Source organism: Afipia felis ATCC 53690 (genome assembly GCF_000314735.2).
In the GTDB taxonomy this organism is placed as follows: Bacteria; Pseudomonadota; Alphaproteobacteria; order Rhizobiales; family Xanthobacteraceae; genus Afipia; species Afipia felis.
Map to the genome: position 1 here is coordinate 381,400 of NZ_KB375270.1, position 111,928 is coordinate 493,327.

113 protein-coding genes and 1 tRNA gene (1 of these 114 cut by a window edge) are annotated in these 111,928 nt (G+C 61.8%); 74 read left to right on the forward strand and 40 right to left on the reverse strand.

From position 1 onward, the window contains the following. Positions 1-387: 387 nt before the first annotated feature. Both clpS and clpA read left to right on the forward strand, forming a co-directional pair. The gene (gene clpS, locus HMPREF9697_RS01990; RefSeq protein WP_040308082.1) at positions 388-717 is read left to right on the forward strand and encodes an ATP-dependent Clp protease adapter ClpS; all 330 of its coding nucleotides are present in this window, start codon (positions 388-390) and stop codon (positions 715-717) included. Between the two features lie 211 nt (positions 718-928). Then, positions 929-3,298, forward strand: a complete 2,370-nt coding sequence (gene clpA, locus HMPREF9697_RS01995) for an ATP-dependent Clp protease ATP-binding subunit ClpA (RefSeq protein WP_002715471.1) — start codon at positions 929-931, stop codon at positions 3,296-3,298. 66 nt (positions 3,299-3,364) lie between these two features. Here the strand turns inward: clpA and HMPREF9697_RS02000 are convergent, their stop codons facing one another. Continuing rightward, entirely contained in the window at positions 3,365-3,679 is a 315-nt protein-coding gene (locus HMPREF9697_RS02000) for a hypothetical protein (RefSeq protein WP_002715472.1), read from the reverse strand. A 106-nt stretch (positions 3,680-3,785) separates the two neighbouring features. Between HMPREF9697_RS02000 and HMPREF9697_RS02005 the strand changes: the two genes are divergently transcribed. Next, positions 3,786-4,685, forward strand: coding sequence for a transglycosylase SLT domain-containing protein (locus HMPREF9697_RS02005; RefSeq protein WP_051053898.1), 900 nt, complete (start codon positions 3,786-3,788; stop codon positions 4,683-4,685). An 18-nt stretch (positions 4,686-4,703) separates the two neighbouring features. Here the strand turns inward: HMPREF9697_RS02005 and HMPREF9697_RS02010 are convergent, their stop codons facing one another. From HMPREF9697_RS02010 to HMPREF9697_RS02020, 3 genes are all read right to left on the reverse strand, one after another. Beyond that, positions 4,704-5,870: a GNAT family N-acetyltransferase gene (locus HMPREF9697_RS02010; protein WP_002715474.1), complete on the reverse strand. Its 1,167-nt coding sequence runs from the start codon at positions 5,868-5,870 to the stop codon at positions 4,704-4,706. Between the two features lie 67 nt (positions 5,871-5,937). Then, positions 5,938-6,705, reverse strand: coding sequence for a glycerophosphodiester phosphodiesterase (locus tag HMPREF9697_RS02015; RefSeq protein ID WP_002715475.1), 768 nt, complete (start codon positions 6,703-6,705; stop codon positions 5,938-5,940). After that, a complete protein-coding gene (locus tag HMPREF9697_RS02020; RefSeq protein WP_002715476.1) occupies positions 6,705-7,172 on the reverse strand; it encodes a RidA family protein in 468 nt (155 codons plus the stop codon). The genes HMPREF9697_RS02015 and HMPREF9697_RS02020 overlap by 1 nt, the downstream gene beginning before the upstream one ends. Positions 7,173-7,438: 266 nt before the next feature. On the opposite strand from HMPREF9697_RS02020, the gene HMPREF9697_RS02025 reads away from it, so the two are divergent. Beyond that, on the forward strand, positions 7,439-8,299 hold the full coding sequence (locus HMPREF9697_RS02025; RefSeq protein ID WP_002715477.1) for a cell envelope integrity EipB family protein: 861 nt from the start codon (positions 7,439-7,441) through the stop codon (positions 8,297-8,299). Between the two features lie 6 nt (positions 8,300-8,305). On the opposite strand, the gene HMPREF9697_RS02030 is transcribed toward HMPREF9697_RS02025, so the two are convergent. Together HMPREF9697_RS02030 and HMPREF9697_RS02035 are read right to left on the reverse strand one after the other, a co-directional pair. Further along, complete coding sequence (locus tag HMPREF9697_RS02030) at positions 8,306-9,610, reverse strand: DNA polymerase IV (RefSeq protein ID WP_002715478.1); 1,305 nt, start codon at positions 9,608-9,610, stop codon at positions 8,306-8,308. Between the two features lie 178 nt (positions 9,611-9,788). Next, positions 9,789-10,079, reverse strand: coding sequence for a DUF3572 domain-containing protein (locus tag HMPREF9697_RS02035; RefSeq protein WP_040307773.1), 291 nt, complete (start codon positions 10,077-10,079; stop codon positions 9,789-9,791). Between the two features lie 127 nt (positions 10,080-10,206). Between HMPREF9697_RS02035 and HMPREF9697_RS02040 the strand changes: the two genes are divergently transcribed. Genes HMPREF9697_RS02040 through pncB form a run of 3 tightly spaced genes read left to right on the forward strand, consistent with a single transcriptional unit; the run spans position 10,207 to position 13,302 of the window. After that, positions 10,207-10,572: a response regulator gene (locus HMPREF9697_RS02040; protein WP_002715480.1), complete on the forward strand. Its 366-nt coding sequence runs from the start codon at positions 10,207-10,209 to the stop codon at positions 10,570-10,572. A gap of 10 nt (positions 10,573-10,582) precedes the next feature. Next, positions 10,583-11,956 carry a PleD family two-component system response regulator gene (locus tag HMPREF9697_RS02045; protein ID WP_002715481.1) on the forward strand — a complete coding sequence of 458 codons (1,374 nt, stop codon included), beginning with the start codon at positions 10,583-10,585 and terminating at the stop codon, positions 11,954-11,956. Positions 11,957-11,997: 41 nt separating this feature from the next. After that, a complete protein-coding gene (gene pncB, locus HMPREF9697_RS02050) occupies positions 11,998-13,302 on the forward strand; it encodes a nicotinate phosphoribosyltransferase (RefSeq protein WP_002715482.1) in 1,305 nt (434 codons plus the stop codon). 65 nt (positions 13,303-13,367) lie between these two features. On the opposite strand, the gene rpmG is transcribed toward pncB, so the two are convergent. The 10 genes from rpmG to HMPREF9697_RS02105 form a co-directional block, all read right to left on the reverse strand. Beyond that, the gene (rpmG, locus tag HMPREF9697_RS02055) at positions 13,368-13,535 is read right to left on the reverse strand and encodes a 50S ribosomal protein L33 (protein WP_002712167.1); all 168 of its coding nucleotides are present in this window, start codon (positions 13,533-13,535) and stop codon (positions 13,368-13,370) included. Between the two features lie 176 nt (positions 13,536-13,711). Continuing rightward, positions 13,712-14,512 carry a hypothetical protein gene (locus tag HMPREF9697_RS02060; protein WP_002715483.1) on the reverse strand — a complete coding sequence of 267 codons (801 nt, stop codon included), beginning with the start codon at positions 14,510-14,512 and terminating at the stop codon, positions 13,712-13,714. Positions 14,513-14,570: 58 nt separating this feature from the next. After that, positions 14,571-15,311 carry an NUDIX hydrolase gene (locus tag HMPREF9697_RS02065; RefSeq protein ID WP_002715484.1) on the reverse strand — a complete coding sequence of 247 codons (741 nt, stop codon included), beginning with the start codon at positions 15,309-15,311 and terminating at the stop codon, positions 14,571-14,573. Positions 15,312-15,328: 17 nt separating this feature from the next. Beyond that, on the reverse strand, positions 15,329-15,784 hold the full coding sequence (locus tag HMPREF9697_RS02070) for a DUF983 domain-containing protein (RefSeq protein WP_002715485.1): 456 nt from the start codon (positions 15,782-15,784) through the stop codon (positions 15,329-15,331). Further along, entirely contained in the window at positions 15,784-18,132 is a 2,349-nt protein-coding gene (gene rnr, locus HMPREF9697_RS02075) for a ribonuclease R (RefSeq protein WP_002715486.1), read from the reverse strand. The genes HMPREF9697_RS02070 and rnr overlap by 1 nt, the downstream gene beginning before the upstream one ends. Continuing rightward, entirely contained in the window at positions 18,132-20,885 is a 2,754-nt protein-coding gene (gene topA, locus HMPREF9697_RS02080; protein ID WP_002715487.1) for a type I DNA topoisomerase, read from the reverse strand. Before topA ends, rnr begins: the two co-directional genes overlap by 1 nt. Before the next feature lie 469 nt (positions 20,886-21,354). Then, on the reverse strand, positions 21,355-22,476 hold the full coding sequence (gene dprA / locus HMPREF9697_RS02090) for a DNA-processing protein DprA (protein ID WP_002715488.1): 1,122 nt from the start codon (positions 22,474-22,476) through the stop codon (positions 21,355-21,357). A 71-nt stretch (positions 22,477-22,547) separates the two neighbouring features. Further along, positions 22,548-23,150 (reverse strand): glycerol-3-phosphate 1-O-acyltransferase PlsY, encoded by a 603-nt coding sequence (plsY, locus tag HMPREF9697_RS02095; protein WP_002715489.1) that lies wholly within the window; start codon positions 23,148-23,150, stop codon positions 22,548-22,550. Between the two features lie 4 nt (positions 23,151-23,154). Beyond that, entirely contained in the window at positions 23,155-24,456 is a 1,302-nt protein-coding gene (locus HMPREF9697_RS02100) for a dihydroorotase (protein WP_002715490.1), read from the reverse strand. 3 nt (positions 24,457-24,459) lie between these two features. Continuing rightward, positions 24,460-25,413 carry an aspartate carbamoyltransferase catalytic subunit gene (locus HMPREF9697_RS02105; protein ID WP_002715491.1) on the reverse strand — a complete coding sequence of 318 codons (954 nt, stop codon included), beginning with the start codon at positions 25,411-25,413 and terminating at the stop codon, positions 24,460-24,462. A 203-nt stretch (positions 25,414-25,616) separates the two neighbouring features. Between HMPREF9697_RS02105 and HMPREF9697_RS02110 the strand changes: the two genes are divergently transcribed. Then, positions 25,617-27,263 (forward strand): acyl-CoA dehydrogenase family protein, encoded by a 1,647-nt coding sequence (locus HMPREF9697_RS02110; RefSeq protein WP_002715492.1) that lies wholly within the window; start codon positions 25,617-25,619, stop codon positions 27,261-27,263. A gap of 27 nt (positions 27,264-27,290) precedes the next feature. Next, entirely contained in the window at positions 27,291-28,079 is a 789-nt protein-coding gene (locus tag HMPREF9697_RS02115; RefSeq protein ID WP_002715493.1) for a CPBP family intramembrane glutamic endopeptidase, read from the forward strand. Between the two features lie 3 nt (positions 28,080-28,082). On the opposite strand, the gene ruvX is transcribed toward HMPREF9697_RS02115, so the two are convergent. Continuing rightward, positions 28,083-28,571, reverse strand: coding sequence for a Holliday junction resolvase RuvX (ruvX, locus tag HMPREF9697_RS02120; RefSeq protein ID WP_040308084.1), 489 nt, complete (start codon positions 28,569-28,571; stop codon positions 28,083-28,085). Positions 28,572-28,733: 162 nt separating this feature from the next. Between ruvX and gatC the strand changes: the two genes are divergently transcribed. The 7 genes from gatC to HMPREF9697_RS02155 all read left to right on the forward strand — a co-directional run bounded on the left by gatC (position 28,734) and on the right by HMPREF9697_RS02155 (position 35,562). Beyond that, positions 28,734-29,021, forward strand: a complete 288-nt coding sequence (gene gatC, locus HMPREF9697_RS02125; RefSeq protein ID WP_002715495.1) for an Asp-tRNA(Asn)/Glu-tRNA(Gln) amidotransferase subunit GatC — start codon at positions 28,734-28,736, stop codon at positions 29,019-29,021. Positions 29,022-29,038: 17 nt separating this feature from the next. Then, positions 29,039-29,218: a hypothetical protein gene (locus tag HMPREF9697_RS02130; RefSeq protein ID WP_002715496.1), complete on the forward strand. Its 180-nt coding sequence runs from the start codon at positions 29,039-29,041 to the stop codon at positions 29,216-29,218. After that, complete coding sequence (gene gatA / locus HMPREF9697_RS02135; RefSeq protein ID WP_002715497.1) at positions 29,215-30,693, forward strand: Asp-tRNA(Asn)/Glu-tRNA(Gln) amidotransferase subunit GatA; 1,479 nt, start codon at positions 29,215-29,217, stop codon at positions 30,691-30,693. The genes HMPREF9697_RS02130 and gatA overlap by 4 nt, the downstream gene beginning before the upstream one ends. Next, entirely contained in the window at positions 30,693-30,992 is a 300-nt protein-coding gene (locus HMPREF9697_RS02140) for a chorismate mutase (protein WP_002715498.1), read from the forward strand. Before gatA ends, HMPREF9697_RS02140 begins: the two co-directional genes overlap by 1 nt. 96 nt (positions 30,993-31,088) lie before the next feature. Further along, positions 31,089-32,480, forward strand: coding sequence for a patatin-like phospholipase family protein (locus HMPREF9697_RS02145; RefSeq protein WP_002715499.1), 1,392 nt, complete (start codon positions 31,089-31,091; stop codon positions 32,478-32,480). 52 nt (positions 32,481-32,532) lie between these two features. After that, entirely contained in the window at positions 32,533-34,017 is a 1,485-nt protein-coding gene (gene gatB / locus HMPREF9697_RS02150; protein ID WP_002715500.1) for an Asp-tRNA(Asn)/Glu-tRNA(Gln) amidotransferase subunit GatB, read from the forward strand. 1,278 nt (positions 34,018-35,295) lie between these two features. Further along, positions 35,296-35,562, forward strand: a complete 267-nt coding sequence (locus HMPREF9697_RS02155; protein ID WP_002715502.1) for a hypothetical protein — start codon at positions 35,296-35,298, stop codon at positions 35,560-35,562. A gap of 132 nt (positions 35,563-35,694) precedes the next feature. Here the strand turns inward: HMPREF9697_RS02155 and HMPREF9697_RS02160 are convergent, their stop codons facing one another. Further along, the gene (locus tag HMPREF9697_RS02160; protein ID WP_002715503.1) at positions 35,695-36,618 is read right to left on the reverse strand and encodes a LysR substrate-binding domain-containing protein; all 924 of its coding nucleotides are present in this window, start codon (positions 36,616-36,618) and stop codon (positions 35,695-35,697) included. Between the two features lie 120 nt (positions 36,619-36,738). On the opposite strand from HMPREF9697_RS02160, the gene HMPREF9697_RS02165 reads away from it, so the two are divergent. The 12 genes from HMPREF9697_RS02165 (at position 36,739) to HMPREF9697_RS02220 (ending at position 48,024) form a co-directional block, all read left to right on the forward strand. Next, entirely contained in the window at positions 36,739-37,608 is an 870-nt protein-coding gene (locus tag HMPREF9697_RS02165) for a pirin family protein (protein ID WP_002715504.1), read from the forward strand. A gap of 151 nt (positions 37,609-37,759) precedes the next feature. Then, positions 37,760-38,392 (forward strand): hydrolase, encoded by a 633-nt coding sequence (locus HMPREF9697_RS02170; RefSeq protein ID WP_002715506.1) that lies wholly within the window; start codon positions 37,760-37,762, stop codon positions 38,390-38,392. Positions 38,393-38,718: 326 nt separating this feature from the next. Continuing rightward, entirely contained in the window at positions 38,719-39,702 is a 984-nt protein-coding gene (locus HMPREF9697_RS02175) for a Bug family tripartite tricarboxylate transporter substrate binding protein (RefSeq protein WP_002715507.1), read from the forward strand. Between the two features lie 75 nt (positions 39,703-39,777). Next, positions 39,778-40,290 carry a tripartite tricarboxylate transporter TctB family protein gene (locus HMPREF9697_RS02180; protein ID WP_002715508.1) on the forward strand — a complete coding sequence of 171 codons (513 nt, stop codon included), beginning with the start codon at positions 39,778-39,780 and terminating at the stop codon, positions 40,288-40,290. A gap of 9 nt (positions 40,291-40,299) precedes the next feature. Beyond that, positions 40,300-41,826 carry a tripartite tricarboxylate transporter permease gene (locus tag HMPREF9697_RS02185; RefSeq protein ID WP_002715509.1) on the forward strand — a complete coding sequence of 509 codons (1,527 nt, stop codon included), beginning with the start codon at positions 40,300-40,302 and terminating at the stop codon, positions 41,824-41,826. A gap of 157 nt (positions 41,827-41,983) precedes the next feature. Next, positions 41,984-43,639, forward strand: a complete 1,656-nt coding sequence (gene mdcA, locus HMPREF9697_RS02190) for a malonate decarboxylase subunit alpha (RefSeq protein ID WP_210161934.1) — start codon at positions 41,984-41,986, stop codon at positions 43,637-43,639. Between the two features lie 4 nt (positions 43,640-43,643). After that, the gene (mdcC, locus tag HMPREF9697_RS02195) at positions 43,644-43,964 is read left to right on the forward strand and encodes a malonate decarboxylase acyl carrier protein (RefSeq protein WP_002715511.1); all 321 of its coding nucleotides are present in this window, start codon (positions 43,644-43,646) and stop codon (positions 43,962-43,964) included. Beyond that, positions 43,961-44,848: a biotin-independent malonate decarboxylase subunit beta gene (locus HMPREF9697_RS02200; protein WP_002715512.1), complete on the forward strand. Its 888-nt coding sequence runs from the start codon at positions 43,961-43,963 to the stop codon at positions 44,846-44,848. Before mdcC ends, HMPREF9697_RS02200 begins: the two co-directional genes overlap by 4 nt. Next, the gene (locus tag HMPREF9697_RS02205) at positions 44,845-45,573 is read left to right on the forward strand and encodes a biotin-independent malonate decarboxylase subunit gamma (protein ID WP_002715513.1); all 729 of its coding nucleotides are present in this window, start codon (positions 44,845-44,847) and stop codon (positions 45,571-45,573) included. Before HMPREF9697_RS02200 ends, HMPREF9697_RS02205 begins: the two co-directional genes overlap by 4 nt. Next, entirely contained in the window at positions 45,570-46,238 is a 669-nt protein-coding gene (gene mdcG, locus HMPREF9697_RS02210) for a malonate decarboxylase holo-[acyl-carrier-protein] synthase (protein ID WP_002715514.1), read from the forward strand. The genes HMPREF9697_RS02205 and mdcG overlap by 4 nt, the downstream gene beginning before the upstream one ends. Further along, positions 46,235-47,098, forward strand: a complete 864-nt coding sequence (gene mdcB, locus HMPREF9697_RS02215; protein WP_002715515.1) for a triphosphoribosyl-dephospho-CoA synthase MdcB — start codon at positions 46,235-46,237, stop codon at positions 47,096-47,098. The genes mdcG and mdcB overlap by 4 nt, the downstream gene beginning before the upstream one ends. Positions 47,099-47,103: 5 nt before the next feature. Then, positions 47,104-48,024 (forward strand): ACP S-malonyltransferase, encoded by a 921-nt coding sequence (locus HMPREF9697_RS02220; protein ID WP_002715516.1) that lies wholly within the window; start codon positions 47,104-47,106, stop codon positions 48,022-48,024. Positions 48,025-48,096: 72 nt separating this feature from the next. Here the strand turns inward: HMPREF9697_RS02220 and HMPREF9697_RS02225 are convergent, their stop codons facing one another. The 3 genes from HMPREF9697_RS02225 to HMPREF9697_RS02235 are packed head-to-tail and all read right to left on the reverse strand — an operon-like array spanning position 48,097 to position 49,538. After that, positions 48,097-48,300 (reverse strand): hypothetical protein, encoded by a 204-nt coding sequence (locus HMPREF9697_RS02225; protein WP_002715517.1) that lies wholly within the window; start codon positions 48,298-48,300, stop codon positions 48,097-48,099. Positions 48,301-48,315: 15 nt separating this feature from the next. Continuing rightward, the gene (locus tag HMPREF9697_RS02230) at positions 48,316-48,714 is read right to left on the reverse strand and encodes a hypothetical protein (protein WP_002715518.1); all 399 of its coding nucleotides are present in this window, start codon (positions 48,712-48,714) and stop codon (positions 48,316-48,318) included. Positions 48,715-48,740: 26 nt separating this feature from the next. After that, on the reverse strand, positions 48,741-49,538 hold the full coding sequence (locus HMPREF9697_RS02235) for a sterol desaturase family protein (RefSeq protein ID WP_002715519.1): 798 nt from the start codon (positions 49,536-49,538) through the stop codon (positions 48,741-48,743). Positions 49,539-49,766: 228 nt separating this feature from the next. Between HMPREF9697_RS02235 and HMPREF9697_RS02240 the strand changes: the two genes are divergently transcribed. The 7 genes from HMPREF9697_RS02240 to HMPREF9697_RS02270 are packed head-to-tail and all read left to right on the forward strand — an operon-like array spanning position 49,767 to position 55,925. Further along, positions 49,767-51,041, forward strand: a complete 1,275-nt coding sequence (locus tag HMPREF9697_RS02240; RefSeq protein ID WP_002715520.1) for an ABC transporter substrate-binding protein — start codon at positions 49,767-49,769, stop codon at positions 51,039-51,041. A 2-nt stretch (positions 51,042-51,043) separates the two neighbouring features. Beyond that, the gene (locus HMPREF9697_RS02245) at positions 51,044-51,925 is read left to right on the forward strand and encodes a branched-chain amino acid ABC transporter permease (RefSeq protein ID WP_002715521.1); all 882 of its coding nucleotides are present in this window, start codon (positions 51,044-51,046) and stop codon (positions 51,923-51,925) included. After that, entirely contained in the window at positions 51,922-52,935 is a 1,014-nt protein-coding gene (locus HMPREF9697_RS02250; protein WP_002715522.1) for a branched-chain amino acid ABC transporter permease, read from the forward strand. The genes HMPREF9697_RS02245 and HMPREF9697_RS02250 overlap by 4 nt, the downstream gene beginning before the upstream one ends. Further along, positions 52,935-53,741, forward strand: coding sequence for an ABC transporter ATP-binding protein (locus HMPREF9697_RS02255; protein WP_002715523.1), 807 nt, complete (start codon positions 52,935-52,937; stop codon positions 53,739-53,741). Before HMPREF9697_RS02250 ends, HMPREF9697_RS02255 begins: the two co-directional genes overlap by 1 nt. Beyond that, positions 53,741-54,460: an ABC transporter ATP-binding protein gene (locus HMPREF9697_RS02260; RefSeq protein ID WP_002715524.1), complete on the forward strand. Its 720-nt coding sequence runs from the start codon at positions 53,741-53,743 to the stop codon at positions 54,458-54,460. Before HMPREF9697_RS02255 ends, HMPREF9697_RS02260 begins: the two co-directional genes overlap by 1 nt. Positions 54,461-54,501: 41 nt before the next feature. Next, positions 54,502-54,813, forward strand: a complete 312-nt coding sequence (locus HMPREF9697_RS02265) for a DUF6166 domain-containing protein (protein ID WP_002715525.1) — start codon at positions 54,502-54,504, stop codon at positions 54,811-54,813. After that, complete coding sequence (locus HMPREF9697_RS02270; RefSeq protein WP_002715526.1) at positions 54,813-55,925, forward strand: Zn-dependent alcohol dehydrogenase; 1,113 nt, start codon at positions 54,813-54,815, stop codon at positions 55,923-55,925. Before HMPREF9697_RS02265 ends, HMPREF9697_RS02270 begins: the two co-directional genes overlap by 1 nt. 35 nt (positions 55,926-55,960) lie before the next feature. On the opposite strand, the gene HMPREF9697_RS02275 is transcribed toward HMPREF9697_RS02270, so the two are convergent. From HMPREF9697_RS02275 to HMPREF9697_RS02310, 8 genes are all read right to left on the reverse strand, one after another. After that, positions 55,961-56,647, reverse strand: a complete 687-nt coding sequence (locus HMPREF9697_RS02275) for a GntR family transcriptional regulator (protein ID WP_002715527.1) — start codon at positions 56,645-56,647, stop codon at positions 55,961-55,963. Positions 56,648-57,062: 415 nt separating this feature from the next. Beyond that, on the reverse strand, positions 57,063-57,758 hold the full coding sequence (locus HMPREF9697_RS02280) for a response regulator (protein ID WP_002715528.1): 696 nt from the start codon (positions 57,756-57,758) through the stop codon (positions 57,063-57,065). Then, positions 57,755-60,427: a sensor histidine kinase gene (locus HMPREF9697_RS02285; RefSeq protein ID WP_002715529.1), complete on the reverse strand. Its 2,673-nt coding sequence runs from the start codon at positions 60,425-60,427 to the stop codon at positions 57,755-57,757. Before HMPREF9697_RS02285 ends, HMPREF9697_RS02280 begins: the two co-directional genes overlap by 4 nt. Before the next feature lie 21 nt (positions 60,428-60,448). After that, positions 60,449-61,051 carry a K(+)-transporting ATPase subunit C gene (locus HMPREF9697_RS02290; protein ID WP_002715530.1) on the reverse strand — a complete coding sequence of 201 codons (603 nt, stop codon included), beginning with the start codon at positions 61,049-61,051 and terminating at the stop codon, positions 60,449-60,451. A gap of 12 nt (positions 61,052-61,063) precedes the next feature. Further along, a complete protein-coding gene (gene kdpB / locus HMPREF9697_RS02295) occupies positions 61,064-63,136 on the reverse strand; it encodes a potassium-transporting ATPase subunit KdpB (RefSeq protein WP_002715531.1) in 2,073 nt (690 codons plus the stop codon). An 11-nt stretch (positions 63,137-63,147) separates the two neighbouring features. Next, positions 63,148-64,851, reverse strand: coding sequence for a potassium-transporting ATPase subunit KdpA (kdpA, locus tag HMPREF9697_RS02300; RefSeq protein WP_002715532.1), 1,704 nt, complete (start codon positions 64,849-64,851; stop codon positions 63,148-63,150). 10 nt (positions 64,852-64,861) lie between these two features. Then, positions 64,862-64,951, reverse strand: a complete 90-nt coding sequence (locus HMPREF9697_RS02305; protein WP_002715533.1) for a K(+)-transporting ATPase subunit F — start codon at positions 64,949-64,951, stop codon at positions 64,862-64,864. A 336-nt stretch (positions 64,952-65,287) separates the two neighbouring features. Continuing rightward, a tRNA-Ser gene (locus tag HMPREF9697_RS02310) sits at positions 65,288-65,379 on the reverse strand. Between the two features lie 607 nt (positions 65,380-65,986). Here HMPREF9697_RS02310 and HMPREF9697_RS02315 point away from each other — a divergent pair. Beyond that, the gene (locus HMPREF9697_RS02315) at positions 65,987-67,429 is read left to right on the forward strand and encodes a porin (protein ID WP_002715535.1); all 1,443 of its coding nucleotides are present in this window, start codon (positions 65,987-65,989) and stop codon (positions 67,427-67,429) included. A gap of 283 nt (positions 67,430-67,712) precedes the next feature. On the opposite strand, the gene HMPREF9697_RS02320 is transcribed toward HMPREF9697_RS02315, so the two are convergent. Beyond that, positions 67,713-68,597 carry an alpha/beta fold hydrolase gene (locus tag HMPREF9697_RS02320; protein WP_002715536.1) on the reverse strand — a complete coding sequence of 295 codons (885 nt, stop codon included), beginning with the start codon at positions 68,595-68,597 and terminating at the stop codon, positions 67,713-67,715. A 93-nt stretch (positions 68,598-68,690) separates the two neighbouring features. Further along, a complete protein-coding gene (locus tag HMPREF9697_RS02325; RefSeq protein WP_002715537.1) occupies positions 68,691-70,880 on the reverse strand; it encodes a lytic transglycosylase domain-containing protein in 2,190 nt (729 codons plus the stop codon). 350 nt (positions 70,881-71,230) lie between these two features. Here HMPREF9697_RS02325 and dapA point away from each other — a divergent pair, with 350 nt between their 5' ends. From dapA to HMPREF9697_RS02345, 4 genes are all read left to right on the forward strand, one after another. After that, a complete protein-coding gene (gene dapA / locus HMPREF9697_RS02330; protein ID WP_002715538.1) occupies positions 71,231-72,124 on the forward strand; it encodes a 4-hydroxy-tetrahydrodipicolinate synthase in 894 nt (297 codons plus the stop codon). A 51-nt stretch (positions 72,125-72,175) separates the two neighbouring features. Next, positions 72,176-72,592, forward strand: coding sequence for a large conductance mechanosensitive channel protein MscL (gene mscL / locus HMPREF9697_RS02335; protein ID WP_002715539.1), 417 nt, complete (start codon positions 72,176-72,178; stop codon positions 72,590-72,592). 24 nt (positions 72,593-72,616) lie between these two features. Then, positions 72,617-73,090: an SsrA-binding protein SmpB gene (gene smpB, locus HMPREF9697_RS02340; RefSeq protein ID WP_002715540.1), complete on the forward strand. Its 474-nt coding sequence runs from the start codon at positions 72,617-72,619 to the stop codon at positions 73,088-73,090. A gap of 61 nt (positions 73,091-73,151) precedes the next feature. Next, positions 73,152-73,727 carry a peroxiredoxin gene (locus HMPREF9697_RS02345; protein WP_002715541.1) on the forward strand — a complete coding sequence of 192 codons (576 nt, stop codon included), beginning with the start codon at positions 73,152-73,154 and terminating at the stop codon, positions 73,725-73,727. Here the strand turns inward: HMPREF9697_RS02345 and HMPREF9697_RS02350 are convergent. Both HMPREF9697_RS02350 and HMPREF9697_RS02355 read right to left on the reverse strand, forming a co-directional pair. Beyond that, positions 73,724-74,446 carry a uracil-DNA glycosylase gene (locus HMPREF9697_RS02350; RefSeq protein WP_002715542.1) on the reverse strand — a complete coding sequence of 241 codons (723 nt, stop codon included), beginning with the start codon at positions 74,444-74,446 and terminating at the stop codon, positions 73,724-73,726. The genes HMPREF9697_RS02345 and HMPREF9697_RS02350 overlap by 4 nt on opposite strands. After that, positions 74,424-75,062, reverse strand: coding sequence for a LabA-like NYN domain-containing protein (locus HMPREF9697_RS02355; protein WP_002715543.1), 639 nt, complete (start codon positions 75,060-75,062; stop codon positions 74,424-74,426). The genes HMPREF9697_RS02350 and HMPREF9697_RS02355 overlap by 23 nt, the downstream gene beginning before the upstream one ends. 304 nt (positions 75,063-75,366) lie before the next feature. On the opposite strand from HMPREF9697_RS02355, the gene rpoZ reads away from it, so the two are divergent. The 10 genes from rpoZ to recO all read left to right on the forward strand — a co-directional run bounded on the left by rpoZ (position 75,367) and on the right by recO (position 83,967). Then, positions 75,367-75,759 (forward strand): DNA-directed RNA polymerase subunit omega, encoded by a 393-nt coding sequence (gene rpoZ / locus HMPREF9697_RS02360; protein WP_002715544.1) that lies wholly within the window; start codon positions 75,367-75,369, stop codon positions 75,757-75,759. Positions 75,760-75,963: 204 nt separating this feature from the next. Next, a complete protein-coding gene (locus tag HMPREF9697_RS02365) occupies positions 75,964-78,231 on the forward strand; it encodes a RelA/SpoT family protein (protein WP_040307776.1) in 2,268 nt (755 codons plus the stop codon). Between the two features lie 17 nt (positions 78,232-78,248). Beyond that, positions 78,249-79,007 carry a pyridoxine 5'-phosphate synthase gene (locus HMPREF9697_RS02370; RefSeq protein ID WP_002715546.1) on the forward strand — a complete coding sequence of 253 codons (759 nt, stop codon included), beginning with the start codon at positions 78,249-78,251 and terminating at the stop codon, positions 79,005-79,007. Continuing rightward, the gene (acpS, locus tag HMPREF9697_RS02375) at positions 79,004-79,426 is read left to right on the forward strand and encodes a holo-ACP synthase (protein WP_002715547.1); all 423 of its coding nucleotides are present in this window, start codon (positions 79,004-79,006) and stop codon (positions 79,424-79,426) included. The genes HMPREF9697_RS02370 and acpS overlap by 4 nt, the downstream gene beginning before the upstream one ends. Positions 79,427-79,591: 165 nt before the next feature. Continuing rightward, positions 79,592-80,353 carry a signal peptidase I gene (gene lepB, locus HMPREF9697_RS02380; protein ID WP_002715548.1) on the forward strand — a complete coding sequence of 254 codons (762 nt, stop codon included), beginning with the start codon at positions 79,592-79,594 and terminating at the stop codon, positions 80,351-80,353. Beyond that, positions 80,350-81,222, forward strand: coding sequence for a ribonuclease III (gene rnc, locus HMPREF9697_RS02385; protein WP_002715549.1), 873 nt, complete (start codon positions 80,350-80,352; stop codon positions 81,220-81,222). Before lepB ends, rnc begins: the two co-directional genes overlap by 4 nt. Next, complete coding sequence (era, locus tag HMPREF9697_RS02390; protein ID WP_002715550.1) at positions 81,215-82,135, forward strand: GTPase Era; 921 nt, start codon at positions 81,215-81,217, stop codon at positions 82,133-82,135. Before rnc ends, era begins: the two co-directional genes overlap by 8 nt. Then, positions 82,132-82,521: a hypothetical protein gene (locus HMPREF9697_RS02395; protein ID WP_002715551.1), complete on the forward strand. Its 390-nt coding sequence runs from the start codon at positions 82,132-82,134 to the stop codon at positions 82,519-82,521. The genes era and HMPREF9697_RS02395 overlap by 4 nt, the downstream gene beginning before the upstream one ends. 182 nt (positions 82,522-82,703) lie before the next feature. Further along, complete coding sequence (locus HMPREF9697_RS02400; RefSeq protein ID WP_002715552.1) at positions 82,704-83,168, forward strand: hypothetical protein; 465 nt, start codon at positions 82,704-82,706, stop codon at positions 83,166-83,168. Between the two features lie 49 nt (positions 83,169-83,217). After that, positions 83,218-83,967 carry a DNA repair protein RecO gene (gene recO, locus HMPREF9697_RS02405; RefSeq protein WP_002715553.1) on the forward strand — a complete coding sequence of 250 codons (750 nt, stop codon included), beginning with the start codon at positions 83,218-83,220 and terminating at the stop codon, positions 83,965-83,967. A 65-nt stretch (positions 83,968-84,032) separates the two neighbouring features. Here recO and HMPREF9697_RS02410 read toward each other — a convergent pair whose 3' ends face one another. Further along, positions 84,033-84,305 (reverse strand): hypothetical protein, encoded by a 273-nt coding sequence (locus HMPREF9697_RS02410; RefSeq protein ID WP_002715554.1) that lies wholly within the window; start codon positions 84,303-84,305, stop codon positions 84,033-84,035. A gap of 208 nt (positions 84,306-84,513) precedes the next feature. Between HMPREF9697_RS02410 and parC the strand changes: the two genes are divergently transcribed. From parC to HMPREF9697_RS02425, 3 genes are all read left to right on the forward strand, one after another. After that, entirely contained in the window at positions 84,514-86,769 is a 2,256-nt protein-coding gene (gene parC, locus HMPREF9697_RS02415; protein ID WP_002715555.1) for a DNA topoisomerase IV subunit A, read from the forward strand. 75 nt (positions 86,770-86,844) lie between these two features. Then, complete coding sequence (tsaA, locus tag HMPREF9697_RS02420; RefSeq protein ID WP_002715556.1) at positions 86,845-87,339, forward strand: tRNA (N6-threonylcarbamoyladenosine(37)-N6)-methyltransferase TrmO; 495 nt, start codon at positions 86,845-86,847, stop codon at positions 87,337-87,339. 51 nt (positions 87,340-87,390) lie between these two features. Next, complete coding sequence (locus HMPREF9697_RS02425) at positions 87,391-88,755, forward strand: Nramp family divalent metal transporter (RefSeq protein WP_040308087.1); 1,365 nt, start codon at positions 87,391-87,393, stop codon at positions 88,753-88,755. A 38-nt stretch (positions 88,756-88,793) separates the two neighbouring features. Here the strand turns inward: HMPREF9697_RS02425 and HMPREF9697_RS02430 are convergent, their stop codons facing one another. Next, a complete protein-coding gene (locus HMPREF9697_RS02430; RefSeq protein ID WP_002715558.1) occupies positions 88,794-89,786 on the reverse strand; it encodes a hypothetical protein in 993 nt (330 codons plus the stop codon). 172 nt (positions 89,787-89,958) lie between these two features. Beyond that, positions 89,959-90,357 carry a winged helix-turn-helix transcriptional regulator gene (locus HMPREF9697_RS02435; RefSeq protein ID WP_002715559.1) on the reverse strand — a complete coding sequence of 133 codons (399 nt, stop codon included), beginning with the start codon at positions 90,355-90,357 and terminating at the stop codon, positions 89,959-89,961. Positions 90,358-90,460: 103 nt separating this feature from the next. Between HMPREF9697_RS02435 and HMPREF9697_RS02440 the strand changes: the two genes are divergently transcribed. Continuing rightward, complete coding sequence (locus HMPREF9697_RS02440; RefSeq protein WP_002715560.1) at positions 90,461-91,072, forward strand: FMN-dependent NADH-azoreductase; 612 nt, start codon at positions 90,461-90,463, stop codon at positions 91,070-91,072. 38 nt (positions 91,073-91,110) lie between these two features. On the opposite strand, the gene HMPREF9697_RS02445 is transcribed toward HMPREF9697_RS02440, so the two are convergent. The 3 genes from HMPREF9697_RS02445 to hemB all read right to left on the reverse strand — a co-directional run bounded on the left by HMPREF9697_RS02445 (position 91,111) and on the right by hemB (position 93,711). After that, entirely contained in the window at positions 91,111-91,887 is a 777-nt protein-coding gene (locus HMPREF9697_RS02445) for an arginyltransferase (RefSeq protein WP_002715561.1), read from the reverse strand. 93 nt (positions 91,888-91,980) lie between these two features. Further along, positions 91,981-92,538, reverse strand: coding sequence for an RDD family protein (locus HMPREF9697_RS02450; RefSeq protein ID WP_002715562.1), 558 nt, complete (start codon positions 92,536-92,538; stop codon positions 91,981-91,983). Between the two features lie 105 nt (positions 92,539-92,643). Further along, a complete protein-coding gene (gene hemB, locus HMPREF9697_RS02455) occupies positions 92,644-93,711 on the reverse strand; it encodes a porphobilinogen synthase (RefSeq protein WP_002715563.1) in 1,068 nt (355 codons plus the stop codon). A 109-nt stretch (positions 93,712-93,820) separates the two neighbouring features. Here hemB and HMPREF9697_RS02460 point away from each other — a divergent pair, with 109 nt between their 5' ends. From HMPREF9697_RS02460 to HMPREF9697_RS21175, 13 genes are all read left to right on the forward strand, one after another. Then, on the forward strand, positions 93,821-94,312 hold the full coding sequence (locus HMPREF9697_RS02460) for a DUF6163 family protein (RefSeq protein WP_040308088.1): 492 nt from the start codon (positions 93,821-93,823) through the stop codon (positions 94,310-94,312). Between the two features lie 301 nt (positions 94,313-94,613). Continuing rightward, the gene (gene ldtR, locus HMPREF9697_RS02465; RefSeq protein ID WP_002715565.1) at positions 94,614-95,126 is read left to right on the forward strand and encodes a transcriptional regulator LdtR; all 513 of its coding nucleotides are present in this window, start codon (positions 94,614-94,616) and stop codon (positions 95,124-95,126) included. 197 nt (positions 95,127-95,323) lie between these two features. After that, a complete protein-coding gene (locus HMPREF9697_RS02470; RefSeq protein ID WP_002715566.1) occupies positions 95,324-95,815 on the forward strand; it encodes a hypothetical protein in 492 nt (163 codons plus the stop codon). Between the two features lie 47 nt (positions 95,816-95,862). Next, a complete protein-coding gene (locus HMPREF9697_RS02475; protein ID WP_002715567.1) occupies positions 95,863-96,066 on the forward strand; it encodes a hypothetical protein in 204 nt (67 codons plus the stop codon). A gap of 487 nt (positions 96,067-96,553) precedes the next feature. After that, positions 96,554-97,855, forward strand: coding sequence for a serine hydroxymethyltransferase (gene glyA / locus HMPREF9697_RS02480; protein ID WP_002715568.1), 1,302 nt, complete (start codon positions 96,554-96,556; stop codon positions 97,853-97,855). A 57-nt stretch (positions 97,856-97,912) separates the two neighbouring features. After that, positions 97,913-98,389 (forward strand): transcriptional regulator NrdR, encoded by a 477-nt coding sequence (gene nrdR / locus HMPREF9697_RS02485; protein WP_002715569.1) that lies wholly within the window; start codon positions 97,913-97,915, stop codon positions 98,387-98,389. Next, a complete protein-coding gene (ribD, locus tag HMPREF9697_RS02490; protein WP_002715570.1) occupies positions 98,386-99,522 on the forward strand; it encodes a bifunctional diaminohydroxyphosphoribosylaminopyrimidine deaminase/5-amino-6-(5-phosphoribosylamino)uracil reductase RibD in 1,137 nt (378 codons plus the stop codon). Before nrdR ends, ribD begins: the two co-directional genes overlap by 4 nt. 11 nt (positions 99,523-99,533) lie before the next feature. After that, positions 99,534-100,142: a riboflavin synthase gene (locus HMPREF9697_RS02495; protein ID WP_002715571.1), complete on the forward strand. Its 609-nt coding sequence runs from the start codon at positions 99,534-99,536 to the stop codon at positions 100,140-100,142. Positions 100,143-100,207: 65 nt separating this feature from the next. Then, the gene (gene ribH / locus HMPREF9697_RS02500) at positions 100,208-100,699 is read left to right on the forward strand and encodes a 6,7-dimethyl-8-ribityllumazine synthase (RefSeq protein WP_002715572.1); all 492 of its coding nucleotides are present in this window, start codon (positions 100,208-100,210) and stop codon (positions 100,697-100,699) included. Beyond that, entirely contained in the window at positions 100,699-101,199 is a 501-nt protein-coding gene (gene nusB / locus HMPREF9697_RS02505) for a transcription antitermination factor NusB (protein WP_002715573.1), read from the forward strand. The genes ribH and nusB overlap by 1 nt, the downstream gene beginning before the upstream one ends. A gap of 3 nt (positions 101,200-101,202) precedes the next feature. Next, positions 101,203-102,174, forward strand: a complete 972-nt coding sequence (gene thiL / locus HMPREF9697_RS02510; protein WP_002715574.1) for a thiamine-phosphate kinase — start codon at positions 101,203-101,205, stop codon at positions 102,172-102,174. A gap of 206 nt (positions 102,175-102,380) precedes the next feature. Then, positions 102,381-104,501 carry a sodium-translocating pyrophosphatase gene (locus HMPREF9697_RS02515; RefSeq protein WP_002715575.1) on the forward strand — a complete coding sequence of 707 codons (2,121 nt, stop codon included), beginning with the start codon at positions 102,381-102,383 and terminating at the stop codon, positions 104,499-104,501. Positions 104,502-104,703: 202 nt separating this feature from the next. Continuing rightward, positions 104,704-104,856 carry a hypothetical protein gene (locus tag HMPREF9697_RS21175; RefSeq protein WP_002715576.1) on the forward strand — a complete coding sequence of 51 codons (153 nt, stop codon included), beginning with the start codon at positions 104,704-104,706 and terminating at the stop codon, positions 104,854-104,856. A gap of 24 nt (positions 104,857-104,880) precedes the next feature. On the opposite strand, the gene HMPREF9697_RS02520 is transcribed toward HMPREF9697_RS21175, so the two are convergent. Next, positions 104,881-105,354 carry an outer membrane protein assembly factor BamE gene (locus HMPREF9697_RS02520; protein ID WP_002715577.1) on the reverse strand — a complete coding sequence of 158 codons (474 nt, stop codon included), beginning with the start codon at positions 105,352-105,354 and terminating at the stop codon, positions 104,881-104,883. Positions 105,355-105,485: 131 nt separating this feature from the next. Between HMPREF9697_RS02520 and HMPREF9697_RS02525 the strand changes: the two genes are divergently transcribed. From HMPREF9697_RS02525 to HMPREF9697_RS02555, 7 genes are all read left to right on the forward strand, one after another. Continuing rightward, positions 105,486-106,016: a ubiquinol-cytochrome C chaperone family protein gene (locus tag HMPREF9697_RS02525; protein WP_002715578.1), complete on the forward strand. Its 531-nt coding sequence runs from the start codon at positions 105,486-105,488 to the stop codon at positions 106,014-106,016. 49 nt (positions 106,017-106,065) lie between these two features. Continuing rightward, positions 106,066-106,587 carry a YceD family protein gene (locus HMPREF9697_RS02530; protein ID WP_002715579.1) on the forward strand — a complete coding sequence of 174 codons (522 nt, stop codon included), beginning with the start codon at positions 106,066-106,068 and terminating at the stop codon, positions 106,585-106,587. Between the two features lie 184 nt (positions 106,588-106,771). Then, complete coding sequence (plsX, locus tag HMPREF9697_RS02535) at positions 106,772-107,833, forward strand: phosphate acyltransferase PlsX (RefSeq protein ID WP_002715580.1); 1,062 nt, start codon at positions 106,772-106,774, stop codon at positions 107,831-107,833. After that, on the forward strand, positions 107,830-108,807 hold the full coding sequence (locus tag HMPREF9697_RS02540; RefSeq protein WP_002715581.1) for a beta-ketoacyl-ACP synthase III: 978 nt from the start codon (positions 107,830-107,832) through the stop codon (positions 108,805-108,807). The genes plsX and HMPREF9697_RS02540 overlap by 4 nt, the downstream gene beginning before the upstream one ends. A gap of 128 nt (positions 108,808-108,935) precedes the next feature. Next, a complete protein-coding gene (locus HMPREF9697_RS02545; RefSeq protein WP_002715582.1) occupies positions 108,936-109,283 on the forward strand; it encodes an integration host factor subunit alpha in 348 nt (115 codons plus the stop codon). A 129-nt stretch (positions 109,284-109,412) separates the two neighbouring features. Next, positions 109,413-110,183, forward strand: a complete 771-nt coding sequence (locus HMPREF9697_RS02550; RefSeq protein ID WP_002715583.1) for a MerR family transcriptional regulator — start codon at positions 109,413-109,415, stop codon at positions 110,181-110,183. A gap of 42 nt (positions 110,184-110,225) precedes the next feature. Next, positions 110,226-111,928 carry the 5' portion of an acyltransferase family protein gene (locus tag HMPREF9697_RS02555; protein WP_002715584.1) on the forward strand. Its footprint extends 235 nt past the window's final position, so only the first 1,703 of its 1,938 coding nucleotides appear in the window; its start codon is at positions 110,226-110,228; the stop codon falls past the right edge of the window.

Genomic DNA, 111,928 nt, shown 5'->3' on the forward strand with positions numbered 1-111,928 from the left:
GACATTCCTAAAATGCCGTCTTTTTCAGAGGAGTGACGCACCTCTATCCTCAACGAAGTGTTGCGGATCGGGTCTTGTTTTCCTGTCAGCCGTTAACGAAATGGCAGAAAGCGGAACGGGACACCTTGTGGAAGCTGTCTGAAAGCCCTCCGAACGGCGCTAATTTCCTCAGCATTCCGAGGAAGGTAGGGTTTTCCGGTCGGCTTGCGGCGCAGCCGGACCGGGGCCATATTGGACAGGACGCCAGCGCGGACGGGTTCGTGCCGCCGCAGGCCGGGGATCATCGAACGCAAAGCCATGCTGCACAAGCCTTTCACCGTCATGACCGGAAAGACCGGACAATCCGGCGGCCGCCGTCCGCGCTCCGAAGCCATGTCCAGGGTCGTCATGTCAAAGGATGACGGCCGTCCCGAGGGGACAGGTCCGGGCACATCCGTCATTACCAGGACCAAGCCGCGCGCGAAGCGTCCGAGCCTGTATCGCGTCCTGATCCTGAATGACGACTACACGCCCATGGAATTCGTCGTCCACGTTCTGGAGAGGTTCTTTCAGAAGGATGTTGAAGCTGCGACCAAGATCATGTTGCATGTTCATCATCACGGGATCGGCGAGTGTGGAATCTTCACATATGAAATCGCCGAGACCAAAGTGACGCAGGTGATGGATTTTGCACGCAAGCACCAACATCCTTTGCAATGCGTGATGGAAAAGAAGTAGCCTGTCGACAGGAGTCGATTTGCAAGATCTGACGGCGGAAATGTTTTGGTGGGGAACCTGAGTTCGAAGAGTGGCGTTCATCTCACGATGCACTAGATTCGAGAACGACAAGACAACCGCACAAGAGAATGCCGGACGAAAGAAACAACGGCGGAAACGGCTGAGAGGAATACTCGAACGGCCAGAATGGCGGGGGCCATAAAGGAAGCGAATGCCGACTTTTTCTCAGAGCCTTGAACAATCCCTGCATCGCGCACTCGCGATCGCAAACGAACGCCACCATCAATACGCGACGCTCGAACATCTTTTGCTTTCGCTGATTGACGATGCCGATGCGGCCGCTGTGATGCGTGCCTGCAGCGTCGATCTCGACAAGCTGCGCGGCAGCCTCGTCGGTTATCTCGAAACTGAATTCGAGAACCTGATCGGCGATGGCGCCGAAGACGCCAAGCCGACCGCCGGATTCCAGCGCGTCGTGCAGCGCGCGGTGATCCATGTCCAGTCATCCGGTCGCGAGGAAGTGACCGGCGCCAACGTGCTGATCGCGATCTTCGCGGAGCGCGAAAGCCATGCCGCGTATTTCCTGCAGGAGCAGGACATGACGCGCTACGACGCGGTCAATTACATCAGCCATGGTATCGCCAAACGCCCCGGCGTCTCGGAAGCGCGGCCGGCGCGCGGCGTCGACGACGACACCGACACCAAGGGCGGCGAGGACACCAAGAAGAAGGGCGAGGCGCTCGAAACTTACTGCGTCAATCTCAACAAGAAGGCGCGCGACGGCAAGATTGATCCGGTGATCGGCCGCAACGCCGAGATTAACCGCGCGATCCAGGTGCTGTGCCGCCGCCAGAAGAATAATCCGCTGTTCGTCGGCGAAGCCGGCGTCGGCAAGACCGCGATCGCGGAGGGCCTCGCCAAGCGCATCGTCGACAGCGATGTGCCGGAGGTGCTGTCGGCCGCGACTGTGTTTTCGCTCGACATGGGCACGCTGCTCGCGGGCACGCGCTATCGTGGCGACTTCGAGGAACGCCTCAAGCAGGTCATCAAGGAGCTTGAGGCGCATCCCAACGCGATCCTGTTCATCGATGAGATCCACACCGTGATCGGTGCGGGCGCGACGTCGGGCGGGGCGATGGATGCCTCGAATCTCCTCAAGCCTGCGCTCGCCTCGGGCGGGATCCGCTGCATGGGCTCGACCACATACAAAGAGTATCGTCAGCACTTCGAGAAGGACCGCGCGCTGGTGCGGCGCTTCCAGAAGATCGACGTCAACGAGCCGTCGGTGGAAGATGCGATCGGTATCCTGAAGGGGCTGAAGCCTTATTTCGAGGACTACCACAAGCTGAAATACACCAACGACGCCATCGAGGCGGCGGTGAACCTTTCTGCACGCTACATCCACGACCGCAAATTGCCGGACAAGGCGATCGACGTGATCGACGAATCCGGTGCGGCGCAGATGCTGGTGCCGGAAGGCAAGCGCAAGAAGACTATCGGCATCAAGGAAATCGAGACGACCATCGCGACGATGGCGCGGATTCCCCCGAAGAGCGTGTCGAAGGACGACGCCGAGGTGCTGCGGCATCTCGAGGCGACGCTCAAGCGCACCGTTTTCGGTCAGGACAAGGCGATCGAGGCGCTGGCTGCGTCGATCAAGCTCGCCCGTGCGGGCCTGCGCGAACCGGAGAAGCCGATCGGCTGCTACCTGTTCTCGGGTCCGACCGGCGTCGGCAAGACCGAGGTCGCGAAGCAACTGGCGTCTTCGCTCGGCGTCGAACTCCTGCGCTTCGACATGTCGGAGTACATGGAGCGGCATACGGTGTCCCGTTTGATCGGTGCGCCTCCGGGCTATGTCGGCTTCGATCAGGGCGGCTTGCTCACCGACGGCGTTGACCAGCATCCGCATTGCGTGGTGCTGCTGGACGAGATCGAGAAGGCGCATCCCGACCTTTACAACGTGCTGCTGCAGATCATGGATCATGGCAAGCTCACCGACCACAACGGCAAGCAGGTGAACTTCCGCAACATCATCCTGATCATGACGACCAACGCGGGCGCGGCCGATATGGCCAAGGCGGCATTCGGCTTCACGCGCAGCAAACGTGAAGGCGAGGACCACGAGGCGATCAACCGGCAGTTTGCGCCGGAATTCCGCAACCGTCTCGATGCCATCGTTTCCTTCGCGCACCTCGATGCCGATGTGATCGGCATGGTGGTGGAGAAGTTCGTGATGCAGCTCGAAGCCCAGCTTGGCGACCGCAACGTCACCATCGAGCTGTCCGACCCGGCCAAGACCTGGCTGGTGAAGGAGGGCTACGACGAGCAGATGGGCGCGCGGCCGATGGCACGCGTTATCCAGGAGCACATCAAGAAGCCGCTGGCCGACGAGGTGCTGTTCGGCAAGCTCAAGAACGGTGGCCATGTCCGCGTTGTGCTCGTCAAGGACGAAGCGGCGGGTGAGGGCAAGGAGAAGATCGGCTTCGAGTTCGTCGAAGGCCCGGTCACGCCGAAGCCGGAAAAGCTGCCGGGCGCGCGCAAGCGCAAACCCAAGGCGAGCAAGGAGCCCGCCAAGGCGTGATGTATCTGCGATAATGAAAAAAGCCCGGCGCGAAATCGCCGGGCTTTTTTGTTGGTCGAAATCCGCTCAGAAATGCCTGATCGCCCGCGCGATGGCGTCGAATTTCGCGGTCAGCACATCGGAAGCGATCTTCGAGAGCGTCACCGCTGCAACTGCGATCAGAACCGTGACGACGACATATTGCGAGAAGACGAACGCAAGCAGCACACGCGCCGCGCCACGCAGCATGTTGGCGATGCGGGAAGGGGCAGGTGGGCTGGCCGGAACGGCAAGGTCATCAGCGGATGGAACAGGCTCGCTCTCCGCCTCATTGTCTTGCTCGACGGCGGGCGCAACCTCATCTTCTGGCAGCATTTCGTCGTCAGGCTGGCGTTGTTCCATGCATCAGCTTTAAGCGGGAGAGCAGGACGAGACCATGTGGTTATCGGGATTAAGGTAAATGCACCGGGTCATGAAATTGGTGAGCTTGATTACTGCCGCCATACTCATGCCGGCACTGCAGGTTGCGCTTGCCCAGCAGGATGCACCGGCACCTTCCGACGCCAAGCCCAAAAGCGAGACTGCAACGGCCGCTGAAAAAAACACCGACACCGGCGAATCCATGTGCCTGATGATCGAATCCGCGGCGAAGGCAAACGGTCTGCCGCTGGAATTCTTCGCGCGCGTGATCTGGCAGGAAAGTCGTTTCCAGCCCGATGCGATCGGACCCGTTACGCGCAACGGTCAGCGCGCGCAGGGCGTGGCGCAGTTTATGCCGGGGACGGCGAACGAGCGGCGGCTGCTCGATCCGTTCGATCCGGTACAGGCGTTGCCGAAGGCCGCCGAATTTCTGAGCGAACTGCGCCAGCAGTTCGGCAATCTCGGGCTTGCCGCGGCTGCCTACAATGCCGGGCCACGGCGTGTGAGTGAATGGCGCGCGGGAACGGGGCCGATGCCTGAGGAGACCCGCAACTATGTCTACGCCATCACCGGCGCGAGCGTGGAGGACTGGAATAAAGCGGGCGTGGGCAACGACATCGCTGATCGCAAGAAGCCGGCAGGTTGCCGTGAATTGATGGCGCTGCTGCGCCACGCACCGAATCCGTTTGTCGCTCATCTCGAGGAGCGTGTCCGCATCGGCGCAGAAAGCCCGTGGGGCGTGCAGCTTGCCGCGGGATTCTCGCGTGATAAGGCGCTTGCGATGTATGCACGCGCGATGGCCCGGGTGAGCGGCGTGATCGGCGATCACGATCCGAATCTGCTCAGCAGCACGTTCCGCAGTCGCGGCACTCGCGCATTCTATCAGGTGCGGATCGGCGCGGAGACGCGAGAGGCGGCGAACGATTTGTGCGCGAAGATCCACAAGGCGGGGCAGGCCTGTATGGTGCTGCGTAACAACAGGGGGTGATCGCTCAGGTCGCCTTGTTCAAGTTGCTTTGCGGAAGGGGCCGCCTTCCGTCAGTTCGCGGCCGACTTCCGCGACATAATCGCGTTCATGAACGAGATAGTCGCGCACCGCGTGGCGCAGGCTCGGGTCGGCGATGTAATGGGCGGAGTGGGTCATCTGCGGCAGGTAGCCGCGCGCGATCTTGTGTTCGCCCTGTGCGCCGGCCTCGACGGATTTAAGCCCGTGCCGGATCGCATAATCGATGGCCTGATAGTAGCAGACCTCGAAATGCAGGAACGGGTGATGCTCGATCGCGCCCCAATGGCGGCCGTAGAGCGTATCGGACCCCTTGAAGTTGATCGCGCCCGCGATCCAGCATCCTTCGCGCTTTGCCATGATGAGCACGACGTCGTCGGCCATGGTTTCGGCGATCTGTGTATAGAAGGGGCGGTTGAGATAGGGGCGCCCCCATTTGCGCGATCCCGTCTCCATGTAGAACCCGTAGAACGCGTCCCATGCATCGTCGGTGATGTCCACGCCGGTCAGTACATGAATCTCGATGCCGTTTGTGAGGGCGTCGCGGCGTTCGCGCTTGATCGCCTTGCGATGGCGCGAGGCCAGTGTGGCGAGGAAATCGTCGAAGCTTGCGTAGCCTTCATTGCGCCAGTGATATTGCTGGTCGGTGCGTTGAAGGAATCCGTGCTGCGCAAGAAGCCTCCATTCGTCCTGGGCGGCGAAGGTGACATGTACGGACGAGACATTGAGCTGGCTGCACAGGCCGATCATTCCCGCGATCAGTGCTTCGCGAATCTGCTCCTGATCGGCATCAGAGCGAACCAGCAGGCGCGGGCCGGTGACCGGCGTGAACGGCACGGACACCTGCAGCTTCGGATAATACGCGCCGCCCGCGCGCATGAAGGCATCCGCCCAGTTATGGTCGAATACATATTCTCCCTGCGAGTGGTTCTTGAGATAGCAGGGGACTATTCCGAGGATGTGTTCTTCGCACCGCGCGACGAGGTGGCGCGCGGCCCAGCCGGTGCGCGCAATGGCGGAGCCGGAGTTCTCCAGTGCGGCAAAGAACGCATAGGAAAGAAACGGATTATAGGCGCTGCCTTCGGGGTGCGCGCAGGCGTTCCAGTCATCTGCCGCGATCTGGCGTACGGACGATACGGCTTCGAGCGTGATGTCGGTGGGTGTCGTCAAATGCGGGCAATCCGGCCAGCGGTATGCGGTTCGATCTCAGCCATAGATCGTGATTTTCCGAGCATCTTCAAGGGCGCTTTGCCCCCGGCACGAAGCCCTCGAAAATCACCTGGTCGGCGTAGCGCGCGGCACGGGCGCGCTGTTCCAGCGTGCGAACGGTCCACGTCAACAGTGCGCAACCGAAGATGTGGCGAGCGATCCATGGGGCGGGCGCGGGCAACTCATTGATCCAGTAGGCGACAAAATGCGGACGGGTCCGGAAGGCGTGGCGCAGATGGAGCATGCCGCGCACTTTCTCTGGTGGCAGTTGCTGCCACTCGTCCTCATGATAATAGCGCTCCGCGACGATGCCGCGCGGCACCTCCGGAATGTGGTCGCGGATCGCCAGCACCTGATCGGGATCGAACGACATCAGCGCGAGCGGGCCAGAGTAGGCACGCACGACCTCGGCAACGCGCCGGATCAGGCGGCGGTCGCCGTCGAACCGGCTCTTGATCTCGACCACCAGCGGCACGCGGCCGGCGGTCATCTCGCACAATTCGCTGAGCGTGATTATGCGGTCGGCCGTTTCCTTGAAGCGCACGGTTTTCAGCTCGGCGGCGCTCAAAGTGCGGATGTCGTCCGTGCGCTCGGTGAGGCGCGCCAGCGTGTCGTCGTGAAACACCATCGCCTCGCCGTCAGCCGACAGTTGCAGGTCGGTCTCGATGGCGAAACCGCCTGTCATCGCGGCGACGAAAGCCGAGGGCGTGCTTTCCACGATGCCCTTGGCGCGATCATGCAACCCGCGATGTGCGACCGGCGCAGCAGTCAGCCAGCCCGGTGCGCGATAGGCCATCACATCACCTCGAACTGGCCTTCGACCTCGACGGCGGCATCCGCCGGCAGCGCGGCGACACCGACGGTCGAGCGCGCGTGGCGTCCCTTGTCGCCGAACACCTCGACCATCAGGTCGGAGGCGCCGTTCATCACCTTCGGGCCATCGAGAAAGTCGGGCGCGGAGTTGATGAAGCCGCCGAGCCGGATCACCCGCACCACGCGGTCGAGGTCGCCGACGGCGGCCTTCACCTGGATCAGGAGATTGATGGCGCAGCCGCGCGCGGCCGCGATGCCCTGGTCCATGCTGACGCCCGCGCCGAGCTTGCCCTTGGCGATCAGTTGCCGGTTGGCGTCATTGCAGACCTGACCGGAGACGGTGAGGATGTTGCCGGTCCGCACAAACGGCACGTAGTTGGCGATGGGGACCAGCGGCGTGTGCAGCACGATCCCAAGCTCAGCCAGCTTCCGTTCGATCTCGCCTGCCATCTCATTCTCCATGATTGGACCGTCTTTGACGCCGGTTATGCCCAAGTTGCGGCATAATCCCAGCGCCAATATGCTCCGATTCCTAGTGTGGTGGTTCAGAAGTTCGCTTCATTTTCTCCGCGAGTTCTTCAAGCGAACTTCTGAACCTAAACCACACTAGTATCATAGATTTTCTAGTGTCCCTTCGAATCCGAAGTTCGCTACGGAAGGCGCGGCCTAGTGAGGCGAACTTCGGATTCGGGACACTCGATTGGCAAGGAGAGAACATGGTCTCGTCGCGGTCGTTTTTGCGGACTTTTTGCGTGCTCGGCACTGTTGTGGCGTCGGGTTCGTTCGCGCATGCGCAGACGGCTGCCGGGGTGCCGTTCATGGCGCATGAGGCGGTTTACGACCTGAGCCTTGCGAAGGCGCGGGGTAACGCCGCGGTCAATTCCGCGAACGGGCGCATCGTCTACAAATTCGGCGGCAATGCCTGCGACGGCTATTCGACCGACTTCCGGCAGGTGTCGCGGATTGAATCGGGTGAAGACAGGACCACGACGAGCGACCTACGTTCGACCAACTGGGAGGATGCGAAGGGCAAAAGCTATCGCTTCAAGGTCGCGAGCCAGACCAACGACGCCGAGCCGTCCTATGTGGACGGCATGGCCGAGCGTGGGCCGGATGGCACCATCACCGTGAAGCTGAAGCAGCCGTCGGCGAAAACCTTCACGCTCGACAAGGACATCGTATTCCCGACCGAGCAGACCCGCCGTATCATCGAAGCCGCGAAGGACGGCAAGCGCATTCTCGAACTCGGCGTCTATGACGGCTCCGACAATGGCGAGAAGGTCTACAATACGTTCGTGGTGATCGGACAGCCGATCGCGGGAAACCGCGCCTCCGCATCGCCCGACGTCGCCAGCAAGAGCGATCAGTTGAAACATCAGACCCGCTGGCCGGTGACTGTGAGCTATTATGATCGTGGCGCCAAGCCGGACAAGGGCGAGCAGACGCCGCTCTACACGATGTCGTTCGAACTGTATGAGGATGGCGTCTCGCGCGCGCTGGTGCTCGACTACAATGATTTCGTCGTCAACGGGACAATGGACAAGTTCGAGGTCGGCGACAACAAGCCGTGTAAATAGGCAGCGTCACGGGTCCTTTCGCCGCAGGGACGAAGGGCTCGCGGGTTTCGGCGTATAGGCGATGCCGCGCACCACAGCGTTGTCGCCGAAGCGTTTGCGCACTTCGTCCATGGCGCGCTCGGCATGCGCGGAACGGCGGTTGAGCATGTCCTCTTCGTCGCTTCCGTTCGCGGGCTGCAGCGCGCTGACGCCGACGCCGATCAGCCGGAAGGCGGTGCCATCGGTTTCGCGTGCCAGCATTTCGCGTGCGATCGCGAATATCCGGTTGGCGAGCTGGGTCGGTGTGATGATCGACTGCGAGCGGGTGCGCTGGCGGAAATCAGCGGTTTTCAGTTTCAGGGTAACTGTCGAACCCGCGACAGTGCTGTTTTTCAGGCGTCGTGACACCTTTTCGCTAAGATCCCACAGGATACGCTCCAGCGTCGCGAAGTCGCGCAGATCGCTCTCGAAGGTGGTCTCGCTGGAAATCACCTTCGCTCCGCGGTCGGGCACCACCTTGCGGTCGTCGACGCCGCGCGCGAGTCGCCACAGCCTGCGGCCTTCCGCGCCGAATAAACGCATGAGTTCGATTTCATCCGCGCGCTGCAGCTCTCCGATCAGGCGGAAGCCGTGATCGCGTAGCTTGTCCTGCATCGCAGGGCCGACGCCGTAGATAAAGCCGACAGGTTTCTCCGCCATCAGTGTCCGTGCGTCGTCCTGATCGAGCACTGCAAAGCCGCGCGGTTTGTCGAGATCGGAAGCGATCTTGGCGAGGAACTTGTTGGCCGACAGCCCCACGGAAACGGTGATGCCGATGTCTCGCTCGACCTGCGCGGCGAAGCGCGCGAGAACCTTCGCCGGGATCATGCCGTGCAGGCGCTCGGTGCCTGACAGATCGAGGAACGCTTCGTCGATCGACAGTGGTTCGACGAGGGGTGTCAGCGCAAGCATCGCCTGCCGCACATCGCGGCCGACCTGAACGTAGCGCGCCATGTCGGGACGGATGACGACGGCGTCGGGACACAGGTCGAGTGCCTTGTACATCGGCATGGCCGAGCGCACGCCGTAGGTGCGCGCGATGTAGCAGGCGGCCGCGACGACGCCACGCTTGCCGCCGCCAATAATGACGGGTTTGTCTGCGATCTCGGGCCGGTCGCGTTTGGTGACGGTGGCGTAGAAGGCGTCGCAGTCGATATGGGCGAGGCTGAGATGCGGAAGCGCGCGGTGCCGCAACAGACGCGGAGAGCCGCAAGCGGCGCAGCGCTTGGCCTGTGGGGCTGCGTCGGTCAGGCAGTCCCGGCAGAAACCGGGAGGGGGAGAGGGCTCATCCATCGGGCGGCGCCAGTTCTAGTGTCCCGAATCCGAAGTTCGCCTCATCAGGCAGCACCTTCCGCAGCGAACTTCGGATTCGAAAGGACACTAGTAAATTTATAATTCTAGTGTGGTTCAGGTTCAGAAGTTCGCTTGAAGAACTCGCGGTAAAAATGAAGCGAATTTCTGAACCACCACACTAGTCATGAATGCCCCCGCCCAGCGCGTCGCGCGCGGCGGCGATGGTTGGCGGGGGAAACTGCGAGAAATCCGAGAATGCCTTCACCGTTTCGTCGTCCCGCACGATGAAATCCAGCACCCCGGCCAGGAAGCGGGGGGCGGACGCCGAGGCACGCAGCGTCTCGGGACCAATACCGCTCTCAGAGAGGAATTGCCCTAATCGTTCGGGGTCCCCGGCGAGGAAAGCGAGCGCGCGAATCGCCACGATTTCAGCAACTTCCGCGGGACTCCGGCTGGACTTTCCGGCCATTCTCATTTGCCTTTCCGTAACTTATCGCTTCTATTTTGAGGGCATCATGCCCGAGTCATTCCGGCGTGGCGACGCCTAATCGTAATGTGGCGGCGGAATTGACGTCGAGCGACAGTGGAGAAGTGGGGTGGCCAAAACCGTCCTGATCGTGGAGGACAACGAGCTCAACATGAAGCTCTTCCGCGATCTGTTGGAGGCCCATGGGTATCAGACGGTCGGCACCAGCAACGGCCGCGAGGCCCTGAGGCTGGCGCGCGAGCATCGCCCCGATCTTATTTTGATGGATATCCAGTTGCCTGAGGTGTCCGGCCTCGAAGTTACGCGATGGATCAAGGACGACGCCGAATTGCGGGCGACGCCTGTGGTCGCCGTGACCGCCTTCGCCATGAAAGGCGACGAGGAGCGCATCCGCGAGGGCGGTTGCGAAGCATATTTGTCCAAGCCGATTTCGGTCGGAAAATTTATTGAAACGGTCCGGCGGTTCGTCGGCTAAGGGGATTTTGATGTCCGCACGGGTTCTTGTCGTCGACGACGTGCCGGCAAACGTCAAACTGCTGGAAGCGCGGCTGTCGGCGGAATATTTTGACGTGGTCACCGCCAATTGCGGCGCGCAGGCGCTGGAGATTTGTCAGCGCGCGGAATGCGACATCATCCTGCTCGACGTGATGATGCCCGACATCGACGGTTTCGAGGTATGCCGGCGGCTGAAATCCGACCCGCGCACGCACTTCATCCCGGTGGTAATGGTGACCGCGCTCGACAGTCCGTCGGATCGCGTGCGCGGCCTCGACGCGGGAGCCGACGATTTTCTCACAAAACCAGTCTCGGACGTGGTGTTGATCGCCCGCGTGCGCTCGCTGACGCGGCTGAAGATGATGACCGATGAGCTGCGCATGCGCGCCATCACCTCGCACGAAATCGGCCTGCAGGCGCCCGAGCGGGAAGCCGTGGCCGATACCGGCAAGGGCGGCAGGATTCTTCTGGTGGACGATCGCCCGTCATCCTACGAGCGGCTCGCGCCGGTGCTCGCCGAGGAGCATGCCGTCGATGTTGAGCCCAATCCTTCGGAAGCTTTATTCCACGCGGCCGAGAACAATTACGATCTGCTGATCGTTTCGCTCAATCTCGAAGATTACGATGGTCTGCGGCTTTGCAGCCAGGTCCGCTCGCTGGAGCGCACGCGCAGCGTGCCGCTGCTCGCGCTTGCTGAAGCCGACAACCACGTGCAGCTTCTGCGCGGGTTGGAAATCGGCGTGAACGATTATCTGCTCCGCCCGGTGGACAAGAACGAATTGCTGGCGCGGGCGCGCACCCAGATCCGCCGCCATCGCTACACGCACTACCTGCGTGACAGCGTGCAGAACTCGCTCGAGATGGCGATCACCGATCCGCTCACGGGCCTGCACAACCGCCGCTATCTGGAAGGCCATGTCGGCACGCTCGCGGAGCAGGCCGCCTCACGCGGCAAGCCGCTCGCACTGATGATTCTGGATATCGATTATTTCAAGTCGATCAACGACACCTACGGTCATGACGCTGGCGACGACGTGCTGCGCGAATTCGCTACCCGTATCCGCAAGTCGATTCGCGGCATCGATCTCGCTGCGCGTTACGGCGGCGAGGAATTCGTCATCGTGATGCCGGAAACCGATCTGCATGTTGCGGGCATCATCGCCGAACGGCTGCGACGGTCGATCGCAAACGAGCGGTTTTCAATCGAGAAGGGATTGAAGCAGATCGAAGTGACGATCTCGGTCGGAATCTCGACGCTGGAAACCAAGAACGAGCCGGTTGCCGACGTTATCAAGCGCGCCGATCAGGCGCTGTATCGCGCCAAGCATGACGGCCGCAATCGCGTCGTCTCCGCGGCGGCATAGGGCAACTGGCGATGCGCCGGCGCGGCAGCTAAGATCGCGCCATGACAGTGACGGACATCGCATCGCGAACCTACAATCACGGCTGGCGGCTCGATCCGATCGTGCGCAGCCTGCTCGATACCGACTTCTACAAATTCCTGATGCTGCAGATGATCCGGAAACTGTATCCGGACGAGAGCGTCACCTTCTCGGTCATCAACCGGACCCGCCGCGTGCGGCTCGGCGATATCATCGACGAGAAGGAGTTGCGCGCCCAACTCGATCATGCGCGCAGTGTGCGCTTTTCTAAGAAGGAACTGATCTGGCTTGCCGGTAACACCTTCTACGGCAAGACCCAGATGTTCACGCCGGATTTCATAGGCTGGCTTGAGACCTTCCGGCTTCCGGACTACGAACTGCGCGCGGTGGATGGTCAGTACGAATTGCACTTCCACGGGTCGTGGACCCATACCACGATGTGGGAAATTCCTGCGCTCGCCATCATTAACGAGTTGCGCTCGCGTCAGGCGGTGAAGGGGCAGGGCCGCTTCGTGCTCGACGTGCTCTATGCGCGCGCCAAGGCAAAGCTGTGGACGAAGGTAGAGCGGCTGAAGAAGCTCGAAGGACTGCGTCTGTCCGATTTCGGCACCCGGCGTCGTCACGGCTTCCTGTGGCAGCGCTGGTGTGTGGAAGCGCTCAAGGAAGGGCTTGGTCCTGCTTTCACCGGCACCTCCAACGTGCTGCTGGCGATGGACAACGATCTCGAAGCTATCGGCACCAACGCCCACGAACTGCCGATGGTCGCGGCTGCTCTCGCCAACAGCGATGAGGAACTGCGCCGCGCGCCGTACCTCATTCTCGACCAATGGCGGCACGCCTATGACGGCAACCTTTTGATCGCGCTCCCCGATACGTTCGGCACCGCAGCGTTCCTGCGCGATGCGCCGGACTGGGTGGCCGACTGGACCGGCTTCCGGCCCGACAGCGCGCCGCCGATTCCGGCGGGCGAGGACATCATCCGGTGGTGGAAGGACAAGGGCCGCGATCCGAGGGAAAAGCTTCTGATCTTCTCCGACGGCATGGATGTCGATTCGATCGAGCAGACGCACCGGCATTTCGCCGGGCGCGTGCGTACCAGCTTCGGCTGGGGCACCAACCTCACCAACGATTTTGTCGGCTGTTCGCCCGATGGCACCGCCAACCTCGATCCGATCTCGCTGGTCTGTAAGGTGACCTCGGTCAACGGCCGGCCGGCGGTGAAGCTCTCCGACAATCCGGAAAAGGCGACAGGCAGTCCGGACGAAATCGCCCGCTATCTGCGTGTTTTCGGCGAGGCCGGGCGCGTGCGCGCGGCGGTGCGTGTGTAGAGGTCAACAAAAAACGGAGCCCGAAAGGCTCCGTCATCGTCATTCAGCCGTGCGGTAGGGCAGGCTTACTTGATCTTGGCTTCGCGGAATTCGACGTGCTTCTTCGCGACCGGGTCGTACTTCTTCTTGACCAGCTTGTCGGTCATGGTGCGCGAATTCTTCTTGGCGACGTAATAGAAGCCGGTATCCGCGCTGGAGACGAGCTTGACCTTGATCGTGACCGCTTTGGCCATGTTCGAAAACCTCGATGTCTGGAATCTGAAGCGGGCCGGACGAGGCCGACCCGCGTTTGGCCGCAAACTATCCTCGAATGTCCCAAAGTCAAGGATTTCGGCCGTTCAAGACCGCGATTTTCGTCGGTCTGGCCGGAAATAACACGATTTTCCGGGGATTTAGCAGGGATTCGGGCTCATCCCGGCCCGAATCCCGCCGGTGTGAATTCAAGGTCTAGTTCCCGCCATTCCTTGTACTTCTCGGCCGGCAGCATCGAATAGGGCTGACAGGCTTCGAGCGCGTGAATCGCGGCTTTCATGATGAGCGGCCCTGTCGGCGTGGCCTTTGCCGCCATCAGCGCGGGCGTGGCCGCGAGCCTGCCGTTGCGCTTGAGCGCTACCCGCAGAACGATGTGGGCATCGTCCGTTGGCGAAACGCCCGCGGGCAGTTTCATGCATGACTTCAGATGCGCGCGGAAGGCGGCGACGACGTCGGATTTCAGATCAGCGGCTTCCTTCTCGGGGGTGAAGCCGCCGGAGAGGAAAGGATCGCCGTATTGGCTCATCACGTCGGGTTGGACGACCGGCGCGCCGGTGATGACGGCTTGCGGCAGGGCAGGTGACTCGGGCGCAGGCGTTTGCGGTTCGGGGGTGGGCTTTGTTTCAGACTGTTCTACTTTTGGTTCGTCAATTTTCCGATCGTCGGCCTTTGGCTCGTCGAGCTTCGATTCGTCCGGTTTTGTTTCATCCGGTTTCGATTCTTCCGGCTTGGGCGTATCCAGGGACGGCAGCGACAGATCGCCTTGTTTTCCGGCAGGGACATCCTTGGGCGAAACGAGTTCGACATTGATTGCAGGTGGTGGCGCGGAGTCGAACAGTCTCACGCCCGAGCCGAATACGACCCAGGCCAGCAGCGCGATATGGGCAAGTATGGACGCCGCGCCGCCCAGGCGCCGCAGCCATTCCATTTCGAAGATATTGCGCCAAGCCCATGCCATGCGGCCGACAACCTAGCGTCCGCACGGACGCGCCGCCATGGCTTTCACGGATGCTGTCTTACAGCGTGTCGCGCTGGAGCACGCCGTTGCGATAGTGGAAGAATGGCACCTCGGTTCGGTTGGTCAGCGGCCCCCTCGCGAGCCGGGCAGCCAGTTCATCCAGCACGATTTGGGTCATGGAATGGATATCGGGATGCGGAGGTGCGCCGAGTTCGATCCAGAGCACCTCGACGAGTTCGGCATCGGCATGCACGACGCCGTTCACAGTGTGAGCGATCACGGAAATGTCGGCGGTGAAGAAGCGGGTGTCGAACCGGCGAACTCGCCCCGGAGGCGTAACGGCGCGCGCGATCAGATGGAGGTGCGAGGGATCCGGCAGCAGGCCGGCGTCTGCGAAAGGCCTCCATTCACCCGTGAGTGTCGCCGTCTGTGCGGGCGTGAGAAGATTGTGGGGCCTGCTGCCGAGGCACAGGCCGGTCTCCTCGCAGGCCTCGCGGATGGCGGCGGCGACAAGCGCACGGGCACGGGCAGGCGTCGTCTTTGGCCTGCCGGCGAGCAGCTTCGCTTCGAGACCTTCGGGAAGTTCGGCTGCAAGAGGAATACGGTGATCCGTCGCGTCGACGCTGCCGCCGGGGAAGACGAGCTTGTTCGGCATGAAGATGAGGTCGGCGCGCCGCCTGCCGAGCAGGACTTTCGGAACGGGACCGTTGCGGTCGATCAGGATCAGCGTCGCGGAATCTCGCGGCTTCCGATAGGGATGATGGATTTCTTCCGCAGCGTATGTCGGTAGCGAGTTCATCCGAAACGCACGAGCGTTCAGGCCGGACGATCCGACCCGCTTTCGGCTTCGCTCTCGCCGAAGCCGTGCATGCGCAGCGCCCATTGCAGGCCGACGACCGCGCCTTTCACTGGTTGCAGCAGCAGAAGTGAGGATACAAGCGTGAGCGGCAGATAGATCGCCAATTGCAGGATAACGGCTGGCGAATAGTTGGTCTCGACCCACAACATGATCGGCACCACGATATGTCCGACGATGACGATCACGAGATAGGCAGGAAGATCGTCGGCGCGGTGGTGGGTGAAGTCCTGCCCGCATTCGGAGCAGCAATCGGCTGTTCTCAGGAAGGCGCGAAATAGTTTGCCTTCGCCGCAATTCGGGCAGCGTCCGCGGCAACCGCGCAGCATGGCATCCCAGAGGTTGCGCTTTTCGGGGGCGGCCACGGACGGCGTCCAATTCTTCGTCATGGGGGTCTGCACCGCTGCGCTATCCATCATTTGCCTCGTTTGCCTTTGCCGGATTGGGCCTTGATCTGCGATTTGCTCTTGAGCTTGCGAGCCTTGCCCTTCGAACCTCGTCCTGTCTTCGACGCCGCACCATGCTTCGTGCCGGGATGCTTGCGTTTGCCGAAATCGCGCGTCCCGCGTGGTGCCTTTGTTCCCTCGGAGAGGAGTTCGAACCGCAGCGCGCCGGCAACTGGCGCTGCTTCTACCAGACGAACCTCGACCACGTCACCCAATCTGTGCATGGCACCACTGCGCGTTCCGATCAATGCATGCCGGGTTTCATCGAAATGATAGAACTCGCTGCCGAGTGTTCTGACCGGAATCAGGCCATCGGCACCCGTTTCATTCAGCTTGACGAACAAACCCGCCCTGGTGACGCCGGAAATACGGCCCTCGAAGATCGCGCCGACACGGTCAGCGAGGAAATGGGCGATCAGGCGGTCGGTGGTCTCGCGTTCGGCCTTCATGGCGCGCCGTTCGGTGAGCGAAATCGCGGCAGCGACTTCGCCCAGCGTTTCCAGCGTCTCGTGTTCGGGCAGTGCGCCGTCGCCGAGGCCAAGCGCGCGGATCAGGGCGCGATGCACGATCAGGTCCGCATATCGCCTGATTGGCGACGTGAAATGCGCATAGCGCCGCAAGTTGAGACCGAAATGTCCGTAATTCTCGGATGCGTATTCGGCCTGCGCCTGCGAGCGGAGCACGACCTCGTTGACGAGTGACTCTGTGTCGCGGCCCTTCACCTGTGCGAGGATGCGGTTGAATACCGCAGGCCGCAGCGCGCCGGACTTGGTGAAGGGCATATCCAGCGTCTTCAGGAATTCATGAAGATTGTGGACCTTCTCCTGCGTCGGCTCGTCGTGCACGCGATAGATTAGCGGCAGCGCCTTCTTCTCAAGTGTCTCGGCGGCGGCGACGTTGGCGAGGATCATGAATTCCTCGATCAGCCGATGCGCGTCGAGCCGCTCCGGCGTGGTCACGCGGTCCACGGTGCCGTCAGACTTCAGTAGTATCTTCCGCTCGGGCAACTCCAGTTCGAGCGGGTCGCGTTCGTCGCGCGCGCGCTTCACCAGCGCATACGCTGTGTAAAGCGGTGCGATGATAGTGTCGAGCAAGGGGCCGGTGACATCATCGGGGCGTCCGTCGCGCGCGGCCTGCGCCTGCGCGTAGGACAATTTCGCGGCCGAACGCATCAGGACGCGGTGGAAGGTGTGCGAACGCTTGCGCCCGTCCGCGCCAATCACCATTCGCACAGCGATGGCGCCGCGCGGCTCACCCGGCTTGAGTGAGCAAAGATCGTTCGAAATCCGCTCGGGCAGCATCGGCACGACACGGTCGGGGAAATATACCGAGTTGCCGCGCTTGAGCGCCTCGTGGTCAAGCGCCGAGTCCGGCAGCACGTAGAATGCGACGTCGGCGATCGCGACGTTGACGATGTAACCGCCTTTATTGGCAGGGTCCGTGTCCGGCGCTGCATGCACCGCGTCGTCGTGATCCTTGGCGTCCGGCGGATCGATGGTGATCAGCGGCACGTCACGCCAGTCCTCACGCCCCTTCAGCGCCGCGACTTTGGCGGCTTCCGCTTCCTCGATTGCGGCACGCGGAAATTCCTGCGGAATCTCGTGGGCGTGGATTGCTATCAGGCTGATGGCCTTTTCGGTCTTCATCGAGCCGAGCCGTTCGCGTACGCGTCCTGCCGGCAGGCCATAGCCGCGCGAGCGGATCAGTTCGACGCTGACGAGATCGCCGTCCTGTGCGTCGGCACTGTCTGCGGCGGCAATGCTGAGTTCGCGTCCGGCCTGTTTCTTGTCGACCGGGATCATCCGGCCGCCACCCTGCGGCTGGGCGCGGAAGATGCCGAGCACACGATGCCTGGTTTTCTCCAGCACCTTGATGACACGGCCGATATAGAGAGCTGCGCGTTCGCCGCGCTCACGCCTTTCCAGCCGCAGCAACACGCGCTCGCCGACGCCTGCGACAGTGCCGGGCTTGGCACGGCGTGGCGTGTGGATATGGATCACGGGCGCGGGGCCGTCGATGTCCTCGGCCCATTCGGCCGGCAGGGCGATCAATTCGCCGTCGCTGTCGGTCTTGACGACATCGGCGACGAGAGTGGGGGGCAGTTCGCGTGCGTCGTGCACGCGCTTGCCTTGCTTGGCAATCACGCCTTCGTCGGTGAGTTCGCGCAGGATGCGGCGCAGCGCCGCGCGGGAGTCGTTCTTGAGGCCGAAATGCCGCGCCAGTTCGCGCGTGCCGGCCTCGCGGGGATTGGTTCTGATGAACGCGACGATGCTTTCCTTGTCGGGAAAGCCATCGGTCGCGTCATGCTTCTTCTTCATTATCCGCGCGCTTTTCCGGCACTCTTTTTCGCTACGGCCTTGGCAGGTGTTTTCGCGGCCGTCTTTGCAGCAGCCTTCGTCGTCGCGCGGGGTTTGGCCTTTGCACTGGCTTTGGCGCGAGGCGCGGCCGCCTTCTTGGTGACGGTCTGCGGCTCGGCGTCCTCGCCATCGCTCTTGGTCGTGGCTTTTTTCGCAGCCTTCTTCTTCGGCGCGGCTTTCTTGGCCGCGCGCTTGGTCTTGCCACCGGTCTTCGCAGCGCGTGCTTCGATCAGTGCGATCGCTTCCTCGAGCGTGATCTGCTCCGGCTCCCTGTCGTCGGGAATCGTGGCGTTGATGCCGTCGATCGAGACATAGGCGCCGTAGCGACCCTTCTTGAGCATGATCTTGCCGCCACGTGCCGGATAGTCGCCGACCTCCTTGCCGGGATCAGCACCGAAGCGGCGGCTTGGCCCCTTGGCGATCTTCTCGGCGATCAGTGTCACCGCGCGGTTGAGGCCGATATTATAGACATCATCGCCCGCTTCGAGGCTCGCATAGGTCTTGCCGTGACGCACGAACGGGCCGAACCGGCCGATGCCCGCGGTGATGATCTCGCCATCCTCGGGATGGGGACCAACATCGCGTGGCAGCGACAACAACTTGATCGCGAGATCGAGTTCGACATCGGCGGGCGACATGTTTTTCGGGATGCCCGCGCGTCTCGGCTTCTCGTCCTCGGCATAATCCTTCGGCTCGCCGAGCTGGATGTAGGGACCGAAGCGTCCGGCCTTCACCGCAACGTCGAGACCGGTCTTCGGGTCCTTGCCGAGTACGCGGTCGCTCGATGCACTCGAGGAGGCGAGGGGACGTGTGTAGCGGCACTCGGGATAATTCGAACAGCCGACAAAAGCGCCGAACTTGCCGGCCTTGAGATTGAGCTTTCCGGTGCCGCAGCTCGGGCACTGGCGCGGATCGCCGCCGTCGGCGCGCGGCTCGTAGATGTGCTCGCCGAGCATCGCATCGAGCACGTCGAGCACTTCCGAGACGCGCACGTCTTTGATGTCGTCGACCGCGCCGATGAAATCTTTCCAGAAGTCCGTCAGCACCTGTTTCCAGGCGACTTCGTTGTTGGAAATCTTGTCGAGCTTCTCTTCGAGGTCGGCGGTGAAGTCGAACTCGACGTAGCGTGCGAAGAATTTCTCGAGAAAAGCTACGACAACGCGGCCCTTGTCCTCGGCGGAGAGGCGCTTCTTCTCAAGCTTCACATAGCCGCGATCTTTCAGCACCTGCAGGATCGAAGCGTAGGTCGAAGGCCGGCCGATGCCGAGTTCTTCCATGCGCTTGACGAGTGAAGCTTCCGAGAAACGCGGCGGCGGCTCGGTGAAATGCTGGGTGACGGCGAGGCTCTCGCGCTTGAGCGCTTCGCCCTCGCTCATCGCGGGCAGGCGGCGGCTTTCCTCATCCTCCGGATCGTCGTCGCGGCCTTCCTGATAGACTGCGAGAAAGCCGTCGAATTTCACCACCTGGCCGGACGCGCGCAGGTCGAGCGTGCGCGCGCCAGCCTTCGCAATGATATCGACGGTGGTGCGCTCCAGTTCGGCCGATTCCATCTGGCTCGCGACGGTGCGCATCCAGATCAACTCATAGAGGCGATACTGGTCGTTATCGAGGCGCGCCTTCAGCTTGGCAGGGCGGCGCGAGACATCCGTCGGGCGGATCGCTTCGTGCGCTTCCTGCGCGTTCTTCGCTTTCGATGTGTACTGGCGCGGCGCACTCGGTACATAGTCGTTGCCGTAGTCCTCGCCGATCACCTTGCGGACGGCCGGGATCGCCTCCGGCGCGATCGAAACGCCGTCGGTACGCATATAGGTGATGAGGCCGGTGGTCTCGCCGCCGATGTCGATGCCTTCATAAAGACGCTGCGCGATCCGCATGGTGTGCGCGGGTGCGAAGCCGAGCTTGCGGCTGGCTTCCTGCTGCAGCGTCGAGGTGGTGAAGGGCGCCTGCGGATTGCGGCGCGCGGGCTTCGCCTCCACCAGCGCGACAGTGTAGGTGCCGTTTTCCAGCGCCTTCTTGAAATCCTCGGCTTCCGCACCGCTGCCGATGTCGAGCCGCTGGATCTTCTTGCCGTCGGCGCCGACGAGCCGCGCCTCGAAGGTTTCGTTGCGCGGGGTCGCGAGCGTCGCGACCAGCGACCAGTACTCGCGCGGCACGAATTTCTCGATCTCAAGCTCGCGGTCGCAAACAAGGCGCAGCGCGACGGATTGCACTCGGCCGGCCGAGCGCGCGCCCGGCAATTTGCGCCACAGCACTGGGGAGAGCGTGAAGCCGACCAGATAATCCAGCGCGCGGCGCGCCATGTAGGCATCCACCAGCGCGCCGTCGATCTGGCGGGGGTGCTGCATCGCCTCGGTGACGGATTGCTTGGTGATGGCATTGAAGACGACGCGCTCGATCTTCTGGTCCTTCAGCGCGCGCTTCTGCTTCATGACCTCCAGGACGTGCCAGGAGATCGCCTCGCCCTCGCGATCAGGGTCGGTTGCGAGGATCAGCTTGTCAGCGCCCTTGAGCGCCTTGGCGATGTCGTTGAGCCGGCCCGCCGCCTTGGGGTCGGTCTCCCAGATCATCTGAAAATTTGCCTCCGGATCCACCGATCCGTTCTTCGCCGGGAGGTCGCGGACATGGCCGTAGGAGGCCAGAACCTCGTAGGAGGAGCCTAGGTACTTATTGATCGTCTTAGCCTTCGCAGGCGACTCCACAATGACGAGATTCATTTGAATCCAATGAGTTAGGATGAAAACAAGCCCCGGAATCACCGCGAGGGGACGAGGCTTTCGGAGCGATACATGGGTAAAGTGGGGGGTGCTGTCAAATGCCGGTCGCTTGAACGGGCAATGGAACGAACACTCAAGGTTGCAATTTTTAATAAAATTAAGCCGGAAGTTGCATAAATCCAGGCTTCAAGTATAAGAATATTATCCTGATTCCGGACTGGCCCACCGCAATGCCGCCTCGCCGAAACAGAGCGAAAGATCCTGAATCGGACCCCGACCCGGACCGACACAGCGATGACAATGGCGCGAAGGAGGCGGCAGCCTTTATCGCCGAGACGTTGGCCAATCTGACATCCATCTGTCACCGGCATCGCTTTGATACGCTCGGCTATCTTCTGGACATGGCGCATATGGAGGCTGACGGGCTGGCTCGCTCCAGCCGGAAGGCCGGGCCCTGACGTTCGGATATTTAGTTCAGCGATACCATGCCGCCGCCGTGACGCTCCAGCCGTCCGGCCATCTCGAGTTCGAGCAGCACCGTGCGGACGATCGCCGGTGAGGCTTCGGCCATCCGCACCAGATCATCGATCCCGATGGGGGAAGGGCCGAGCAGGTCGACAATCCGCGCCCTGTCGGTGTCGTGCGGCTCCCGGTGGTCATGGGGAGGCTCGTCTTCCTCCATCGGCAGTTCGATCGGACGCTCCATGATCGGGGCGACGGCATTTATAATGTCTGCCGCCGAAGTAGTGAGCGTCGCCCCCTGTTTGATGAGATCGTTGGTGCCAGTGGCGCGCGGGTCGAGCGGCGAGCCGGGAACGGCGAACACCTCGCGGCCCTGCTCGTTGGCGAAGCGCGCGGTGATCAGCGAGCCGGAGCGGTGCGCAGCCTCGACGATGAGGACGCCGAGCGCGGCGCCGGAGATCAGGCGGTTGCGACGGGGGAAGTCGCGGGCGCGGGGGCCGTGGCCGAGCGGCATTTCTGAAATCGCGCCGCCACCCGCATCGATGATCGCACCAAGTAGGCTTTCATGTTCCGGCGGATAGATGCGGTCGTGGCCGCCGGCGAGCATGGCAACCGTGCCGCTGCTGAGCGAAGCGCGGTGAGCGGCCTGATCGATGCCGCGGGCAAGACCCGAGGCGATCACGAAGCCGGCCGCTCCGAGATCGTGCGCGATGGTCTGGGCGAATTTCAAGCCCACGCCCGAGGCATTGCGCGAGCCGACGATGCCGATCATCGGACGCATTTCGATTTCTCGCGCCCCACGCACACCGAGCAGAGGTGGCGGATCGTCGATCAGCGCAAGGCGAGGCGGATAACCGTGTTCGCCCGGAGCGAGCAAGGCAACGCCGATCCTGTGGCTGCCTTCGATTTCACGTTCTGCGTCCTCGATTTGGCAGATCCGTCCGGGCCGGCTCGCGCCGCCGCGCCGCGCGAGATCGGGCAGGCGCTCAAGCGCGGCTTTGGCGCTGCCGCAATGATTGACGAGGGAGCGGAAGGTTCGCGGCCCGACATTCTCGCTACGGATCAGCCGCAGCCAGTCGATGCGCTGCGCATCGCTCAACCTGATGGGTGCTGATACGAGCCTGTCCACGACCGCCTCCCGTGATGGCAGTCTTGCCTAACTCGGCGCAGGGAACAATGCGGCTTGTCGCGGGGAGGTGGTTACCCCTTCGCGCCGATCTTGCCTTCGCTGCCGTCCATCAGGCGGCGGATGTTGGCGCGGTGCTTGAACCACAGGATCGCCGAGAGCACGGCGAACAAAGCGGCCAGCGGGATATGCTGCAGCCACAGCAGCAGCGGTGGGATCGAGGCGCTGGCAACCAGCGCGGCGAGCGAGGAATAGCGTGAGATGAAAGCCACCGCGAGCCAGATCGCGCAGAAGATCAGCGCCGCCGGCCACCACAGGCCCAGCAGCACGCCGATATAGGTCGCAACGCCTTTGCCGCCCTTGAATTTCAGCCAGACCGGAAAGATGTGGCCGAGAAACGCGCCGAGGCCCGCGGCGATCGCGGCGTCGTCACCGAACAGATAGCGGACAAGAAGCACCGCGAAAGTGCCTTTGAGCATGTCGCAGGCGAGCGTCGCGGCGGCGAGGCCCTTGCGGCCGGTGCGCAACACGTTGGTCGCGCCGATGTTGCCGGAGCCGATCGAGCGCAGATCGGCGGTGCCTGCGCGGCGGGTAATCAGCAAGCCGAACGGGATCGAGCCGAACAGGTAACCGATCGCGAGAGCGACAGCGTTGGCGGCGGTGGGCGAGATGTCCATGCGCTCACACCTGCTCGAACACAGTGCGGCCGCCGACGATGGTACGCACCGCGCGGCCGGTAAAGCGCGCTTCGTCGAACGGCGTATTCTTGCACTTCGACTTCAGATCGGCGGGGTCGAGTATCCACGGTGTGTCGAGATCGATCACGACGATGTCGGCGGGACGGCCCTTGCGGAGCGTGCCGCCGGGCAGGCCGAGCAGTTCGGCGGGCCGCGTCGACATCGCGCGGATGAGGTGGCTTAGTTCGATCTCACCGTTGTGGACGAGGCGCAGGCCAGCCGAGAGCATGGTTTCCAGCCCGATGGCGCCGGGGGCCGCTTCCGCGAAGGGCAGGCGCTTCACCTCAACGTCCTGCGGATTGTGGTCCGACATGATGACGTCGATGAGGCCGGAGGCGAGTGCTGCCACCAACTCCTTCCGGTCGTCCTCCGTGCGCAGCGGCGGCGACAGTTTCAGGAAGGTCTTGTAGGGGCCGATGTCGTTCTCGTTCAGCGCGAGATGATTGATCGAGGCGGATGCGCTGACCGCAAGGCCTGCCTCGCGCGCCCGCCGCAAAATATCGAGCGATTCGGTGCAACTCACGGAGGCTGCATGGTAGCGCCCGCCGGTCAGCGCGACGAGGCGCATGTCGCGCTCCAGCATCACGGCTTCGGCGGCGCTCGGTGCGCCCATCAGGCCGAGCCGGGAAGCGAGTTCGCCCTCGTTCATCACGCCTTCGCCCGCAAGGTCCGGATCTTCGGTGTGGTGGACGATCAGCACGTCGAAATCGCGTGCGTAGGTCAGTGCGCGGCGCATCACCTGTGCGTTCGTCACACTCTTGGCGCCATCGGTAAAGGCGACGGCGCCTGCAGCCTTGAGCAGGCCGAACTCGGTCATCTCCTCGCCGCCAAGGCCCTTGGTCAGCGCGGCCATCGGGTGGATGTTGACCACGGCGGTGTCTCGCGCACGGCGCAGCACGAAATCCACCGTCGCCGAATTGTCGGTGACAGGCTTGGTGTCCGGTTGGCAGATGATAGTGGTGATGCCGCCTGCGGCCGCTGCTTGGCTTGCGGAGGCGAAGGTCTCGCGGTGGCCTGCGCCGGGCTCGCCGACGAAGGCGCGCATATCGATCAGCCCGGGAGCAACGACCTTGCCCGCGCAATCGACAATTTCGGCGCCTTCGGGCGCGTGGCTCTTGCCGATGCCGGGGCCGACCTCGGCGATGACGCCGTCCTGGATCAGTACGCCGCCGTGGCCGTCCAGATCGCAGGAAGGATCGATCAGGCGGGCGTTGGTGAGGAGCGTGGGGCGGTTATCTTTCAGCATGGTTCACGCATTCGGCAGGTTGCGGGCGAGTGCTTCGAGCACCGCCATGCGCACCGCCACTCCCATTTCGACCTGCTCGCGGATCAGCGATTGCGCGCCGTCGGCAACGATGGAGTCGATCTCGACCCCGCGATTCATCGGGCCGGGATGCATCACCAGCGCGTCCGGTTTGGCATAGGACAGCTTCTTCTGATCGAGGCCGAAGAACTGGAAGTATTCCGAGCTCGACGGCACGAAGGAGCCGCTCATGCGCTCACGCTGCAGCCGCAGCATCATCACGATGTCGGCGCCGTTGAGGCCCGCGCGCATGTCGTGCGCGACCTCGACGCCCATCCGCTCGATGCCGGGCGGCAACAAAGTGGAGGGTCCGACGACGCGTACACGCGCGCCCATGATGTTGAGGAGAAGAATGTTTGAACGGGCGACGCGTGAATGCAGCACGTCGCCGCAGATCGCGACCAGCAGGCCTTCCAGCCGACCCTTGTTGCGGCGGATGGTGAGCGCGTCGAGCAGCGCCTGCGTCGGGTGCTCGTGCGCGCCGTCGCCCGCGTTGACGACAGAGCCGTCGACCTTACGCGCGAGCAGTTCGACCGCGCCGGAGGCGTGATGGCGCACCACCAGAATGTCGGGGTGCATTGCGTTCAGCGTCACCGCAGTGTCCATCAGCGTCTCGCCCTTGCGCATTGAGGACGAGGAGACGGACATGTTCATGACATCCGCCCCGAGCCGCTTGCCGGCGATTTCGAAGGAGGACTGGGTGCGGGTGGAGGATTCGAAGAACAGATTGACCTGGGTGCGGCCGCTCAGGACGCTGCTTTTCTTGTCGACCTGCCGGTTCAGTTCGACATATTCGCCGGCGAGGTCGAGAAGGCCGGTGATATCGGCCGCGGAAAGCCCTTCGATGCCCAGCAGATGCCGGTGCCCGAGGACGAAACTCGATTTTGGTGCAGGGGTCATTAAAGCCAAACCTATAGGCAGAGTTGCCATTTGGAGCAAGGCGGATTTGGCGGCTGTGGACGGTTCACGCCAGCCCGTGCCGGGCAGGGTAAATGGCGGCTGTGCTCGGGTTGCAACCGGGGGCCCGGAGGGCGGGCATTTTCGCCGATACGGAAAGGGCGAGGCGGCGTTAAGCTGGCGCGGAAGCGCAAAGGAATTAGCCCATGACCTTTGGCCGACACGATACCGGCGAACTGCTCAACCAGTCGCCGCCGTTTTGCGATATCGATCTGTTCGGCTGCGACGTTCCGCTGATGGAGGCGGTGGCGGCCTATGGTGGACGGGACCATGCGGCGGGACTGTCGACCTTCGGCAGGCTCTGGGGATCGGCGGCGATGGCGGAGCGCGGACGGCTCGCCAACGAGAATCCGCCGAAGCTCAAGACCTTCGATGCGCGCGGGTTTCGCCGCGACGAGGTGGAGTTTCACCCGGCCTATCACGAGTTGATGGCGCATAGCGCCCACGCCGGACTGCACAATTCGACATGGACGGAGGTGGGCGCGTCAGCGGGCGGCGCATCGGAAGTGTTGCGGGCGGCGAAGTTCTTCATTGCCGCGCAGGTCGAGACGGGACATCTGTGCCCGATCACGATGACGCGTGCTTCGGTCGCGGCGCTGGCGAGCGATGAAGCATTACGCGCGCAGATCATGCCGGTGCTGGGCACGCGCGCTTACGATCCTGCTTTTAGTCCGTGGTGGCAAAAGCGCGGCATGACCGTCGGCATGGGCATGACCGAAAAGCAAGGCGGCACCGACGTGCGCGCCAACATCACTCGGGCGGAAAGAGATGGTGATGCCTACCGCATCACAGGGCACAAATGGTTCATGTCGGCGCCGATGTCCGATGCCTTCCTTGTGCTGGCGCAAGCGGCAGGCGGGCTGACATGTTTTGTCATGCCGCGCTTCAAGCCCGATGGTCGGGTGAATGCGCTGCACTTTCTGCGGCTCAAGGACAAGCTGGGTAACCGCTCCAACGCGTCGTCTGAAGTCGAATTCGAGGGCGCCTATGCACTGCGGTTGGGCGAGGAGGGACGCGGCATCGCGACCATTATCCAAATGGTGTCGCTGACGCGGCAGGATTGCGCGATCGCGTCCGCTGCTCTGATGCGGTCGGGCCTTGCGCATGCGCTTCATCATGTGCGGAATCGCCGCGTTTTTCAGAAGCAACTTGTCGATCAACCGTTGATGCGCAACGTGCTCGCCGATATGGCGCTCCAGGTCGAGGCCACGACAGCACTGGTGATGCGGCTGTGCCACGCGTTCGATCGCATGCCCGGCGATCCGCTTGAAAGCGCCTACATGCGGCTGATGACGCCAGTGGTGAAATACTGGGTGTGCAAAAGCGCGCCCGCCTTTCTCTATGAGGCAATGGAGTGCCTCGGCGGCAATGGCTATGTCGAGGAGGGCATTCTGGCGCGGCATTACCGCGAGGCGCCGGTCAATGCGATCTGGGAAGGCTCCGGCAATGTGATGTGCCTCGACGTGTTGCGGGTACTTCTGTTCCGCCAGCGCGATGCGGCGGAGGCTGTCTTTGTTCATCTCGTGCAGGAGGGTGGGGATTTGCCGGGACTGAGGGAGGCGTTGTCCGCTGTCGCACAGGCGTTACGTCAGCCAGAAGCAGAGGGAGCCGCACGCAGTGCCGTGGAGTGGCTGGCGCTCGCCGCCGCGGCAGCCGCGCTCAAGGTGGTCGATCCGGATCACGCGGTGCTGTTCGCGCAAACGCGACTGGCGCAACGGCGCGGGCTGATGTATGGCGCGGTCGATCTGAACCCCGGCGACATTCAGGGCCTGCTTGCGCGGGCGCTGCCTTAAGCCTACCTCGCAAGCGAAAGCACCTCGATGAGTCTTCCCGAAACGCTCGCCGACGATCCTGTTGTGCCGACGCCCGTGCACGAACCGCGCGTCTGGAAATTCTGGGGCACCTCGCTCTGGGGCTTGCTGATTTTCGTTGCGTTGTTTCTGGGGCAAGCATCGACCATCGCGATTTTGCTAGTCCTGCAGAAGGAACCGCTCAACCTGTCAACCTTCGCGGATTCGCTGACGCATGTGGCAACGGGCGGCAAGGCGCTGTCGCTCTCCGTTATGACCGGGTTGCCCGCGGTGCTGTTCGCGATCTGGGTCGCAACCAAGCTGGCGCGTCAGCGCTTTGCGGATTACCTCGCCTTGAACCGGCCGTCATGGAAGGGGCTGCTGATTGGCGCGGTGAGCCTCGCGGTGCTGGTCGAGGGCTGGGATTTGTTATCCAAGGCGACCGGGCGCGAGGTTTCGCCCGGCTTTATGATGGATACGCTGAAGGCCGCACAGGCCGACAACTCCTTGTGGTTGCTGATTCTGGCCATCGTCGTGGCGGCGCCGATCACCGAGGAGTTTTTCGTGCGCGGTTTCCTTTATCGCGGCTGGTCGGAATCTTTTTTGCGGATTCCCGGCGCGATCATCCTGTCCTCGGCGGTGTGGACGCTGATGCACCTGCAATATGACTGGTTTTTCCTCGGCGAGGTGTTCTCGATCGGGCTATTGCTCGGCTATCTGCGCTATCGCAGTAATTCGACGTGGCTGACGATCGTGATCCACGGCCTGAACAATCTCGCCGCGACGATCCAGACGATCTGGCTCGCCTCGCATTCTTAAAGCTCAGGATTGGCTCTGCCGTCCGAGCGCCGCGAGGCGGTCCAGCGCACCCTGCAGGATGAAGATCGCGGCGTGTTCGTCGATCACCTCGGCGCGACGGGCGCGGCTGACATCGATGGAGATCAGTTCGCGCTCGACGGCGGCGGTCGACAGCCGCTCGTCCCACAAACCGATGGCAAGGTCGGTGAGTTTTGCGAAATTGCGGGCGAAGGCGCGGGTGGATTGCGCACGCGGCCCTTCGCTGCCGTCCATGTTGATCGGCAGACCGAGCACGAATCCGGCGCAGGCGCGCTCTGCTGATATTCTGAGCAATTCGGCGGCGTCCTTGGTGAAGTTGCGCCGCTGGATGGTCGTCACGCCGGTGGCGAGCCGCCGGTCCGGATCGGAGACGGCGACGCCGATGGTCTTGGTGCCGAGGTCGAGCCCGATCAACGCACCGCGTGGCGTCCAGTGCGTGGCGGCTTCGATCAGGGGAAGGATAAGCGCGGGCATGCCGTCGCTTACCATGCGGGTGAAACCCGATGCAAAGGCGGGATCGTCAACCGGGGCATTCCAGCCGCGGAACGGCTGCTTGCCCGGATTTCCCCTTGGGCAAAAAATGCTTTATAGGCAGGCCATTGGAACCGTTACGGCGGTATTTCCGGAGCCATATCAATGTCAGTCGATGCAGCCACCGTTCGCCGGATCGCGCAGCTTGCGCGGATCGCCGTCAAGGACGAGGAGGTGCCGCACCTCCAGGGCGAACTGAACGCGATGCTCGCTTTCGTCGAGCAGCTCTCCGAAGTCGATATCGAGGGCGTCGAGCCGATGACCTCGGTCATCCCGATGGAGATGAAAAAGCGTCACGATGTCGTCAATGATGGCGAGATTGCCGAACGCGTGCTTGCGAACGCGCCGGTCACCGAGGATCACTTCTTCCTCGTGCCCAAGGTGGTCGAATAGCGCCACGGGTGGATGCGATGTGCGAACTCTGCAGCGACGAAGACTTTTATCAGGCGTTCATGGACTACCTCGACGACATGGAACGGCAGGGCAAAACCCCTGATCCGGACGAGGGCCACACGATCGCGCTGAAGGCCTCCCAGGCCGCGAAACAGGCCAAACGGTCTCCCTTTATCTGCGACCCGATTGAGACATGACTGATCTGACAGCACTGACGCTCGCCGAAGCCAAGGAAGGCTTGGCTGCAAAATCCTTCACGGCGCTCGAACTGACCGACGCGCATCTGGCCGCAATGGAGAGCGCACGCGTTCTCAATGCCTATGTGCTGGAAACGCCGGAACAGGCGCGCGCGATGGCGAAGGAGGCGGACGCCAAGCTCGCGAAAGGCGAGCGAGGCAATCTTCTCGGTCTTCCGCTCGGTATCAAGGATCTGTTCGCGACCCGCGACGTGCGCCTCACCGCGTGTTCGAAGATTTTGGGTGACTTCAAACCGCCTTATGAATCGACCGTCACCTCGCAGCTCTGGCGCGATGGCGCCGTGCTGCTCGGCAAGCTCAACAATGATGAATTCGCGATGGGCTCATCGAACGAGACCTCCGCGTTCGGCAACGTCATCAATCCCTGGCGGCGCGAGGGTTCGGATGCTGCCTTGGTGCCCGGCGGCTCGTCGGGCGGTTCGGCATCGGCGGTGGCGGCGGGCCTTTGCCTCGGCGCGACCGGCACCGACACGGGCGGTTCGATCCGGCAGCCTGCCGCGTTCACCGGCATTGTCGGCATCAAGCCGACCTATGGGCGCTGCTCGCGCTGGGGCGTCGTCGCGTTTGCGTCTTCGCTCGATCAGGCGGGGCCGTTCGCGCGTACCGTGCGCGATACCGCGATCATGCTGCGTTCGATGGCTGGTTACGATCCGAAGGACACCACCTCGGTCGATCGCGAGGTGCCGGATTACGAGGCGGCCATCGGCAAGTCGGTCAAGGGCATGCGGATCGGCATCCCGAAGGAATATCGCATCGACGGCATGTCGCCGGAAATCGAGAAGCTGTGGGCGCAGGGTGCGGAGTGGCTGAAAGCAGCGGGTGCGGAGATCGTCGAAATCTCGCTGCCACACACCAAATACGCGCTGCCGACCTATTATGTGGTGGCACCGGCGGAGGCGTCGTCCAACCTCGCGCGCTATGACGGAGTCCGCTATGGCGCGCGCGTCGACGGCAAGACCATCTCCGAGATGTACGAGAATACCCGTGCCGCTGGGTTCGGACCGGAGGTGCGCCGTCGCATCATGATCGGCACCTATGTGCTCTCGGCCGGTTATTACGATGCCTATTATCTGCGCGCGCAGAAGGTTCGCACACTTATCAAGAAAGACTTTGAGGATGTGTTCGCGAAGGGCGTGGACGCGATCCTCACGCCAGCGACGCCTTCGGCGGCTTTCGGCATCGGCGAGAAGGGCAAGGCCGACCCGGTCGAGATGTATCTCAACGACATCTTCACGGTGACGGTGAATATGGCGGGTCTGCCGGGCATCGCGGTGCCGGCCGGAAAGGATGCGCAGGGCCTGCCGCTCGCGCTGCAATTGATCGGGCGTCCGTTCGATGAGGAGACGCTGTTCTCGCTGGGTGAAACCATCGAACAGGCGGCAGGGCGGTTCGAACCGAAGCATTGGTGGCGCTGATGGCAGACGGACAGCAGACAACACTTCCGCAATTGCGCGAAGTCATCGACCGGATCGACCGCGATCTCGTTACGTTGATTGCGGAGCGCGTGCGCTGCCTCGATCAGGTCATCGCAGTGAAAACTCGGGAAGGCATCCCTGCGGCGATTCCGGAGCGGGTCGAGGAGGTCGTCGCCCATGTCCGCGCCGAGGCGGAGGCGGCAGGCGTGCCGCCGGATCTTGCTGAGATGCTCTGGCGCAGCCTCATTGGCTGGTCGATCACTTACGAAGAGGGGCACCTCAAGAGCGCGAAATCTTAAAAATTGCGCGAGCTTGTTAACCTTGTTCCGCGTCGGTGTTTCCTATTAGGGAAATAGCGACGTCCAGTCTTCAAAACTCGCCTGCGGGGGAGTGACATGGCACGTGTGCGAGCAATTCTGGGGAGCCTATCGGTCTGCGCGCTGCTAATCGGCTGCGCCACGATTCGAAACGATCCGGTGAACGTCCCCGGTACGCCATCAGATCTGGCCAACACACTGGGGCCAGCTTTCCAGGAAAACACCAGCGCGGACGAGACGATTATCGGCCTGTCCTTTTCGGGGGGCGGTACACGCGCAGCTGCTTACGCGTACGGTGTGCTGTCAGAAATGGACCGGATTCCGGTGCGCGGCACGCATGGGCCGATGATTGACCGTGTCGAATTCATTTCCGGCGTCTCAGGTGGGTCCGTCACGGCGGCCTATTACGGCCTCAGGAAAAAAGCCGGTCTGGCCGATTTCCGTGAAAAGTTTTTGCTGCGCAATGCTGAAGAGGGCCTGCAAACCGATCTGAATCTGGCGACGATGGGCCGGGCTCTGGCGGGCGGTATCAATGATTCAACCGGCTTTCCACGCTGGCTCGATGCAAATCTGTTCAACGGGGTAACGTTCGGGGAATTCCGGGCGATAGGCAAGCCGCGCGTCTGGATCAACGCGTCCGACATTTACAACAGGACGCCGTTCGTGTTCGGTGCGGTAACGTTCAATGCCATTTGCAGCGACTTGTCGAAATATCCGCTGGCGGATGCCGTCGCCGCCTCGGCGGCGGTGCCGGTGGCGTTTGCACCGATCGTGATCCAGTCTTTCCCGAAGAAGTGCGATCAGCCGTTGCCCGCCTGGGTGGAGCGCGTGCGTCGTGACAGGAATGCGCCTCCGCTGCTGAGCGGTTTTGCCAATGCTCTCGCCAAGTATCATGACGGCGCGGTGCCTTACATCAAGCTGCTGGATGGTGGGCTTGTCGATAATTTCGGGTTGTCGGGCTTCACCATTGCGCGCTTGTCGTCGGACACGCCTTACGGCCCGCTCTCGCCAAAGCAGGCCGTGAAACTGCGACGTGCACTGTTCCTGGTGGTTGATGCCTCCGCTCCCGGACCGTCGCCTCAATGGATCAACACCGTCGAGGGTCCGAGAGGTGCGGAACTCGTCAGGGCCACCGCGGACACCGCCCTCGGCGCCAGCGTGGCGGGCAGCTTTACGGCCTTCAACAGCACCATGAACGACTGGCAGGGCGCCCTGGTTCGGTGGCGCTGCGGATTATCCGCGGCTGATCGTGCCAGATACGGTGCGGGTCCTCGCTGGAATTGCCGGGACATCAAATTCTTTATCGGACGGCTCGGATTCGACCAGCTCGATCCGGCTCGCGCGCGGCAACTCGACAACGTTCCGACCCGGTTTCACTTGCCGCGTGAGCAGGTGGATGACGTGATCGATGCGGGCCGCGACACGTTGCGGGCCAGTCCGGTATTCAAGAGCTTCGCGGCGAGCCTGTAACGCCGCCGCGCGGGGGTTTTCTCCGGCCTGCCGGCGGGGTAAAAGCCGCGTCATGAACGCAACTGTCGATCCCAAAAAGCTCATCAAGGGCGCCACCGGCGACTGGGAAGTCGTGATCGGGCTGGAAGTCCATGCCCAGGTGACCTCGAATTCCAAGCTGTTCTCCGGCGCCTCGACCGAATTCGGTGGCGCGCCGAACGAACACGTCTCGCTGGTGGACGCGGCGATGCCGGGCATGCTGCCGGTCATCAATGAGGAGTGTGTCGCGCAGGCGATCCGCACTGGCCTCGGCCTCAAGGCGCAGATCAATCTCAAATCGACCTTCGACCGGAAGAATTACTTCTATCCGGATCTGCCGCAGGGCTACCAGATCAGTCAGTTCAAGCAGCCGATCGTCGGTGAGGGAACGGTGATCATCGATACCCCCGACGGCGGCACGGCGTCAGTGGGCATCGAGCGGCTGCATCTCGAGCAGGATGCTGGCAAATCGCTGCACGACCAGCACCCGACCATGTCCTATGTCGATCTCAACCGCTCGGGCGTAGCCCTGATGGAGATCGTCTCCAGGCCCGACATGCGCTCGGCCGAGGAAGCCAAGGCCTACGTCGCCAAGCTGCGCAGCATCCTGCGCTATCTCGGCACCTGCGACGGCGATATGGAGAAGGGCAATCTGCGCGCGGATGTGAACGTCTCGGTCCGCCGGCCGGGCGAACCGTTCGGCACCCGCTGCGAGATCAAGAACGTCAATTCGATCCGTTTCATCGGTCAGGCGATTGATTTCGAGGCGCGCCGCCAGATCGAGATCATCGAGGACGGCGGTTCGATCGATCAGGAAACCCGGCTCTACGACCCCAACAAGGGCGAGACCCGTTCGATGCGTTCCAAGGAAGAGGCGCACGACTATCGCTACTTCCCGGACCCCGATCTGCTGCCGCTGGAATTCACTGCGGCCTATGTCGAGGAGCTAAAGTCAAAGCTTCCGGAATTGCCGGACGAGAAGCGCACGCGTTTCATCGAGACCTTCGGCCTGACACCTTATGACGCCGGCGTTCTGGTTGCCGAGCGGGAGAGTGCCGACTTCTATGAGGCAGTGCTGGCCGGTGTCGGCAATGCGTCGCGTGACGGCAAGCTCGCCGCGAACTGGGTCATCAATGAACTGTTTGGCCGCCTGAATAAGGAAGGCGGCGCCATCGCGGACGCGCCGGTGTCCTCCGTTCAGCTTGCCGCTATCGTCGACCTGATCGGCGAGGGGACGATTTCCGGTAAGATTGCCAAGGATTTGTTCGAGATCGTCTGGACCAAGGGCGGCGATCCGAAAGCGCTCGTCGAGAGTCTCGGACTGAAGCAGGTCACCGATCTCGGTGCGATCGAGAAGGTGGTCGACGAAATCATCGCCGCGAACCCTGACAAGGTAGAGCAGGCGCGCGCCAAGCCGCAACTGATCGGCTGGTTCGTCGGTCAGGTGATGAAATCGTCGGGCGGCAAGGTCAATCCGCAGGCTGTGAACGATCTGCTCAAGGGCAAACTCGGCATCTGAACGCGCGGGACACGATCCAAAACGGCGTCACGCGGCATCCGCGTGACGCCGTTTTCATGTCGGGCGGTGCGTGCGAAATGCAAATCGCGATTCGCGAATCGGCGGAGTGAAGTGACGAAACGGCGGCCGATGCGAGCGCGGAGCGCCTTAAAAGCAAAAATCCACGAAAATAATTTCGTTGCCAAAAATCCCGACTCGGAGTTCTCACGCCGCGTTTTTTTCGCGCCAGCGGCGCACGCAATTCGCCTTTTGCATCGCTCCTCTGTTTTTCGGGCGATGAAAGAAACATGCGCCTATCAAAGGCTTTTTGAATTTCGTGTCGCGAGGGGCGATTAAGAGCGTCGTGCGCTGCCCTTGCGCTCGCAAACCACGACGATGTTTTAAGAGTCAGCGCGGCTGTCGCATCGCGGACGTTGCGTCAACACTTCCTTAAGCGGGACACTGTTTTTTTTAACGCGTTGGTGTAATCCAAATGCAGTGCATTTCGATTCCCGAGTGCACGAGAGCGATACAGCCATCTCATATATGGAGGGCAACATGGCCAAGAAAGCGAAGAAGGCGAAGAAGGCAGTCAAGAAGGCGAAGTCGGCAGTGAAGAAGACTGCCAAGAAGACCCGCAAGGTTGCCAAGAAGAAGAAGTAAGGCTTCGCCTTACGGATTGCCGGCAGGTTGAAGCCGGCAACGTCATAAGGGTGGATATCGGCTTCGGCGGATATCTTCAGTCCGGATTGACGACAGAGGGTGTCGGCGAGACATCAGGAGAGACGGTCGGACGGGAAGCGGGCTTGGTCCTGCGATCATCCGGCAGAAGAGTGTCAGCGCTCTTCGTTCGTTGCGGATCATGATCCGCAGTTCACCGGAGCTTCCGGTTGAATCTCAATCCTGACGTGTTCACCGACGCCCTCGTTTCTATTTGAGGCCCCGGTTTCCGGGTGGCCTTCCGGTTGCAGATCAAGCGCTCCGGAATCCTTTGCCGCGATCATTCTCCGGCAAAAGCATCGCCGCTGTTGGTGCGATGGTTACCGCACTCCCAAACACCAGCCTGAATCGTCTCTGAACGCCGTGCGAAGCCTTTGAAAATTCATGCTTTCTGCGCGAGCGCTTTGAAACGAGCATTGCGCGTTGAGATTCGATTCATCTCGATACTTAAACCACCATTCAAATTTTAGCGGTCAGATCATGCCCATACGCCGGTCAACGGCGAGGGGATGTCAAAACGGAATTCGGACAGGAGCCGCGGCCGGCCAAGTGCCCGCCTGGCCCAAGAAGGAGGGTGCAATGTTTCAGATGGCCATCGACCAGATTGGTGCTTCGCCGGTGGAGACAGGCGCGAACGGCGACGTGCTGTTCGATCTCGGGCTGATGTTCTCGACCGGTCGCGACGGCATCGTCGATTTCGTCGCCGCACATAAATGGTTTAACCTGGCAGCGCTGAAGGGGCGGGTGGATGCGATCCGGCTCCGCCGCGAACTCGCCGAGCAGATGTCGGCGGAAGACATCGCGCTGGCCCAGCGCGAGGCCCGCGCCTGGATGACCGCTCACTAAGTCTCTTGCGTTGGATGGACGCGCGCTGGTCCGTCAGGTCGAGTGTCGCAGCTTGCGCACCGCCCCGGATGAGGCGAGCGTCGCATACCGGATCCCGCGCCAGCTCACGCGCGGGCCGGCCCCGTGCCGCCGTCAGTGCTTTTTGAGTTTCTCTGCCGCCTGCTGGCGCAGGGTGACGCACTCGCTCGCAAGAAAGTCGAGAAACGCCCGCACCGACGGCAGCAAACCTCTCCGCGATGGAAACACAGCGTGGATGATGCCCGCGCGCGGCCGCCACTCGGGCAGCACGTGCATGAGCCGGCCAGCCTCGATGTCCTGCCAGATCATCATGGTCGGCAGTTGCACGATGCCGACCCCGCTCAGTGCGGCTTCCCGCAGAACGGCCATGTCGTCCGTCACAAGGCGGGGATGATGCGGTACTGACGCGGTCTGTCCGTTCGCCGCTTCAAGCTGCCAGTGGTGACTCTCGTAAGGCGGGCCGAGGTCGAGGCTCGGCAGACCATGCAGGTCGGCGGGTGATTGCAGCTGAGTGGGTACCAGCCGTGTGCTTGCAACCAGGCACTGGGTGCTTTCGTCGAGCTTGCGCATCACAAGGTCGGTCGGGTTCAGCGGCGGAAAGCGAACCCGGATTGCGATGTCGAAGCCCTCGGCAATCACATCGACATGGCGATTGGTGCTTTCCAGATGCACTTCGATTGCCGGATGCGCTGCCATGAAGCGCGCAATCAGGTCCCCAAACTGAAAGGAGAGGAGCGCGACCGGGCAACTCACGCGGATCACGCCGCGTGGTTCGGCGCGAACTTCCGCCACGACATGCTCGGCGGCTTCCGCTTCGACCAGCATGGCGACACATCGGTTGTAGAATTCGCGGCCGATCTCGGTCACGGAAAAGCGGCGCGACGAGCGATTGAGCAGCCGCACGCCAAGCCGTTCCTCGAGCGCGAGAATCCGACGGCTGAGCCGTGACTTCTGCAAGCCGAGCGCGCGAGCGGCGGCGGCAAAACCTCCGTGATCGACGACTTGCACGAAATAATAGAGGTCGTTCAGATCCTGCATCGTCCCATCAATAGGACGCTGCGTCGAATATGGCAATCTTCTGAAATTAGCGTTGTAGCGTTATCTCCAAACACAACAGCGATCGTTAGGCACACAAACGGTCGCTTGAGGAGAAAGACCATGACCAAAAAGGTTCTCGGCCGTTACGGCAACAACCAGCGCCATTGGGTCGGCGATGGCTTCCCGGTTCGCTCGCTGTTTTCCTACAATACGCTCGGCCAGCACGTCAGCCCGTTCCTGCTGCTCGATTATGCCGGGCCGCATTATTTCGAGCCGACAGAAGCGCGCCGTGGCGTCGACCAGCATCCGCATCGCGGTTTTGAGACCGTCACCATCGTTTATGACGGTGAGGTCGAGCACAAGGATTCCGCCGGCAATGGCGGTGTCATCGGCCCCGGCGACGTGCAGTGGATGACGGCGGCGGGCGGCATTCTCCACGAGGAGTATCATTCGCCGGGCTTCGCCAGGAGTGGCGGCCCGTTCCGCATGGTGCAGCTCTGGGTGAACCTGCCGGCGAAGGACAAAAAGGCGCCCGGCGGCTATCAAAGCATCGCCTCGGCGGACATTCCGGTCGTGGAGTTGCCGGATGCGGCGGGCAGAGCGCGCGTCATCGCAGGCGAGCTTCTTGGCGCGAAGGGGCCTGCCAGGACCTTTACGCCGATCAACGTCTGGGATGTGCGTCTCAACAGCGGCGCGGACCTGACGCTCGACCTGCCGGAAGGCCACACGGCCATGCTCGTTGTCTTGAGCGGCCACGTGACCGTGAACGACAGCCAGCAGGCGGCCGAGGCGGAGGTCGTTCTGCTTGATCGTGAAGGCAGCGGTGCAGCCATCCACGCCGATGGTGACGCGACGCTGTTGGTGCTGACGGGCGAGCCGATCAATGAGCCGATCGCAGGCTACGGCCCGTTCGTGATGAACACGGAAGCCGAGATCAAGCAGGCGATCGACGACTTCAACAACGGCAGGTTTGTGCAGACGGCCGCCTGATCGGATGTCCCGGCTCCCTTATCGGGGGCCGGGGCATTTTTTTTGAACAGGGACGGCGGGAAGCCCGCGCCGCCGTCTGCCGCGTCCTCGTTTGCGCGGAAATGCCTGCGGGCCATTCATCGATAATCCCACCCACGACAAGGAGTGCACCATGTCCAGCGAGCCGATCCGCGACCCGAAGGCCGACCATTTGCTGACGCCGCAGAACGCCGCCTTCATCATCATCGACTATCAGCCGATCCAGATCAGTTCGATCCGCTCGATGAACCAACAGGAACTGGTGTTCAACATTGTCAGCACCGTGAAGGCCGCGGTGAACTACAAGCTGCCGATCATTCACTCGACCGTGAATGTCGCGACCGGTCGCAACAAGCCGCCGATCCAGCCGATCATGGACGTGCTCGGCAGCTATCCCACCTATGACCGCACCACGATCAATAGCTGGGAGGATGTTGAGTTCAAGAAAGCAGTCGAGGCGACCGGCCGCCGCAAGCTTGTGATGACCGCGTTGTGGACCGAGGCATGTCTTGCCTTTCCCGCGCTCGATGCTCTGAAGGAAGGCTATGAGGTCTACGTGCCGGTCGACGCCGTCGGTGGAACCTCAGTTGCCGCGCATGAAGCAGCGCTGCGCCGTATCGAACAGGCGGGCGGCAAGCTTATCAGCAAGACGCAGCTCTATTGCGAACTGCAACGCGACTGGGCGCGCGAGGAGACCGTTCCCGGATTCATGCATGTATTCCAGAATGCTGATGGCTCGAATCCGGAGAAAGATTTTAAGGGCTGAATGATTTCAGCAGCCATCTCGGCTGACAGGAATGAAGCGTCGCCCAGAGTGGATGGCAATTTCAAATTTGGAGGCTGTAGCTTGATCAAGCTGCAGCCTTCGAGTTCGAAAGAGTGGTTGCGGCATTGCGCCCGCTCCCTCCGGAGGAGGCGAGTTATCAGCGTATTATCAATGACATTATGTCGTGTGGGGGAACTGCCGTTGTCGGCGTCGCGGCGGCAGGGCTGGCGTTGAGTATATCTTGAATATTTCAATTGCATATCAGAGGCAGTTAAAATAAACGGTCTTCCAAGCGTAAAAAATACGCATTGAAATAGGGGGAGGCTATGAAGTCACTATCTCTCGCGGGAGTGGGATTGCTCCTGTCGACCTTGGGCGCTGCAGCCTGGGAACCGACCAAGTCCGTCGAAATCATCGTACCGTTCGGACCCGGTGGTGCGTCCGACCAGATGGCCCGCACCATGCAGGCGATCATTCAAAAATATAACCTTTCGAAGCAGCCCTTCATCGTCGTCAACAAGCCAGCCGCAACCGGCGGCGAGGCGATGATCGATATGAAGAAATCGCGCGGCGACGCGCACAAGCTGCTGACGACCTCGAGCACGATCTATATGACGCCGCTCGCCACCGGTATTCCGGTGACCTGGCACGATATGACGCCGGTCGGAATGGTGGCGCAGGACGAATTCCTCGTCTGGGTGAACAAGGACGCTCCTTACAAGACGCTCAAGGATATTTCCGAGGCTGCGAAGGCTGCGAAGCCCCCGCTGAAGATCGGCGGCGGCGGTTCCAAGCGTGAGGACGAGCTTGTTACCTTCGGTATGTGGAAGGAACTCGGCGCGCCGGTGTCGTACATTCCTTACAAGAGCGGTGGCGAAGCCTCGACACAGCTTGCCGGAAATCACATCGCAGCCGAAACTAACAATCCTTCGGAAGACGTGGCGAACTGGCGTGCCGGTATGACCCGTCCGCTGTGCGTGCTGTCGGAGAAGCGCATCTCCTACACCGAGAAGGTGACGGCAGATCTCGCATGGAGCGATGTGCCGACCTGTAAGGAGCAGGGGCTTTCCTTCACCTACAACATGCTCCGCGGCCTTTTCATGCCAGGTGATGTGAGCAAGGATCAGCAGGCCTACTTCGTCGATCTTCTCAAGAAGGTCGTCGCCACGCCGGAGTGGAAAGAATACCTCCAGCGCAATGCGCTTCTGCCGGACGTGAGGACAGGTAAAGAGTACGTCGACTTCCTCACGGCGGATGAAAACAAGCACAAGGCGTTGATGGGCGAAGCGGGTTTCCTTGCAAAGAAGTGACTCTGGCGACAGGCGGTTTGCTCTAGCGGGCCGCCTGTTGTCACAGCATGAAATGCCCCATTGAAAGGTCAAGCGATGTCGACCTCAGTGCAGTCAGATTCGCCGCAGGGCGAACCGGAACGTGGTTTGTCCTATCGCGCGGTGGAGTGCGGCTGGGCGTTGATCGTCGCCGCCTTCGCGGCACTCGCGCTCTGGGACAGCTATGAGCGCGGAGCCGGTTGGTCCGGCGGGCCGCAAAGCGGCTTCTTTCCAGCTCAGATGGGCGCTCTTCTTCTGGTCGCATCCATCATTGTCTTCTTTCAGGGACTGCGTCGTCCGGACAAGGTTTTCGTGACCTGGGAGCAGCTGCGCCGCGTCTGTCAGGTGCTGATCCCTTTGTTCTTCTATGTGCTCGCGATTGGATATGTCGGTGTCTATGTCGCCTCGGCGGTTTTCATCGCGGGCTTCATGCTCGCATTCGGCTCGTTCCGCTGGTGGGCGGTTTTGCTGGCGGGATTTCTGATCCCGGTGATCACGTTCTGGGTTTTCGAACTGCAGTTCAAGGTTCCTCTGCCCAAGGGTCCGCTTGAGGCCTGGTTCGGATACTGAGGCGCGGCGATGGAAAATTTTGAGTCTCTGTTTCACGGGTTTAATGTTGCGCTGACCTGGCACAACGTTGCCTTCATGTTTATCGGCGTGCTTCTCGGAATCGTCGTCGGCGTGTTGCCAGGCCTTGGCGGTCCCAACGGCGTGGCGATCCTGCTGCCGTTGACGTTCGGCATGAATCCGACAACCGCGATCATCCTGCTGACCGCGATCTATTGGGGTGCGCTGTTCGGCGGTGCCATCACGGCCGTTCTCTTCAACATCCCGGGCGAGCCGTGGTCCGTTGCGACAACGTTCGACGGCTATCCGATGGCGCAGCAGGGACGCGCCGGTGAAGCGCTGGCGGCTGCTTTCACGGCGTCGTTTATCGGCGCGATTTCGGGCGTCATCCTGATCACGTTTCTGGCGCCGCTGGTTGCGAAATTCGCGCTGCGCTTCGGGCCGGCCGAATTCTTCGCCGTGTTCCTGCTGACGTTCTGCAGCTTCGTCGGCATGGGGAAGGAGAACAAAGCCAAGATCGTGGTCTCGCTCGCGGGCGGTTTCGTTCTGGCGGCGGTCGGCATCGACACGATCTCGGGCGATATGCGCATGACGTTCGGCGTGTCCGAACTCATGAACGGATTTGACTTCCTTGTTCTTGTCATCGGCATGTTCGGCATTTCCGAAATTCTGGTCACCCTTGAAGAGGGACTGGAATTCAAGGGCAAACGTGCGCGCATCGATCTTGCTGTGGTGTTCAATGTCTGGCGTCAGATACCGCGTCATCTAAAGACGCTGGTCCGCTCATGCATCACCGGCATGTGGATGGGTGTGACGCCCGGCGGCGCGGTGGCGGCTTCGTTCATGGGCTATGGTTTGGCGAAACGGTTCTCGAAGGACAGCGACAGCTTCGGCAAGGGCAATATCGCGGGCGTTCTGGCGCCTGAATCGGCCGCGCACGCGGCTGGTACGTCGGCGTTGTTGCCGATGCTTGCGCTCGGCATTCCCGGCTCCGCAACCGCGGCTGTGCTGCTCGGCGGCCTGATGATCTGGGGACTGCAGCCAGGGCCACTGTTGTTCGTCGAGCAGAAGGACTTCGTCTGGGGCCTGATCGCCTCGATGTATCTCGGCAACGTCGCCGGTCTGCTGGTTGTTCTTGCGACGGTGCCGCTGTTCGCCGCGATCATGCGTGTGCCGTTTGCGCTGATCGCGCCCGTGATCCTGATGGTCTGCGCCATCGGTGCCTTCACGGTTGCGAACTCCAATTTCGATATCTGGCTGATGTTGATTTTCGGCATCGTCGGTTACGTGATGAAGAAGCTCGACTATCCGCTTGCTCCGATGGTGCTTGCGCTTGTTCTGGGCGACCGGGCCGAGGATGCGTTCCGTCAGGCGCTGATCGGTTCGGCGGGTGATCTGTCGGTTTTCTTCGACAACCCGCTCGTCGCATCGCTGATGGCGCTGTCGCTCGCGCTGCTCCTGTGGGGGCCGATCTCGAACGGCCTTGCGCATCTCTTCAAGCGCTCCCCCGTTGCGGCAAAGGCGGAGCAGTCGCTCTGACGGTGCGTCTTTCACTGGTGGAACGCTGCAATCCAGATATAGCGAATTGCAGCGTTTCGTCGTTTTCTCCTGGCGTTTTCGAGCGAAGTGGATATCGGTTCGCGTGAAGAAAGCGCGTCAAAGAATCTAGAGGCAGGAAATCGTGTATCAGCCTCCTATGTCAGGAACGCCCGTCCGCGACTGGACCAAGCTCGAGCAGAGCTATCGCGCCCGTATCGCGCGCGGCAATGCCATTTCCGGCAGCAAGATCGTCCCGCGGCAGGATACGGTTGCTCTCATGGAGGCCGTGATCGAGCCGGGCGATCGCGTTTGCATCGAAGGCAACAATCAGAAACATGCCGATTTTCTGGCCGGCGAGCTTGCGCGCTGTTCGCCTGAAAAAATCAACGGGCTGCATATCGTGCAATCGAACATCGCGCTGCCCGCGCATCTCGATGTCTTCGAGAACGGTCTCGCTGAAAAACTGGACTTCTGCTATTCGGGTCCGCAAGGCGTGCGGATTTCCCGCCTTGTGAAAGAAGGGCGGGTCAAGGTCGGGGCGATCCATACCTACCTTGAGCTTTACAGCCGTTATTTCTGCGATCTCACGCCGCATGTGAGCTTCATCGCAGCCGACGCAGCCGACGCCGACGGCAATCTCTATACGGGCGTCAACACCGAGGATACGCCGGCTATCGTCGAGGCCACGGCATTCAAGTCCGGCATCCTGATTGCGCAAGTCGACCGGATCGTCGATCATGTGCCGCGCGTCGACGTGCCGGGCGACTGGGTCAGTTATGTGATCGAGTCGCCGAAGCCTTATTACATCGAGCCGATTTTCACGCGCGATCCGGCTGTCATCACGGAAATCCAGATCCTGATGGCGATGATGGTAATCCGCGGCATCTACGAGAAGTATGGCGTCACGCGACTCAACCACGGTATTGGGTTCGATACGGCTGCGATTGAATTGATCCTGCCGACTTATGCCGCCGATCTCGGCCTCAAGGGCAAGATTTGCCAGTACATGTCGGTCAATCCGTGTCCGACTTTGATCCCGGCGATCGAATCCGGTTTTGTCGAGGGCATTCATTGCGCCGGCTCGGAAGTCGGCATGAGCGATTACGTGTCCGCGCGTTCCGACGTATTCTTCATCGGCCGCGACGGCACGATGCGTTCGAACCGGGTGTTCTGTCAGCTCGCAGGACACTACGCGGATCTGTTCATCGGCTCGACGTTGCAGATCGACTTGGAAGGCAATAGCTCCACCGCGACGCATAATCGCATCACCGGATTCGGCGGCGCGCCGAATTTCGGCTCGGAGTCGCGGGGGCGTCGTCATGCCAGTCAGAGCTGGCTGATGGCAGGGCAGGAGGCATCCCGCGATGCCGAGCGCATGCCGCGCGGCCGCAAGCTCGTCGTGCAGATCGTGCAGACGTTCTCTAATCCGACGACACCGACATTCGTCGAGCGGCTGGATGCGTGGGCCTTGAAGGACAGCTTCGGCCTGCCGCTGCCGCCGGTGATGGTGTATGGCGACGATCTCACCCACATCGTGACAGAAGAGGGCATCGCCAACCTTCTGCTCTGCGACGATTTGCACGAGCGGGAGCAGGCGATCCGCGCTGTTGCCGGTTACACGCCGGTGGGCCTCGGTCGTGACCGGGAGGTGGTTGCCCGCTTGCGCGCCAAGGGCGCGGTCGCGTATCCCGAAGATCTCGGCGTCGACAAGCGGCTCGCGACCCGCGATCTGCTTGCGGCGCGTTCCATCAAAGACCTCGTGCGCTGGTCCGGTGGCTTGTACGATCCGCCCGCGCGTTTCCGTAACTGGTGATCACATGGAAATTTTCGAATTTCGTTTTCCGGGACGTGCGAAGGGTCTCGTCTGGAAGGCTGAAGGCAAACTTGTCGGTGTGGTCGGATCTGGCAATCTCGAAGTGATGATCGAACCGGCCGAACTCAACGGCGAATGTGTCGCGACCGTGTCGACCTCGATCACCGGCTTCGGCGAGACCTGGCGTCAGGTCCTGACGGATTTCATGGACCGGCATACACTGTCGGACATCAGGATTTCCATCAACGATGGCGGCGCAACGCCCGCGGTGGTATCGCTGCGGCTCGATCAGGCCGTGGCAACCTTTCTGGGAGCGGCGCAATGAGCGCGAGCTATCTGGAGGCGAGCGCCCGCAACCGTATCCTTGGTCTGCTCGATCCGGACTCCTTCGTCGAGTTTCTGGGGCCGACTGCGCGAGTAACAAGCCCGCATCTGCCGGGTCTCGATATGCCGGTTGCTTTCGACGATGGCGTTGCGGTCGGCGAGGGGACCATCAACGGGCATAAGGTCCTGATCGCCGCGCAGGAAGGCCGCTTCATGGGCGGTGCGGTCGGCGAGGTGCATGGCGCGAAGCTGACCGGTCTTCTGGAGCGCGCGCTCGACACCAGGCCTACTGCGGTGCTGTTGCTGCTTGATACCGGCGGCGTACGGTTGCAGGAAGCAAACGCCGGTCTCATCGCCGTGGGTGAAATTCAACGCGCGGTTCTGGCCGCGCGCCATGCGGGTGTTCCCGTCATCGCGCTGATCGGTGGTCGCAATGGCTGCTACGGCGGCACCTCGATCGTCGCCCGAAGCTGCGACTGGATCATCGGCAGCGAGGAAGGGCGGCTGTCGATTTCCGGCCCGGAAGTCATCGAGACGGTGGAAGGTGCCGAGGAATTCGATTCACAGGACCGGGCGCTGGTATGGCGGACGATGGGGTTGAAGCACCGCAGGTTGCTTGGTGAAATCGACCGCGTGGTGGCTGACGATGTGGCGGCGTTTCGCAACGCGACACAGGACTATTTCGGGAGGTCGCGGCCCTTGACGCTCGACATGCTGGAAGCCCAGCATGAATTTCTCGCGAACCGGCTGGCGCGGTTTCAGGATTGCCGGGATGCGCGCGAGGTCTGGTCGCGTCTTGGTGTCAACGAGCCGGCTCGGGTGCCGGATCTCGAGCCGGATCAATTCGAGAGCTTAGCAGGTGCGATTGCGGTGCGGCGGCCATGAACGAACAGTCACGCCAGAGTCTCGAACGGCTTTTCTCCGAACTGTTCGGCGAGAGCTACAAGGTCGATTTCGACGGGTCGCTGCTTCACGGTGAGGCGACGTTCGGAGGCAAGACGATTGCCATTCTCGGCACGTCGGAGCGCGCTTACATCAGCGCATCGCTCGCTCTCGAGCAGGCGCGGATCGTCCTTGACGTGATGCGGGATCATCCGGGCCGGCCCATTCTCCTCGTCGTGGAAAACAGTGGGCAGAAGCTGAGCCTGTTCGACGAATTGATCGGTAACAACGGCTTTATCGCGCATCTGTCGACGTGCCTCGATGCCGCCCGCCGGCGGGGCCATAAGGTCATCGGTCTCGTTCATGATCTGGCGATCAGCGGTGGCTTCATGGCGACCGGAATGGCGACCGGCGACTGTTATGCCTGCGAAGGCGCCGAATTGCGCGTGATGGCCCCCGAAGCCATGAGCAGGATCACCCGTATTCCGCTTGAGCGTCTCGGCGAACTGACCAAGTCCAATCCCATCCTGGGACCGGGCGTGGCTAATTTCGAACGCATCGGTGCGATTGCGGGCGTCTGGTCCGGCGATCTGCGCGCGCATTTGCGTAATGCGCTGGCCTCTCCCGACTGCGAGGACTCCCGGCGTGATCTCGGCGAGGAGCGAGGCGGCCGGCAACTTGCCGCCAAGGTGGCGAGGGCCGTGCGAGAAGGACGCCAGCGTTTATGACGGGCCAACCCGACGAGCGTCATGTCTTCGTCTATTGCGCGCCGGAGCGGCTGAGCGAGGAGACGGTTCACACTCATCGGGATGACTTCGCTGTCGTCACGGAGTGGATACGCGCAGGCCGCCCGCTGATTGCCCGCACGCGTCGTGATCAGGACGCACCGGATTGGGTGGCACTCGGCTTGCCGCTTCCGCTCGATCTCGGCAAGAAACGCGTTGCACTTACCGTGCATCCATCGACCGTCCAATCGGTCGCGCGGCCGCCTTTGCTGAGCGATGTTCTCGATATTTTGCCGGCGCTGTGGAGCGCACGGATAGGAAAGCTCTGCGCGGATCTGACCGCACATACGGCGGATGTGCGCGTTGTCGGCTCGCTTGCCTGGCAATACCTCACGGGCGAAACCTATCTGCATCCCAAGTCCGACATCGACGTCGTCATCCATGCGACCGGAATCGACGAACTCAAGACACTGCTCCGCATTCTTGCCGACAGTGATCTGTCGCCGGGTCCGCGCATCGACGGAGAGATCGTCGCGCCGGGCGGCGAGGCTGTGTCGTGGCGCGAACTGCTGGGTTCGGGCAGGGACATTCTCGTCAAGGATATCCGTGGCCCACGCGTCGTCCTGCGTGAAGACTGGCTTGGACTGTTACGCGAGCGTGTGACATGAATATGGTCACAGCGCACGCCCTGCGAACTTCGACCTTCGCGCAAACGATCGACGAAATGGCGATCGGCGCGCTGACGGCGGAGCTCGCCTGCTACCCCAAGCCCGGGCTGGTGAGTTTTCGCGATTGCGGCAGCCACGCGGATATGAACGCTGCGACCTTCGTGGGCAGCATTGAAAGCCTCCGCGGCTATTTCGCAGACATGACCGATGCTGGACACGGCGGGGCGGATTTCAAGACTCTCAATCGCATCGGAACTGCTGCCGAGCGCAAAATGCTCGCCGCAACCAAGGGCATCAACACGCATCGCGGTGCTGTATTTTCGCTGGGCTTGCTTGCTGCGGGAGCTGGCTCCATGGCGGCGCGCGGCGAGCCATTGTCCGCCGCGGGAGTTTGCCAGCAGGTCGGCGTGTTGTGGGGCGCCGAAATGATGGCGATGAGCTATCAATGCCGGGGCACCAACGGCGCCTTCGTGCGCGACCGCTACGGTGTTGCCGGTGCCCGCGAGCATGCAGCCGCCGGTTTCCCGACGCTGCGCTACCACTCGTTTCCAATGCTGCTGGTCTCGCGCGCGGCCGGTCTCGATGCCAACTGGGCAGGGGTACAGTCGTTTCTGACCAGTCTTTCCGTGCTGGACGATAGCAACCTGTTGCACCGGGGTGGCGAGGAGGCTCTCGGCTTTGCCCGAAGGCGCGCGAAAGAGGTTTTGCGGATCGGCGGCGCGTTTACGCCGGAAGGTCGGCGTGCCGCACGGTTGCTCCATAGCGAATTTGTGGCCGCGTGGCTCAGTCCCGGCGGGTCCGCCGACATGCTGGCGTTGTGCTATTTCCTCTATGACATCGAGACCATTCTGGGAGGCTAAGGCGCATGTCGCTTGCGATCCTGTGCCCCGGGCAGGGCAGCCAGCATCCGGCGATGTTTGCGGGATTGCTTGGCGTCGAATCGGCCAAGCCGATCCTGGGAAGGATCGAGGCGCTCACGGGCTTGAGACTCGACCGTCTGGACGATCCGCAGGTGTTGACCGAAAACCGGATCGCGCAGATTCTTGTCGTCGGACATACGCTCGCGCTCTGGTCTTCGATCTCCGACCGTCCGACACACGGCTTAACCGTTGCAGGCTACAGCGTCGGCGATCTTTCCGCACATGCGCTGGCGGGCGCGATCTCGATCGAGGACGCGCTGACGCTTGCCGAGGCGCGGGGGCGTGCAATGGACCGCGCTGCGTCCGAGGAGGGCACGCCGCTCGGCATGACGGGGTTGCGCGGCCTCTCCGAACAGGCAATCGAAGATATGGCGTCAGGCAGTGGCGTCGAGATCGCACTGGTCAACGGTCGCGACCATATCGTCATCGGGGCACCGGTTGCTGATCTGGACAGGATCGAACCGCTTGCCACCGCAGCAGGCGCGCATGTCAAACGTCTCGGCGTACGCGTCGCGTCACACACGAGCTATCTGCACTCCGCCGCGACGGAGTTCGAAGCGGTTCTGCAACAATGCGAATGGCGGCGGCCATCCCATCGCCTGCTGTCACCGATCGATGGGGCTGCGGTGACAAACAAAGCCCAGGCGGTTTCCAGTCTGGCGCGACAGATTCACGTTCGCCTCGATTGGGCAAGCACGATGCTGGCGTTGCGCGAATACGGCGTGACCTCAACGCTCGAATGCGGCGCGGGAAAAGCCCTGACGAAGATGGTGGAAGAGGAGATGCCCGGTATCGCCTCGCGCGCGGCAGACGATTTCAAGACCGTCGTCGGGTTGTCGACCTGGATCGTTCGTCAATCGGCCTGAAATAAAAAAAGATCCGAAACGGGAGCGGACCGTTTCGGATCATGGAAGTCAGGCCGGCGGAAGAAAGCTGTGTCAGGCGGCGGGCTGCCTGTTCTGGCTTTTTCGTTCTTCCCGTTTCACTTCGGGGAAGAGCCACATCGCAAACACCATGAACAGTCCGAGGAAGGCGATCAGGTACTGTTCGCGCTGGTGGCCGATCTGGCCCTGCATGTAGAAAGCGATTGCCGCGACGATCAGCGTGACGATCGACAGTGCGAATTTGATTTTGAATGGCATGGTTTTTCTCCTGTCTTACGATGCGAACGGCAGAGCCATGCCGCCGATCCTGTTGAGTGCGAGCAACGCCACAACCTGAACTCCGACAAGGATTGCAAGCTGGGTCTTGATGCTGCCGACCGACCAGCGCCACTCCTCGAACAGGCCGGGGGCGAACAGCACGATCAGGCCGGTGACGACCACGAGCGTGCTCCATCGCAGTTCGGTGTAGCCGTAGAAGCCGGTGCCGATCGCCAGCGCGGCGAGCAGGGCGGCGTTGCCGAGAACCAGCAGCGCAGTGAGGCCGGAGCTACGCCCCTCGGCATCGCGTCCAAGCGGGAACATCCCGCTGACGATCAGCAGCGAAACGCCGCAGATCGTCGCGAACAGGATGAACCAGAGCATGGAGAGCCAGTTCGGTTCGATTGCGCTCATCTGTATCGTCCCTGTCTGCCGCCGTTTTATTCGGCGGGAGTGGCGAACGGTTTGCCCTCGGCCTTCGGCATCGGCGTGCGCGAGGTCTTGCGCAGATCCTTGCGGATGTACCTCGTGCTGTAGCCGTTGAAGATATGGCCGAGCAGGCCGCGGTCGAGATCCGAAGTGCCGAGCAGCCAGTCCATGATCGGGAACGTCAGGTTCATGTTGCGCTCCATCATGATCGACTGATTGTGATGGGCGGTGTGATGCCGGCGAATTGTATTTACGAACGGCATGTTGCGCACGAACCAGTTGTCATCAACATGGCAGCAGAAGTGCATGAACTCATAGATCAGGTACATTGAGGTCGTGGTGGTGATGAGTAGCCAGCCGACGTTCGGCGACACCACCCAGCCGAGCACCAGCGCCGGCGGAATCGACATCATGGTGAAGGTGACGAGCGCGTAGGGCGGAAAGAAGGTCACGCGCCAGTCGTAATGATCAGCGAATCGCATCTCTTCTTCGGTGAAGAACTGGTGATGCATCAGCGTGTGGCGATTGTAGATCGCGCGGAACGCTTTGATCTGCGAGGGGCGGTGCATCACATAGCTGTGGATCCACCATTCGAAGAAGTTCGCGAACAGGAATGTCACCGGAATGATCAGCCATTCCCACCACACGACGTTGTGGATATTGCCGATATAGACCGACAGGGCAGTGGCTCCGATGATCGAGATGACGGCGACGTGCAGCCAGCCATTGTACCAACCCGCGATTCGATCGCGATAGGTCGCACGATATTTACGCTGCCTGTCCAGCATCGGACTGGAAGTGAGTTCCATTTGATCCTCCCATTGAAACGAGTGTTTGAATCGGTCTTCTGGGACCGCCTTGGCAACTGATATATCAGCCATCTATTACGGGTACAATAGCAGGCTTGCCTGAGGCGGAAAAAATAGATCTGGATCAAAATCCGCTTGCTATCACCTCCGTGATATATTTATGATATGGCAAAGAAATCCGCCTGATAAATAACAACCACAGGCGAAATAAATTAAGGGAGGGACATTATGAAACTGACACGTCGTTCATTTGGAAAGCTTGCCGGTTCGGGTCTTGCGGCTGCGGCAATGCCGGGCGTCTTCAGCCCGGCGATTGCCCAGACTGGCCCTCTCAAGATCGGCATCCTCGCGCCGCGTTCCGGCGTGGCAGGAACCGCGGGTGAGTGCGGCATTCGTGCCGTGCAGTGGGCCGCCGAGCGCATGAATAAAGAGGGTGGAATCGCCGGCCGCCCGATCCAGCTCGTCATTGAAGAAGAGACGAACCCCAAGGATACGATCGAGCGATTCCGCCGCCTGATTCTTCAGGAGAAGGTTGAGAGCGTTCACGGCCTCATTTCGACCGGCGTCAGCCTCGGTGTCGCGCCGGTGGCGGAAGAGGAGCGCTCGCTGTTCGTGATGTGGGACGGAACGACGCAGGACGGCGTCAAGGAGACGATGCCGGACCCGAAGTTCGTGTTCCGCTCCACCGACAACGAGTGCGAAGCCGTGATGGGCTCGCTTCTCGCGGTCAAATATTTCAAGGGCAAGTTCAAGCGCGTTGCCGGCATCAACCCGGACTACTCCTATGGCCGTAACAACTGGGAAGCCTTCAAGCAGATTTTGACGCGCTTCGGCGTCCAGGCTGAATTCGTCGCCGAGCAGTGGCCGAAGGTCGGTACGCTGGATCTGACGTCCCATGTCGCCGCCCTCAAGGCTGAAAAGCCGGACCTCATTTTCTCGTCGATGCTGTTCGCCGACTTGCCGGTGTTCATGAAGCAGGGGGCCGCGGCCGGTCTGTTCGATGGCGTCAAGGTCGTCCTGCCGGCGGCGGGCTGGCAGCTCAATCAGCTCAAGAAGGAGTTCATGCCCGAGGGTGTGATCTTCGGTCACAACACTCTTTACTTCGATTACGCGCAGGGCTCCGCGCTGCAGAAGGCTTTCGTCGCGGACTACATGGACCGCTACAAGGAAGCTCCGCACTGGGAAGCCGACCGTGCCTATTTCGCACTTGCCGCCTACAAGGCCGGTGTTGAAGCGGCGCAGAAGGCGGGCGGCAAGTGGCCGACGCCGGATGCCGTGGCGCAGTCGATTCCAGGCATCGAGATCGAGAGCCTCGGCGGCAAGGGACGCTTCCGCAAGGACAAGATCGCCGAGCAGGTGTTCTATCAGGGCCCCTCGACCAACAATAACAAGTACGACTTCCCGACGCTTGCCGAGGTGGACGTGTTCCAGGCCGAGCAGCTTCAGAAGCCGGCGGGTGTCGACTTCTGGGAGTGGATCAAGACGGGCAAGATGCCGGTCTGATCATGCAGGGGGTCGTCGACGTCATCCTCGGGGGGGCGTTCCATGCCGCTGTCCTTTTTCTGGTAGCGGCAGGACTCCAGCTCGTATTCGGGGTTCAAAAGATCATCAATCTCGCCTGTGGCTCGTTTTACGCGCTTGGTGCGTATTTCGGGATCACGGCGGTCGGGATCGCAATGAGCCTCGGTCTGCCTGCAGCCACCTTCTTTCCGGTGGTGATTGCGGCGGGCCTCCTGATTGGCCTGGTCGGTTTTCCGATCGAGCGCGTGTTGCGCACAGTGTACCGGCGTGACGAGAGCTATCAGCTTCTCATCACGTTCGGTCTACTGTTGATGTTTCAGGACGTGTTCCGGTTCACATGGGGCGCGACGCCGCGCACCATGGACAACGCCTATATGGTCTACGGTGTCGCGGACATCTTTGGTGTCCGCGTGCCGACCTACAATCTTCTGGTGATCGCAGCGAGTATCGGCATTGCCATCGCGCTCGGCCTGTTCCTGCAGCGAACGAGAACTGGCCGTATCGTGCGTGCGACAGCCGAGAACCGCGACATGGCCGAGGGCCTTGGCGTCAACGTCTCGAAGATTTTCGCTCTGGTGTTCACGGTCGGCTGCATGCTCGGCACCGTCGGTGGCGCGCTTGTGGTGCCTTCCAGCGCCGCGTCGCTGGAAATGGCGGTCGAGCTCGTGGTCGAGGCGTTTGCCGTCGTCGTCATCGGCGGTCTCGGCAGCATGAGTGGTGCACTGGTTGGAGCTCTCATTGTCGGCATGATGCGTGCGGCATCGATCGCCATTATGCCTGAAATGGAATTGCTGTCGGTTTATCTCGTCGTGGTCGCGGTTCTCATTCTCAAGCCTGCCGGGTTGTTTGGAAAGGTGACGGCATGAGCCAGCAATCCTTGGGTGTGTCCGTGGCAAGCCCGCGGCGACGTACATTGCCGCATCTCTCTGGCCTGTGGGCGCTTGCCGGGCTGATCGCTGTCATGGCGGTGATGCCGTTCTTCGCATCGTCCTACATGCTGCTGATGCTGCTTCCGTTCTTTGCCTATGCGATCGCGCTGCTCGGTTTCAACCTTCTGTTCGGGACGACCGGCCTGCTGTCGTTTGGCCACGCGCTGTTCCTCGGCGTCGGCGCGTATACGGCCTCGACGCTGACCTCGAAGTTCGGGGTGCTGAGCTACGAGGCGATCCTGCTCGTCAGCATGCTGGTGTCCGGGCTGGTCGCGCTTGTCGTGGGTGCGCTGTGCGTGCGTTACACCAAAATCTTCTTCGGCATGCTGACGCTTGCGTTCGGCATGCTATTCCACTCTTTCCTGTTCAAATTCTATTCCGTCACCGGCGGCGATCAGGGCATGCGCGTGCTGCGTCCGCTGCTGCTCGGAATGGACTTCGGTGGGGGCAAGACCGGCTTCCTGATCGGCCCGTTCTATTACTATGTACTGGTACTGTTCGCAGTGCTCGGCCTGGTGATGTGGCGCATTACGGAATCGCCGTTCGGATTGCATCTCAAGGCCATCCGCGAGAATGCGAACAAGGCGGCCTATGTCGGCGTGCAGATCTTTCGCATGCGGCTTGCCGCTTTCGTGATCTCGGCAATCTATGGTGGTATCGGCGGCACCATCCTCGCCATCACCACCGGTCTTGCCGATCCCGAACTCGCGTACTGGACGCATTCGGGCAACCTCGTCTTCATGGCGGTCCTTGGTGGCAGCGGCACGTTCATCGGCCCGGTGATCGGCGCGCTCGCCTTCATCGCGCTGCAGGACATCGTCATGGGCGTGACGCAGTACTGGCGCTTCGTGATGGGTGCGGTGCTGGTGCTGCTGGTGATCTTCCTGCCGCAGGGCATTTCCGGAGCATTCAAGATGCTGTTCTTCCGCCAGAGCGGGGGCAAGTGATGCAGCCTCAGGCGACTCCTGCGACGAACGACACGCCGCTGTTCGAGACGGTGAACGTGTCGAAATATTACGGCGCTTATCGCGCGCTGCATGACGTCTCGTTTCGTCTCAGCGATGGCGAATTCATCTCCATCGTCGGTCCGAACGGGGCAGGCAAGACCACCATCGTCAACGTGGTGACGGGCCTGCTCAAGCCGACCATGGGCGAAGTGCGGTTTCTCGGTGATGACATCGCTGGCGTCGGCCCGGTCGAGCTTGGCCGTCGCGGAATGGCGCGGGCGTTCCAACTCGTCAACGTGTTCCCGGCGCTGACCGTGCGCGAGACGCTCGGTGTCGCCATCGCTTCGCGTTTGAAGCGTGTTTCCAATCCGTTCCGCTCGCTCCGGAAAGACACAGAACTGCAGGCGGAAGCCGAGCGTGTGGCCGAAGTTCTCGGTCTGCGGTCCCGTCTCGATGTCGTGACCTCGACCCTGTCCCAGGGCGAGAAGAAGCTGCTCGATATCGCCAGCGCGTTTGCGCTCAATCCGCAGGTCATCCTGCTCGATGAGCCGACCAGCGGCGTTTCCACAGGTGACAAGCACGCCATCATGGAGGTGCTGGTGCGCGCGGCGAAGGAGGCCGGCGTGCGCGGCATCGTGCAGGTCGAGCACGATATGGATCTGGTGGCGCGCTACTCGCACCGGATCGTCGCGCTGCAGGCCGGGCAGGTGCTGGCCGACATGCCACCGGACCAGTTCTTCTCCGATCCGGCCATGATTTCTGCGGTCGTCGGCACCCGGCCGCCGACGATGAAGAGGGCTTCCTGATGCTCAACCTCTCCAATGTGAAGGTCGATATCCAGGGCAGCCGCATTCTCAACGGTGTGACGCTTGAAGTTGGCGCGGGCGAACTCGTCTGCCTCGTCGGCCGAAATGGTGCGGGTAAGACCACGACCTTCCGCAGCATCATGGGCTATCGCCGTATTCGCTCCGGCGAAATCACCTTCGACGGCCTTGACCTGACCAAACTGCCGACCTGGAAGATCGCGCAGAGCGGCATCGGCTTTTCGCCGGAGGAGTCAGAGGTCTACGCGGATCTCACGGTCGCGGAAAACATCGAGCTGTCGACCTGGACGCGTCCGACCGGGCGCGATGCCAAGACCCGCATCGAAGAAGCCTACAATGTGTTTCCGAAATTGCGGCAGTATCTCGCCCGCGGCGGAGCGGAATTGTCCGGCGGCGAGCGCAAGATGGTATCGATCGCGCGTGCGCTGACGCTGGATCCGAAGCTTCTGCTGCTCGACGAGCCGTTCGAAGGGCTGTCGCCCGCGATCATTCCGTTGATCGCCGAAGGCGTTGCGTCGATCCGTGCCATGGGCAAGGGAGTCTTGATGGCGGAATCCAACGTCCATCACATCCCCGAGTATGTTGACAGGCTTTATGTGCTGGAGCGCGGCGAACTGATGTTCACCGGCACGCTGGCGGAAGCGCATCGCGATCGCGACGTGATGCGCGTGATCGCCGGCGAAGTTGAAGTGGCGTCCTGACCGCCGCGCTGGAATTGTGGAAATCTGAAAGGACAATAAAAATGAAACACTATGTCGGCGACAGAACGATTGACGGGGTTCAGGTCCAGGTCGACGGTGCACCATTGCCGCAGCGGACCGACGTCGCGCAATACAGCGAGAACGGCTTCGAGTGGAGCTATGAGGGCGAGTCGCCGCTCCAACTCGCATTTGCGTTGCTCATGGATCACCTCAATGATGGGGAGGCGGCCAAGGCCTCCGCAAAGCCGTTTATGCGTGCCGTGGTCGCCAATTTCGACAACGAATGGGAAATGACGTCGTCGGATATCGACCTGGCGCTGACTGCGCTGGAGAACGGCGGCAAGGCCGCCTGATGCCACTTACCTATCGCGCGGCGGTTTTGCACGCCGCGAAGACGCCGATGACTATCGAAACCGTGACGGTGGCGCCGCTGAAGCCGTCCGATGTCGTCGTTAAGATACGCGCTGCCGGGCTTTGTCATACCGACCTCGAGGTGATCGAGGGCGGTCTGCGCTTTCCGATGCCGATCGTGCTCGGGCATGAGGCGGCGGGTGTGGTGGAAGAGGTCGGTCCCGAAGCACGCGGCGTTCGCAAGGGCGACCATGTCGTGCTGTCGTGGAATCCGCACTGCGGCCATTGCTTTTACTGCGACCGCGACGCGCCGATTCTGTGCGAGACTTATCTCGGCGAGGGGCCGAAAGCGCGAGGCTTCGACGGCGACAGCCGGGCGATGCTGGGCGACGGCCGCAGCCTGCAGCACCTGATGTATCTCGGCGCATTCGGCGAATACTGCATCGTGCCTGACCAGCAGGCGATTGTGGTGCCGAAGGAGATTCCGTTTGATCGCGCCTGCCTGATCGGCTGCGGTGTGATGACCGGCGCGGGTGCGGCACTCAATCTCAATGCCATCGCCTATGGCGACACTGTGATGGTGATCGGTTGCGGTGCGGTCGGCCTTGCGGCCGTGCAGGGCGCGCGGCTCGCGGGCGCGGGTGCCGTGGTGGCGGTCGATCTCGACCCCGCCAAGCTGACGCTGGCGCGGAAGCTCGGTGCAACGCACGTCATCAATGCGAAGGAGCAGGACGTCGCCGTTGCAGGCCGAGACCTGACCAACGGCCGCGGCGTCGATGTGGTGATCGAGTCGGCGGGAAGCCCCGCCGCTTTCCGTGTCACCACCGAGGCCGTACGCCCCGGCGGCCAGGTGATCTGGCTCGGCAAGGTCGACGTGCAGCAGGATGTTTCGTTCCGCTGGGGCTCGCTGATGCAGGAAAAACGCATCCGGCGTGTCAGCTATGGCAACGCCCGTCCGCAGCGCGATTTTCCGCTGCTGGCTCAGGCCTACCTTGACGGCAAGTTCGACCTCGATGCGCTGATTTCGCGGCGGATCAAGCTCGAAGACATCAATGCCGGTTTTGACGCTCTCAAGCGCGGCGAAACCATCCGCAGCGTGGTGATGTTCGACTGATAGACTGGGCGTGGTTGCCGCGCCCAGCCAATACGTCAGGCATCGAGCGTCTTGCGCGCGAAATCCTCGATATAGTCGATCAAGCGGTCGGAGGCATCGGCGGCTGCTTTCGAATTGCGTTCGGAGATCGCCTTCGCAACCTCGGCATGCAACGTTGCCGCCAGCGGCAGGTCGGCGACCTGCTGGTAGTGCTGATACCAAAAACGGCGAGAGGTCGCGTTCATCAACCCGATCGAACGGCGTGCGAACTCGTTATGCGCGGCGTCGGCGATGAGGCTGTTGAAACGCTGATCCAGCCGCATGAACTCCATATCGTCGGCACTTTTTGCTGCCTTGAGCATGTTCTTGGCGAGTTCGGCGAATTCCTTCCGCTCCTCGTCGTTCGCGCGCTCAGCGGCAAGGCGAGCCATCAACCGTTCGATTTCGCGCCGGACTTCAAGCAGGCGGAACTGTTTCTGTAGATTGATTTCGGAGACCATGATGCCGCGCCTCGGGATGATGACCACGAGGCCATCATGGGCGAGGCGCTGCAAAGCTTCGCGGGTAGGGGTGCGCCCGATCTTCAGCCGCTGCATCAACGTGCGCTCCGACAAAACGGTGCCAGGCGGAATTTGCAGGGTGACGATAATTTCCTCGAGTTCGCTATAGGCGCGATCTGTCAGAGTGGCGTGATTGGCTCTCGAGGCGGTACGGCGCTTTGAAGCCTTTTTTTTTGATTTCAAATCGGCCTCTTTCCAACCAGCGGCAGCTGGCCGCGATGTCCGCTTTGTCTTTTAAGTTGATCGTGAAAAGCGTTTCTCAACTGCGTCGCAACGCGACATGTCTCCGACACATGACGCATCCGAACGAGTCTTATCACAATGAAATTAATCGTACATTGCTTGTATATCAATGACAAGAGGGCCGTATATCAACGAGAAAGGCGACGCAGAATATGAAGTGCTTCGCTAATTCTGGGAGGTGACGACCCCCAACCAGCCCGGACTTGGAATCGGTGCCCCGATCATACGCCCTTGCCGAATCCGGGGCTCGTAAATCCTGACCGGCTGCGGGAGTAGGTCCCCCAGACACATCAGGATGCGTTAGTGATTCTGCATGGCCCGGCACGGACCCTCGCGGCAGCCGTAACAGAGAATTTCAGGGGGCCGTTTCTGAGATGCGGTAGCCTATTCCGGGCTCGGTCAGGATCAATTTCGGATCGTCAGGGTTCTCCTCGATCTTCTGCCGAAGCTGACCGATGTAGACGCGAAGGTATTGTGTATCCTCGACATGGGCAGCTCCCCACACTGCGGCGAGGATTTGTCTGTGGGTCACGATCCTGCCGGCGTGCCGAGACAGGAAAGACAGGAGCTCGAATTCTCTCGGCGTCAGCTTGATGTCCACGCCGCCTCGCGTCACGCGATGACGGACTGAATCGATCTCGACCGCACCAATACGCAGAACCGGAATTTCGGCCTGGCGTTGCATTCGGTGACGCGTTGCAGTGCGCATGCGGGCGAGCAATTCGCCGACATTGAAGGGCTTGTTCACGTAGTCGTCGGCACCCTTGTCCAATGCCTCGATTTTCTCAGCCTCGCGCTCCCGCGCGGAGAGCACAATGATCGGAACGTCCGACCACTCACGCACTTTTCCGATGACATCCTTGCCGTCACCGTCCGGCAGTCCAAGGTCGAGCAGAACGATATCGGGTGTCGCAGCGGCAATTTGCTTGATGGCGTCGGCGACCGTCGTGGTCGCGTAAATCTCGTAGGAATTGGCTTCAAGGGCAGGTTTCAGAAACCGCAGGATGGCAGCTTCGTCATCGACGATCAGGACGCGGGTCTTGCTGCTCATGACTCTGCCCTCCCGCGCGGAAGATGCAGGACGAAGCGCGTTCCATGTCCGTGAGCTATCGGACTCTGCGCTTCGACGGATCCGCCATGCGCCTCCGCGATGCCCTTTGCAATCGCAAGTCCGAGACCCGTTCCCTGACCGCCATCTGCGTTGGACGTGCCGCCAAGCGAAACAAATTTCTCGAAGATGCGCGGCAGCGCGTCCGGCGGGATGCCTGGCCCATCATCCACGACAGCCAGTTCGACCTCGTTTTCGTTCACTGCGCCCTCGATGCGGATGACGGTCTCGCGCGGCGTGTGCGTGACGGCGTTTGCGACAATGGTGCCGACAGCCTGTTCGATCAGAGCGGCGTCGGCGCGGATCAATGGCAAGTCCTGAGGAAGCTTTGTTTCAAAGTGCTGCCCGGCGCCGCGCCGCCGTGCGGCGCTGACGATACGCTGCACGATTTCCCGCAGATCGACCCAGTCATGACGCAACTCCAGTGCGCCTGCCTCGATCCGCGTTACCGCCAGCAGATTGCGCACCAGTTCGTCCAGCCCTTCGGCTTCGACCTTGATGTGCTGGAGCAGGTCGCTCCTTGCCGCAGGATCAAGTTTCTCGCCATAATCGAGCAGGCTGCTCGCAGAGCCTAGGATCGACGACAGCGGCGTGCGGAAGTCATGCGAAATCGATGCAAGCATGGTGTTGCGGACTCTTTCTGCTTCCGTCGCGGTTTTCGCGCTGACCATTTCACGCGACAGCATGGCACGATCCAGTGCCGCCGCCGCTTGTTCGGCCAGCGTATCGAGAAGAGCAAGCGATTCCGAATCCAGATCGCGCTGATCCTTTTCGCGCGCCACGCCGACAACGCCGAGCATCCTGTCGCCGAAACGCAGCGGAATGAAATACCAGGGAATGGTCGGCAGCGTGCCGGTGTTCGCGCCGGCCGGTTCGTTGTGCTGATAGGCCCATCGCGCAGCCATCATCGCGGCGGCATCGAGACTGTCTTCCGGCGGCCATGCCGCTATGAGGTCGAGGTCCGTATCATTGTCCATAAGGACGACGATCGATCTCGCCAGGCTGATGTGCATCTCACTGGCCGCGCCCTCGGCGACCGCGTCGGGCGTCGCGAGACGCGACAGCCGCCGGGTGAACTCGTAGAGACGGCGCATCGCGCGCATGCGGCTGGCCGACACGCCTGCCTGATACCGGGCACGGCCGGCCACGGCTGAGGTGATGATCGCAACCAGCAGAAAGATCGCGAGCGCCAGCAACTCGTAGGGCTCGGCAATCGTAAACGTGTAGAGTGGCGCGATGAAAAAGAAATTATAGGCTGCGAACGAAAGCAGCGAGGCGTAGACAGCCGGCCAGATGCCGAACCTCACCGCAGTCAGCAGAACCGCCAGCAAGTAGATGAGCGAGAGGTTCGGGATCGGCGTCAGATCGGTCAGGATTGTGCCGATGCCCGTCGCGCCTACAATCAGGGCCGTCGCCGAGAGAAAAGCCGTCGCATTCGCATTGAGTGGTGGTAGGCGCCATCGCGGTCGGCTGGAATCGCGATCCCGCGTCACGAGATGAATGGCGATGTCCTGTGTCCGTCGCACTAGCTCATGTGGCAGTGAGCGCCGCAGCAATTCATTGATAAAGCCATTGCGCGAACGCCCGACCACGATCTGCGTGACGTTCTCAAACCGCGCGAAGCGCAACAATTCTGCGGGAATGTCGGCCCCCGTCAGGGTGTCGGTGTCCGCGCCGAGCGAGCGCGCCAAGGCCATGGCATCGTCGAGCCGTTTGCGCGCCGTCTCGTCCGGATTAACGCCCGGCCGTTCGACCGTCACGGCTATCCACGGCGCATCCATCAGATCGGCGAGCCGCTTGGCCGTGCGCACTACTGCGGGAGAAATCGGATCTGGGCCGATGCAGGCCAGAATGCGTTCGCCTGCGGCCCACGGCCCTTCGATGGCTTCGGCCTGCATCCGCTCGACGAGATCGGCATCGACACGCTCAGCCGCCCGGCGCAGGGCCAGCTCGCGCAAGGCCGTCAGATTTTGCGGCTTGAAGAAACTCTCGACCGCACGCGCGGCCGTGTCCTGCACATAGACTTTTCCCTCGGCGAGGCGCTTCAGCAGTTCATCGGGCGGAAAATCCACCAGCATGACTTCGTCTGCCTTGTCGAACACGATGTCCGGCACGGTTTCACGTACGCGCACGTTGGTGATCTTCTGCACGACATCGTTCAGGCTCTCGAGATGCTGGATGTTGAGCGTGCTCCAGACATCGATGCCTGCCTTCAGAAGCTCGTCGACATCCTGCCAGCGCTTCGGATGGCGGCTTCCCGGCACATTGCTATGGGCATATTCATCGACAAGCAGCAGGCCCGGCCGCCGCTCCAGCGCCGCATCGAGATCGAATTCGTGCAAGACCTGATTGCGATAGATGATGGATTTGCGCGGTAGCGTCTCCAGCCCCTCGGCCAGAGTTTCCGTCTCGCGGCGACCGTGAGTCTCGATCAGTCCGGCAACGACGTCACGGCCACCCGAGCTTTCCGCGCGAGCAGCCGCGAGCATTGCATAAGTCTTGCCGACGCCAGGCGCTGCGCCGAGAAAAATTTTCAGATGACCCCGGTCTTCTTTCCGGGCTCTGGCAAGCAATGCATCTGGCGATGCGCGTTGGGCCGGTTCGATGGCCATAAAAGTCCAATAAGGAATGTCCTACGACTGCAACTTGTCGAGTGCGAGGTTAAGTTTCAAGACATTGACGCGAGGCTCGCCGAGAAAACCCCACATTCGTCCCTCGATCTGGCCGGTGACCAGTGCCCGAATTGTCGTCTCGGGGAGATGTCGTGCCTTGGCAACGCGCGAAACCTGAAAGAACGCTGCCTCCGGCGAAATATGCGGATCGAGCCCGCTGGCTGACGTCGTGACCAGATCGACCGGGAGGCTCCCGGACGGATTTTCCGCCTTCAGCTTCGCCACATCGTCCTTAAGCCGGCCGGCGAGGTCCTTGCTGGTCGGGCCGAGATTCGATCCGCCGGAGTTCGCTGCGTTGTAAGGCAACGGCACGCTCTTGCTTGCATCCTGCGGATCGGGCGCGGTCGTGGCGGACAGGCGGCCGTGGAAATATCTGTCGCTCTCGAATTGTTGGCCGATCAGTTCCGAGCCGATTACTTTCCCGTTGCGTTCGATCAAGCTTCCGTTTGCCTGAGCAGGGAAAATTGCTTGCGCAAGGCCGGTAATGGCAAGCGGATAGGCCAGTCCCGTGATGGCCGTCAGCATGAGCAGGACAACGAGGGCAGGGCGGATTTCCTTCAGCATGGGAAACCTCCTTCAAGCGAGTTGCAGCGCGGTGACGACAATGTCGATCACCTTGATACCGACGAACGGCAGGACCAACCCGCCGAGGCCGTAAATGAACAGGTTGCGGCGAAGCAGCGGGCCCGCACCGATAGGGCGATAGGCGACGCCCTTCAGCGCGAGCGGGATGAGAGCGATGATGATCAGCGCATTGAAGATGATCGCGGACAGGATCGCGCTTTGCGGCGTCGCAAGGTGCATGATGTTGAGCACGCCGAGCTGCGGATAAAACGCGAGGAAGATCGCCGGGATGATGGCGAAGTACTTTGCTACGTCGTTTGCAATCGAGAACGTCGTCAGCGCGCCACGCGTCATCAGAAGCTGCTTGCCGATTTCGACGATCTCGATGAGCTTGGTCGGATTGGAATCGAGATCGACCATGTTGCCGGCTTCGCGCGCGGCCTGCGTGCCGCTCTGCATGGCTACACCGACATCGGCTTGAGCCAGCGCGGGTGCGTCATTGGTGCCGTCGCCGCACATGGCGATCAACCGGCCATGCGCCTGCTCGTCGCGGATGTAGCGCAACTTGTCCTCCGGCGTGGCCTCGGCGATGAAATCGTCGACGCCTGCTTCCGATGCGATCGCCGCGGCGGTGATGGGATTGTCGCCGGTAATCATCACCGTCTTGATGCCCATTCGTCGCAATTCGGCAAATCGCTCCTTCACGTCCGCCTTCACCACGTCCTTGAGATGAATGACCGCCAGCAACCGGCCGCTGTCCACGAGGCCAAGAGGGGTGCCGCCGGCCCGCGCAATCTTGTCGACGGCCGCACGGAAAGCCGGTGGCTCCGCGAGATTCTGTCCGCTGGCTTGGCTTGCGAATTTCAGAATGGAGTCGATAGCGCCTTTGCGCAGCATCCGCTCGCCGATGTCGATGCCGGATAAGCGCGTGTTTGCGGAAAATTCGATGAACTTGGCGCTTGGTGGCGCGTCGTCGCGCTTCACGCCGTATTTCTCCTGCACCAAGGTCACGATGGAGCGGCCTTCAGCTGTTTCATCCGCGATGCTGGCGAGGAGTGCTGCTTCTGCCGCTTCGCGTTCGCTGACGCCGGGGACAGGGATGATTTCGGTCGCCAGGCGATTGCCGAACGTCACCGTGCCGGTCTTGTCGAGCAGCAGCGTATCGACGTCGCCAGCCGCCTCAACCGCGCGGCCCGACATCGCAAGCACGTTGAACCGAACCAGACGATCCATGCCGGCGATGCCGATGGCGGACAGAAGCGCACCGATCGTCGTCGGAATGAGCGTCACGAAGAGGGCGACCAGCACCACGATGGAGACCGCACCGCCCGCATAGGCCGCGTAGCTCGGGATCGTGGCGGTGGCGAATACGAAAATGATGGTGAGGCCGACCAGCAGAATCGTGAGCGCGATCTCATTCGGTGTCTTCTGGCGTTCCGCGCCTTCCACCAGCTTGATCATGCGGTCGAGGAAGGATGTGCCGGGCGAAGACGTGATCCGTACCACGATCCGGTCGGAGAGCACCGTCGTGCCGCCGGTCACCGCCGAGCGGTCGCCGCCGGATTCGCGGATCACAGGCGCGGATTCGCCCGTGACCGCCGCCTCATTGACCGAAGCGATGCCCTCGATGATTTCGCCGTCACCAGGAATGATGTCACCCGGTCCGCAGACGACGACATCGCCGGCTTCGAGCTCCTCCGCCATGATCCCCTCGAACAGTTCGGGATTGTCGGCGGTGAGCAAGCGCTTGGCACGCGTCTGTGTCCGTGTCCTGCGAAGCGTATCGGCCTGCGCGCGGCCTCTGCCTTCGGCCACGGCTTCGGCGAAGTTGGCAAACAGCACGGTGAACCACAGCCAGATGACGATCTGTGTTTCGAACAGAATGTTCGCGCCGCCCACGGCGATGTCGCGCACGAGCAGAACCGTGGTCAGCACCGTCACCATCTCGAGCACGAACATCACCGGATTCCTGGCGAGCGTACGGGGATCGAGCTTGAGAAAGGCCTGACCGATGGCGGGCACGACGATCTTGGGATCGAAGAGCGTATTCGCTGCCGAACGCTTACGGACTTTTGAGGTTTCCATGGCGATGATCCTTAGAAGACTTGGCCGGCTTGCATCGCGAGATGCTCGGCGATGGGGCCAAGTGCGAGTGCGGGGAAGAAGGTCAGGCCGCCGACGATGATGATGACGCCGACGAGCAGGCCGACGAAGAGGCCGCCGGTGGTCGGGAATGTGCCGCTGGATGCAGCGACAGCCTTCTTCTGTGCGAGCGAGCCTGCAATCGCCATCGCCGGAATGATCATCCAGAAACGGCCGATGAACATCGCGACGGCGCCGCTGACATTATAGAACAGTGTGTTTCCGCTCAGGCCGGCGAACGCCGAGCCGTTATTGGCGGCCTGCGAGGTATAGGCATAAAGTACTTCGCTGAACCCGTGCGGCCCCGCATTCGCCATCGACGCAACCGCGGGAGGATAGACCACGGCGATCGCGGTCCAGCCGAGCATCATCAGCGGCAGGACGAGAATGGCGAGCATCGCCATCTTCACTTCCTTCGCCTCGATTTTCTTGCCGACATACTCAGGCGTACGACCGACCATCAGGCCGGCGACGAACACCGTGATGATGACGAACAGCAGCATGCCATAGAGACCGGCGCCAACACCGCCAATGATGATCTCGCCTAGCTCCATGTTGATCATCGGGATCATGCCGCCGAGCGGGGTGAGACTGTCGTGCATCGCGTTGACCGCGCCGCAGGACGCCACTGTGGTGACGACCGCGAACAGCGCGGAGGCCACGATGCCGAACCGGACTTCCTTGCCCTCCATGTTGCCGCCCGTGAGGCCAAGGGTGTGAAGCGTCGCTGTTCCATTCGCTTCTGCCCAATAGGCGACAATGACACCCGCGATGAACAGAATGCCCATGGCCGCGAAGATCGCCCAACCTTGCTTGGTGTTGCCGACCATGCGGCCGAACACGTTGGTCATCGCCGCGCCAATCGTGAGGATCAACAGCATCTGCACGAAGTTCGATAGCGCCGTGGGATTCTCGAAGGGGTGTGCGGCGTTGGCGTTGAAGAAACCGCCGCCATTGGTCCCGAGCATCTTGATCGCGACCTGCGAGGCGACCGGGCCGACCGCGATAGTCTGCTTCGCGCCCTCCAGCGTCGTTGCATCGACATAGGGGCCGAGGGTCTGTGGCATTCCCTGCCAGACCAGGAAGAGCGCCGACAGGATGCAGATCGGCAGCAGGACGTAGAGGGTCACGCGTGTCACATCGACCCAGAAATTGCCGACGGTCTTGGCCGACGCCCGTGCGAATCCGCGGATTAGCGCGATCGCGATCGCCAGACCCGTTGCCGCTGACAGAAAGTTCTGTTGTGTGAGACCCAGCATCTGCACGAGATAGGACATCGTGCTTTCGCCGCCGTAATTCTGCCAGTTGGTATTGGTGACGAAGCTGACCGCGGTGTTGAAGGCGAGATCTGGAGAAACGCCGCTCATCCCGGCGGGATTGAACGGCAGTACGCCCTGTATGCGCGTCAATAGATAGAGAAATGCGAAGCCTGCCGCGTTGAACAACAGCATGGCGATCGCATAGGTGAGCCAGTGCTGCTCGCGCGCCGCATCGATGCCCGCAACGCGATAGATTGCACGTTCAATAGGCAACAGCAGCGGCGACAGCCAGGTGCGTTCGCCATTGAAAACGCGTGTCATGTAGGCGCCGAGAACCGGCGTCAGCGCGACGAGGACAAGGCAGAAGGCGATGATTTGAATCCAGCCGACAAATGTCATGGCGCGCCTCTCAGAACTTTTCCGGGCGCAGCAGCGCGTAGGTCAGGTAGATGGTGAGGCCGACGGTCACGAGGCTGGCGAGTGTGTAATCGAGCGACATGGCCACCTCACAACCGCGCGCAATAAGCGGCGTAGCCGATCGATGCGGCGAAAAGGGCGAGGCCCAAGGCGAACAGAAGGATGTCGAGCATGACGCTCTCCCGTGATGCGAACGTTCGCCGATCACGTAGAGATGCGCAGCTAAGGAAACGATTGGATTTTGAAGGACGCGGTATAAAGGAGAAATAAGGAGCGTTCGCCCACGCTTCGGAGCCACGTCAGTGATGACCGCACTGATTTTTGGCTATGTAAGCTTGCGGATGAGCAATTCGTCGTCGGAGCAATCAGCAAACCACGACGGATCAGAAGTGGGGCAATGTCAGGGCTGCAAAGCTGATGGCGGAGACGATGGGATTCGAACCCATGATACCCTTTTCAAGGTATGCTCATTTAGCAAACGAGTGCCTTCAGCCGCTCGGCCACGTCTCCCGCGCGCCCCGATATGCCTGACGATGCCGTGACCTGCAAGCGGGATCGGCGTGCTGCGACAAAGACCGTCCTCGGTCACTTCGTTATATGCAGATACGGCATCTAAAAGGGTACCTCAAAACCGTGGAACCGGGGCAGATATGCAGCCTCGCTGCGGCCGTGTCGCCTGAGAATCGCGCCGCTTGATTCGTGATGTCGACCGCCTTCCAACTGTCAGCAGGAGGAGGTGATGCAGAATTGCAACGCAGCAATCCAGAGTCCGGAATATCTAAAATATACATTATTTATCAATCGCTTGAGTATTTATCTCACAAAACAGTGAGTGTTTTTTGTGCAACAGTTATTTGGAAACGATCCAATCCATCCACGGATCGGGCGGGTCTTAGTTGCTTGTGCGGGAACGTTAGGTAATTCTGCCCACGCGACGGAGGGGGGCATCCCGAGGTCGTCCCGTTTGGGGGTTTCGCTTAAGTCGCTCGCGTTTGTGCGGGAGTGTCCGAAAGCGCGAGGCGACCAAGCGGTTTAACGGGATCAAGGGGACCAAACCACAGGTGTGACTTAACACCAGCGGGCCGGAACCTTCCCTACACATCATATTGGAGGTTTTATGAGCAAGATTAAGAGCCTTGTCCTCGGATCGGCAGCGGCAATCGTTGCGATCGGTGGCGCACAGGCGGCTGATCTTCCCGTCAAGGCCAAAGCGGTCGAGTACGTGAAGGTTTGTTCCCTGTACGGAGCCGGCTTCTACTACATCCCGGGCACCGACACCTGCATCCGCATCGGCGGCTATCTGCGTGCGGAAGTGAACTTCAACGCTGCTCCGTCGGACGCGACCTACCTGAATGGCGACGGCGGCCTTGGCTACCGTACCGCTGGTCAGTATCAGACCCGCGCCCGCATCATGATGAACATCGACACCCGCACCGCGACCGAATACGGCGTTGTCCGTACTTTCGCGGCGTTTGGCCCGCAGTTCAACGAAGGTGCCACGAATGCTCCGCCGGACACGCTCGGCAGCGGCAGCATGCGCGTTGAAGCGGCTTTCGTTCAGTTCGCTGGCTTCACCTTCGGTCGTTCGGCTTCCGCTTACGCCCTTCCGTGGAACGGCGCTCCGGGTAACCTGAACTCGACCCTCATGGGTGGCCCGAACTTCGACGCTGGCGTGAACAACATCCAGTACACCTGGCAGTTCGGCAATGGCGTGTCGGCCAGCGTCGGCGTTGACCAGCAGGGCTATTCCAACCGCGTTGGTGTTGCCAACGTGGCTATCTCGACCCCTGATATTTTTGGCGCTTACACCAACGCCTATGCTGCTCCGACTGCTGTGGACGTCGTCGGCAACATCCGCCTCGACCAGGCTTGGGGTCTGCTGCAGCTCTCTGCGGCTGGTCATCAGGTCACCGGCAATTACTATGGCACCACCGCGCTGTCTGGCCACCCGAGCGACAAGTGGGGCTTCGCTGTGACCGGTGCGTTGCAGATCAAGAACCTGCCGACCGGCCCCGGCGACGACATCAAGATCAGCGGTACCTACTCCGAGGGTGGCCTGCGCTACGTGCTCGGCCAGTCGGGTAATACCCCGATGAACTTCGCTGCGCTGAATGGTGGCTTCACCTTCGCGGGCCTTCCAATCGCCGATGCCGTGTACGGCGGCGCCGGCAGCACCCTCCAGCTGACCAAGGCCTATGGCTTCAACGGCGCCTTCAACCACAACTGGAACCGTAACTGGTCGTCCAGCGTGTTTGGTTCGTGGTCGCATGTTGATTACAATGGGGCGGCGACGACGGCCATCTGTGCCGGTGCATACGGTGCTCGCGTTGGCGGTGTCGGTACCTGCAACCCGGACTTCAACATCAGCCAGCTCGGTGCAAGCACGACCTGGAAGCCGGTGAAGGACCTCGCGTTCATCGCCGAAGCGACCTGGGTCCACCTCGACCAGAAAAACACCGGTCAGGCGACTTTGACGGGCGGCCTTTCTGCTGGTCGCGTCGTCACTTACGGAAATACCGACTCCTACTCCGGTATCCTCCGCGTTCAGCGCAACTTCTGATCGTCTCACCTTCGGGTGAAACCATCGAACGAACCCCGGCAGGCAACTGCCGGGGTTTTGTTTTGGGCAAACGGATTGCCGTGTGTTGCAGGTGGCTTTCCGCGTCATTGCGAGGAGCGAAGCGATGAAGTAATCGAGCTTGAGGTAGCGGGTAGTGAAACGGGCTCGTTATCCTCGAGCCCTCGAAAGATACGACGACCCGTCGTTTCCACGCAGGCTGGCCTGTTGGGTTAAGGGAAATTCCAAGAGGCGAGTCTCCGCTTTTGCGGGAACGACCCAGACCTCACCGCGCGCCGTCGCACCTTCGGCAGAAAGCCTTGATCCGCTCGATCGTCGTGGCATCCGCCAGCAGCGGGGCATGGCCTTGCAGTGGCACGTCGCACGTTTCCATATCGGGCCGCCGACGTTTCATCTCAGCGACGCAGTCGCGCGCCAGCAGATCCGAAAGCTCGCCGCGGATCGACAGCAAGGGCACTTTCGCCATTTGATCGAACAATTCCCATAGTGGCGGGGGTGGCGTCTCAGGTGAAATCGAATCAAAGGTATGCCCCAGCGCCAGATCGTAAGTGCGAATCAGACGGCCATCGGCGTCCTGCCGGAATGCCCGGTGCGCCCAGGCCATCCAGTCGGCCTCGGTGAGGGCAGGGAAGACGCTTCCGAACAGCCGTTGCAGTCCGGCCACCGCCTCGCTCCATGTCTGCGGCGTCATGCGCGGCGCAAGGTAGCCCTTGATCTTCATCAGCCCGGTGATGTCCAGCTCCGGCCCGATGTCGTTGAGGATGATGCCCGCAAGAAGCTCCGGGCGTGTCGCGGCAATGACCATTGAGATCAATCCGCCGCGCGACGTACCAAGCAGGATCGCGCGGGTGATTCCTGCCGCATTTGCCAGCGCCAGCACGTCGGTGGTCTCATTCGGCACGCTGTAATTGGTCGGATTCGGATCGAAATCGGATCGGCCGCGGCCGCGATAGTCGATTGCAACGACGCGCCGCGGATTTTGTGAGTCATCCGCCAACGCCCGCGCGACAATATCGAAATCCTCCGCCGTCCGCGTCAGACCGGGCAGACAGAGAACGGGCAGGGCAACGCCATCGGCTGGGCCGATGGCGCGTGCGCGCAGCCGCAATCCGTCGGCAGAGGTGGTGAAGATGTCCTGAAACGGGCTCATCGGCTTTCCATCGCGATTTGCCCGACGTTATGTTGCGACCGTACGGAGCGCCAGAAAAGGTTCTGCTCGGCGATGTCGGCACAGAAAACGTTGTTACTGCACCGCGCCCCGGCGCAGGTCGGCCTCGATCATCAACTGATGGCTGCCGCCGAAGCGGGCGCGATAGACCTGCAGGTTTTCCATCACGCGCTGGACGTAATTGCGCGTCTCCGAGAACGGGATCAGTTCGACCCAATCCACCGCGTCCACGCTCGAGTCGCGCGGGTCACCATAGCGTTCGATCCATTTCCGCACGCTGCCGCGTCCCGCATTGTAGCCCGCGAATGTCATGATGTAGGAGCCGCGATAATCGTCGATCAGGCCGCCGAGTTCGGCCGAGCCGAGCGTAGCGTTGTAGGACGGATCGTTTTTCAGGCGGCCCATATCGAACGTGCCGCCATACTTCTTGGTGACGTATTTGCCCGCCGCTGGAGTCACCTGCATCAGACCATAGGCATTGGCGGGCGATACGATGGACGGGTTGAAGGCGCTCTCCTGCCGCGCGATGGCGAAGACGATGGATTTTTCGACCGCGGGGCCCATGTTGCGATAGGGCGGAATGCCGTTGACGGGATAGGCATAGTGGTCGAACGGCAAGCCCCGGTTCAGTGCGGCTTTTCCGGCCACAAGCATCCCGCGAGGGTCGTTGTTGCGCTCCGCCGCCTCGCAGAGCGCGGCCAGCGCGTCGCGGTCAGCATTGTCGCCCATGTCGGCCATGATAGGGATGATGTAGTCTTCCTCATCCAGCGCGTAGAGAATTTCGACCGCACGCACGATCTCCAGCCGATCCGCGCCGCGTGGTGTGGCGGGCTTGCTGCTCAGGCCCAATTGCGGAAGGTGCAGCTTCGCGCGTGCGAGTTGGCCGTAATAGCTGGTGGAGTGGATGGCCGCGGCCTGATAGGCGGCGTGAGCCTCCTGTTGGCGACCTGCAGCTTCCGCGGCGCGGCCTTGCCAGTACCCGGCCCGTGCCTTTGCAGTCGGGTTCGTGGTGTTGATTCCGATGTGGGCGAAATGCTGCGCGGCCGTCGCGGGATCGTTGAGGAAGCGCAGCGCGATCCAGCCTGCGGTGAATTCACGTTCGGTCTTGTAGATGCCGCGCTCGGGCACTGCGGCATCGCGCGCCACACGATAGGCGGTGCGCTTCTCGCCGATATCGAGCAGTTTGCGTGCAAGCAGCCGCCGTTCGATCCACCATTCGTTGGTGTTGACGAGGCGGGACGGTTCGCGGGGTGCGTCCAGCATCAGGCGCGCGGCATCGATGATTTTGTCTTCGCGCCGCAGGTACTGGATCCTGCTCAGAATATAGATCGGGTCGCTGTGCAGGTTCGCGGGCACCGCCGCGAGCAAGGCCTTCGCATTGGAGGCCTTGCGGTTCAGGCCGATCCGCGCCTTCACGAGCGCGACATAGCCGCCGCCGAGGTGCTTGGCTGCGCGCAGTGCGCCGTCGGTGTCGCTGCCATAGGCCAGATTATCCATCCGGCGCTTGAAATCGCCGCCGCTGAGAAAGGCCGAGAATTGCGACAGCGCCGCATCCTCGACGGCGGAGGAAAAGGAATCCTCATGCCATGCCTCACGCACCAGCCGTTCGGCGCGTGCGCGGTCGCCGCGATTGAGCAGGGCGCGTGCCAGCGCAAAACGGCCCTTGGCCGAGATCGGCTGATCGGCGCCGAAGAACGAGAGCACGGTGTTGTCGTCGCGGCGGTCATCCCACAGCGCGGCCTCGCCACGGCGACGGAAGAAAATCTGACTTGGCCAGCTTGGGTTCTCCGTGATGAAGGCCAGATAGCGGTCGGAGGAGGCGCCATTGTCCTCGCTGCGCAGGATGATCCATTCCGACAGCTTGCGGGCCAGAGGATCGCTGATCGAGCTTTGCAGTTGGGTGGCGTCCGACTGGCGCTTGGCGCGGACGAGATTGATGATCTGTTCGAGCGCCTGCAGGTCTGCTTTCGAGGTCGTCGAGGTGGAGGCGACGGCGAGCGGCGCACGGGATTTTTTTGGTGTCAGCGCCTGTGGCGGTGGCGCAGCTTGCACCGGAGGCTTCGCCGCCAGTGGCGCAGGTTGTGCGCCGGAGAGTTTCGGCGCGGCAGGAAGCTGCGACAGCGACTTCGCGGTCTGGGGGATCACGCTACGCGGGACAGGACGCGGCTTCGGCAGAGGCACTGCAAGGAGGGTGGCGGGCGCGAGTGCCGCAAGGATCAGCGCGCTACCTGCGAGCGCGGCGATTTTCAAGGGAGCAGAAACCACGGCCTTCCTTCGCTGCGAATCATATCGTCGCCGTCAGCGACAGGTCTAATCTATTGGATTCAGACGCCAAACAGGAATTTGATCGGAGCGGCCTAGTGTCCCGAATCAGAAGTTCGCTTGAAGGGTTCGCGGAGAAAGCGAAGCGAACCTCCTGAACCATCACACTAGATGGCGCAAAAGGGCGGCGAATTCGGGGCCGGTGAAGCCACACTTGCCGATAAAGACAGGCGGAATTGCTGCACCGCCCTTTCATCGTCGCGCGGGAGCCGGTATTTATTCGGGCTTGCCTGCGATAATCGCGGCGTTCCGGGCTCGGTGAGCCGGATTTAAGGACTGCGTGGAGAAAGATGATGTCGGTGACCAAGAACAAGCTTCGGGGTTCCTTTACGGCCTTGGTCACCCCTTTCAAAAACGGCAGCCTGGACGAAGAGGCTATGCGCCAACTCGTCAGCTGGCAGATCGCAGAGGGCTCGAACGGCCTGGTTCCTGTCGGCACAACCGGCGAAAGCCCGACCTTGAACCACGACGAGCACAACAAGGTGGTCGAGTGGTGCGTGCAGGAGGCGAAGGGCCGCGTACCGGTGATCGCCGGTGCCGGCTCGAACTCGACCACGGAAGCGGTCGCGCTCGCAAGGCACGCGGAGAAGGCCGGCGCGGACGCCGTGCTGGTCGTGACGCCTTACTACAACAAGCCCACGCAGGAGGGGATGTATCACCACTTCAAGGCGGTGAACGATGCGATCGGCATTCCGATCATCATCTACAACATTCCGCCGCGCTCGGTGGTCGATCTCTCGGTCGAGACGATGACACGGCTGTTCGAATTGAAGAACATCGCGGGCGTGAAGGATGCGACAGCCAATCTCGCGCGCGTGTCGCAGCAGCGTCACGCCATGGGACCGGATTTCATCCAGATGTCGGGCGAGGACATGACTGCGCTCGCCTATATGGCTGCGGGCGGGCATGGCTGTATCTCCGTCACGGCTAATATCGCGCCGAAGCCATGCGCCGATCTGATGGCGGCTGTTTTCAAAGGGGACTACGCGGGCGCCCTGAAGATTCAGGACAGGCTGGTGCCATTGCATGACGCCATTTTCAAGGAGCCCGGCGTTGCAGGGGCCAAGCACGGTCTCAAGCTGTTGGGCAAGCTGGAGGAGGAGGTTCGTCCGCCGTTGATGCCGGTGACGCCGCTCGTTGGGAGGGCCATTCGCGATGCGATGGTCCATGCCGGGGTGCTGAACTAGAATACTTTAGAGAACACCGTTCGCTGCTTTGGTCGAAAAGGAGAGGATTCGATGCTCAAGGAATTTCGCGAGTTCGCAATGAAGGGCAATGTCGTCGACCTCGCGGTCGGCGTCATCATCGGTGCGGCGTTCGGTGCCATCGTCACGTCTCTGGTCGGTGATGTCATTATGCCAGTGATCGGCGCGATCACCGGTGGCCTCGACTTTTCGAACTATTACACGGGCCTCTCGAAAGCCGTTACCGCGACCAACCTGGCGGATGCCAAGAAGCAGGGTGCCGTGCTTGCTTGGGGTAGCTTCCTCACCGTGACGCTGAACTTCCTGATTGTCGCTTTCGTGCTGTTCATCGTGATCCGCCTCATCAACCAGCTCAAGCGCAAGGATGAGGCCAAGCCGGCCGAGCCCCCGGCGCCGACGAAGGACCAGGAATTGCTCACGGAAATCCGTGACCTGCTGAAGGCGAAGTGACGCCTATGATTCGAAACCGCTGCAATGGCTGAGAAAAAGGAACGCCCGATCAAGGTCGTTGCGGAGAACCGCAAGGCGCGATTCAACTATTCGATCGAGGACACCATCGAGGCCGGTGTGATGCTCACCGGCACCGAGGTGAAGTCGGCGCGTAATGGCAAAAGTACCATCGCCGAGTCCTATGCGGATTCGAAGGGCGGGGAGATTTGGCTCGTCAACGCCAACATCCCCGAATATTTGCAGGCGAACCGTTTCAACCACGAGCCGCGCAGGCCGCGCAAATTGCTGCTGCATAAGCGGCAAATCAACAGGTTGATCGGCGCGATCGAGCGCGAAGGCATGACCCTCATCCCGCTGAAGATGTATTTCAACGAGCAGGGCCGGCTGAAGCTCGAACTTGCGCTCGCCAAGGGCAAGAAGCTGCACGACAAGCGGGAAACGGAAAAGAAACGCGACTGGTCGCGTGAAAAGAGCCGGTTGCTGCGGGCGAGGGGATGAGTGGCGCTGATCGTCGTCAGTGCTCCTCGCCATCAGAGGATGTGACAGAGGAGCATCGACGATGAACCAGCCAAACCTGATGGGAGTCGACTGGAGTGCGATTCCTGCTCCGGAAGACGACGGCGCGGCCGCGCATCTTGCAGGCCAGCGGTTTCCCGAAATAGCGCTGACCGGTACGAACGGCGAAAGCATCGTGCTGTTGCGGCAGCCCGGCCGGATCGTGGTGTTCGCCTATCCGCGCACGGGTGAACCCGGCAAGATCGGCCTGACCGAAGACTGGGATATGATCCCGGGTGCGCGCGGCTGCACGCCGCAGACTTGTTCATTCCGCGATCTTGCAAGCGATTTGAAGGCGGCGGGTGCTGGCCGCGTGTTTGGCCTGTCCACCCAGACCACGGATTACCAGCGCGAAATGGTTGAACGGTTGCACGTGCCGTTTGCCGTGCTGTCGGATCACAAGCTCGAATTGACGCGGGCCTTGAAGCTGCCGACGATGGATGTCGCGGGGCAGACCTTGTTGAAGCGGCTCGCGCTGATAGCGGACGAGGGCGTCATCACCCATGTTTTCTATCCGGTGTTTCCGCCGGATCGCAACGCAGCCGACGTGCTGGCGTGGCTCAGGGCAAATCCCGTCTAGCGATCGAGATACGCCCGCACGCTCGAAAACACCGCCTGAAACATCTTGGGAGTCAGCACGCCCGTGTTGGTGTTGTAGCGCGAGCAATGATAGCTGCTGAACAGGCGGATCGCGTCATGCTGGAATTCGCCGCCATGCTTGAAGGGTGCTGTGCGCAGCGCCAGGCCTAGCGCCTTCAGCGTCGAGTCATGCGAGATGCGCCCAAGCGTGACGATGGCGCGCAGGCGCGGCATCTCCTTGATGGTCTCGATCAGGAAGCGGCGGCAGGTATGAATCTCCGCCGTCGTTGGCTTGTTCTGCGGCGGCACACAATGCACCGCGTTGCTGATGCGGCAGCCTGTCAGCTTCAGGCCGTCGTCGGGACGCTCCTGATACGTGCCGGCAGCGAAACCGTAATCGAGCAGGGTCTGGTAGAGGAGATCACCGGCATAATCGCCGGTGAAAGGGCGTCCGGTCCGGTTGGCACCTTGCAGGCCAGGCGCGAGACCGACGATCAACAGCGGTGCCGCGATCGGGCCGAACTGCGGCACGGGCGCATTGAACCAATCGGGATGTGCTGCGCGATTGTCCTCGCGGAAGGCGACCAGGCGGGAGCAGAGGGGACAGTCGCGGTCGGGACGGGATTGGGGGGAAGTAGAAGCGGAATGACCCGAGGCCGCCTTGGGTTTTACCTTGGGCCTCGGGTCGGATTTTGGTTTAGTCGTCGTACTCTTCTTCATCGGCCCGCGGTGCAATCGTACTCGTGCTCCGCTGCAGGAATTGCGGCGTGTGCTGGCGCTCCCGAGGCTCGCGCAACGTGGTGCGCTCGCCCGGATCGCGGCCGAGCTTGGATTGGAGCTGGACCAGATCAGTAAAGACATCCGCTTGGCGACGCAACTCGTCCGCGATCATCGGCGGCTGGCTGGAGATGGTGGACACCACGGTGACGCGCACGCCGCGCCGCTGCACGGCCTCGACCAGAGAGCGGAAATCGCCGTCACCGGAGAACAGCACCATGTGGTCGATGTGCTCCGCAAGCTCCATGGCATCGACGGCGAGTTCGATGTCCATATTGCCCTTCACCTTGCGGCGGCCGCTGGCGTCGATGAATTCCTTCGTCGCCTTGGTGACGACGGTGTAGCCGTTGTAATCGAGCCAGTCGATCAACGGGCGGATCGATGAGTATTCCTGATCCTCGATGATGGCCGTGTAGTAGAACGCGCGAACCAGCGTCCCCCGGTTCTGAAATTCAAGTAGCAGACGCTTATAGTCGATATCGAACCCGAGAGTTTTGGCGGTTGCGTAGAGATTGGCCCCATCAATGAAAAGCGCAATTTTATGAGCAGGCGATGTCATCAAAAGATTTCTCGTTCGTTTTCTAAGGTTGTTTTTGGCGCGTTGATTTCGCGCAGGTGCTTCACGACGATACAGTGACTGTGCAATGAAGCAAAACCTTGGCCGGTCAAAGCACAATCCGCTGAAAACTACTCCAGGTAGCCATGGCGTTCCGATAAGCTGAATGGATCGTCAACAGGCCGCGGTTCCGCCACAAAAAGCTAGCAATTTCGGAGGGAATTTGCCGGTTGCGATTCTCGCGTATTCCTTGTATTCAGTGCGGCATCGCAACAAACTTTTCAGCCTGTTTTTACGGAGCGGCATAATGGCGCGCGTTACCGTCGAGGATTGCATCGACAAGGTCGATAACCGGTTTGATCTCGTGCTGCTTGCCGCGCATCGCGCGCGCATGATCTCGTCCGGCTCGCCGATCACGGTCGACCGCGACAACGACAAGAACCCGGTGGTGTCGCTGCGTGAAATCGCGGACCAGACCATTGCTCCGGAAGACCTCAAGGAAGAACTCGTGCACTCGCTGCAGAAGTTCGTCGAGGTGGACGAGCCGGAGCCGGATACGATCCCGCTGATCGGCTCGGCCGGCGCCAGTGTCGATGCCGACGACACCGAGGTGGCCGTCGAACGCATGACCGAAGAGGAGCTGCTCAAGGGTCTGGAAGGCCTCGCGCCGCCGGAAGAGCAGCCCGAGGAAGACGAATAACGGGATACCCGACCGGCCCGAAAGCGGGCCGCGGACGGAATGATGGACAAAGGCCCGGGGGTAGACCCCGGGCTTTTTGTTTTCATGGTCTTTTGTTTTGATCCTGTTCAAGATTTTAGGGCAGGCTTTCTTGCGGTTGGAACCCGGGACGGCGATATTCTCATTCAGGAGATAATCCCGAATCCGGACAGGGTGGTTTTTAAGATGTCGGCTGGACGCCGCAGCGCAGGTCAGATGCAGGCGAGCGCCAATACGGCGGAAGCCGCGGCTGCGCCCAAGCGTCCCGCGCGCGCTCGGCCGAAGATGATGCGCCAGTACGATCTGGTGGACCGGGTCCGGGCCTACAATCCCCATGCCGACGAGGATCTCCTCAACCGCGCCTACGTCTACGCCATGAAAGCCCACGGCGAGCAGAAGCGTGCGTCGGGCGACCCATATTTTTCCCATCCGCTCGAGGTTGCGGCGATCCTGACCGACCTCAAGCTCGACGACGCCACCATCGTGGCCGCGCTGCTGCACGACACGATCGAGGACACCGAGTCCACCCGCGTCGAAATCGATCAGTTGTTCGGCACCGAGATCGGCGCGCTGGTCGAGGGACTGACCAAGCTGAAGCGGCTCGAACTCGTCTCGCGCGAGGCCAAGCAGGCTGAAAACCTGCGCAAGCTTCTGCTCGCGATCTCGAACGACGTGCGTGTGCTGCTGGTGAAGCTCGCCGACCGGCTGCACAACATGCGCACGATGGAGTTCATGCCACCGGCTTCGCGGCAGCGCATCGCCGAGGAGACGCTCGACATCTACGCGCCGCTCGCTGCCCGCATGGGCATGCAGGAAATGCGCGAGGAGCTGGAGGACCTGTCGTTTCAGGTGCTCGATCCCGATGCGCGCGCGGTGGTTACGCAGCGGCTCGATGCGCTGACCGAACTCAACCGCAACCTGATCGGTGAGATCGAAGCGCAGTTGTCCGCGAGTCTGGAGGCGCATGGCCTCGAGGCGGTGGTGAAGGGCCGGCGCAAGCAGCCGTTCTCCATCTGGGTGAAGATGGAGCGCAAGTCGGTCAATTTCGAACAATTGTCCGATATCTTCGGCTTCCGGGTCATCCTGCGGACGCCGGAGGAGTGCTACAGGGCGCTCGGCGTGGTGCACACCACCTGGCCGGTCGTGCCGGGGCGCTTCAAGGATTACATCTCGACGCCGAAGCAGAACGATTATCGCTCGATCCACACCACCGTGATCGGTCCCGGTAATCAGCGTGTCGAACTGCAGATCCGCACCGAGGAGATGGATCGGGTCAACGAATACGGCATCGCCGCGCACTCGTTCTACAAGGAGGGCGTGGATTCTCCGACCGAGATGCTGAAGCGGGAATCGAATGCCTTCGCCTGGTTGCGTCACACCATCGAGATGCTGGCGGAAAGTGCCAACCCGGAGGAATTCCTCGAACACACCAAGATGGAGCTGTTCCACGATCAGGTGTTCTGCTTCACGCCGAAGGGAAAGTTGATCGCGCTGCCGCGCCACGCCAATGTGATCGACTTCGCTTATGCCGTGCACACCGATGTCGGCAACAGCGCGGTTGGTTGCAAGATCAATGGCCAGTTCTCGCCGTTGTCGTCGGAACTGCATAACGGCGATGAGGTCGTGGTGCTGACCTCTCGCGCGCAATCCGCGCCGCCTTCCGCCTGGGAGGCGCTGGCCGTTACCGGCAAGGCGAAAGCCGCAATCCGCCGCGCCACCCGCGCGGCCGTGCGCGATCAATATGCAGGTTTGGGGCGGCGCATCGTCGAACGTCTGTTCGCGCGGGCGAAGATCATTTACGCCGACGACAAGCTCAAGGGAGCGCTGCCGCGTCTCGCGCGTCCCTCCATTGAGGAAGTGATGGCGGCGGTCGGGCGCGGCGAAATGAAGGCCGCCGACGTCGCCCGTGCAATGTATCCTGATTACAAGGAAGAAGCGCGCCTCAGCGGCATCAAGGGCGCCGCCGCGAAGAGCAAGACGTCCGAAGCCACGACCACCAGCACGGCGATTCCGATCCACGGCATCAATTCCGATCTGCCGATCAAATTCGCGCCGAACGGCGGCGCCGTGCCGGGCGATCGTATCGTCGGCATCGTCACGCCGGGCGAGGGCATCACCATCTATCCGATCCAGGCGCCGGCCTTGAAGGATTTCGAGGAGGAGCCCGAACGCTGGGTCGACGTGCGCTGGGACATCGAGGAAAGCGCGACGCGGCGCTTTCCCGCGCGGCTGCACGTGCAGAACGTCAACGAGCCGGGCAGTCTCGCGCAGATCGCGGGCGTGATCGCCGAGCATGACGGCAACATCGACAATATCGGCATGAGCCGCCGCTCGCCGGACTTCACCGATCTCATCATCGATCTTGAGGTCTACGACCTCAAGCATCTGAACGGGATCATCAACCAGTTGCGCGCGAAAGCCGTGGTCGCGAGCGTTGAACGGGTCAACGGCTAACTTTCCGGAACATCTCGATGTCTGTCTCGCCGATCCGCCTTGGGATTAATGTCGATCACGTTGCCACGTTGCGCAATGCGCGGGGCGGTATTCTGCCAGATCCGGTCCGCGCGGCGCTGCTGGCGATCGAGGCGGGCGCGGACGGCATCACCGCGCATCTGCGCGAGGATCGCCGCCATATCCGTGATACCGACATGGCGCGGCTGAAGCAGGAGATTTCAAAGCCGCTGAACTTCGAGATGGCGGTGACCGATGAGATGGTCGGCATCGCACTCGCGACCAGACCGCATGCGGTGTGCCTCGTGCCCGAGCGTCGGATGGAATTGACCACCGAGGGCGGCCTCGACGTCGTGAGGCAGCGGGCAGCGCTTGCGCCCGCCATCGCGAGGTTCAACGAGGCGCACATCCGCACGTCGCTTTTCATTTCGCCCGATCCGGCACAGATCGAGATGGCCGCGCGGCTCAAAGCACCGGTGATCGAGATTCACACCGGCACATGGTGCGACGCGCTAGCTGAGAGAAATGGCAAGGCCGATGCCGAGTGGGAGCGGATCGTCGAGGGCGCGCGGCTTGCGCATTCGCTGGGCCTCGAAGTTCATGCAGGTCACGGCCTCGATTACGCAACCGCCGAGACGATCGCGGCGCTGTCGCAGATCGTCGAACTGAATATCGGCCATTTCCTGATGGGCGAGGCGCTGTTTGTCGGCCTCGCACAGGCCATCGGCACCATGCGCGCCGCCATGGCGCGTGGCCGGGCCAAGGCAGGGCAGGCATGATTCTCGGGATCGGGTCCGACACCATCGATATCCGCCGGGTTGAGCAGGTGATGGAGCGCCACGGCGCGCGGTTCATCGACCGCATCTTCACCGAGGTCGAGCAGACCAAGGCGCAGCGGCGGGCGAAGGCTCCGCGGGCGTTCGTCGCGACTTATGCAAAGCGGTTTGCGGCCAAGGAGGCCTGCGCCAAGGCGTTGGGCACCGGTATCCGGGAAGGGGTGTGGTGGCGGGACATGGGGGTGGTGAACCTCCCCGGTGGCCGACCGACCATGCAGTTGACGGGCGGGGCGCTGACGCGGCTCGAGGCGCTGCTCCCCTCTGGCCATGAGGCGCGGATCGACCTTACGATTACTGACGACTGGCCACTGGCGCAGGCCTTTGTCATCATTTCCGCGGTTCCAAAGGCTTCAGCCACATAGCGCCAGTTCGGGTGCCTATCTCCACTAGCCTTAATTCCAAAGAAATATCAATCGTTTGGTGGATTGCGGCGCCGCCGTTGATTGCGCCAGATGCCGCAAACGTCTAAAACCCGGCCCAGGTGCTTCGGTCCATACCGTGCCCGCCGTTTCAAGGAATCCAGACGAATGAGCACGACATCCGGCACCAAATCCGAAGGTGGGATTGGCGAGGCGATCCGCGTGGTGGTCCACGCGCTCATCATCGCGGCGGTGATCCGTACCTTCCTGTTCCAGCCTTTCAACATTCCGTCGGGCTCGATGGAATCGACATTGCTGGTCGGCGACTATCTGTTCGTCTCGAAGTACTCGTATGGCTACAGCCATTACTCACTGCCGTTTTCGCCGCCACTGTTTTCCGGCCGCATCTTCGGCTCATCGCCGACGCGCGGCGACGTCGTCGTGTTCCGCTTTCCGCGCGAGGACAACATCGACTACATCAAGCGCGTGATCGGCCTGCCGGGCGATCATATCCAGATGAAAGAGGGGCTGCTCTACATCAACGACGTGCCGGTGAAGCGCGAGCGTGTCGCCGATTTCGTCGGCGAGGACCCGTGCGGGTCGGGAGATGCGACCGCGCGCGTCAAGCAGTGGCAGGAGACGCTGCCGAACGGCGTCACCTACAAGACCCTCGATTGCGTCGATAACGGCTATTACGACAACACCGCCGTCTACGTCGTTCCGGAAGGCCACTACTTCATGATGGGCGACAACCGCGATAATTCGAGCGACAGCCGCGTGTCGTCGGGCGTGGGGTATGTGCCGGAGGAGAACCTGATCGGCCGCGCCCAGGTGATTTTCTTCTCCGTTGATAGGGGTGAGCAGGCGTGGCAGTTCTGGCGCTGGCCGGTCAGCGTGCGCTGGAGCCGCCTGTTCTCGGTCGTCAGATGACAGGCGACGTCTTGAGCGCAGCGCCGGTGGAGGACGACAAGCCGCCCGAGGCAAAGCCCGTGGCGGCCAAGACGGTTGAAAAGCCAATCGACAAGGCGTCCGAACGCAAGGTCGAGGCGGATACGCCTGCGGCGGAAGGCAAGCCGAAGAAGCCGCGCCGGCCAAGCGCGAAGGCATTGGTGCGTGAGATTGAAGAGCGCATCGGCCATACCTTCAAGAATCCTGCGCTTCTGAAAACCGCGCTGACACACGTCTCCGCGCTCAAGCCCTCGCAGAACCGCACCGACAGCTATCAGCGGCTGGAATTCCTCGGTGATCACGTACTCGGGCTGATCGTCTCCGACATGCTCTATGGCGCCTTCCCGAAGGCGGACGAGGGTGAGATGTCCAAGCGTCTCGCCGACCTTGTGCGCAAGGAAGCCTGCGTCGATGTTGCGAAGTCGCTCGGGCTGCACGAGAACATCAAGCTCGGCACGGTGGGGGCGGGCGTCGGTGCACGGCTGCGCAACAGCATCGTCGGTGACATCTGCGAGGCCGTGATCGGTGCGATCTTCCTCGATGGTGGCTATAGCGCGGCCGAGCAGTTCGTGATGCGCAACTGGACCGAGCGCATGCGCCGCCCGGTGCGACCGCTGCGCGATCCGAAAACCGTGTTGCAGGAATGGGCGCAGGGCAAGGGATTGCCGACGCCAGTCTATCGCGAGGTCGAGCGCACCGGCCCACATCACGATCCGCGCTTCCGCGTTGCGGTCGATCTGCCGGGGCTCGCCTCGGCGGAAGGCATCGGCTCAAGCAAGCGCGCGGCAGAAAAAGCGGCTGCGTCCGCGTTATTGAGCCGCGAAGGCGTATCCGGCGGCAAGGATGCCTGAATTGTCAGAACAAAATACACCGACGCGGTGCGGCTTCGTCGCATTGATCGGAGCACCGAACGTCGGCAAATCGACATTGGTCAACGCACTGGTCGGCTCGAAAGTCACCATCGTCTCACGCAAGGTGCAGACCACGCGCGCACTGATCCGCGGCATCGTCATCGAGAACAACGCGCAGATCGTGCTGATTGATACGCCCGGCATCTTCCAGCCGAAGCGGCGTCTCGACCGCGCGATGGTATCGACCGCGTGGAGCGGGGCCCATGACGCCGACATGGTCTGCGTGCTGCTCGATGCACGCGCCGGACTTGATGAGGAGGCGGAGTCGATCTTCGCCAAGCTTGAAGGCGTCAAGCATCCGAAATTTCTCGTCATCAACAAGATCGATCTTGTGGCACGCGAGAAGCTTCTTGCGCTGGCGCAGACAGCCAACGAGCGGATCGCGTTCCAGCAGACTTTCATGATCTCGGCGATGTCGGGCGACGGTGTCGACGATCTGCGCCGTGCGCTGGCGGAGGCGATGCCCGAGGGGCCTTATCACTATCCTGAAGACCAGATGTCGGATGCACCGCTGCGTCATCTGGCCGCGGAAATCACTCGCGAAAAAATCTACCGGAATTTGCATCAGGAATTACCGTATCAATCGACGGTGGAAACCGACAGTTGGAAAGAACTGAAGGACCAATCCGTTCGTATCGAGCAGACCATCTTCGTCGAGCGCGACAGCCAGCGAAAAATCGTGCTTGGCAAAGGCGGCGCCACCATCAAGGCGATCGGTGCGGATGCCCGTAAGGAGATCGCCGACATTCTTGGACAGAAAGTGCATCTGTTTCTGTTCGTGAAGGTACGCGACAATTGGGGCGACGATCCCGAGCGTTATCGGGAGATGGGACTGGAGTTTCCGAAGGAATGAAAGGCTTTGAGCCTGTTGTACCGGAGAACGTGCGGCGTTTTGAAATCTGCCTTTATGCTTCGCTGCTTCTCGATACGCTTTCGTTTCCCTTGCGCCAGATCCCCGAAGACGTGCCACGCATCACGGTGGCGGCCTCCGCGATTTTCAGCGCGAGTCTGATCCTGTTGTTTTGCCATCTGGTGTGGCTTGCGGCACATCGGCGGCGCAACTGGGCACGGCTGGTTCTGATGGTGTCGCTCGGCCTGTCGATCCTCACGCTCGTCAGCGTGCTGCGTCATGAGGGCTGGTCGTTCGCAAACGTGCTCGATATCGGCTCGACGGTGTTGACGGGTTTCGGGATCTATCAGTCCTTCACCGGCGACGCCGAGGGCTGGTTTCAGTCCTGACGTTTCTCGGCGCTTCGTGAGATCGTAGTGCGAGATATTGCCCATCGCAGGTAAAATCTGCCGCGTCAAAATCTCGCGGACATACTGCGCTGGCGCCGTATGTCATTGAAACAGATGACCCGATCGTTTGGCTCGTGATTTGCTTGAAGTAATCCTATCGCACCACGCCGAGGGGATCGGGAATGCAGGTTCAGTCTTCGACATCGTCGCCCACGCTCGCCGTGCTGGCATCCGTGACGCGTTCTGCGTCGGAGGAGCAGGATACGTCTGGCACTCAGGCTGCGACGGGCTCAGGCACGGCGTCGGGGACCAGCCGTTATGATTTTTCGAACATGACACCGGCGCAAATGCGCGACGCGGTGAACCGGATGATCCGCAGTGGCGAACTCAACCTCGACGAGACCGGCAGCCTGTTGTCCATCATGGCGCCGCCGTCGGCGCGGCTGAAGGTCGATGGAACAACGGTGTCCAAGGCTGGAGGCGAGCAGATCGACAATACGCCGGTCGATGCCTTCGCGAAGCTGCGCGACGGAATTGCGGGTGCCCGGTGGCGGAATGACAGCGCGGCGGAGGCGGCGCTGTCGCGAACGCTCGCCGCGCTCCAGCGTGTGCAGGGAACGGTATCCTCGGTCGATATTCTGGCCTGAGGGCGAGAGCCGCGAGGCGATTTTCCGCCGGATCGTGTAAGATCGATTCATGGAATGGACCGACGAAGGCATCATCCTCGGCACGCGGCGGCATGGCGAATCCAATGCCATCGTCGAACTGCTGACGCGCAGCCACGGCCGCCATCTCGGTCTGGTGCGCGGCGGGGCAGGCACGCGGATGCGGCCGCTGCTGCAGCCGGGTAATTCGGTCAGCGCGGTCTGGCGCGCCCGGCTCGACGAGCATCTTGGCTATTACGCGATGGAGGGGACGCGGCTGCGCGCGGCGACCATGCTGGCGTGCCCCCATGCCGCCTATGGCATCACGCATCTTGCAGCGTTGGCGCGGCTGTTGCCGGAGCGTGACCCGCATGACGGCATTTACGACATGCTGGAAACGATCCTGGACGATTTCGATGAGCCTGTCGTCGCAGCCACGCACGTCGTGCGTTTCGAAATGGCGATGCTGGACGAGCTAGGTTTCGGCCTCGATCTGTCGAGTTGCGCCGCGACGGGGACGCAAGCCGACCTGATCTACGTATCGCCTAAATCCGGCCGCGCGGTATCGCAGGCCGCCGGAGAGCCTTGGCGCGAACGGCTGTTGCCGCTGCCGCTATTCCTGCGTGCAGGCCATGAGGCGAGTGGGGTGGATACCGAGCGGGACATGATGGAAGGTTTCCGGCTGACCGGGCTGTTCCTGCTGCGTAATGTGCTGGAGCCGCGCGGGCAGGGCCATTCCGATGCACGGGGCGGTTTCATCGCCGCAGTGGCTCGCTCCTGGGTTCAATTGGCCGCCGGGTGAACGCGATCCAAACGAAAAACGGGCCGGAAAATATCCGGCCCGTTTCGTAAAATAAGTTGTGGTGCTCACCAACGGCGATAATAGCGCGGACCACCATAATAGGGGCGCGGGCCGTAGTAAGGACGCGGGCCATAATAACGCGGGCCGGTACGGTAGCAGCTACGCACCCACTGCCAGCCGTTCCAGACGCGGCGGCAGACCAGGGCGACGCTCTCTGCCTGGGTCGACGGCGCGCCGGTGATGCCCGGAAGCGTCATGGCCTCGGCACGCGGGCTGGCCAGGCTGGCGGCGCCTGCGATGACGGCTGCGGCAATGGCGGTCAGAACGACACGTTTCATTTTTCTCCTCCTGTGGGTCCTTTCAGGGCGGTAACCCATCCGGTCCGCTCAGGTTCCATGGAACTGGAACTCTTTGACAATATCAGGGCAGCCGCTTTTGTCATTCGGAGCCGAGGACCGCGGGTCGGAAAATGACCGCCTGCCGGGATGATTCGGCGGCCTCATTCCATCCTTGTCCCCTTCAGCGGCAGGCGTTAACCCCAGCGGCATGGGCAAGACACTGATTCCCCCCGAACCGCAGGACGTTCAGGAAGTCGCGCTGCGCGAGGCGCTCGAAGAGCGCTATCTCGCTTATGCGCTCTCCACCATCATGCACCGGGCGCTGCCGGACGCGCGCGACGGGCTGAAGCCGGTCCACCGGCGTATCCTCTACGGTATGCGGCTGCTGCGGCTCGATCCGGCCTCGCCGTTCAAGAAGTCGGCCAAGATCGTCGGCGACGTGATGGGCGGATTTCACCCGCACGGCGACCAGGCGATTTATGACGCGCTGGTGCGCCTCGCGCAGGATTTCTCCTCGCGCTATCCGCTGGTGGACGGGCAGGGCAATTTCGGCAACATCGACGGCGATAACCCGGCGGCGATGCGTTACACCGAATCGCGCCTCACCGTTGTGGCGCGGTTGCTGCTCGAAGGGCTGGATGAGGACGCGGTCGAATTCCGTCCGACCTATGACGGTAGCGACAAAGAGCCGGTGGTCTTGCCGGGCGGCTTTCCCAATCTGCTCGCCAATGGCGCGCAGGGCATTGCGGTCGGCATGGCCACCTCGATTCCGCCGCACAATGCCGCCGAACTTTGCGACGCCGCGCTGCATCTGATCGACAAACCCGCGACCAAGACGCGCGGCCTGCTGCGTTACGTCAAGGGTCCGGATTTTCCGACCGGTGGCATCATCGTCGACTCGCAGGAGTCGATCGCGGAGGCCTACGCTACCGGGCGCGGCGGGTTCCGCGTGCGCGCCAAATGGCATCAGGAAGACGGTGCGCGCGGTACCTGGAATGTCGTTGTCACCGAAATTCCGTGGCTGGTGCAAAAGTCGCGGCTGATCGAGCGTATCGCCGAGCTTCTCAACGAGAAGAAGCTGCTGCTGGTCGGCGACATCCGCGACGAATCCGCCGAGGACATCCGTATCGTCATCGAGCCGAAATCGAGGAATGTCGATCCGGCCGTGCTGATGGAGACGCTGTTCAAGCAGACCGATCTCGAAAGCCGGATTCCGCTGAACCTCAACGTGCTGGTGAAGGGCCGCATTCCCAAGGTGCTGGGCCTCGCCGAATGCCTGCGCGAGTGGCTCGACCATCTGCGCGACGTGCTGGTGCGCCGCGCCAACTATCGCAAGAACCAGATCGAGCACCGGCTCGAAGTGCTGGGCGGCTACCTGATCGCGTACCTGAACCTCGACAAGGTCATCAAGATCATCCGCACCGAGGACGAGCCGAAGCCCGTCCTCATCAAGACCTTCAAACTCACCGATATCCAAGCCGATTCCATCCTCAATATGCGGCTGCGCAATTTGCGCAAGCTGGAGGAGATGGAAATTCGCGGCGAGGACAAGGATCTTCGCAACGAGCTGAAAGGTATCAAGGCCGTGCTCGCGTCCGAAGACGAGCAGTGGAAGAAGGTCGGCGAGCAGGTCAAGAAGGTCCGCGAGCTGTTCGGGCCGAAAACGCCGCTCGGCAAGCGCCGCACCCAGTTCGCCGACGCGCCGGAGCACGATCTCGCGGCCATCGAGGAAGCGCTGGTCGAGCGCGAGCCGGTCACTGTCGTTGTGTCCGACAAGGGCTGGGTTCGCACGCTCAAAGGCCATGTCGAGGATCTGTCGAACCTGTCCTTCAAGACGGACGACAAGCTCGGCTTTGCTTTCTTCGCGGAGTCGACCTCGAAACTGCTGGCGCTCGCCACCAATGGCCGTTTCTACACGCTTGATGCACAGAAGCTGCCGGGCGGACGCGGTCACGGCGATCCGATTCGCATGTACATTGATCTCGAGGGCGATGCGAACATTGTGTCGCTGTTCGTCAATACCGGTGGGCGCAAGTTCCTGATTGCGAGCCACGACGGGCAGGGCTTCGTCGTCAATGAGGACGATTGCGTCGGCAACACACGCAAAGGCAAGCAGGTGCTCAACGTCAGTGCGCCGAACGAAGCGGCTGCGCTTACGCGCGTCGACGGCGACACCGTCGCGGTAATCGGCGAGAACCGCAAGATGCTGGTCTTCCCGCTCGATCAGGTGCCGGAGATGGCGCGTGGCAAGGGTGTGCGCCTACAGCGCTACAAGGATGGCGGTCTGTCGGATATCACCACCTTCACCGCGAAGGATGGCCTGACGTGGAAGGATTCCGCCGGGCGCGAATTCTCGGCGACGTGGAAAGAACTGACTGAGTGGCGCGGCAACCGCGCCGACGCCGGTCGCCTGCCGCCGAAGGGTTTCCCGAAGTCGAACAAGTTCGGCAAGGGGATCGCATAAGCGATCCATTGCCGCGGCCGCTTGCGAGAGCAGGCGAGTTGCGGCAATCCTCTCTGCGCAATGCAGGAGAGCGCTATGGTTCGTCTGAATGAAATCCGCGAAGGCGAAGTCGCCGTGACGCCGCCATCGCCGACAGATGCAGGCCTCACCTTTATCGGCCGCATTCACACGCCATGGACCGACCGGATGATGACGCCGCGGCAGGGACGGCACGACGGGCCTGAATGCCACCTCGAAATCTTCGAGCCATGGGTGCCCGCGCTGAAGGGACTGGAGAAATACTCGACCGTCGAAGTGCTGTACTGGCTCGACCAGTCGCGGCGCGACCTTGTGTTGCAGAGCCCGGCCAGTAATGGCGAGGTACATGGAACCTTCTCGCTGCGCTCTCCGGTGCGGCCGAACCCGATCGGCACGTCGGTTGCGAAGCTCGTGCGGGTGGAGGGGAATATGGTGACGGTGCAGGGGCTGGATTGCCTCGACGGAACCCCGCTGATCGACCTCAAGCCGGACCGCTGCCTGTTTACTCCGATTGCGCCGAAGCAGCCGGGCGACGACGAAACCGCCAGCTAACGCTTCTGCAAATCACTTGCATCTAGGTCTGCGCTCATGCATGCTGTGGGCATGGATGCACAGACTCACCCCCCGGCGAGACCGACCGTCGCCGCCGCTGATGGCTGGCGCGCGCCCAACCGCGAGCCGTCGCTGGCCGATGTGTTCGGGTCGATTAAGGTCCGACAGGGCGGCTCTTTCTGGGCCAAGCTGGTGGCGTTCCTCGGGCCCGGTTACCTCGTCGCTGTCGGCTACATGGATCCCGGCAACTGGGCGACCTCGCTCGCGGGTGGCTCGAAGTTCGGCTACGCACTGCTCTCGGTCGCGCTGATTTCCAACATCATGGCGATTATCCTGCAGTCGTTGTGCGCGCGCCTTGGCGTCGGCGCAGGGCGGGATCTGGCGCAGGCCTGCCGTGACGCCTATCCGCGATGGGTATCGTGGCCGCTGTGGCTGTTCGCGGAAATCGCTATCAGCGCCACCGACCTTGCGGAGATCATCGGCACCGCTATCGGCCTCAACCTGCTGTTCGGCATTCCGCTCGAGATCGGCGTGCTGATCACCGCGCTCGATGTGTTTCTTATCCTCGCCTTGCAGGCGCTCGGCTTCCGGTGGGTGGAGGCATTCGTCGTCGCGCTGCTCGGCGTGATTGCGGCGTGCTTTGCGATCCAGATCGCGCTCGCAAATCCGGACTGGGGCGCGGTCATTAAGGGCTTCGCGCCGACCGTCGAGATCGTGCGTAATCCCGACATGCTCTATCTCGCCCTCGGCATCCTTGGTGCCACGGTGATGCCGCACAATCTCTATCTGCATTCGGGGTTGGTGCAGACGCGCGGTTATGGGCCGAGCGAAGCGGACAAGCGCGAAGCGATCAAGCTCTCGACGATCGATTCCACCTTCGCGCTCTGCCTTGCGCTCACGATCAACGCATCGATCCTGATTTTAGCCGCCGCGACTTTTAATGTCGCAGGTCAGCATGAGGTTGCCGAGCTTGATCGCGCTCACGCGCTGCTCGCGCCGATGCTGGGCTCAAGCTGGGCACCGACACTGTTCGGTGTCGCGCTGTTGTGCTGCGGGCTGAATTCGACGGTGACGGCGACGCTGTCCGGCCAGATTGTGATGGAGGGCTTCATCAACATCCGCATCGCGCCATGGCTGCGGCGTCTCATCACACGCGCCATCGCCATCGTGCCGGCGGCGCTTGTGACGATCTGGTACGGCGCGAAAGGCTCGGGCGAACTGCTGATCCTCAGTCAGGTGGTGCTGAGCCTGCAACTGCCGTTCGCCATCGTGCCGCTGGTGATGTTCACCGGCAGCCGCGCCAAGATGGGTGTTTTCGTCGCGCCGCGATGGCTCACCGCGGCCGCCGCGATCACGGCGATCGTGGTCATCGTGTTGAACGCCAAGCTGGTATTCGATTTCGTCACTGGCTCGTAGCGAAACCGAACACCGCTTGCGTCATGAAGTGCGACAGCTCAGCTTGCGAACACCGAAGGTACGCCGAGAATCTTGATCGGATCATCGCCTTCCTTCAAACCCATCAGCTTGATGAGGGCAGGGGCGATCTGATTCCAGCGCTCGCGCGCCATTTCCTTGCCTGACGGAGTCTTGGCTTCGTCGAACAGGCGCTGGAAGACGTAATACACGATATGCCCTTCTTCCTGGGGCGTCTTGGCGCCCCAGCGCTTTTTCGCAAGCCCGCGCCACTTGCTGCCGTCGGGCACGACCGATTCAGGCACGAACTGCGAGATCAGGTCCGCATCGTGCGTGAACTTGGCGATGTCGTTTTCCGGCTCCGGGTAGACAGTTTCCCACGCGCCTTTCTTGCCCGCAGCCTTGTCGATTGAAGCGCGGAAGTACCAGTAGCCGGTGGAATGTTCGACGACCGCGGCCTCGATGGTTGCGATCTCTCCGTCCGAATAGCCGCCGACCTGCCTCAGCAGGTCTCCTGCCATTACCGCGCCGGTGATATTGTGGATCAGCGCGTGGTTGTCGCCGATCTTGGGATTCGTGAAGACGCTTTCGTCGTTCCAGAAGTTCGGAGAATTTTTCAGGTAGCCGGCCTTTCGGAGCCGGGCGACCATGTCGCGCGCCTTAGAGAGTTGCCCGGGATTGGTCAGTACCGATTCTTTTTCTTCCTTGGCGATGTTGTGCAGGATGTCGCCCGCGAGAGCCAGCCGCCGGTCGGCAGCAGGCATCTTCTGGTCCATCGCCATCTTGTAGACGAACGCGGCGCAGAGCCGGTTGTGAAGGATATCCTGCGTTGGGTCCTTCACCTGTCGTTCCTCAGTGGCGATCATGACATCCATCACCTTCTGAAGGTCGGGCGTTTCCTTCAGATAGGTTTTCTCCATGCTCAAAAATGGCTCGGGCAGATCGTACTTGTCTTGCGATGCCGCAAACGCCGGCTGAACGGCGACCAGGCTGAAAGCGAGTGCTGCGATTATGCCGGAATGTCGATTGAACATGCTTGCCCCTCTGATAAGTCGTCGAGATTTTAAATCTTCCTCAGGGCAGCATTGAATGACGATGCGATACAAAAAAACAATAGCGCGCACGCGACGAATGGACGCTCGCGCCGGGTATCGCGCAACTCATGGCTCACTATGCGGGATGCGACGCGGTTGAGTTGAGCGACGACTAATCGCTCGCAGCGTTGCCGTCGAATTTCGCGCGCGCGCTTTCAATCTCCGGCAAATTGGAGAACGCCCACTGGCCGAGATTCTCGACCGGCGTCTTCAATGATTGGCCAAGGGCTGTGAGTTCGTAGTCCACGCGCGGTGGAATGGTCGGAAACACGGTGCGGTTGACCAGACCGTCGCGTTCGAGTCCGCGCAATGTCAGCGTCAGCATCCGTTGTGAGATGCCGCCGATCATCCGCTTGATCTCGTTGAAGCGGCGCGGGCCGCCGGCGAGCAACATGATGACCAGCACGCTCCATTTGTCGCCGACGCGCGCCAGAATGGAGCCCACCGCCTTGCAATCGCCGGGCAAGTGCTCGGCGGGCGGGGCAGTCACATCGGTGTGCTTTCGTGCCATGGATGTATCCGGGTTCTGAAAATGTGCCTTCTTGCGGGGTTTTGCGTCAGTCACTCATATAGTGTTGGTATCAAATTGATACTAGATACAAAAGGTGACTACAATGAAACTCCTCCATATCGACGCCAGCATTCTTGGTGGCCATTCCGTCTCCCGTCAGTTGTCCGCCGCTGCTGTGGAGCGGCTGCGGAAGGCTACGCCGGGCCTTGAGGTGACGTATCGCGACATCTCCTCTGCGCCGCTGTCGCATCTGTCCGGCGCACATCTGGCGGCTGCTCAGGGCGCTACGCCTGAAACGGCCACGATGCGCGCCGACGTCGCGGCGAGCGCCGCGGCGCTCGACGAATTCCTCGCCGCCGACATCGTGGTGATCGGCGCGCCGATGTACAATTTCACCATCCCGAGCCAGCTCAAGGCCTGGATCGATCGCATTCTCGTCGCGGGCAAGACCTTCAAGTATTCGGAAACAGGCGTGGAGGGGCTGGCGAAAGGCAAGCGCGTGATCGTGACCATCACACGCGGCGGTTTCTACGGCGCCGATACACCCGCTGCGGCGGGCGAGCATCTCGAAACCTATCTGCGATGGGTGTTCGGCTTCATCGGCGTGACCGATCTCGAGATCATCCTCGCGGAGGGAATCCAGACGGGCCCCGAGCAGCGCGAGAAGGCTGTCGCCAATGCGTTGCAGGCGGTGACGGATTTGCGTGCTGCGTGATTGCTTCGATCATGCCCGCAATGTCGCGGGCATGATCGCTAATCCTGCGGCTCGGGTGCCACCGCGCCCGAAACATCGACGCGCAGCCAGCCGCTCGGTGCGAGGCGCTGTTGCGGCAGGAAGCGGCCCTTGTAGCCCATCTTGGCCGATCCATCGATCCAGTAGCCGAGATAGACGTAAGGTAGCCCCATGCTGCGAGCGCGGGCGATGTGGTCGAGGATCATGAAGGTACCGAGCGAACGGTCGTGCTCACCCGGCTCGAAGAACGAATAGACCATCGACAAGCCATCGCCGAGAATATCCGTCAGCGCGGCAGCGATCAGGTCGCCGCCCTTGCCGGTGATGCCGGTGTCGGCGGTGCGGCGGCGATATTCGACGATGCGGGTACTGACGTGGCTGTCCTCGACCATCATGGCGTAGTCGAGCACGGTCATGTCGGCCATGCCGCCGTCGTGGTGGCGCGAGTCGAGATAGGCGCGGAAGATTGAGTATTGTTCGGAGGTCGGGATCGCCTCACGCATCTCGCCGACAAGGTCGGCGTTGCGATGGAGCACCTTGCGCAGATTGCGCGAGGGCTGGAATTCGTCGGCGATGACACGGACCGAGACGCAGGCGCGGCATAGATCGCAGGCCGGGCGGTAGGCGATCGACTGGCTGCGGCGGAACCCGCCATGGGTGAGCAGATCGTTCAGCTCGCCCGCTTTGTCGCCGACCAGATGCGTGAAGACCTTGCGCTCCTGAAACCCTTCGAGATACGGGCAGGGTGTCGGCGCCGTCAGATAGAATTGCGGCGTATTGCGCGAATGTTGCGTCACGTCAGGCCGTCAACTCCAAACCACGAGCGACAGGTTCCATCGCTGCGTGCGATTCAGTTCAGCAAGCATCGCTCGCGCGATCCGGCCCGTCAATCAGAACGAACGGACCGGCGGCACGGTCGCGGCCGTATTCACCAGTACCGTGCCGAGCACCAGATCGTGCAGCAACTGGCCGCGCCGGTTGAAGAAACCGACCACCACGATCAGCGGCGTCAGGAACGAGACCGAGAACCAATAGGCAAGAGCGTGCATGACGCCGAGCAGAAAGTAGGGCCGCCCGCCGGACAGGGTTTCCATATGGATGCCGAGGATGCGCATGCCGATGGTGGCGGCATGCGGGCCGCCGAGCGAGAGGCCGTAATAGAACAGCGCCCAGATGATGGAGAAGGGCGATATCAGCCAGAACAGCGCCCAGCCGAGACCGAGCGTCACCACGCCGAACAGGGTGATGAAGATGGTCGCCAGTACGATCGGCACCGACAGCACGAAAAGGTCGATCAGGAAGGCGATGAAGCGCTTGGTGAGCACGCCGCTGTAAAGCGCGAGATCGCTTTGCGCGTTGTAGGCGTAGGGGCCGGAATACGGATTGTTCCGCCAGGCCGCGCCGCTGCTTGAAGCGCCACCCGAACCTGTGCCTTGCGTATCCGACATTATCGCCTCCGCGCCCCGGGAGTGGGGCTTCTTGCGACATGGCGATACATGTTTCCCGCCGCAAGACGGTGGCGGTCGGATAAACAAAAAGAAATGAAACGGAAACTAGCGTCCCGCGCGCAGCTTCTCCGCCGCGAAGGGCGCGAAATAGGTCAGCACGCCGTCGGCGCCGGCGCGCTTGAAGGCGGTGAGGCTTTCCATGATCGCCCGGTCGCCATTGAGCCAGCCGTTGTTCGCCGCCGCCATCAGCATCGCGTATTCGCCCGACACCTGATAGGCGAAGGTCGGCATCGCGAAAGCGTCCTTCACGCGGCGCAGGATGTCGAGATAGGGCAGACCGGGTTTCACCATCACCATGTCGGCGCCTTCGGCGATGTCGAGTTCGACCTCGCGCAGCGCTTCGTCGGAATTGGCGGGATCCATCTGGTAGGTGCGCTTGTCGCCGTTCAGCGCCTTGGCGGAGCCGACTGCGTCGCGGAACGGACCGTAGAAGGCGGACGCGTACTTTGCGGCATAGGCCATGATCTGCACGTCAAGGTGGCCGGCTGCATCGAGCGCTTCGCGGATCGCGGCGACGCGGCCGTCCATCATGTCGGAGGGCGCGATGATGTCGCAACCAGCTTCTGCCTGCACCAGCGCCTGACGCACCAGCACGGCGACGGTCTCGTCGTTCATGATGACGCCGTCGTCGCGCAACAGGCCGTCATGGCCGTGGCTCGTGAAGGGATCGAGCGCGACATCGCACAGCACACCGAGATCGGGAAACTCGTTCTTGATTGCGCGGACCGAGCGGCAGACAAGATTGTCGATGTTCAGAGCTTCGGAACCCTGCGGATCGCGCAGCGACGCTTCGGTGTAGGGGAATAGCGCGATGCAGGGAATGTCGAGCTTCATCGCGCGTTCGGCGTCGCGGACACATTGATCGACGCTGAGACGCTCGACGCCCGGCATCGAGGAGACCGGCTCGCGCTTGTTATGTCCGTCGGCGACGAACAACGGCCAGATCAGGTCGTTGGTCGTCAGCGTGTTCTCGCGGACGAGGCGGCGCGCCCATTCGGTTTTCCGGTTGCGGCGCAGACGCGTGGTGAGATGCAACGCCGTTGTCGAGACACCCGACTCAGAAGAGGGCGGGGTATCGCGGGATTCGATCGGTCGTCCGAATTTGATCGCCATGAGGTCTTTCTCCTGGGCGGAGCTTTACCACCCCGGCCGGGCCGCGTCACCGCGACGCTGCCGAATATCTGGATTGATTTTATGGCGGCGAATGACCAAAGCTGTCGCGATGAACGACGATTTCGAGCCTTCGCGGAAGATACATATGGTGCGGGTCAGCGATCCCGCCCGGCAGGACAAGCACGGCAAACGTACCTCACTCGCGAACGAGGTCGAGACCGGCGATACCACGTGGACCACGCGCCTCGTCATGTTCCTGCGCGCGATGGCCGTGATCGCGATGGTGATGGGGCTCTATAACTGGGCGCAGATCACCGGGTTCCTCGGCGGCCAGGACGGCGCGTTCGAAGTGCAGACAATGCAGTGGCAGGCTGCCACCGTTTATTTTGCCGTGATCGAACTTGTTGCGGCAGTCGGGCTGTGGCTCGCGACGCCATGGGGTGCGGTCGTGTGGCTCACCACCATCGTGTCGCTCGCGGTTGTCGAGATCATGTTTCCGTCGATCTATGGCGGACACTTTCTCGTCGTGTTGTTTGCAGCGGTGTTGCTCGCGGCATATCTCGCACTGGCGTGGATGGCGGCGCGCGAACGGCCACCATAGTCGCGAGACTTTTTCGATTTCGCGCTTTTTCGATGATTGACGAAACCTTTCCGGTTTGCGCGGCCTTCGCTTCAGAATGCGACAGATTGTGGAGCGAAGCGTGAACAGCGCGCTCCATTCCTGAATCAAATATTACAAAAGCGCCTGAAAACACTGGCTAAATCAAACGTTTACTCAATCAAATAAACCTTCTCTTTATTGTGTTTTTTAGGCTCATCTTCAAACGCGGCCCCTAAGTTGCGGTCATCAGGCGGGACAAAAGTTTCGTCGAATAAGTCGTAAAAACGACAGGGGAAGTGTCATGATGAAATCCGCAGCCAAGGCGGTGACGCCTGCCGCGAACGAAACGTCGGCGCCGGTTCAGCCGCTCTATCTCGAAGCTCTCACGCTCGTCGAACGTCTGCATCGTCGCTTGCTCGACGTCATCAAGGATGAGTTCGACCGCCGCGGCCGCTCCGACATCAATTCGGTGCAGGCGCTGCTGCTCTACAATATTGGCGACAAGGAATTGACCGCGGGTGAGCTGCGCACGCGCGGTTACTATCTCGGCTCGAACGTCTCGTACAATCTGAAGAAACTCGTCGAGATGGGCTTCCTCGATCACCAGCGTTCGCGCGTCGATCGCCGTTCGGTGCGCATCAGCCTGACCGAGCAGGGTCAGGAAATCCGCCACATCGTCGAGGCACTGTATCAGAAACACGTCAAGACGGTGGAGCAGGTCGGCGGTATCTCGAACGACGAGTTCGCGACGCTGAACAAGTCGCTGCATCGCCTCGAGCGCTTCTGGACCGACCAGATCCTGTATCGGCTCTGATCGATTTGAGTTTCAGGGTGGCGTGAAGGCGCACGGAAGAACTCACGTTCTTCACATGCTCCGGCGAAAAGCCGGTCACGCGCCGCCCAATTTTGCTCGTAAAGCCGGATTGCCCTCCGGTGTGATCGGCCTCCTCGCAAGAGGAGGCCGATTTGCTTTTTCGGCAGGCCATTAGTAGCTCTACGGCCGGAGGGATCATGAACAGAATTCAGATCGGTGTTATCGCCACGGCCGTGTTCCTGGTGGTGGTGATCTTCGGATTGACGCGGCAGAGCTATGAGAAGCACGATCTGCTGGGCGTTATTCCGGGCATGACACACAAGCAGGCCGAGTCGGTCGGCAAGGCGCGGAAATGGGGCTGCCAGGATCAGCCTGCGACGCGCGAACTTGTCTGCGCGACCGGGCAGGGCAAATTTTCCATTGCATATCTGTCGGGCGGCGATCAGCAGGTGACGGGCGCCACATTGCGGCTTGCCGATGCGGCCGGTTCCGCGCAGTCGCTCGCCGACGGCATTTCGGAGCAGTACAGGAAGAAGCCATCCAGTGTCGAAGGGCAGGAGCCCGCCATGACGTTCACATGGGATATCGACAAGGGCGTCAAGCTGACGATGCGCAAGACGGCGGATGCGACTGATATTTCCATTGGTAATGATGAGCTGCAGAAGCGGCGGGAGAGCGAGAAGCAATGAGCTCATTTTCTTTGCTCATGCCCGCGAGACGCTGCTAAAGGTGGCCGATGTCAAAGCAACGCTTGGAAATCAAGATCGACGGACGCGGTCAGTCCAGCAAGGTCCAGGAATGGGAATGGTCGCTGATGCTCGGCCCGAAGCGGCTCGATGGCGGCACCGTTTTCGGCGCTCGCGCGCAAGCGGCGGAAGCCGGCGAACGCGCCAAGCGGCGTTATCTCGTTAGCGGCGGCCCTGCGAAGTCCGGTTCCTGATCTAACAGTCTGCCGGACGGCCTCCGAGGCGAGAATCGACTCGTAAACGAGTCCTGAATCCGCTGGCTTCACTTTCAAAAATAAAGCCCGGGACTCTTGCCCGGACTCTTTCCATCATCGGCTCATGAGACAGCCGATTCTGAAAACCGACCGTGATCGCATGGGCGTCCTTCTGACGCTCATCCTGCTTGTGGCGTGCTCGCTGAACCTGATCGTGTTCTGCACCCGCCTGTAGGCAGGAAGGTGCCGTCGGTATTCCCTTCCGTCTTTCGACCCGAAATGGCGTTCCAATTCAGGTGGTTGCGGGCGAGAGGTATCGGGCCGTTCCCGGAGAGATGGCGGCCTGCTATCACTTTACCAATATAGCGCTTTAAGGTGCCTAAACTTGGCCCTGTGGGCCACATATGGTATGTCCGCAGCGCTTTCTTCCGCTGTCATCCTCACCTGACCGCGCCGCTCGTCCGGCCGCGGTGGAGATCATTCTTCAATGCCGTCTTCCGCGAAAACCGCTTCCGCTCCGAATGCCTTTTTCACTGCCATGCTCGCGCAGGCCGATTCCGAGATCGCCGATGCGATCAAGGGCGAACTCGGTCGCCAGCAGCATGAGATCGAGCTGATTGCGTCCGAGAACATCGTCAGCCGCGCCGTGCTCGAGGCGCAGGGTTCGGTGCTCACCAACAAGTATGCGGAAGGCTATCCGGGCAAACGCTACTATGGCGGCTGTGAATGGGTCGACGTGGTGGAGAACCTCGCGATCGAGCGCGCCAAGAAGTTGTTCGGCGCACAGTTTGCCAACGTCCAGCCGAATTCCGGCAGCCAGATGAACCAGGCGGTGTTCCTGGCGCTGCTGCAGCCGGGCGATACTTTCATGGGCCTCGATCTCGCCGCGGGCGGCCATCTCACGCATGGCGCGCCGGTCAATATGTCGGGCAAGTGGTTCACGCCGAAGCACTACACTGTGCGCCGCGAGGACCAGCTCATCGACATGGATGCGGTGGCGAAACAGGCTGAAGAAGTGAAGCCGAAGCTTATCATCGCGGGCGGCTCGGCCTATTCGCGCCCGTGGGACTTCAAGCGCTTCCGCGAGATCGCTGACAGCGTCGGCGCGTATTTCATGGTGGACATGGCGCACTTCGCGGGCCTCGTCGCGGGTGGGGCACATGCCTCGCCGGTGCCGCATGCCCACGTCACCACCACCACCACGCACAAGTCGCTGCGCGGCCCGCGCGGTGGTCTGATCCTCAGCAATGATGAGGAGATCGCCAAGAAGATCAATTCCGCGATCTTCCCGGGCCTGCAGGGCGGCCCGCTGATGCACGTCATCGCGGCCAAGGCGGTGGCCTTCAAGGAGGCGCTGCAGCCGGACTTCAAGGTTTACGCGAAGAACGTCGTCGAAAATGCCAGGGCGCTTGCGGAATCGCTGCGCGGCCACGGCTTCGAGATTGTCTCCGGTGGCACCGACAACCACCTGATGCTGGTCGATCTTCGCCCGAAGGGCCTGAAGGGCAACATCTCGGAGCGTGCGCTGGTGCGCTCGGGCCTGACCTGCAACAAGAACGGCATCCCGTTCGACCCCGAAAAGCCGTTCGTGACCTCGGGCCTGCGTCTCGGCACGCCTGCAACGACGACGCGTGGTTTCGGCGTCGCAGAATTCAAGCAGGTCGGCGCGCTGATTGCCGAAGTGCTGAATGCGGTGGCGCAGTCGCCGGATGGCGCGGCGCCAGGCGTAGAGGAATCGGTGAAGAAGCGGGTCCGCGAACTCACCGATCGGTTCCCGATCTATCAGTGAGGTGTTTCGTCATTGCGAGCGAACAGCCTCGCAATGACGGCCGCATAGGATGAAGCGATGCGTTGTCCAAGCTGCAGCAGTCTCGATACGCAGGTGAAGGACTCCCGGCCCACGGAGGATTCCTCCGTGATCCGCCGCAGGCGCGTGTGCCTCGCCTGCAACTTCCGCTTCACCACCTTCGAACGCGTGCAGTTGCGCGAACTCACCGTCATTAAGCGTAACGGGCGGCGGGTGCCGTTCGACCGCGACAAGTTGGTGCGCTCGCTGCAGATCAGCCTGCGCAAGCGCCCGGTCGATCCCGAGCGGGTCGAAAAGATGGTTTCCGCCATCGTGCGGGAGCTTGAAAGCGGCGGCGAGGCGGAAGTGTCGTCGGAGGCGATCGGCGAGATCGTGATGGAGCATCTGCGCAAGCTCGACGATGTCGCTTATGTGCGCTTCGCCTCGGTTTACCGCGATTTCCGCGAGGCGAAGGATTTCGAGGCCGTGCTCGGCGAGTTGTCGGACGAAGGCCTGCCGACGAACGTGCAAAAATGACCGCCAAGGCTGCGGCGGATTCGTTTTCTTCCCACGACCATCGATTCATGCAGCTTGCGCTTGCGCTCGGGCGGCGCGGGCAGGGCCGGACGTGGCCCAATCCGGCCGTCGGCGCGGTCGTGGTGAAAGACGGAATCATTCTCGGTCGCGGCTGGACCCAGCCCGGCGGCCGTCCGCATGCCGAGCCGGTGGCCTTGCAACGCGCGGGTGAAGCCGCAAAGGGCGCGACGCTCTATGTCACGCTCGAGCCATGCTCGCATCATGGCAAGTCGCCGCCCTGCGCGGATGCGATCATTGCGGCCGGAATTGCACGCGTGGTCTCGGCCATCGAAGACCCTAATCCTGATGTGGCGGGGCAGGGCCATGCCCGGCTGCGCGATGCGGGCATTCAGGTTGATATCGGGCTGTGCCGCATGGAGGCCGCGCGCGCTCATGCGGGACACTTTCTGCGCGTGCGCGAGCAGCGCCCTTATGTGACGCTCAAGCTCGCCGTCTCGGCCGATGGCAGGATCGCTGCTGCAGGCCGCAAGCAGGTCGCGATTACCGGCGAGAACGCGAATGCGCGGGTGCATCTGTTGCGTGCGCAAAACGACGCGATCCTGATCGGCATCGGCACCGCGATGGCGGATGATCCGCTGCTGACCTGCCGCCTGCCGGGGATGGAGCGCCGCTCGCCGGTGCGCGTTGTGCTCGACCGTGCGCTGCGGCTGTCTGGTAACAGCCGTCTTATTCATTCTGCACGGCAGACGCCGCTGTGGCTCATCGCGTCCGAAGTGGCGGAGCCCGCTGCCGCGACGAAGCTCGTCGCCGCCGGGGCTCATGTGTTTCATTTACCGACGGACGATCATCGGCCGGGGCTCGATCTGCAGGCTGTGCTGCATACATTGTCGGAGCAGGGGATCACGCGGCTTCTGGTCGAAGGCGGCGCCAGGGTGGCATCGTCCTTCCTCAAAGCCGGTCTGGTCGATGAGTTCTGGCTGTTTCAGGGTACGAAAGACGTCGGCAACGACGGGCTGCCTGCACTCGAAGGGCAGGAACTGAAAACGGCTATCGCGTCCGGCTGGCGCGCTGATGAAACGGAAATGTTCGGAGACGACCGCCTGACGGTTTATCGGCGCGTCGCATCCGTTTGAAAGAGTAGGTCATGTTCACAGGCATCATCACCGACGTCGGCGATATTCTCTCGCTCAGGCCCACCGCGCAGGGGCAGCTACACCGTTTGCGGATCGGTTGCGACTACGATCAGACAACCATTGCCGATGGCGCGTCGATTGCTTGCAACGGTGTATGCCTCACGGTGGTGAGTTCCGGCGTGGAAAAAGACCGGACATGGTTCGAGGTTGACGCGGCGGCCGAGACGCTGCGGATGACGACCGCGAAAGACTGGCGCGAGGGTGGGCGTCTCAACCTCGAACGCGCGCTTAAGATCGGCGACGAACTCGGTGGTCATATCGTGTCCGGTCATGTCGATGGCATCGCCATCATCGTCACGCGCGAAGACCTGCCGGACATGGCGCGGTTCGAACTGCGCGCGCCACGCGAGCTTGCGAAATTCATCGCCGCCAAGGGATCGGTGACGCTCGACGGCGTCTCGCTGACCGTGAACACGGCGGTCGATGACGTTTTCTCGGTGCTCATCATCCCGCATACGCTGCAGGTGACGACGTTGCAGGGCTGGCAGGCGGGCAGCGAAATCAATCTCGAAATTGACGTCATGGCCCGCTATGCGGCGCGGCTTTCGGAGATGCGATAGCCGCTTGCTTTATGGGCTGCGGCGACTACAACCCCCTGCAAATATTCACTTTGACGGACTGATCGATGGCCACCCCCCGCCGGGCACAATTGGACGACAAGACCGACATCAGCGACGCCCGCGTGGTGATCGTCGAAGCGCGGTTCTACGATGATATTCAGGACGCGCTGCTGGAAGGTGCGCGCGCCGAGCTCGACGCCGCTGGCGTCGGCTACGATATTCTGAGCGTGCCGGGTGCGCTCGAAATTCCGGCGGCAATTGCGATCGCGCTCGATGCTGCGAAGAAGAACGGCCGCCCCTATGACGGCGCGGTGGCGCTGGGTTGCGTGGTGCGCGGGGACACCATCCATTTCGAGATCGTGTCGATGGAATCCTCGCGCGGCCTGATGGACCTGTCGGTGTCGCGCAGCGTGCCGCTCGGCAACGGCATCATCACCGTGAACAACGAAGAGCAGGCTTGGGAACGCGCCCGCGCCAACAAGCTCAACAAGGGTGGCGATGCTGCCCGCGCCGCTATCCAGATGATCCGCATCAAGCGCAAGCTGGCGAAGCCGTGATGGCCGAAACTCCTAAAACGATGGCTCCCAAACCGACCGCCGCCAAGGCGAACCGCCGCGGTGCTGCGCGGCTCGCAGCCGTACAGGCACTCTATCAGATGGACATCGCTGGCGCGGGCATCAACGACATCTTCGCAGAGTTCGAAAGCCACTGGCTCGGCAACGAAGTCGAGGGCGACGAGTACCTTCCGGCGGAAGCTGCGTTCTTTCGCGACATCGTCTCCGGCGTGGTGCGCGAACAGGGTCGGATCGACCCGATGCTGGACGATGCGCTCAACCGCGGCTGGCCGCTGAAGCGGATCGAGGCGATCCTGCGCGCGACGATGCGCGCGGGCGCGTATGAGCTGGGGCACCGCAGGGATGTTCCGGCGCGCGTCGTCATCAAGGAATATGTCGATGTCGCCCATGCTTTTGTCGAGACCGACGAAGCCGGGATGGTGAATGCCGTACTCGACCAGATCGCGCGGCAGTTTCGTACGGATGAATTCGCGAAAGGCTAGGGAATGGCCTCGGCGGAAGACGATCTCATCGCCCGTTATTTCCGCCCGCTCGCAACACATGCGGGTGCGCTGGGACTGATCGACGACGCCGCCATTCTGGCGGCTTCGGGCGAGGATATCGTCATCACCACCGACGCCATCGTCGAAGGTGTCCATTTCCTGCCCAACGATCCGCCCGCCACGCTCGCGCAGAAGGCGCTGCGAGTGAACCTGTCCGACCTCGCGGCGAAGGGGGCCGCGCCTGCCGGGTTCGTGCTGACGCTGGCGTTGCGGACAATCAGCGAAGCGTGGCTTGAACCTTTTGTGAAAGCGCTCAGTGAGGATGCGGAGGCGTTTGGCTGTCCCTTGCTCGGTGGCGATACGGTCTCGACGCCGGGACCGCTGATGATCTCGGTGACGATCTTCGGCAAGGTACCCACTGGCACGATGGTGCCGCGAAGCGGGGCGAAGCCGGGGGACGTCATTGCCGTAACGGGTACGATCGGCGATGCGGCACTCGGCCTTGCCTGCCTCAAGGGAAAGCATCTGCTCGACGATGCATCGGCTTGCGATGCATTGGTTGCGCGTTATCGCACGCCGCAGCCGCGCAATGCGCTGGCGGAAGCCATCCGCACCCATGCAAACGCGGCGATGGATATTTCGGACGGGCTCGCGGGCGATCTGGCCAAGCTCTGCGCGGCCTCGAAAGTGTCGGCCTCGGTGGAGGCGTCCGCCATACCGCTCTCAGATCCGGCGCGGCGGATTTTATCGTTCGGCACCGCCGGCATGGAGACGCTGATTACCGGCGGCGACGATTACGAGGTCCTCTGCACCATTTCCGAGAATCGCTGGACCTCCTTCCGCGAGGCAGCTGATCGTGCGGGCGTTGCGGTCGCCGCCATCGGTCGCACGCAAAAGGGGATGTCAGCCCCGATCTTTCTTGATGCGTCGGGGATGCCGATGCCGCTGAAGCGCTTGTCCTACAGCCATTTTTAGAATTGGTGCGCTGCACCTAATCCTTTGGCATGTTCTAGCTTGCAAGACGATTTGGCTGTGGGCTGCATCATTGCGCCCGCAAAGTGATTTTGGCAGAGTTTGCGCCGAATTGGGGAAGCGATCGTCCGAGAGCTGCACTCATTTTGACGCGCCGTCCGCGCGCTGCGGAGCACGGCCGTCTTCCGGAAACATCAGGGGCCATTTCAATGACAGCTTTGTGGTTGATCGTGCTTTGTGGGGCACTTTCTATTGTCTATGCGGTATGGGCGACCTCCTCGGTTTTGGGAGCCGATGCCGGTAATGCGCGAATGCAGGAAATCGCGGCGGCAGTGCGGGAAGGCGCGCAGGCCTATCTGCGCCGTCAGTACATGACGATCGCAATCGTCGGCATCGTGATCTTCGCGCTGCTCGCTTACTTCCTCGGTATCCTTGTTGCGATTGGCTTCCTGATCGGTGCGGTGCTCTCCGGTGCGGCCGGCTTCATCGGCATGAACGTCTCGGTGCGCGCCAACGTCCGCACGGCGCAGGCTGCAACCAAGTCGCTTGCTGGCGGTCTTGAACTGGCTTTCAAGGCAGGCGCGATCACCGGCCTTCTGGTCGCGGGCCTCGCGCTGCTCGGCGTGACGCTCTACTTCATCGACCTCACTCACTTCCACGGGCTGAAGCCCAATGATCGCATCGTCATCGACGCGCTCGTGGCGCTCGGCTTCGGCGCGTCGCTGATCTCGATCTTCGCCCGTCTCGGCGGCGGCATCTTCACCAAGGGCGCGGACGTCGGCGGCGATCTGGTCGGCAAGGTGGAAGCGGGCATCCCCGAGGACGATCCACGCAACCCGGCGACCATCGCCGACAACGTCGGCGACAACGTCGGCGACTGCGCGGGCATGGCGGCGGACCTGTTCGAGACCTACGCCGTGACCTCGGTCGCGACGATGGTGCTGGCTGCGATCTTCTTTGGGGGTACGCCGATCCTCACGCAGGTGATGACCCTGCCGCTCGCCATCGGCGGCATCTGCATCATCACCTCGATCCTCGGCACCTTCTTCGTCAAGCTCGGCCCGAGCCAGTCGATCATGGGCGCTCTCTACAAGGGGTTGATCGCGACCGGTGTGCTGTCGCTCGCGGGCGTGGCGATCGTGGTGCATCAGTTGATCGGCTTCGGTCCGCTGGCGGGCGTGAACTACACCGGCATGTCGCTGTTCCTCTGCGGCGTGGCGGGCCTTGCCGTCACCGGCCTTATCATCTGGATCACCGAGTACTACACCGGCACCGATTTCCGCCCGGTGAAGTCGATCGCGCAGTCTTCGGTCACCGGTCACGGCACCAACGTGATCCAGGGCCTTGCGATCTCGATGGAGTCGACGGCGCTTCCCGCCATCGTCATCATCGCGGGCATCCTCGTCACCTACAGCCTCGCCGGTCTGTTCGGCATCGCGATTGCGACCACCACCATGCTCGCGCTGGCCGGCATGATCGTCGCGCTCGACGCCTTCGGTCCGGTCACGGACAACGCGGGCGGCATCGCGGAAATGGCGGGCTTGCCCAAGGAAGTCCGCAAGGCGACCGACGCGCTCGACGCGGTCGGTAACACCACCAAGGCTGTCACCAAGGGTTACGCGATCGGCTCCGCCGGTCTCGGCGCGCTGGTGCTGTTCGCGGCCTACAATCAGGACCTGAAGTTCTTCATCGCCGACTCGGCGCATCACCCGTACTTCGCGGGCGTATCGCCGGACTTCTCGCTCAACAGTCCTTACGTCGTGGTCGGCCTGCTGTTCGGTGGCCTGCTGCCGTATCTGTTCGGTGCGATGGGCATGACGGCGGTCGGCCGCGCGGCGGGCGCCATCGTCGAGGAAGTGCGCCGTCAGTTCCGTGAGAAGCCCGGCATTATGCAGGGCACCGACAAGCCGGACTACGGCAAGGCCGTGGACCTGCTGACCAAGGCCGCGATCAAGGAAATGATCATTCCTTCGCTGCTGCCGGTGCTGTCGCCGATCTTTGTCTACTTCGTGATCTACGCGATCGCAGGCGGCGGCGCGGCAGGCAAGTCGGCGGCGTTCTCCGCAGTCGGCGCCATGCTGCTCGGCGTGATCGTCACCGGCCTGTTCGTCGCCATCTCGATGACTTCGGGCGGCGGCGCATGGGATAACGCCAAGAAGTACATCGAGGATGGTCATTTCGGCGGCAAGGGTTCGGACGCGCATAAGGCGGCCGTGACCGGTGATACTGTCGGCGATCCCTACAAGGACACGGCGGGCCCTGCCGTGAACCCGATGATCAAGATCACCAACATCGTGGCGCTGTTGCTGCTCGCGATTCTCGCGCACTGATCTCAGGTCACACGATTGATGGAAAAGCCCGCGGCATGCCGCGGGCTTTTCTGTTGATCGGGTCGGCGCGGCACGTTGTGGCAGTTTTAAGACAAGGAGGCTCGCAATCCCCGGATAAATTTCAGCGCGCGGCCGGAAACCGGAGCATGCCTTTCGCGTTGGAGGTCAGGGCCGGAAGCGACCGGCGTTAGGGAGCGATGCCATGGCAGGCGACGACAAGGATCCGTTCGAGCAGGGGAAGCTCGCGCGCTTCAATCACGAGCCGCGCAAGAATCCCTATCCGGAAGGCACTGAACAGCACGACCGCTGGGAGCAGGGCTACGACTTCGTCGCGCGTGGGCTGGTCGCGGTGTAACGCGACCGGCGCCTCATCCGAAAATCAGTCGCGGAACCTGACCAGTTTGAAGATCGGCGCAAGGTAGCTGATCTCCTGGCCGCTGGTCGGCGTGGTGCGGCTGATGAAGTCGAAAATCTTGCCGTCCTTGAGGCCGTAGTTCGCGACGCGGCGGACGGTACGGTTTTTGTCGAAATAGACGGCGATGACGCGCTGGTCGATCACCTGCTGGTGCATGAAGGCGACCTTCCGCTCCGTGCGCTGCGAGATGTAATAGAACACGTCGCCGTCCAGCGTCGCGACGGTGGAAGGTGTGCCCAGCACCACCAGAACCTGATCCTGGCTCGCGCCGATCTGAACCTGCTCCAGTGCGCCGGGTGGCAGGATGTAGCCGCGTTGGAATTGCTCGCTGGTGCATCCGGCGAGAGCAAGGCCGAACGCCATGGCAACAAGGGTGCCACGGAGGGTGCCCGTCATGGAGCGGGAGCGGAAAGAGGGGGCGAGGGCGCGAAACGTCATCTCAGGCGAAGGCCTTTCTTGCAGTCGCGAGGTTCTTGCATCGCAGGAGCGGTTGACGTACCCGGCGGCACGCTTCATTGCAACCACAGAACCGCGTGCCCGGACAAGCGGGCAGGTCAATGGATCGGAAGATGTTCTCGTTTCTCAAGAAGTCGCCCCCGACGCAGCGCAGCATCGAGGTCATCTATGGCATGATCGTGGCGCAGGCCCGCCAGCCGGCCTTCTATGCCGCTCTTCAGGTGCCGGACACGGTCAGCGGCCGGTTCGATATGGTGCTGCTGCATTTGTGGATGGTATTGCGGATGCTGCGGCAGGACCCGACAGGGGAGGAACCGGCACAAAAGCTGTTCGACCACTTTTGTACCGATATGGACGATAATCTGCGTGAAATGGGGGTAGGCGACCTCACCGTCCCAAAACGGATGCGGAAGTTCGGCGAGGCCTTTTACGGCCGCTCGGCGGCCTACGATGCCGCGCTGGCCGCAGGCCCGGCGGAGCTTGAGGCTGCGCTGAACCGCAACATTTTCAACGAGGCCGATGCCGCCAACGCCGATAGGCTTGCCGTTTACGTTGCGGAGACGCTGGCGCAACTTGCCCAGGTCGATAGGGCAGCTTTCGTGCGCGGCGCGTGGCAATTCCCGGCAGTGAAGGCGGAGGGATAACCGGATGAGCGGACACCACCCCCATTCTGATAATCCCTGGAGCCACCCGATGATGGTGGCGAAAATCCCGGCTGCCGGAGTGCAGGTGACGTTTGCTGCCAATGCGGCCGAGCGAGCCGCGCTGGCGCAGGTCGCAGGTGTGCGGGAGATTTTGGAGGCGCAGGCGAGCTTCCATCTCACCCATGTCAGGGGAGCGATCCAGGCGCGGGGCCATGTCACCGGTCTGATCGGCCAGGATTGCGTGGTGACGCTTGAGCCCCTCGAAAACCGGGTCGAGGAGGAGGTCGACGTTATTTTCGCCGAGCCCGACACGGCCGCGGCGGCCACGCCCAAGGTGGATATCGACGAGGATGAACCGGACCCGCCGGAAATCATCGTCAACGGGAGCATCGATCTTGGACGGCTCGCGACCGACATGCTGTTCCTCGGGATCGATCCCTATCCTCGGAAGGCGGATGCAGCCTTTGCGGCGACAGACGAGACCTCGGATCCGGCGGAACATCCGTTCGCGGCCCTGAAGGCTCTCCAGCAAGCCCCGAAGGGCAGTCCGAAAAGGTCGAAAAAGGACTGATTCACACCGTTCAAGGAACGAGACAGGCCGGTCAAGATATTGTATCGGCTTCCGAACTGGCTATTGTTCATGGGACGGCGGTATGACTGTCTCCCATTAGCCGTCTCGCATTACCAATCGCGGTTCGTTTCCCGTCAGTTGCAAACTCGTCGGGCCGCCGCACAATCAGGTTCTTACACCGGCCATGGCCCAGAAGGTTCGTATTGCGCTCGATGCCATGGGCGGCGATTTCGGCCCACCCGTGGTGGTTCCGGGTGCAGGAATCTCGCTGATCCGGCATCCCGACACGGAGTTCATCCTGTTCGGCGACAGCGCCGCGATCAATCGGGAACTCGATGTGCATCCGGCCATGAAGGCGGCTTCAAGGGTCGTCCATACCGATGTTGCCATCACCATGGAGGAGAAACCGAGCCAGGCTCTACGCCGTGGCCGGAAGTCATCCTCGATGTGGCTCGCGCTCGACGCCGTCCGCAAGGGTGAGGCCGACGTTGCCGTGTCCGCTGGCAACACCGGCGCACTGATGGCGATGTCGCGATTCAACCTGCGGATGCTGCCCGGCATCGACCGGCCGGCGATCGCCTGCGTGTGGCCGACGATCCGCAGCGAATCCGTCGTGCTCGACGTCGGCGCCTCGATCGGCGGCGACGCACACCATCTGGCCTTGCTCGCGATCATGGGCAGCGCGATGGCGCGGGTTCTGTTCGACATCGAACGGCCGACGGTGGGCCTGCTCAATATCGGGGTCGAGGAGGTCAAGGGCGTCGAGGAGGTGAAGGAGGCCGCTGAACTGCTGCGCTCCATGAACCTGCCGGAGCTCGACTTCATCGGGTTCGTCGAGGGTGATGGAATCGGCAAGGGAGCCGCCGACGTGATCGTCACCGAAGGCTTTTCCGGCAACATCGCGCTGAAGACGGCCGAGGGCACCGCACGTCAGATCGCGGAATATCTGCGCAGCGCGATGAGCCGCACCTGGCGCTCCAAGCTCGGCTATCTGTTCGCCAAGAGCGCCTTCAAGGCGCTGCGGGACAAGATGGACCCGCGCAAGGTCAATGGCGGGGTGTTTCTCGGCCTCAACGGCGTCGTGATTAAAAGCCATGGCGGCACCGACGCCGAGGGCTTTGCGTCCGCCGTGGATGTTGGCTATGAGATGGTCCGTTACGATCTCCTGACAAAGATCAATCAAACTCTCAACCGTGACGGCGGGTCGCTGACCCTTATGCCGGCCGCGCAGGAGGCTGTTTCGTGAGTGTGATGCGTTCGGTTGTGATCGGGCATGGCGCGTACCTGCCCGAGCGCGTGGTGACCAATGCCGAGCTTGCCGGCAAGGTCGATACCTCGGATGAGTGGATCGTCCAGCGCACCGGCATCCGCCAGCGCCATATCGCGGCGGATGGCGAGTTCACCTCCCACCTCGGCCTCAAGGCGGCGCAGGCGGCGATCGCCGACGCGAAAATCGATCCGCAGTCGATCGACCTGATCGTGCTCGCGACCTCGACGCCGGATCACACCTTTCCCGCGACCGCAGTGCAGATCCAGAACGGGCTCGGCATCCATCACGGTGCGGCGTTCGACTTGCAGGCGGTTTGCAGCGGCTTCATTTTCGCGCTGGCAACGGCGGACAATTTCCTGAAAGCCGGCACCTACAAGCGCGCTCTGGTGATCGGGGCGGAGACGTTTTCCCGCATTCTCGACTGGAATGATCGCGGCACCTGCGTGCTGTTCGGCGACGGGGCGGGGGCGGTAGTCCTCGAGGCGCAACAGCAGCAAGGCACCAGCGTCGACCGGGGCATTCTCACCACGCATCTGCGTTCGGACGGCCGCCACAAGGACAAGCTCTATGTCGATGGCGGGCCGTCCTCGACGCAGACCGTCGGTCATCTGCGTATGGAAGGCCGCGAAGTGTTCAAACATGCCGTCGGCATGATCACGGACGTGATCGTCGACGCTTTTGCGGCGACGGGAACCACGGCAGAAGACATCGACTGGCTTGTTCCACATCAGGCGAACAAGCGGATTATCGACGCATCGGCCAAGAAACTCGATATCGCGCCGCAAAAGGTCGTTCTGACGGTGGACCGGCACGGCAATACGTCGGCCGCTTCGATTCCGCTCGCATTGGCGACGGCAGCCGATGACGGACGCATCAAACGGGGCGATCTGGTGATGCTGGAAGCAATGGGCGGAGGGTTTACCTGGGGTTCGGCGCTGTTGCGTTGGTAAAATTTAGGTCGAATGCCGCGGATTATTATGTCCGAATATCATGCGGTTGCATGATGAGCACGGTTGACCCGTTGTAACTAACCTCTTATTTTTAAGCATAATTTGCACGCTGTAGCTGGGGTCGGATCATGAGCGAGAGCGGAAAAACAGTCACACGAGTCGATTTGTGCGAGGCGGTTTACCAGAAGGTCGGCCTGTCGCGGACGGAGTCGGCTGCGTTTGTCGAACTCGTTCTGAAGGAGATCACCGATTGCCTTGAGAAGGGCGAAACGGTGAAGCTCTCCTCATTCGGCTCTTTCATGGTGCGCAAAAAGGGCGAGCGCATCGGCCGCAACCCCAAGACCGGGACCGAGGTGCCGATCTCTCCGCGCCGGGTCATGGTGTTCAAGCCCTCTGCGATCCTGAAGCAGCGCATCAACAACGGTGTTGATACCACGGAAAGCACACCGGTCCCGACCAGCGTGGCTGCGGGTTAAACCCGCCGGACGGGCGGCGTTCCCGCCGCCTATCCGCAAAGCACCGAATCGTTTCCGAAAATCCGAAAAAGCGTTACCCTTGCAATCACGGGATGATTCATGCCGTGATTCTGACAGGGGGCTTGCCTTTTGGAAAAGGCACCGGACGCATTTCGGACCATCAGCGAGGTGGCGGAGGATCTCGATATCCCGGCCCACGTGCTGCGGTTTTGGGAGACGCGCTTCGTTCAGATCAAGCCGATGAAACGCAGCGGCGGGCGTCGGTACTACCGGCCCGACGATGTCGAACTGCTGCGTGGAATCCGCCGTCTGCTGTACGGCGAGGGCTATACCATCCGCGGGGTGCAGCGCATTTTGCGCGAGCATGGCGTCAAGGCGGTCCAGAATCTCGACGAGGCCACTCTCGCGCCGGCCTCGCTGTCGGGTCCTGCGTTCGAGGCGTTGCCGCAAAGCGCGGCCCACGAATTTTCCTCTGACGACGAGGAGGAGACCGCCGAAATCGACGAGGAAGAGATTGAAGACTCGGGTGACGCCGAAGAGGCTGACGAGGACGAAGAGCTCGAACTCGAAACCGACAGCCCGCCGCTCCGTCCCTCCATGGACTTCGTGCCTTCGATGTCGGAGCGTATCGGCCCGCTGCCGCCGGCTGCGGCCAAGCGTGCTCCGGACGTCCCTGTGGCGACGGTGACGAAGCCTGCGACCTTGCGGGCATCCGTGAGTCATAACGGAGCCGATGCCTATGCGCCGCCGGAAGTGCGTCATGGTCTTCACCAGAGCGGCCATCAACAAGCCAGAGTCCAGCAGACCAGAATTCGCGGCGACGGGCAGGCCAAGCTTCGCTCCGTTCTCGACGACCTGTTGAGCGCGCGTGCTCTACTCGACCGGGCGATGGGCGGTTGACGGCATGACCGTCATCTAGTCACACCCGCGGGATCAATCGACGTGTCATTGCCTTATCGACGAGACATTGACGGCCTGCGCGCCATTGCCGTCCTGTTCGTCATCGGCTTCCACTATTTCCACTCGGTATTTCGCGGCGGCTTCGTTGGCGTCGATGTGTTTTTCGTCATCTCCGGCTTTCTTATCACCGGCCTGATCCGCCAGGATGTCGCCGCCGGTCGGTTCAGCATCGCGGAATTCTATGGGCGACGGGTCCGGCGCATCTTCCCGGCACTCGTTCTCGTCCTGCTTGTCTCGCTGGGGATGGGTTTTCTGTTCATGCTGCCCGATGCCTTCCGCACGCTGGGCATCAACACGGCTGCATCGGCAGGCTTCGTCGCCAACATCGCGTTGTGGCTGCAACAGGACTATTTCGCGCCGAGTGCGGAGTTCAATCCGCTGCTGCACATCTGGTCGCTGGGCGTTGAAGAGCAATTCTATCTGGTTTGGCCGTTGATCCTGATCGTGATCGCACGCCGTCGGGCGGCGATTCCGGCTGCGGTCGTGCTGACGATTCTGTCGTTCCTCGGCAGCCTCGTGCAGACCGCCAACGATTCCGTTGCCGCGTTTTTTCTACCGCTCACCCGCTTCTGGGAATTGGGTGCTGGCGCGGTTCTCGCTCTGCTCCAGGCCCGCATTGGTCATTCCGTTCAAAACAAAGAATGGATGGGGTGGGCGGGGTTGCTGCTGCTTGCATCGGCGATGATGATGATCAACCGCGACAGCACGTTTCCCGGGTGGTGGGCGCTGTTGCCGGTGGCAGGTACGGTTCTGTTGATCGCAGCGGGCGAGAATGCGTGGCCCAACCGCATTTTCCTGAGCCACCGCGCGCTCGTTTATATCGGGCTGATCAGCTACCCGCTCTATCTCTGGCACTGGCCGCTTCTGGTGTTCGCGCGGATCATCCGTTTCCAGAAAGAGCCGACCGTCATCATGTCGCTCGGCCTGATCGTGGCGGCCGGTGTTCTTGCGCATCTCACTTACAAGCTGATCGAGCGTCCGATCCGTTCAGGCGGACGTCTCTCAGCTAAAGCCGTTTCGCTTGCTGTTCTTCTTGCTGTCTGCGGCGGGCTGGGATTGACGGTGTATGCGAAGGAAGGTCTGCCAGATCGCTTTCCGCTCGCGATCCAGAAACGCGTGATAGATACGGAGAAGGAGGCTGAGAGCGCCCAGGGGTGCCGGTATGACGTCGATATTCGGCCGTTACCGGAATGTGCCGGTATCGGGCCGGCTGGTTCGCCGCTCACACTCGTTTGGGGCGATTCATACGCCTTTCATCTGATCGCCGGTTTGCAGGCTCTACAACGGGAACGGCAGGATTTCCGTCTCGCGCGTTACATCGCATTTGGCTGTGCGCCGATGGCGGATGCTGTGGCTGCGCGCTTTCGTAGGTGTAATGAAGCCAATGCATTCGCGCGGCAGAAGATCGAATCGTTGCGGCCCGACACGGTTATCGTTGCTGCGCGATGGATCGTTTATGACGGCACGGGCAAATATGCGTTGGTCGACGACAAGGGGCTGACGCGGACCATCGAATGGCTGAAGGCGGCGGGCGTACGGCACATCGTCGTCATCGGACAGATGCCGCAATGGAAGATCGCGCCGTCGGTGATTCCGCTGCGGGATTTCCAGTTCAGTATCTTCAAGCGTGCCGCTGCGATCGATAAAATTCCGGACTGGGATTCCACCTATCTTGAGGTGTGGTC

Bases quoted from the DNA above. Each gene is read 5' to 3' on its own strand.
- clpS (WP_040308082.1), top strand. From the start codon at position 388: ATGTCAAAGGATGACGGCCGTCCCGAGGGGACAGGTCCGGGCACATCC.
- clpA (WP_002715471.1), top strand. From the start codon at position 929: ATGCCGACTTTTTCTCAGAGCCTTGAACAATCCCTGCATCGCGCACTC.
- HMPREF9697_RS02000 (WP_002715472.1), bottom strand. From the start codon at position 3,679: ATGGAACAACGCCAGCCTGACGACGAAATGCTGCCAGAAGATGAGGTT.
- HMPREF9697_RS02005 (WP_051053898.1), top strand. From the start codon at position 3,786: ATGCCGGCACTGCAGGTTGCGCTTGCCCAGCAGGATGCACCGGCACCT.
- HMPREF9697_RS02015 (WP_002715475.1), bottom strand. From the start codon at position 6,705: ATGGCCTATCGCGCACCGGGCTGGCTGACTGCTGCGCCGGTCGCACAT.
- HMPREF9697_RS02020 (WP_002715476.1), bottom strand. From the start codon at position 7,172: ATGGCAGGCGAGATCGAACGGAAGCTGGCTGAGCTTGGGATCGTGCTG.
- HMPREF9697_RS02025 (WP_002715477.1), top strand. From the start codon at position 7,439: ATGGTCTCGTCGCGGTCGTTTTTGCGGACTTTTTGCGTGCTCGGCACT.
- HMPREF9697_RS02030 (WP_002715478.1), bottom strand. From the start codon at position 9,610: ATGGATGAGCCCTCTCCCCCTCCCGGTTTCTGCCGGGACTGCCTGACC.
- HMPREF9697_RS02035 (WP_040307773.1), bottom strand. From the start codon at position 10,079: ATGGCCGGAAAGTCCAGCCGGAGTCCCGCGGAAGTTGCTGAAATCGTG.
- HMPREF9697_RS02045 (WP_002715481.1), top strand. From the start codon at position 10,583: ATGTCCGCACGGGTTCTTGTCGTCGACGACGTGCCGGCAAACGTCAAA.
- pncB (WP_002715482.1), top strand. From the start codon at position 11,998: ATGACAGTGACGGACATCGCATCGCGAACCTACAATCACGGCTGGCGG.
- rpmG (WP_002712167.1), bottom strand. From the start codon at position 13,535: ATGGCCAAAGCGGTCACGATCAAGGTCAAGCTCGTCTCCAGCGCGGAT.
- HMPREF9697_RS02060 (WP_002715483.1), bottom strand. From the start codon at position 14,512: ATGGCATGGGCTTGGCGCAATATCTTCGAAATGGAATGGCTGCGGCGC.
- HMPREF9697_RS02065 (WP_002715484.1), bottom strand. From the start codon at position 15,311: ATGAACTCGCTACCGACATACGCTGCGGAAGAAATCCATCATCCCTAT.
- HMPREF9697_RS02070 (WP_002715485.1), bottom strand. From the start codon at position 15,784: ATGGATAGCGCAGCGGTGCAGACCCCCATGACGAAGAATTGGACGCCG.
- rnr (WP_002715486.1), bottom strand. From the start codon at position 18,132: ATGAAGAAGAAGCATGACGCGACCGATGGCTTTCCCGACAAGGAAAGC.
- topA (WP_002715487.1), bottom strand. From the start codon at position 20,885: ATGAATCTCGTCATTGTGGAGTCGCCTGCGAAGGCTAAGACGATCAAT.
- plsY (WP_002715489.1), bottom strand. From the start codon at position 23,150: ATGGACATCTCGCCCACCGCCGCCAACGCTGTCGCTCTCGCGATCGGT.
- HMPREF9697_RS02100 (WP_002715490.1), bottom strand. From the start codon at position 24,456: ATGCTGAAAGATAACCGCCCCACGCTCCTCACCAACGCCCGCCTGATC.
- HMPREF9697_RS02105 (WP_002715491.1), bottom strand. From the start codon at position 25,413: ATGACCCCTGCACCAAAATCGAGTTTCGTCCTCGGGCACCGGCATCTG.
- HMPREF9697_RS02110 (WP_002715492.1), top strand. From the start codon at position 25,617: ATGACCTTTGGCCGACACGATACCGGCGAACTGCTCAACCAGTCGCCG.
- HMPREF9697_RS02115 (WP_002715493.1), top strand. From the start codon at position 27,291: ATGAGTCTTCCCGAAACGCTCGCCGACGATCCTGTTGTGCCGACGCCC.
- ruvX (WP_040308084.1), bottom strand. From the start codon at position 28,571: ATGCCCGCGCTTATCCTTCCCCTGATCGAAGCCGCCACGCACTGGACG.
- gatC (WP_002715495.1), top strand. From the start codon at position 28,734: ATGTCAGTCGATGCAGCCACCGTTCGCCGGATCGCGCAGCTTGCGCGG.
- HMPREF9697_RS02130 (WP_002715496.1), top strand. From the start codon at position 29,039: ATGTGCGAACTCTGCAGCGACGAAGACTTTTATCAGGCGTTCATGGAC.
- gatA (WP_002715497.1), top strand. From the start codon at position 29,215: ATGACTGATCTGACAGCACTGACGCTCGCCGAAGCCAAGGAAGGCTTG.
- HMPREF9697_RS02140 (WP_002715498.1), top strand. From the start codon at position 30,693: ATGGCAGACGGACAGCAGACAACACTTCCGCAATTGCGCGAAGTCATC.
- HMPREF9697_RS02145 (WP_002715499.1), top strand. From the start codon at position 31,089: ATGGCACGTGTGCGAGCAATTCTGGGGAGCCTATCGGTCTGCGCGCTG.
- gatB (WP_002715500.1), top strand. From the start codon at position 32,533: ATGAACGCAACTGTCGATCCCAAAAAGCTCATCAAGGGCGCCACCGGC.
- HMPREF9697_RS02155 (WP_002715502.1), top strand. From the start codon at position 35,296: ATGTTTCAGATGGCCATCGACCAGATTGGTGCTTCGCCGGTGGAGACA.
- HMPREF9697_RS02160 (WP_002715503.1), bottom strand. From the start codon at position 36,618: ATGCAGGATCTGAACGACCTCTATTATTTCGTGCAAGTCGTCGATCAC.
- HMPREF9697_RS02165 (WP_002715504.1), top strand. From the start codon at position 36,739: ATGACCAAAAAGGTTCTCGGCCGTTACGGCAACAACCAGCGCCATTGG.
- HMPREF9697_RS02170 (WP_002715506.1), top strand. From the start codon at position 37,760: ATGTCCAGCGAGCCGATCCGCGACCCGAAGGCCGACCATTTGCTGACG.
- HMPREF9697_RS02175 (WP_002715507.1), top strand. From the start codon at position 38,719: ATGAAGTCACTATCTCTCGCGGGAGTGGGATTGCTCCTGTCGACCTTG.
- HMPREF9697_RS02180 (WP_002715508.1), top strand. From the start codon at position 39,778: ATGTCGACCTCAGTGCAGTCAGATTCGCCGCAGGGCGAACCGGAACGT.
- HMPREF9697_RS02185 (WP_002715509.1), top strand. From the start codon at position 40,300: ATGGAAAATTTTGAGTCTCTGTTTCACGGGTTTAATGTTGCGCTGACC.
- mdcA (WP_210161934.1), top strand. From the start codon at position 41,984: ATGTCAGGAACGCCCGTCCGCGACTGGACCAAGCTCGAGCAGAGCTAT.
- mdcC (WP_002715511.1), top strand. From the start codon at position 43,644: ATGGAAATTTTCGAATTTCGTTTTCCGGGACGTGCGAAGGGTCTCGTC.
- HMPREF9697_RS02200 (WP_002715512.1), top strand. From the start codon at position 43,961: ATGAGCGCGAGCTATCTGGAGGCGAGCGCCCGCAACCGTATCCTTGGT.
- HMPREF9697_RS02205 (WP_002715513.1), top strand. From the start codon at position 44,845: ATGAACGAACAGTCACGCCAGAGTCTCGAACGGCTTTTCTCCGAACTG.
- mdcG (WP_002715514.1), top strand. From the start codon at position 45,570: ATGACGGGCCAACCCGACGAGCGTCATGTCTTCGTCTATTGCGCGCCG.
- mdcB (WP_002715515.1), top strand. From the start codon at position 46,235: ATGAATATGGTCACAGCGCACGCCCTGCGAACTTCGACCTTCGCGCAA.
- HMPREF9697_RS02220 (WP_002715516.1), top strand. From the start codon at position 47,104: ATGTCGCTTGCGATCCTGTGCCCCGGGCAGGGCAGCCAGCATCCGGCG.
- HMPREF9697_RS02225 (WP_002715517.1), bottom strand. From the start codon at position 48,300: ATGCCATTCAAAATCAAATTCGCACTGTCGATCGTCACGCTGATCGTC.
- HMPREF9697_RS02230 (WP_002715518.1), bottom strand. From the start codon at position 48,714: ATGAGCGCAATCGAACCGAACTGGCTCTCCATGCTCTGGTTCATCCTG.
- HMPREF9697_RS02235 (WP_002715519.1), bottom strand. From the start codon at position 49,538: ATGGAACTCACTTCCAGTCCGATGCTGGACAGGCAGCGTAAATATCGT.
- HMPREF9697_RS02240 (WP_002715520.1), top strand. From the start codon at position 49,767: ATGAAACTGACACGTCGTTCATTTGGAAAGCTTGCCGGTTCGGGTCTT.
- HMPREF9697_RS02245 (WP_002715521.1), top strand. From the start codon at position 51,044: ATGCAGGGGGTCGTCGACGTCATCCTCGGGGGGGCGTTCCATGCCGCT.
- HMPREF9697_RS02250 (WP_002715522.1), top strand. From the start codon at position 51,922: ATGAGCCAGCAATCCTTGGGTGTGTCCGTGGCAAGCCCGCGGCGACGT.
- HMPREF9697_RS02255 (WP_002715523.1), top strand. From the start codon at position 52,935: ATGCAGCCTCAGGCGACTCCTGCGACGAACGACACGCCGCTGTTCGAG.
- HMPREF9697_RS02260 (WP_002715524.1), top strand. From the start codon at position 53,741: ATGCTCAACCTCTCCAATGTGAAGGTCGATATCCAGGGCAGCCGCATT.
- HMPREF9697_RS02265 (WP_002715525.1), top strand. From the start codon at position 54,502: ATGAAACACTATGTCGGCGACAGAACGATTGACGGGGTTCAGGTCCAG.
- HMPREF9697_RS02270 (WP_002715526.1), top strand. From the start codon at position 54,813: ATGCCACTTACCTATCGCGCGGCGGTTTTGCACGCCGCGAAGACGCCG.
- HMPREF9697_RS02280 (WP_002715528.1), bottom strand. From the start codon at position 57,758: ATGAGCAGCAAGACCCGCGTCCTGATCGTCGATGACGAAGCTGCCATC.
- HMPREF9697_RS02285 (WP_002715529.1), bottom strand. From the start codon at position 60,427: ATGGCCATCGAACCGGCCCAACGCGCATCGCCAGATGCATTGCTTGCC.
- HMPREF9697_RS02290 (WP_002715530.1), bottom strand. From the start codon at position 61,051: ATGCTGAAGGAAATCCGCCCTGCCCTCGTTGTCCTGCTCATGCTGACG.
- kdpB (WP_002715531.1), bottom strand. From the start codon at position 63,136: ATGGAAACCTCAAAAGTCCGTAAGCGTTCGGCAGCGAATACGCTCTTC.
- kdpA (WP_002715532.1), bottom strand. From the start codon at position 64,851: ATGACATTTGTCGGCTGGATTCAAATCATCGCCTTCTGCCTTGTCCTC.
- HMPREF9697_RS02305 (WP_002715533.1), bottom strand. From the start codon at position 64,951: ATGTCGCTCGATTACACACTCGCCAGCCTCGTGACCGTCGGCCTCACC.
- HMPREF9697_RS02315 (WP_002715535.1), top strand. From the start codon at position 65,987: ATGAGCAAGATTAAGAGCCTTGTCCTCGGATCGGCAGCGGCAATCGTT.
- HMPREF9697_RS02320 (WP_002715536.1), bottom strand. From the start codon at position 68,597: ATGAGCCCGTTTCAGGACATCTTCACCACCTCTGCCGACGGATTGCGG.
- dapA (WP_002715538.1), top strand. From the start codon at position 71,231: ATGTCGGTGACCAAGAACAAGCTTCGGGGTTCCTTTACGGCCTTGGTC.
- mscL (WP_002715539.1), top strand. From the start codon at position 72,176: ATGCTCAAGGAATTTCGCGAGTTCGCAATGAAGGGCAATGTCGTCGAC.
- smpB (WP_002715540.1), top strand. From the start codon at position 72,617: ATGGCTGAGAAAAAGGAACGCCCGATCAAGGTCGTTGCGGAGAACCGC.
- HMPREF9697_RS02345 (WP_002715541.1), top strand. From the start codon at position 73,152: ATGAACCAGCCAAACCTGATGGGAGTCGACTGGAGTGCGATTCCTGCT.
- HMPREF9697_RS02350 (WP_002715542.1), bottom strand. From the start codon at position 74,446: ATGAAGAAGAGTACGACGACTAAACCAAAATCCGACCCGAGGCCCAAG.
- HMPREF9697_RS02355 (WP_002715543.1), bottom strand. From the start codon at position 75,062: ATGACATCGCCTGCTCATAAAATTGCGCTTTTCATTGATGGGGCCAAT.
- rpoZ (WP_002715544.1), top strand. From the start codon at position 75,367: ATGGCGCGCGTTACCGTCGAGGATTGCATCGACAAGGTCGATAACCGG.
- HMPREF9697_RS02365 (WP_040307776.1), top strand. From the start codon at position 75,964: ATGTCGGCTGGACGCCGCAGCGCAGGTCAGATGCAGGCGAGCGCCAAT.
- HMPREF9697_RS02370 (WP_002715546.1), top strand. From the start codon at position 78,249: ATGTCTGTCTCGCCGATCCGCCTTGGGATTAATGTCGATCACGTTGCC.
- acpS (WP_002715547.1), top strand. From the start codon at position 79,004: ATGATTCTCGGGATCGGGTCCGACACCATCGATATCCGCCGGGTTGAG.
- lepB (WP_002715548.1), top strand. From the start codon at position 79,592: ATGAGCACGACATCCGGCACCAAATCCGAAGGTGGGATTGGCGAGGCG.
- rnc (WP_002715549.1), top strand. From the start codon at position 80,350: ATGACAGGCGACGTCTTGAGCGCAGCGCCGGTGGAGGACGACAAGCCG.
- era (WP_002715550.1), top strand. From the start codon at position 81,215: ATGCCTGAATTGTCAGAACAAAATACACCGACGCGGTGCGGCTTCGTC.
- HMPREF9697_RS02395 (WP_002715551.1), top strand. From the start codon at position 82,132: ATGAAAGGCTTTGAGCCTGTTGTACCGGAGAACGTGCGGCGTTTTGAA.
- HMPREF9697_RS02400 (WP_002715552.1), top strand. From the start codon at position 82,704: ATGCAGGTTCAGTCTTCGACATCGTCGCCCACGCTCGCCGTGCTGGCA.
- recO (WP_002715553.1), top strand. From the start codon at position 83,218: ATGGAATGGACCGACGAAGGCATCATCCTCGGCACGCGGCGGCATGGC.
- HMPREF9697_RS02410 (WP_002715554.1), bottom strand. From the start codon at position 84,305: ATGAAACGTGTCGTTCTGACCGCCATTGCCGCAGCCGTCATCGCAGGC.
- parC (WP_002715555.1), top strand. From the start codon at position 84,514: ATGGGCAAGACACTGATTCCCCCCGAACCGCAGGACGTTCAGGAAGTC.
- tsaA (WP_002715556.1), top strand. From the start codon at position 86,845: ATGGTTCGTCTGAATGAAATCCGCGAAGGCGAAGTCGCCGTGACGCCG.
- HMPREF9697_RS02425 (WP_040308087.1), top strand. From the start codon at position 87,391: ATGGATGCACAGACTCACCCCCCGGCGAGACCGACCGTCGCCGCCGCT.
- HMPREF9697_RS02430 (WP_002715558.1), bottom strand. From the start codon at position 89,786: ATGTTCAATCGACATTCCGGCATAATCGCAGCACTCGCTTTCAGCCTG.
- HMPREF9697_RS02435 (WP_002715559.1), bottom strand. From the start codon at position 90,357: ATGGCACGAAAGCACACCGATGTGACTGCCCCGCCCGCCGAGCACTTG.
- HMPREF9697_RS02440 (WP_002715560.1), top strand. From the start codon at position 90,461: ATGAAACTCCTCCATATCGACGCCAGCATTCTTGGTGGCCATTCCGTC.
- HMPREF9697_RS02450 (WP_002715562.1), bottom strand. From the start codon at position 92,538: ATGTCGGATACGCAAGGCACAGGTTCGGGTGGCGCTTCAAGCAGCGGC.
- hemB (WP_002715563.1), bottom strand. From the start codon at position 93,711: ATGGCGATCAAATTCGGACGACCGATCGAATCCCGCGATACCCCGCCC.
- HMPREF9697_RS02460 (WP_040308088.1), top strand. From the start codon at position 93,821: ATGAACGACGATTTCGAGCCTTCGCGGAAGATACATATGGTGCGGGTC.
- ldtR (WP_002715565.1), top strand. From the start codon at position 94,614: ATGATGAAATCCGCAGCCAAGGCGGTGACGCCTGCCGCGAACGAAACG.
- HMPREF9697_RS02470 (WP_002715566.1), top strand. From the start codon at position 95,324: ATGAACAGAATTCAGATCGGTGTTATCGCCACGGCCGTGTTCCTGGTG.
- HMPREF9697_RS02475 (WP_002715567.1), top strand. From the start codon at position 95,863: ATGTCAAAGCAACGCTTGGAAATCAAGATCGACGGACGCGGTCAGTCC.
- glyA (WP_002715568.1), top strand. From the start codon at position 96,554: ATGCCGTCTTCCGCGAAAACCGCTTCCGCTCCGAATGCCTTTTTCACT.
- nrdR (WP_002715569.1), top strand. From the start codon at position 97,913: ATGCGTTGTCCAAGCTGCAGCAGTCTCGATACGCAGGTGAAGGACTCC.
- ribD (WP_002715570.1), top strand. From the start codon at position 98,386: ATGACCGCCAAGGCTGCGGCGGATTCGTTTTCTTCCCACGACCATCGA.
- HMPREF9697_RS02495 (WP_002715571.1), top strand. From the start codon at position 99,534: ATGTTCACAGGCATCATCACCGACGTCGGCGATATTCTCTCGCTCAGG.
- ribH (WP_002715572.1), top strand. From the start codon at position 100,208: ATGGCCACCCCCCGCCGGGCACAATTGGACGACAAGACCGACATCAGC.
- nusB (WP_002715573.1), top strand. From the start codon at position 100,699: ATGGCCGAAACTCCTAAAACGATGGCTCCCAAACCGACCGCCGCCAAG.
- thiL (WP_002715574.1), top strand. From the start codon at position 101,203: ATGGCCTCGGCGGAAGACGATCTCATCGCCCGTTATTTCCGCCCGCTC.
- HMPREF9697_RS02515 (WP_002715575.1), top strand. From the start codon at position 102,381: ATGACAGCTTTGTGGTTGATCGTGCTTTGTGGGGCACTTTCTATTGTC.
- HMPREF9697_RS21175 (WP_002715576.1), top strand. From the start codon at position 104,704: ATGGCAGGCGACGACAAGGATCCGTTCGAGCAGGGGAAGCTCGCGCGC.
- HMPREF9697_RS02520 (WP_002715577.1), bottom strand. From the start codon at position 105,354: ATGACGTTTCGCGCCCTCGCCCCCTCTTTCCGCTCCCGCTCCATGACG.
- HMPREF9697_RS02525 (WP_002715578.1), top strand. From the start codon at position 105,486: ATGTTCTCGTTTCTCAAGAAGTCGCCCCCGACGCAGCGCAGCATCGAG.
- HMPREF9697_RS02530 (WP_002715579.1), top strand. From the start codon at position 106,066: ATGATGGTGGCGAAAATCCCGGCTGCCGGAGTGCAGGTGACGTTTGCT.
- plsX (WP_002715580.1), top strand. From the start codon at position 106,772: ATGGCCCAGAAGGTTCGTATTGCGCTCGATGCCATGGGCGGCGATTTC.
- HMPREF9697_RS02545 (WP_002715582.1), top strand. From the start codon at position 108,936: ATGAGCGAGAGCGGAAAAACAGTCACACGAGTCGATTTGTGCGAGGCG.